The organism is Parashewanella sp. 2210YD4-3 (genome assembly GCF_056591735.1).
Genome location: NZ_JBWQOG010000001.1, coordinates 634,385 through 749,727 on the forward strand (window position 1 = coordinate 634,385; position 115,343 = coordinate 749,727).

General features: G+C 40.3%; 101 protein-coding genes, 3 tRNA genes, 1 other RNA gene and 3 pseudogenes (2 of these 108 running past the window's edge). 45 read left to right on the top strand and 63 right to left on the bottom strand.

Going from position 1 to position 115,343, the window contains the following annotated elements; genetic code table 11:
• Positions 1–477 carry the end of a hypothetical protein gene (locus AC1EU0_RS02700; RefSeq protein WP_480300384.1) on the top strand. It extends 1,074 nt beyond the left edge of the window, so the window shows 477 of its 1,551 coding nt (coding positions 1,075–1,551); its start codon lies off the left edge, out of view; its stop codon occupies positions 475–477.
• Positions 478–480: 3 nt separating this feature from the next.
• Here the strand turns inward: AC1EU0_RS02700 and AC1EU0_RS02705 are convergent, their stop codons facing one another.
• Positions 481–1,584, bottom strand: coding sequence for a phosphoribosylaminoimidazolesuccinocarboxamide synthase (locus AC1EU0_RS02705; RefSeq protein ID WP_480300385.1), 1,104 nt, complete (start codon positions 1,582–1,584; stop codon positions 481–483).
• A gap of 238 nt (positions 1,585–1,822) precedes the next feature.
• On the opposite strand from AC1EU0_RS02705, the gene AC1EU0_RS02710 reads away from it, so the two are divergent.
• The 11 genes from AC1EU0_RS02710 to AC1EU0_RS02760 all read left to right on the top strand — a co-directional run bounded on the left by AC1EU0_RS02710 (position 1,823) and on the right by AC1EU0_RS02760 (position 9,860).
• Positions 1,823–2,170, top strand: coding sequence for a metalloregulator ArsR/SmtB family transcription factor (locus AC1EU0_RS02710; protein WP_480300386.1), 348 nt, complete (start codon positions 1,823–1,825; stop codon positions 2,168–2,170).
• Positions 2,171–2,192: 22 nt separating this feature from the next.
• Positions 2,193–3,200 (top strand): ArsJ-associated glyceraldehyde-3-phosphate dehydrogenase, encoded by a 1,008-nt coding sequence (locus AC1EU0_RS02715; protein ID WP_480300387.1) that lies wholly within the window; start codon positions 2,193–2,195, stop codon positions 3,198–3,200.
• 160 nt (positions 3,201–3,360) lie between these two features.
• Entirely contained in the window at positions 3,361–4,587 is a 1,227-nt protein-coding gene (gene arsJ, locus AC1EU0_RS02720) for an organoarsenical effux MFS transporter ArsJ (protein ID WP_480300388.1), read from the top strand.
• Positions 4,588–4,793: 206 nt separating this feature from the next.
• Complete coding sequence (locus tag AC1EU0_RS02725; RefSeq protein WP_480300389.1) at positions 4,794–5,714, top strand: hypothetical protein; 921 nt, start codon at positions 4,794–4,796, stop codon at positions 5,712–5,714.
• Positions 5,715–6,125: 411 nt separating this feature from the next.
• Entirely contained in the window at positions 6,126–6,575 is a 450-nt protein-coding gene (locus AC1EU0_RS02730; protein ID WP_480300390.1) for a hypothetical protein, read from the top strand.
• A gap of 58 nt (positions 6,576–6,633) precedes the next feature.
• On the top strand, positions 6,634–7,092 hold the full coding sequence (locus tag AC1EU0_RS02735; RefSeq protein WP_480300391.1) for a hypothetical protein: 459 nt from the start codon (positions 6,634–6,636) through the stop codon (positions 7,090–7,092).
• 34 nt (positions 7,093–7,126) lie between these two features.
• Positions 7,127–7,582: a hypothetical protein gene (locus AC1EU0_RS02740; protein WP_480300392.1), complete on the top strand. Its 456-nt coding sequence runs from the start codon at positions 7,127–7,129 to the stop codon at positions 7,580–7,582.
• Between the two features lie 390 nt (positions 7,583–7,972).
• Positions 7,973–8,419 (top strand): hypothetical protein, encoded by a 447-nt coding sequence (locus AC1EU0_RS02745; protein WP_480300393.1) that lies wholly within the window; start codon positions 7,973–7,975, stop codon positions 8,417–8,419.
• A gap of 16 nt (positions 8,420–8,435) precedes the next feature.
• Positions 8,436–8,882, top strand: coding sequence for a hypothetical protein (locus AC1EU0_RS02750; RefSeq protein WP_480300394.1), 447 nt, complete (start codon positions 8,436–8,438; stop codon positions 8,880–8,882).
• A gap of 34 nt (positions 8,883–8,916) precedes the next feature.
• Entirely contained in the window at positions 8,917–9,357 is a 441-nt protein-coding gene (locus AC1EU0_RS02755) for a hypothetical protein (protein WP_480300395.1), read from the top strand.
• A gap of 44 nt (positions 9,358–9,401) precedes the next feature.
• Positions 9,402–9,860 carry a hypothetical protein gene (locus AC1EU0_RS02760; protein ID WP_480300396.1) on the top strand — a complete coding sequence of 153 codons (459 nt, stop codon included), beginning with the start codon at positions 9,402–9,404 and terminating at the stop codon, positions 9,858–9,860.
• 6 nt (positions 9,861–9,866) lie between these two features.
• Here the strand turns inward: AC1EU0_RS02760 and AC1EU0_RS02765 are convergent, their stop codons facing one another.
• The 5 genes from AC1EU0_RS02765 to AC1EU0_RS02785 all read right to left on the bottom strand — a co-directional run bounded on the left by AC1EU0_RS02765 (position 9,867) and on the right by AC1EU0_RS02785 (position 15,545).
• Positions 9,867–10,202 (bottom strand): hypothetical protein, encoded by a 336-nt coding sequence (locus AC1EU0_RS02765; protein WP_480300397.1) that lies wholly within the window; start codon positions 10,200–10,202, stop codon positions 9,867–9,869.
• Positions 10,203–10,293: 91 nt separating this feature from the next.
• Positions 10,294–11,889, bottom strand: a complete 1,596-nt coding sequence (locus AC1EU0_RS02770; RefSeq protein ID WP_480300398.1) for a M28 family metallopeptidase — start codon at positions 11,887–11,889, stop codon at positions 10,294–10,296.
• Positions 11,890–12,225: 336 nt separating this feature from the next.
• On the bottom strand, positions 12,226–13,746 hold the full coding sequence (locus AC1EU0_RS02775) for a hypothetical protein (RefSeq protein ID WP_480300399.1): 1,521 nt from the start codon (positions 13,744–13,746) through the stop codon (positions 12,226–12,228).
• Between the two features lie 193 nt (positions 13,747–13,939).
• Positions 13,940–14,722, bottom strand: coding sequence for a DNA/RNA non-specific endonuclease (locus tag AC1EU0_RS02780; RefSeq protein ID WP_480300400.1), 783 nt, complete (start codon positions 14,720–14,722; stop codon positions 13,940–13,942).
• 256 nt (positions 14,723–14,978) lie between these two features.
• Complete coding sequence (locus AC1EU0_RS02785) at positions 14,979–15,545, bottom strand: hypothetical protein (protein ID WP_480300401.1); 567 nt, start codon at positions 15,543–15,545, stop codon at positions 14,979–14,981.
• Between the two features lie 179 nt (positions 15,546–15,724).
• Here AC1EU0_RS02785 and AC1EU0_RS02790 point away from each other — a divergent pair, with 179 nt between their 5' ends.
• Positions 15,725–17,545: a hypothetical protein gene (locus AC1EU0_RS02790; RefSeq protein WP_480300402.1), complete on the top strand. Its 1,821-nt coding sequence runs from the start codon at positions 15,725–15,727 to the stop codon at positions 17,543–17,545.
• A gap of 50 nt (positions 17,546–17,595) precedes the next feature.
• On the opposite strand, the gene AC1EU0_RS02795 is transcribed toward AC1EU0_RS02790, so the two are convergent.
• The 6 genes from AC1EU0_RS02795 to uvrA all read right to left on the bottom strand — a co-directional run bounded on the left by AC1EU0_RS02795 (position 17,596) and on the right by uvrA (position 28,296).
• Positions 17,596–18,858 carry a uracil-xanthine permease family protein gene (locus tag AC1EU0_RS02795; RefSeq protein WP_480300403.1) on the bottom strand — a complete coding sequence of 421 codons (1,263 nt, stop codon included), beginning with the start codon at positions 18,856–18,858 and terminating at the stop codon, positions 17,596–17,598.
• Between the two features lie 177 nt (positions 18,859–19,035).
• Positions 19,036–20,874 carry a DEAD/DEAH box helicase gene (locus AC1EU0_RS02800; protein WP_480300404.1) on the bottom strand — a complete coding sequence of 613 codons (1,839 nt, stop codon included), beginning with the start codon at positions 20,872–20,874 and terminating at the stop codon, positions 19,036–19,038.
• A 196-nt stretch (positions 20,875–21,070) separates the two neighbouring features.
• Positions 21,071–23,212, bottom strand: coding sequence for an RING finger protein (locus tag AC1EU0_RS02805; RefSeq protein ID WP_480300405.1), 2,142 nt, complete (start codon positions 23,210–23,212; stop codon positions 21,071–21,073).
• A gap of 134 nt (positions 23,213–23,346) precedes the next feature.
• Positions 23,347–24,186, bottom strand: coding sequence for a hypothetical protein (locus tag AC1EU0_RS02810; protein ID WP_480300406.1), 840 nt, complete (start codon positions 24,184–24,186; stop codon positions 23,347–23,349).
• Between the two features lie 221 nt (positions 24,187–24,407).
• The gene (locus AC1EU0_RS02815) at positions 24,408–25,328 is read right to left on the bottom strand and encodes a hypothetical protein (RefSeq protein WP_480300407.1); all 921 of its coding nucleotides are present in this window, start codon (positions 25,326–25,328) and stop codon (positions 24,408–24,410) included.
• A gap of 142 nt (positions 25,329–25,470) precedes the next feature.
• On the bottom strand, positions 25,471–28,296 hold the full coding sequence (gene uvrA, locus AC1EU0_RS02820) for an excinuclease ABC subunit UvrA (RefSeq protein ID WP_480300408.1): 2,826 nt from the start codon (positions 28,294–28,296) through the stop codon (positions 25,471–25,473).
• Positions 28,297–28,624: 328 nt separating this feature from the next.
• Here uvrA and AC1EU0_RS02825 point away from each other — a divergent pair.
• Together AC1EU0_RS02825 and AC1EU0_RS02830 are read left to right on the top strand one after the other, a co-directional pair.
• Positions 28,625–30,043, top strand: a pseudogene (locus AC1EU0_RS02825) (MFS transporter); the annotation flags it as partial.
• Between the two features lie 73 nt (positions 30,044–30,116).
• The gene (locus AC1EU0_RS02830) at positions 30,117–30,737 is read left to right on the top strand and encodes a single-stranded DNA-binding protein (RefSeq protein WP_480300409.1); all 621 of its coding nucleotides are present in this window, start codon (positions 30,117–30,119) and stop codon (positions 30,735–30,737) included.
• Positions 30,738–30,806: 69 nt separating this feature from the next.
• On the opposite strand, the gene AC1EU0_RS02835 is transcribed toward AC1EU0_RS02830, so the two are convergent.
• From AC1EU0_RS02835 to rsmI, 9 genes are all read right to left on the bottom strand, one after another.
• On the bottom strand, positions 30,807–32,420 hold the full coding sequence (locus tag AC1EU0_RS02835; RefSeq protein WP_480300410.1) for a GMC family oxidoreductase: 1,614 nt from the start codon (positions 32,418–32,420) through the stop codon (positions 30,807–30,809).
• Positions 32,417–32,911 carry a sugar dehydrogenase complex small subunit gene (locus AC1EU0_RS02840; protein WP_480300411.1) on the bottom strand — a complete coding sequence of 165 codons (495 nt, stop codon included), beginning with the start codon at positions 32,909–32,911 and terminating at the stop codon, positions 32,417–32,419. The genes AC1EU0_RS02835 and AC1EU0_RS02840 overlap by 4 nt, the downstream gene beginning before the upstream one ends.
• A 452-nt stretch (positions 32,912–33,363) precedes the next feature.
• Entirely contained in the window at positions 33,364–33,909 is a 546-nt protein-coding gene (locus tag AC1EU0_RS02845; protein WP_480300412.1) for an outer membrane beta-barrel protein, read from the bottom strand.
• A gap of 36 nt (positions 33,910–33,945) precedes the next feature.
• Positions 33,946–34,575: a phosphatase PAP2 family protein gene (locus AC1EU0_RS02850; RefSeq protein ID WP_480300413.1), complete on the bottom strand. Its 630-nt coding sequence runs from the start codon at positions 34,573–34,575 to the stop codon at positions 33,946–33,948.
• Positions 34,576–34,661: 86 nt separating this feature from the next.
• An RNA gene (gene rnpB / locus AC1EU0_RS02855) (RNase P RNA component class A) lies at positions 34,662–35,023 on the bottom strand.
• A 54-nt stretch (positions 35,024–35,077) separates the two neighbouring features.
• The gene (locus AC1EU0_RS02860; RefSeq protein ID WP_480300414.1) at positions 35,078–38,200 is read right to left on the bottom strand and encodes an efflux RND transporter permease subunit; all 3,123 of its coding nucleotides are present in this window, start codon (positions 38,198–38,200) and stop codon (positions 35,078–35,080) included.
• Between the two features lie 4 nt (positions 38,201–38,204).
• Positions 38,205–39,299, bottom strand: coding sequence for an efflux RND transporter periplasmic adaptor subunit (locus AC1EU0_RS02865; RefSeq protein WP_480300415.1), 1,095 nt, complete (start codon positions 39,297–39,299; stop codon positions 38,205–38,207).
• Between the two features lie 53 nt (positions 39,300–39,352).
• Positions 39,353–39,985: a TetR/AcrR family transcriptional regulator gene (locus AC1EU0_RS02870; protein WP_480300416.1), complete on the bottom strand. Its 633-nt coding sequence runs from the start codon at positions 39,983–39,985 to the stop codon at positions 39,353–39,355.
• A gap of 223 nt (positions 39,986–40,208) precedes the next feature.
• Positions 40,209–41,051 carry a 16S rRNA (cytidine(1402)-2'-O)-methyltransferase gene (gene rsmI, locus AC1EU0_RS02875; RefSeq protein WP_480300417.1) on the bottom strand — a complete coding sequence of 281 codons (843 nt, stop codon included), beginning with the start codon at positions 41,049–41,051 and terminating at the stop codon, positions 40,209–40,211.
• Positions 41,052–41,161: 110 nt separating this feature from the next.
• On the opposite strand from rsmI, the gene AC1EU0_RS02880 reads away from it, so the two are divergent.
• The 6 genes from AC1EU0_RS02880 (at position 41,162) to AC1EU0_RS02905 (ending at position 47,106) form a co-directional block, all read left to right on the top strand.
• Positions 41,162–42,982, top strand: coding sequence for a penicillin-binding protein activator (locus tag AC1EU0_RS02880; protein ID WP_480300418.1), 1,821 nt, complete (start codon positions 41,162–41,164; stop codon positions 42,980–42,982).
• Positions 42,979–43,305: a YraN family protein gene (locus tag AC1EU0_RS02885; RefSeq protein ID WP_480300419.1), complete on the top strand. Its 327-nt coding sequence runs from the start codon at positions 42,979–42,981 to the stop codon at positions 43,303–43,305. Before AC1EU0_RS02880 ends, AC1EU0_RS02885 begins: the two co-directional genes overlap by 4 nt.
• Before the next feature lie 406 nt (positions 43,306–43,711).
• The gene (locus tag AC1EU0_RS02890; protein ID WP_480300420.1) at positions 43,712–44,305 is read left to right on the top strand and encodes a phosphoheptose isomerase; all 594 of its coding nucleotides are present in this window, start codon (positions 43,712–43,714) and stop codon (positions 44,303–44,305) included.
• On the top strand, positions 44,302–44,868 hold the full coding sequence (dolP, locus tag AC1EU0_RS02895; RefSeq protein ID WP_480300421.1) for a division/outer membrane stress-associated lipid-binding lipoprotein: 567 nt from the start codon (positions 44,302–44,304) through the stop codon (positions 44,866–44,868). Before AC1EU0_RS02890 ends, dolP begins: the two co-directional genes overlap by 4 nt.
• A 970-nt stretch (positions 44,869–45,838) precedes the next feature.
• Positions 45,839–46,606, top strand: a complete 768-nt coding sequence (locus AC1EU0_RS02900; protein ID WP_480300422.1) for a hypothetical protein — start codon at positions 45,839–45,841, stop codon at positions 46,604–46,606.
• A 149-nt stretch (positions 46,607–46,755) separates the two neighbouring features.
• Positions 46,756–47,106 carry a RidA family protein gene (locus AC1EU0_RS02905; RefSeq protein ID WP_480300423.1) on the top strand — a complete coding sequence of 117 codons (351 nt, stop codon included), beginning with the start codon at positions 46,756–46,758 and terminating at the stop codon, positions 47,104–47,106.
• A 171-nt stretch (positions 47,107–47,277) separates the two neighbouring features.
• On the opposite strand, the gene AC1EU0_RS02910 is transcribed toward AC1EU0_RS02905, so the two are convergent.
• Positions 47,278–49,302 carry a methyl-accepting chemotaxis protein gene (locus AC1EU0_RS02910; protein ID WP_480300424.1) on the bottom strand — a complete coding sequence of 675 codons (2,025 nt, stop codon included), beginning with the start codon at positions 49,300–49,302 and terminating at the stop codon, positions 47,278–47,280.
• Between the two features lie 226 nt (positions 49,303–49,528).
• Here AC1EU0_RS02910 and AC1EU0_RS02915 point away from each other — a divergent pair, with 226 nt between their 5' ends.
• The gene (locus tag AC1EU0_RS02915; protein WP_480300425.1) at positions 49,529–49,708 is read left to right on the top strand and encodes a cytoplasmic protein; all 180 of its coding nucleotides are present in this window, start codon (positions 49,529–49,531) and stop codon (positions 49,706–49,708) included.
• Between the two features lie 95 nt (positions 49,709–49,803).
• Here AC1EU0_RS02915 and AC1EU0_RS02920 read toward each other — a convergent pair whose 3' ends face one another.
• The 6 genes from AC1EU0_RS02920 to rpe form a co-directional block, all read right to left on the bottom strand.
• Positions 49,804–51,027, bottom strand: a complete 1,224-nt coding sequence (locus AC1EU0_RS02920) for a hypothetical protein (protein ID WP_480300426.1) — start codon at positions 51,025–51,027, stop codon at positions 49,804–49,806.
• A gap of 19 nt (positions 51,028–51,046) precedes the next feature.
• Positions 51,047–53,422, bottom strand: a complete 2,376-nt coding sequence (locus tag AC1EU0_RS02925) for an EAL domain-containing protein (protein ID WP_480300427.1) — start codon at positions 53,420–53,422, stop codon at positions 51,047–51,049.
• A complete protein-coding gene (locus AC1EU0_RS02930; RefSeq protein WP_480300428.1) occupies positions 53,422–54,033 on the bottom strand; it encodes a carboxypeptidase regulatory-like domain-containing protein in 612 nt (203 codons plus the stop codon). Before AC1EU0_RS02930 ends, AC1EU0_RS02925 begins: the two co-directional genes overlap by 1 nt.
• 352 nt (positions 54,034–54,385) lie before the next feature.
• On the bottom strand, positions 54,386–55,384 hold the full coding sequence (trpS, locus tag AC1EU0_RS02935) for a tryptophan--tRNA ligase (RefSeq protein ID WP_480300429.1): 999 nt from the start codon (positions 55,382–55,384) through the stop codon (positions 54,386–54,388).
• Positions 55,385–55,403: 19 nt separating this feature from the next.
• Complete coding sequence (locus AC1EU0_RS02940; protein WP_480300430.1) at positions 55,404–56,081, bottom strand: phosphoglycolate phosphatase; 678 nt, start codon at positions 56,079–56,081, stop codon at positions 55,404–55,406.
• Positions 56,078–56,755, bottom strand: a complete 678-nt coding sequence (rpe, locus tag AC1EU0_RS02945) for a ribulose-phosphate 3-epimerase (protein WP_480300431.1) — start codon at positions 56,753–56,755, stop codon at positions 56,078–56,080. The genes AC1EU0_RS02940 and rpe overlap by 4 nt, the downstream gene beginning before the upstream one ends.
• A gap of 188 nt (positions 56,756–56,943) precedes the next feature.
• On the opposite strand from rpe, the gene AC1EU0_RS02950 reads away from it, so the two are divergent.
• Together AC1EU0_RS02950 and AC1EU0_RS02955 are read left to right on the top strand one after the other, a co-directional pair.
• On the top strand, positions 56,944–57,279 hold the full coding sequence (locus AC1EU0_RS02950) for a hypothetical protein (RefSeq protein ID WP_480300432.1): 336 nt from the start codon (positions 56,944–56,946) through the stop codon (positions 57,277–57,279).
• A complete protein-coding gene (locus AC1EU0_RS02955) occupies positions 57,279–57,464 on the top strand; it encodes a DUF2970 domain-containing protein (protein WP_480300433.1) in 186 nt (61 codons plus the stop codon). Before AC1EU0_RS02950 ends, AC1EU0_RS02955 begins: the two co-directional genes overlap by 1 nt.
• Here the strand turns inward: AC1EU0_RS02955 and AC1EU0_RS02960 are convergent.
• The 9 genes from AC1EU0_RS02960 to AC1EU0_RS03000 form a co-directional block, all read right to left on the bottom strand.
• On the bottom strand, positions 57,461–58,300 hold the full coding sequence (locus AC1EU0_RS02960) for a Dam family site-specific DNA-(adenine-N6)-methyltransferase (protein ID WP_480300434.1): 840 nt from the start codon (positions 58,298–58,300) through the stop codon (positions 57,461–57,463). The two genes, AC1EU0_RS02955 and AC1EU0_RS02960, sit on opposite strands and share 4 nt — an antisense overlap.
• An 83-nt stretch (positions 58,301–58,383) precedes the next feature.
• On the bottom strand, positions 58,384–59,811 hold the full coding sequence (locus AC1EU0_RS02965; protein ID WP_480300435.1) for an AAA family ATPase: 1,428 nt from the start codon (positions 59,809–59,811) through the stop codon (positions 58,384–58,386).
• 41 nt (positions 59,812–59,852) lie between these two features.
• On the bottom strand, positions 59,853–60,953 hold the full coding sequence (aroB, locus tag AC1EU0_RS02970; protein ID WP_480300436.1) for a 3-dehydroquinate synthase: 1,101 nt from the start codon (positions 60,951–60,953) through the stop codon (positions 59,853–59,855).
• 140 nt (positions 60,954–61,093) lie between these two features.
• On the bottom strand, positions 61,094–61,609 hold the full coding sequence (gene aroK / locus AC1EU0_RS02975; RefSeq protein WP_480300437.1) for a shikimate kinase AroK: 516 nt from the start codon (positions 61,607–61,609) through the stop codon (positions 61,094–61,096).
• A gap of 239 nt (positions 61,610–61,848) precedes the next feature.
• The gene (locus AC1EU0_RS02980) at positions 61,849–63,906 is read right to left on the bottom strand and encodes a type IV pilus secretin PilQ (protein ID WP_480300438.1); all 2,058 of its coding nucleotides are present in this window, start codon (positions 63,904–63,906) and stop codon (positions 61,849–61,851) included.
• Positions 63,907–63,927: 21 nt separating this feature from the next.
• Entirely contained in the window at positions 63,928–64,440 is a 513-nt protein-coding gene (locus AC1EU0_RS02985; protein WP_480300508.1) for a pilus assembly protein PilP, read from the bottom strand.
• Positions 64,440–65,051 (bottom strand): type IV pilus inner membrane component PilO, encoded by a 612-nt coding sequence (locus AC1EU0_RS02990; protein WP_480300439.1) that lies wholly within the window; start codon positions 65,049–65,051, stop codon positions 64,440–64,442. The genes AC1EU0_RS02985 and AC1EU0_RS02990 overlap by 1 nt, the downstream gene beginning before the upstream one ends.
• Positions 65,048–65,629, bottom strand: coding sequence for a PilN domain-containing protein (locus AC1EU0_RS02995; RefSeq protein WP_480300440.1), 582 nt, complete (start codon positions 65,627–65,629; stop codon positions 65,048–65,050). Before AC1EU0_RS02995 ends, AC1EU0_RS02990 begins: the two co-directional genes overlap by 4 nt.
• Positions 65,617–66,696, bottom strand: a complete 1,080-nt coding sequence (locus AC1EU0_RS03000) for a pilus assembly protein PilM (protein WP_480300441.1) — start codon at positions 66,694–66,696, stop codon at positions 65,617–65,619. Before AC1EU0_RS03000 ends, AC1EU0_RS02995 begins: the two co-directional genes overlap by 13 nt.
• A gap of 339 nt (positions 66,697–67,035) precedes the next feature.
• On the opposite strand from AC1EU0_RS03000, the gene AC1EU0_RS03005 reads away from it, so the two are divergent.
• From AC1EU0_RS03005 to AC1EU0_RS03040, 8 genes are all read left to right on the top strand, one after another.
• The gene (locus tag AC1EU0_RS03005; protein ID WP_480300442.1) at positions 67,036–69,597 is read left to right on the top strand and encodes a penicillin-binding protein 1A; all 2,562 of its coding nucleotides are present in this window, start codon (positions 67,036–67,038) and stop codon (positions 69,595–69,597) included.
• A gap of 157 nt (positions 69,598–69,754) precedes the next feature.
• A complete protein-coding gene (locus tag AC1EU0_RS03010; RefSeq protein ID WP_480300443.1) occupies positions 69,755–70,687 on the top strand; it encodes a calcium/sodium antiporter in 933 nt (310 codons plus the stop codon).
• A 147-nt stretch (positions 70,688–70,834) separates the two neighbouring features.
• On the top strand, positions 70,835–71,518 hold the full coding sequence (locus AC1EU0_RS03015; RefSeq protein ID WP_480300444.1) for a tetratricopeptide repeat protein: 684 nt from the start codon (positions 70,835–70,837) through the stop codon (positions 71,516–71,518).
• Between the two features lie 264 nt (positions 71,519–71,782).
• Positions 71,783–72,100 (top strand): DMT family transporter, encoded by a 318-nt coding sequence (locus AC1EU0_RS03020; protein ID WP_480300445.1) that lies wholly within the window; start codon positions 71,783–71,785, stop codon positions 72,098–72,100.
• Between the two features lie 34 nt (positions 72,101–72,134).
• Positions 72,135–73,226, top strand: coding sequence for a sensor histidine kinase (locus AC1EU0_RS03025; protein ID WP_480300446.1), 1,092 nt, complete (start codon positions 72,135–72,137; stop codon positions 73,224–73,226).
• A complete protein-coding gene (locus AC1EU0_RS03030; RefSeq protein ID WP_480300509.1) occupies positions 73,226–73,822 on the top strand; it encodes a response regulator in 597 nt (198 codons plus the stop codon). Before AC1EU0_RS03025 ends, AC1EU0_RS03030 begins: the two co-directional genes overlap by 1 nt.
• Positions 73,823–73,879: 57 nt before the next feature.
• Entirely contained in the window at positions 73,880–75,955 is a 2,076-nt protein-coding gene (gene recG, locus AC1EU0_RS03035; RefSeq protein ID WP_480300447.1) for an ATP-dependent DNA helicase RecG, read from the top strand.
• 155 nt (positions 75,956–76,110) lie between these two features.
• Positions 76,111–76,992 carry a DUF3014 domain-containing protein gene (locus AC1EU0_RS03040; RefSeq protein WP_480300448.1) on the top strand — a complete coding sequence of 294 codons (882 nt, stop codon included), beginning with the start codon at positions 76,111–76,113 and terminating at the stop codon, positions 76,990–76,992.
• Between the two features lie 62 nt (positions 76,993–77,054).
• Here AC1EU0_RS03040 and AC1EU0_RS03045 read toward each other — a convergent pair whose 3' ends face one another.
• From AC1EU0_RS03045 to orn, 6 genes are all read right to left on the bottom strand, one after another.
• Positions 77,055–77,342, bottom strand: coding sequence for a hypothetical protein (locus tag AC1EU0_RS03045; RefSeq protein WP_480300449.1), 288 nt, complete (start codon positions 77,340–77,342; stop codon positions 77,055–77,057).
• Between the two features lie 61 nt (positions 77,343–77,403).
• The gene (locus AC1EU0_RS03050) at positions 77,404–78,630 is read right to left on the bottom strand and encodes a DUF418 domain-containing protein (RefSeq protein WP_480300450.1); all 1,227 of its coding nucleotides are present in this window, start codon (positions 78,628–78,630) and stop codon (positions 77,404–77,406) included.
• 256 nt (positions 78,631–78,886) lie between these two features.
• A tRNA-Gly gene (locus AC1EU0_RS03055) sits at positions 78,887–78,962 on the bottom strand.
• Positions 78,963–78,978: 16 nt separating this feature from the next.
• Positions 78,979–79,054 (bottom strand) — tRNA-Gly (locus AC1EU0_RS03060).
• 25 nt (positions 79,055–79,079) lie between these two features.
• Positions 79,080–79,155: transfer RNA gene (locus AC1EU0_RS03065), tRNA-Gly, on the bottom strand.
• A gap of 109 nt (positions 79,156–79,264) precedes the next feature.
• Positions 79,265–79,810, bottom strand: coding sequence for an oligoribonuclease (gene orn, locus AC1EU0_RS03070; protein ID WP_480300451.1), 546 nt, complete (start codon positions 79,808–79,810; stop codon positions 79,265–79,267).
• 127 nt (positions 79,811–79,937) lie between these two features.
• Here orn and rsgA point away from each other — a divergent pair, with 127 nt between their 5' ends.
• The 5 genes from rsgA (at position 79,938) to AC1EU0_RS03095 (ending at position 86,871) form a co-directional block, all read left to right on the top strand.
• Positions 79,938–80,990 (top strand): small ribosomal subunit biogenesis GTPase RsgA, encoded by a 1,053-nt coding sequence (gene rsgA, locus AC1EU0_RS03075; protein ID WP_480300452.1) that lies wholly within the window; start codon positions 79,938–79,940, stop codon positions 80,988–80,990.
• 55 nt (positions 80,991–81,045) lie between these two features.
• Positions 81,046–81,909 carry an archaetidylserine decarboxylase gene (gene asd / locus AC1EU0_RS03080; protein WP_480300453.1) on the top strand — a complete coding sequence of 288 codons (864 nt, stop codon included), beginning with the start codon at positions 81,046–81,048 and terminating at the stop codon, positions 81,907–81,909.
• A 168-nt stretch (positions 81,910–82,077) separates the two neighbouring features.
• Positions 82,078–85,254 carry a mechanosensitive ion channel domain-containing protein gene (locus AC1EU0_RS03085; RefSeq protein WP_480300454.1) on the top strand — a complete coding sequence of 1,059 codons (3,177 nt, stop codon included), beginning with the start codon at positions 82,078–82,080 and terminating at the stop codon, positions 85,252–85,254.
• Entirely contained in the window at positions 85,251–85,955 is a 705-nt protein-coding gene (locus tag AC1EU0_RS03090) for a glycerophosphodiester phosphodiesterase (protein WP_480300455.1), read from the top strand. The genes AC1EU0_RS03085 and AC1EU0_RS03090 overlap by 4 nt, the downstream gene beginning before the upstream one ends.
• Positions 85,945–86,871 (top strand): D-2-hydroxyacid dehydrogenase, encoded by a 927-nt coding sequence (locus AC1EU0_RS03095; RefSeq protein WP_480300456.1) that lies wholly within the window; start codon positions 85,945–85,947, stop codon positions 86,869–86,871. Before AC1EU0_RS03090 ends, AC1EU0_RS03095 begins: the two co-directional genes overlap by 11 nt.
• Positions 86,872–86,930: 59 nt before the next feature.
• Here AC1EU0_RS03095 and AC1EU0_RS03100 read toward each other — a convergent pair whose 3' ends face one another.
• The 7 genes from AC1EU0_RS03100 to dusA all read right to left on the bottom strand — a co-directional run bounded on the left by AC1EU0_RS03100 (position 86,931) and on the right by dusA (position 91,493).
• On the bottom strand, positions 86,931–87,611 hold the full coding sequence (locus AC1EU0_RS03100) for a TIGR04219 family outer membrane beta-barrel protein (protein WP_480300457.1): 681 nt from the start codon (positions 87,609–87,611) through the stop codon (positions 86,931–86,933).
• 2 nt (positions 87,612–87,613) lie between these two features.
• A complete protein-coding gene (locus tag AC1EU0_RS03105; RefSeq protein WP_480300458.1) occupies positions 87,614–88,600 on the bottom strand; it encodes a DUF2333 family protein in 987 nt (328 codons plus the stop codon).
• A 17-nt stretch (positions 88,601–88,617) separates the two neighbouring features.
• Positions 88,618–89,097 (bottom strand): copper chaperone PCu(A)C, encoded by a 480-nt coding sequence (locus AC1EU0_RS03110; protein ID WP_480300459.1) that lies wholly within the window; start codon positions 89,095–89,097, stop codon positions 88,618–88,620.
• Between the two features lie 184 nt (positions 89,098–89,281).
• A complete protein-coding gene (locus AC1EU0_RS03115; RefSeq protein ID WP_480300460.1) occupies positions 89,282–89,662 on the bottom strand; it encodes a hypothetical protein in 381 nt (126 codons plus the stop codon).
• A gap of 4 nt (positions 89,663–89,666) precedes the next feature.
• On the bottom strand, positions 89,667–89,864 hold the full coding sequence (locus AC1EU0_RS03120) for a PspC domain-containing protein (RefSeq protein WP_480300461.1): 198 nt from the start codon (positions 89,862–89,864) through the stop codon (positions 89,667–89,669).
• A gap of 115 nt (positions 89,865–89,979) precedes the next feature.
• Positions 89,980–90,270, bottom strand: a complete 291-nt coding sequence (locus tag AC1EU0_RS03125; protein WP_480300462.1) for a hypothetical protein — start codon at positions 90,268–90,270, stop codon at positions 89,980–89,982.
• A gap of 206 nt (positions 90,271–90,476) precedes the next feature.
• On the bottom strand, positions 90,477–91,493 hold the full coding sequence (gene dusA / locus AC1EU0_RS03130) for a tRNA dihydrouridine(20/20a) synthase DusA (protein ID WP_480300463.1): 1,017 nt from the start codon (positions 91,491–91,493) through the stop codon (positions 90,477–90,479).
• An 88-nt stretch (positions 91,494–91,581) separates the two neighbouring features.
• On the opposite strand from dusA, the gene AC1EU0_RS03135 reads away from it, so the two are divergent.
• Positions 91,582–92,670 carry a site-specific integrase gene (locus AC1EU0_RS03135; RefSeq protein ID WP_480300464.1) on the top strand — a complete coding sequence of 363 codons (1,089 nt, stop codon included), beginning with the start codon at positions 91,582–91,584 and terminating at the stop codon, positions 92,668–92,670.
• Positions 92,671–93,384: 714 nt separating this feature from the next.
• On the opposite strand, the gene tnpA is transcribed toward AC1EU0_RS03135, so the two are convergent.
• Positions 93,385–93,810 (bottom strand): IS200/IS605 family transposase, encoded by a 426-nt coding sequence (gene tnpA / locus AC1EU0_RS03140; RefSeq protein ID WP_480300465.1) that lies wholly within the window; start codon positions 93,808–93,810, stop codon positions 93,385–93,387.
• A gap of 121 nt (positions 93,811–93,931) precedes the next feature.
• On the opposite strand from tnpA, the gene AC1EU0_RS03145 reads away from it, so the two are divergent.
• Entirely contained in the window at positions 93,932–94,531 is a 600-nt protein-coding gene (locus AC1EU0_RS03145) for an ArdC family protein (protein WP_480300466.1), read from the top strand.
• A 1,130-nt stretch (positions 94,532–95,661) separates the two neighbouring features.
• Positions 95,662–97,032, top strand: coding sequence for an RCC1 domain-containing protein (locus tag AC1EU0_RS03150; RefSeq protein ID WP_480300467.1), 1,371 nt, complete (start codon positions 95,662–95,664; stop codon positions 97,030–97,032).
• Between the two features lie 221 nt (positions 97,033–97,253).
• Here AC1EU0_RS03150 and AC1EU0_RS03155 read toward each other — a convergent pair whose 3' ends face one another.
• Positions 97,254–97,445 carry a hypothetical protein gene (locus tag AC1EU0_RS03155; protein ID WP_480300468.1) on the bottom strand — a complete coding sequence of 64 codons (192 nt, stop codon included), beginning with the start codon at positions 97,443–97,445 and terminating at the stop codon, positions 97,254–97,256.
• Positions 97,446–97,724: 279 nt separating this feature from the next.
• Positions 97,725–98,918 (bottom strand): annotated as a pseudogene (gene ltrA / locus AC1EU0_RS03160) (group II intron reverse transcriptase/maturase).
• A 613-nt stretch (positions 98,919–99,531) separates the two neighbouring features.
• Here ltrA and tnpC point away from each other — a divergent pair.
• Positions 99,532–100,969 (top strand): annotated as a pseudogene (gene tnpC, locus AC1EU0_RS03165) (IS66 family transposase).
• A gap of 215 nt (positions 100,970–101,184) precedes the next feature.
• Here tnpC and AC1EU0_RS03170 read toward each other — a convergent pair.
• The gene (locus tag AC1EU0_RS03170) at positions 101,185–101,733 is read right to left on the bottom strand and encodes a cytochrome b (RefSeq protein WP_480300469.1); all 549 of its coding nucleotides are present in this window, start codon (positions 101,731–101,733) and stop codon (positions 101,185–101,187) included.
• Positions 101,734–101,902: 169 nt separating this feature from the next.
• Here AC1EU0_RS03170 and AC1EU0_RS03175 point away from each other — a divergent pair, with 169 nt between their 5' ends.
• Complete coding sequence (locus AC1EU0_RS03175; protein ID WP_480300470.1) at positions 101,903–102,121, top strand: hypothetical protein; 219 nt, start codon at positions 101,903–101,905, stop codon at positions 102,119–102,121.
• A 570-nt stretch (positions 102,122–102,691) separates the two neighbouring features.
• Here the strand turns inward: AC1EU0_RS03175 and AC1EU0_RS03180 are convergent.
• The 9 genes from AC1EU0_RS03180 to AC1EU0_RS03220 all read right to left on the bottom strand — a co-directional run bounded on the left by AC1EU0_RS03180 (position 102,692) and on the right by AC1EU0_RS03220 (position 113,481).
• Positions 102,692–103,495: a F4 family fimbrial subunit gene (locus AC1EU0_RS03180; RefSeq protein ID WP_480300471.1), complete on the bottom strand. Its 804-nt coding sequence runs from the start codon at positions 103,493–103,495 to the stop codon at positions 102,692–102,694.
• Positions 103,496–103,837: 342 nt separating this feature from the next.
• The gene (locus tag AC1EU0_RS03185) at positions 103,838–104,326 is read right to left on the bottom strand and encodes a hypothetical protein (protein ID WP_480300472.1); all 489 of its coding nucleotides are present in this window, start codon (positions 104,324–104,326) and stop codon (positions 103,838–103,840) included.
• A complete protein-coding gene (locus tag AC1EU0_RS03190; protein ID WP_480300473.1) occupies positions 104,323–105,000 on the bottom strand; it encodes a fimbria/pilus periplasmic chaperone in 678 nt (225 codons plus the stop codon). Before AC1EU0_RS03190 ends, AC1EU0_RS03185 begins: the two co-directional genes overlap by 4 nt.
• The gene (locus AC1EU0_RS03195; RefSeq protein ID WP_480300474.1) at positions 104,990–107,347 is read right to left on the bottom strand and encodes a fimbria/pilus outer membrane usher protein; all 2,358 of its coding nucleotides are present in this window, start codon (positions 107,345–107,347) and stop codon (positions 104,990–104,992) included. Before AC1EU0_RS03195 ends, AC1EU0_RS03190 begins: the two co-directional genes overlap by 11 nt.
• A gap of 4 nt (positions 107,348–107,351) precedes the next feature.
• Positions 107,352–107,894, bottom strand: a complete 543-nt coding sequence (locus AC1EU0_RS03200; protein WP_480300475.1) for a hypothetical protein — start codon at positions 107,892–107,894, stop codon at positions 107,352–107,354.
• A 237-nt stretch (positions 107,895–108,131) separates the two neighbouring features.
• The gene (locus AC1EU0_RS03205) at positions 108,132–109,199 is read right to left on the bottom strand and encodes an outer membrane beta-barrel protein (protein WP_480300476.1); all 1,068 of its coding nucleotides are present in this window, start codon (positions 109,197–109,199) and stop codon (positions 108,132–108,134) included.
• 153 nt (positions 109,200–109,352) lie between these two features.
• Complete coding sequence (locus AC1EU0_RS03210; protein WP_480300477.1) at positions 109,353–110,153, bottom strand: hypothetical protein; 801 nt, start codon at positions 110,151–110,153, stop codon at positions 109,353–109,355.
• Between the two features lie 733 nt (positions 110,154–110,886).
• Positions 110,887–111,702: a F4 family fimbrial subunit gene (locus tag AC1EU0_RS03215; RefSeq protein ID WP_480300478.1), complete on the bottom strand. Its 816-nt coding sequence runs from the start codon at positions 111,700–111,702 to the stop codon at positions 110,887–110,889.
• 699 nt (positions 111,703–112,401) lie between these two features.
• Entirely contained in the window at positions 112,402–113,481 is a 1,080-nt protein-coding gene (locus tag AC1EU0_RS03220; RefSeq protein ID WP_480300479.1) for a helix-turn-helix transcriptional regulator, read from the bottom strand.
• A 664-nt stretch (positions 113,482–114,145) separates the two neighbouring features.
• On the opposite strand from AC1EU0_RS03220, the gene AC1EU0_RS03225 reads away from it, so the two are divergent.
• The 3 genes in view from AC1EU0_RS03225 to AC1EU0_RS03235 are tightly spaced (at most 7 nt apart) and all read left to right on the top strand, a layout consistent with a single transcriptional unit that may run on beyond the window.
• The gene (locus tag AC1EU0_RS03225) at positions 114,146–114,469 is read left to right on the top strand and encodes a TrbC/VirB2 family protein (protein ID WP_480300480.1); all 324 of its coding nucleotides are present in this window, start codon (positions 114,146–114,148) and stop codon (positions 114,467–114,469) included.
• A gap of 7 nt (positions 114,470–114,476) precedes the next feature.
• Entirely contained in the window at positions 114,477–114,797 is a 321-nt protein-coding gene (locus tag AC1EU0_RS03230) for a VirB3 family type IV secretion system protein (RefSeq protein WP_480300481.1), read from the top strand.
• A protein-coding gene (locus AC1EU0_RS03235) for a VirB4 family type IV secretion/conjugal transfer ATPase (protein WP_480300482.1) crosses the window boundary here: on the top strand, positions 114,794–115,343 show its start. It continues 1,946 nt past the right edge of the window; the window shows 550 of its 2,496 coding nt (coding positions 1–550); its start codon is at positions 114,794–114,796; its stop codon lies off the right edge, out of view. The genes AC1EU0_RS03230 and AC1EU0_RS03235 overlap by 4 nt, the downstream gene beginning before the upstream one ends.

The following is a 115,343-nucleotide window of genomic DNA, read 5'->3' on the forward strand; positions in this document are numbered from 1 at the left end:
AATGCCAAATTTTATAATTTAGCCGTCTCTGTTTATATGAATGCAGATAAACATCATGAAGCATTGTGGGCTATCGATCGGGCTATTTTTCTCGGAGCGTATCAACAGTCTCCAGCCTTGGTATCGGCCGAAGACGATCTATTAGTTTTATCCTTAAACCCCAGAGGGATTTTTAAAAATAAAGCTGAACAAGAATTACTGCTCCCTAAAAAAACGGCTTTAGGGTTAGTTGAATGGTGGATAGCCAATCAGCGGGTTGATATTAAAGTTATTATAATTAGGTGTGGTAAAAGTGAACACGGAGCTATTATTCCAAATTACCTTTCAGATACACTTAAAATGCACCAAGGAATTGCAAGGGTTAGTTATACCGATGCAACCAACAGACAACTCAAAATTGAACTAAAGCAGACTAATAATGAAATAAGGTCTGCTGAAGCACATCCGCGTCCTTCTAAAAGGCGTAAGCAAGCATAACAATCAATCTACCAACTGGTAATCTCGTTTAAGTACATCGATGATTTCTGTTTTGGGATTTGACGATACCATCAACGGCTGACCAATGATTTTTTCAGCAAGCTCAGTGTAGGTTTTTGACACTGTCATCATGGCTTCAAGCGGCAATGCATTATCACGAGCTAACGCTTCACGCTCATCCATGCGATCTTTATTCAAAAGAATATCGGGATCGGGAAAGTGGTTAAGTAACATCTGACGGAAGCTTTCTTTTGAGTTTTCGACCACACGCCCTTGCTCATAATCTTTGGTATCCCAAATACGAGATGAGTCCGGTGTTCCCACTTCATCCATGTAGATCAGTTTTGATTGACCTTTGTCATCTGTTACATAACCAAATTCAAATTTGGTATCAACAAAGGTTTGATCGATCTTAGCAAGTTGCTCGCTGATCACAGCAAACCCATCTTTCAATAGCTTTTCATAAAGGTCGATATCACTTGCCGATTCAAATCCAAAGGCTTCAACATTGTCTTCAATGTTTTGTCGAGAAACATTCACATCATCTTGCTCTGGCACATCGGGAATATTTTTTAAAATGCCCTTGGTAGATGGCGTGATCAAAATCTCTGGCAGTTTTTGATCTTTTTGTAAGCCCTCAGGCAAAGTGATCCCACAAAACTCTCGCTCGCCTTTATCGTATGCTCGCCACATAGAACCAGTGATGTATTGACGGCAAATAGCTTCGACTTTTACTGGGCGCGCTTTTTGCACAATCCAAACCAAAGGGTGCGGCACATCTAAAATATGACTGTCTGCCAATCCATGCTCTGCAAAGCATTTGAACCAGTGGTTCGAAATGGCATTAAGTGCTGCACCTTTACCCGGAATGCCTTTCAAACCGCCCTCACCGTGAAAAATGCAATCAAACGCTGAAATGCGATCGCTAATCACCATGATGGCTAAAGGCGTATCTTCTGCAACAGGATAGTTTTTTTGCTCGATCAAACGACGGCTGTCTTCATCCGTCAACCAATACACGCTGCGGACTTTGCCACTATGAACAGGTTTATCAGTGCGAATAGGTAAATCATCGTTCACCGCAAGAACAGAATCAGCAAGACTCATTGCAGGGTTTCCTTAAATGTAGGGACTGGAATTTTTTTGAGCTATTTTACTGATTCAACAAGGTTAGTGCTATCTGTGCAGAGCAAGTATTTATTTTGTCATAAAGAATCACTATTTTTGTGGGGCATATAATCTTTCTGTAACAGATCACCTTTTAAAATAATTCTCAAAATATCACTTGAATATACGAAATTTCATATATATTATTTTTCGTATATGTAGTTTTAGAGGATCGAATATGGATCCATTATTCCTGTTTAAAGCACTAGCTGATACAACTCGACTTAACACAATACTGCTCATCGCTCACCAACAAGAGTTGTGTGTGTGTGAATTAATGGAAGCATTAGATGAAAGTCAGCCTAAAATTTCTCGTCATCTAGCATTGCTCAAAAAACAACAAGTATTGATCGATCGCCGTGACGGACAGTGGGTGTTTTACCGACTCAATCCTGCATTGCCATCATGGTTTATCACCATGCTCAATGAGCTTATCGTTCAAGAAACACCAATATTCACTCAAACTTTGGCTCGACTCGATGAAATGGGCGATCGTCCGTCTCGACAAGGCCAATGTTGTAATTAAGACGGAATACGAGAATTTAATCATGACAATTAAAGTAGGAATTAACGGCTTTGGTCGTATGGGACGCCTAGCCTTACGCGCTGCGTGGGATTGGGATAATGTCGAGTTTATTCAAATTAATGATCCACAAGGTGATGCAGCTACTTTTGCTCATTTATTAGAATTTGATTCTGTTCATGGTCGTTGGAACCACCCAGTGAGTGAGGATAAAGGTAAGATCGTTATTGCCGATCAAACGATCAATTTCAGCCGGAACCAAACCATTGGCGAAACCGATTGGTCTGAGTGTGATGTGGTAATCGAGGCTTCAGGCGTAATGCGTGATAAAGCCAAACTGCAAACGTATTTAGATCAAGGCGTGAAGCGCGTTGTCGTAACGGCTCCAGTAAAACAGGAAGGCGTGTTAAACATAGTGATGGGTGTGAATCATCACCTATACAACGCCGATGAACATCGCATCGTAACTGCCGCATCTTGCACCACCAATTGTTTAGCACCCGTAGTCAAAGTACTGCATGAAAAAATTGGTATTGCTCATGGCTCAATGACCACAATCCATGACATCACCAATACCCAAACCATTTTAGATGCGCCGCACAAAGATTTACGCCGCGCTCGTGCTTGTGGGATGAGTTTGATCCCAACGACCACAGGCAGCGCCACCGCCATTACTCATATTTTCCCTGAGCTAAAAGGCAAATTAAACGGTCACGCGGTTCGTGTTCCACTCGCCAATGCCTCTATCACTGACTGCGTGTTTGAAATGAAGCGTGAAGTCACGGCTGAAGAAGTTAATCAATTACTGACAGATGCTGCTGACAATGAATTGGCTGGCGTATTAGGTGTTGAAACCAAGCCATTAGTCTCAATTGATTATAAGACTGATCCTCGCTCTGCCATTGTTGATGCGTTATCGACTATGGTGATCAACGGCACTCAACTTAAGTTATACGTGTGGTATGACAATGAGTGGGGTTATGCTAATCGCACCGCTGAATTAGTACGCCTTGTTGGTGAGATGGATTTATAAGCGTTAGTTTAATGCCAAAAGTGGGAGTCATGGTGCGATAAGTCAACAGTCCGTGACAGGAAGTCACGGTCGTCAGCACATGGATGTGCGCTTCTGTTGACGTTCGCATTATGACTCCCTACTAAGTTCACACTAGAGTATATGAATAGACACTTACGCCATGATTTCTCAACTTAAAGCCCTACCCGATTCCATCAAACAATACTTGATCATCACAGGCAACTATTGGGCATTTACCTTAACCGATGGTGCTTTGCGAATGTTGGTGGTATTGCATTTCCACCAGCTGGGTTATTCGCCACTGGAAATCGCCATGCTATTTTTGTTCTACGAATTTTTTGGCGTGGTGACCAACTTAGTGGGTGGATATTTAGGCGCACGCATTGGTTTAAACAAGACCATGAACATCGGCTTGGGGCTGCAAATTGCGGCATTACTGATGTTATTAGTACCAAGTGATGCTCTTCCTGCCATTATTGCTGGTGTGCCATGGCTTATGGCGGCGCAAGCGCTTTCTGGCATAGCCAAAGATCTCAACAAAATGAGTGCTAAAAGCGCCATTAAGACATTGATCCCTAAAGATGCTCAAGGCCAGCTTTATCATTGGGTAGCAATACTAACTGGCTCTAAAAATGCTCTTAAAGGTGTAGGCTTTTTCTTAGGTGGTTTACTACTCACTGTAATGGGGTATCAATGCTCGTTGGCCTTTATGGCTGCCGCTTTAGCTATTGTGTGGTTACTCAGCTTGTATTTGCTTAAAGCCGATCTCGGTAAATCGAAAGCTAAGCCGAAGTTCAGCCAAATGTTCTCGAAAAGCAGAGAGATCAATGTTCTATCTGCGGCACGTTTATGTTTGTTTGCCGCTCGTGATGTCTGGTTTGTGGTAGCACTGCCTGTGTACTTTGCTACTCAGCTTAATTGGAGCAGCTGGGAGGTGGGTAGCTTTATGGCGGCATGGGTAATTGGCTATGGTTTTGTACAAGCCTACGCGCCAAATCTTACAGGTAAAAAATCTGGCAAAGTACCGACAGGTCAACAAGCGATTTTATGGTTATTGCCTTTAATTTTACTCCCAGCCTTAATTGCTCTTGCCTTGATTTATAATTTCGATCCAACTTTTGTTTTAGTCTCTGGCTTGCTGATATTCGGAGCTATTTTTGCCATCAATTCATCTCTACATAGTTATTTAATCGTCAGTTATGCATCCAGCGAAGGCGTTTCCATGGATGTCGGCTTTTACTATATGGCGAATGCGGCAGGACGCTTACTGGGTACGGTATTCTCAGGTTTGGTGTATCAAATGTATGGACTCACAGCCTGTCTTGTAGCTTCATCAGTGTTACTGATATTGGCCTTACTATTCTCTTTGGGGCTACCAAAGCGCTAACAAACTCACTCAACAAGTTAATCGTTTTTTGACTTATTCCGGCTTCACACTATCAAAGAACCTTCTGGTGTGAAGTCAGTTTTTCTTCCCTCTCTCAACGATACTACACATTGATTTTCAACTATCATTAATAGTATAAAATTTCGGCTAACCACTGATTTTTATCGTTAAAATATGGGTTGTCGTCACTTTTGATGGAGAAAACAATGCTGCCAAGTCAACCAAAAGTTAGTACCTATGACGTAGATGATTTTGTCATGGTACATGGGGTGCCTGAAGATAGTAAACGAGTTGACCAAGCAATAAATGGATGGGTTGGTGCACTTATCAATACTGATGTTGCTAGCGAACATCAACAAAGAGCAAAAGAGCTTTTGCACCTTATTACAAACGAAAAAATACCACTTGATGTTCGTTTGCAGCAATTACATGAATTTCAATTATTGTTCAATGCTGACAATCAAACTGCCGCTATCAAGTTTGCAGGGCAACAGGGATCTGTTGATTTTACAGTAAAGTTAGTATCAACAAAGTCTAATAAAGAATTTCCCCTTATTACAACTGACAATTGTAAACAATCTATTGCTACGGTAAACCAATTTGCTAGAGATGCCTGCAAAGAAACACCTGAAAAGATTAAGACTAATTTTACACGAGATTGCTTGGAGCGTTCAGACAGTATGGTGTTGTTAAACAATAATGAAACCTTGCTCTCTATTGAGCAAAATAATCAGCTATCTGATAGAGAAAAATTTTTTGAAACCATGCAAGAGTACCTTCCTGCCAATATCGATCAAAACAAAGTAAAGGCGTTGCTGGCTCAAGATTTATTACTTTATATTCCACACTTAGACTATAGAATGAGTTCACCTGGCGACAGGCAACTTCAGCATCAGATATCGATTCACCCTAACTCTGTGGTGATTACTATTGATTGCAAATATAAGGCGCTTGGTTTACCTGAAGAAGAGAGTCGATTGCGAATGTGCCGTGACAACGGCTGCTATACAGAGTTTAATCTGAGGTTCGACATTTTAGTACTCGATAAAGAGATTTTTTGCACCCAATGTTTTTGGGTTGGAGGTCAACAAGCACTACAAGAAAATACACATAAATCTCGAAACTAATAAACACAAAAAGTATTTCTATTCTCAGTTCTAGAGTAAAAGCATATTGATATTTTTATCAATATTACTGGATTACTGGTCTTTAAAATCATGTATATGAAGATATCTAATCCTTCAACCAGAAAACCAATCTGTGATAGCGCAGTGGATGATATGCCCAAACCACTTTATGACAGTGAGCAGTTCCGACCTTGAAAGCAATCACCATTCATTACTTTTACGCTGAAAATGTAAACCATACTTCTAATATTCCACCGATATAACAATAACAAAGACTTTATTATCAATAATTATTTAATTTCTTTATTCTAAAGTGAGACGATCCCAACTAGTAGTTTGCGATCAGATTTGAAGATGGCCTGTTTAGCAGCCAAGGCTGAATCGTATTATCTTCCGTTAAAGGGATCAGCTATGAAACATCTAGCACAGCTCAAATATGCAACTTTATTTCTTTTACCCTTCACCTCTTTTGCCTCTTCGGCGGCGTCTCTCCTTTCTTTTAGTCACAACAGTGGTGGTGATATTATTAGACTCCATTCTAAACAGTCAGAAAACAATTTCTCTGAATCTTATATACCTAAGACTGGCAAAGAATATTGTGAACAAGTGATTGGTAGCGACAAAAACTGTTTTCCTTTTCAAAACACCTCAACTACTTCGCAAATGAATATTCAATTTGACAATGCCGGCATTCTGAATATTGACAAAAATTTTTCTGATGCCATTCAACTAAAAGATTACTCCCAATCAAGCCATGTGGTCGTTTCTAACCCTAGTACCTATTCAAAAATCTATGATGGTTTGGTGAGTGACATGGTGGGATTAACTTGTGATGGTAAGCAGTGTAAGCCTTGGAGTTAATACACTACAGCATAGTGCTGATTCAGATAAACCCGACATTATCTTAAGAGGTATAATTATGATTAAACAAAAATTGCTTAATCAACTTCCGTTAATTATTGGATTAGCCGCTTGCTCTGTGTTCTCGTCTACAGCACAGTCAAGTCAGCAAAATGAAACCAGCCATATAAAAAGCTCCGCGATCGTTTCATTCAATAAGCATATCAGTAATTTTTCCATGAAATTTACGCATCTGTCAGGAAAGACCTTCTGCCAAGAACGACGGGGACTTAATCAAAATTGTTATCCATTTCGTAATACCTCAGACGATTCGTATATGAATATTAACTTTGTTGACGATGGGCAAATTCACCCCATTCCCATGCACAACAAAAATTCATTTTCGATGAACAACTACACAAAGACAGCTCATATCATTGTCTTTAACCCCTATGTAAATAAACAAATTTTTGATGGAAAAGTCGATGATATGGTTGGGTTAACATGCAATGGAACTAAGTGTAAGCCTTGGAACTAAGGCATTTCGTCCCTTAATTGGAGGAGTAGTTGTTATGAAATACGTTAACCTATCTAAATGTGTGGGAATATGTCTTCTAGGTTTATCTCCTTTAATTAGCTTTACATCGCAAGCAGTCATAGCGAAAGACTCACCAAGTACGTTTATTATGAAACCGTTCCCCTTAAAGTCAGGAAGTAACTTTTCATTAAGTCCCACTTTTATGACAGGGAGGGAATTTTGCCAAAATGAAGTTGGGGCTAACATCAATTGCTTTCCCTTTCTAAATACTTCCACCAATTCCAACATGAACATCAACTTTGAAGACGACGGAACAATTCAATCGGTTCCAATGTTTCAAAAAAAAGGGGTTCACTTACTCAATAAATATATCAATCCAACTCATGTTACCGTTTTTAATCCCGTTGATAGCAAAACCATTTATGATGGAAACATCTACGATATGGTTGGATTATTTTGTGATGCTGACCGCTGCACCCCATGGAATTAGTTCTATCTTAATTTCTACACCTTAAAAAACAACACTTGGAGATGTGCCGCCAACTTGGGCTGCTATACCGAATTTAACCTAATAGCTGAAATATTAGTGCTTGAAAAGGGAAGTTTTTGTACCCGCTGCTCGTGGAATGGCAACCAAGATGCATTAGAAAGTCGGCGAAGATGGTTCTGGAAAAATTAGTTATCAATCTACTCAAGTCACATTGTTATAGTCAAAATACAATTATTATTGCTAAAAGTTATTTTCATTCACCATCTCATAATGAGACTCTCGACTTTGGCATCTTAGAGTAAATCATTAACCTTATTTATCAACTGAAAGGACTACCTATCATTCAGGGCTGAATTGTAATGCTTCTTTTCAAATCTAAGGAGATAGTACATGAAACGATTAGCTCTATATCCATGTACACTTGCATTACTGTTTTTACTTCCATGTGCAGTGACTTTTTCCGCTGCTGCACACCCCAATAAGCAATCCAGCAGAATAGATATTGTTAATCTCAAGCCTAAAGATTCTGGAAATAATTTTTCTGCATCCTATAAATCTTCTGGTGGAAATTATTGTGAGATTATTTACAACAGAGATAGCAACTGCTTTCCATTTTATAATACCTCGGACAATTCATTTGTGAACGTCGCTTTTGAAGATGGCTCAATGAGAGGTGTTGAGATGCACAAAGTAAGAACTTTGTCTTCAAGGAGTCGTAGAAATCCGCTTCATGTAACCGCTTATAACGCTGCAACAGGCAAGCAAATATATACCGGCGACGTATGGGATATGGTGGGATTAACTTGTGATGGTAATCAATGTAAACCTTGGAATTAATTAAGGGTGATCAATAATGAAATTATCAAAATCAATTAAGTGCTTCGGGGTACTTCTAATCGTCTCACCTCTGACTTGCTTAGCATCACCTGTTGTTGCTCACAAGCAGACAGGAAACAATCTACTGGTCCAGCCCTTACCGCTCACATCAGTTAGCAATTTTTCAGTACCTTCACAAGATCAATCAGGCAAGGATTTTTGCCTAAATACCGTCGGACGAGATCACAACTGCTTTCCATTTCATAATACCTCGACCAATTCGTTTATGAACATTACGTTCACTCCCTGTCGAGTCGAAGCGGTTGAAATGTATCAAGAAAGGGGATTTAAGGTAAAACCATACGTCAAGGAAGTTCATATTAGTGTTTACAATCCCTATGAAAGCAAACAAATTTATGAGGGAACAGTTAAAGATATGGTTGGGTTAAGTTGCGATAGCGATCATTGCAAACCATGGAATTAACACCTTAACCCACTGAGTTTAAGGGCTATAAACGATGAAATTATCAAACTTATCTACATATACGGCTATGGCCATTTTCTCGGTTTTAACAAGCTTTGCATCTCAAGCTATCACTTCCAAAAGCTCGGATAACGTTCAAACCATTAAGTCACTGCCGCTAAAATTAGGCAATAATTTTTCAATGCGCTCTGCGCCTCAATCAGGTAGAGAGGTATGTCTAAATGCAAGGAGAATGAGTAATTGCTTTCCGTTCAGTAATACTTCTGTAAATTCAATTATGGATGTCGGTGTCGGTAGCGACCCAATAATCGAGGTACCAAGTGAGCAATTTAAAATTTTTATTTTTGATGACAACACTAAATTAATTCATGTCAAAGTCTATAACCAATCTTCAACAAAGCAGATTTTTGAAGGTGATGTGAATGACCTGGTCGGATTAACTTGTGATGGCAATCAATGCAAGCCTTGGAGTTAGGCCATTATCACTTATACATTAATCATTAATTGCTTGGAGAGCGAATGATGAAACACTCAACTCACCATAAATATACTCAAGGAGCTTTATTCGCTATTCTCACTTTGTTTCGCTTTACATCGTACGCCAGTGAGCCTGCTCATTACCTTGTTTCATCAGTTAATAGTGCTTCTGAAGTAACGCCACATAACAATTTTACACCACAGCCTTATCCAAAGACAGGCAAAGAATACTGCTTAACCTATGTGAATGTGACTAAAAATTGCTTTCCCATACTCAATGATTCATCACTATCGTATCTGAATGTTAAACTTGATAATGGTTTAGTGGTTTCTTTCGCACAAAAGCAAGCAAGGCACTATTGGCTAAACGATGCTGACTACAGAAGCCAAGTTCATCTACAAGCCTACAATCCTTATGCAGGCAAGCAAATTTATGATGGTGAAATGACAGATATGATTGGATTGAAGTGCGATTTTAATCACTGTGTTCCTTGGGAATAGAATGATTTATTGCTTCATCCCTTCACGAATACAATCTAACAAGGCAACTATCCAGCAAGCAATCAGCAATATGATCCCTAGATTGGCCGTGACTAAAATCTCGCTATAAACCGATTGGTGAATCGTCGTCATAATTGCAGCCGGATCTAACGGTAACTCACCACTGACAATTTGATCAGCGATACGTTGGGCAACGTCCAATATTGGTTTGATCAACATAACAAGACTTACCAAAGTAAGTGCAATAAAACCATACCCTCTGTATTTATGGCCTTGAATAAGGTGACCAGCCCCAGGGCAGACAAAAGCTGAATACAAAGCGGCTTTAACTGAAAGCTTCATAACTACTTAATAATTTAGATAAAAGTAATAATTAAGAATGTAACACCTCGCCGTTGATCTTGCCAACTCAGTGCTAAATCCGTGCAATTGACTACCGCCCATCTTCTGCACGGCGCTTCTTGAACGCAGAATCAGTTAACCACTTTGGCCAATCGTGATTATTGGCTAGTTTTGTAATAATACTGCCCATTAGGGCTAAATCTTGTTTCACTCCACCTAAGTTCCATGACGGATCATACTTGTCGGCTTCTTTATGATACTTGTATTTGATGTAGTTAGGATCGGTATCACCAAGGCTCATAAACAATAACCCCGGCACTCCTGCCTGAGCTAATGCAAAATGATCTGAGCGAAAAAACAAGCCTGTTTGTGGACGGGGATCCGATTTCACATAGCGCCCTTGAGCATTAGCAGCTGCTTCCAAATAATTATCTAATTCAGACATACCTTTGCCATATTGCAACTCATAATTCACCGCCCTATTTGGATTCATTCCATCAATATTTAAAAAGGCCACAATGTCTTTGGTAGGTACTGGTGGTTTTTTAGCAAATTGCTTAGCACCGAGTAATCCCGCCTCCTCACCAGTAAAATCAGTAAATAGAATATTACGTGCAAAAGGCACTTTATCCGATTGAGCCTTTAGGTTTCGTGCAAGGTCCATCACCCCTGCATCGCCAGATGCATTATCAACAGCACCATGAAAAGTGTGTACAACCCCTTTGCTATCAATATGTTGACCTAAATGATCCCAGTGAGCATGAACCACAATCGTCTCATTGGTTTTGGTTTTAGCTGGCAATTTAGCAATCACATTGTATGAGGTAGATTGCGTCACATGATTGTTTAAGGTCAGATTTGCTTTAAGCTTTAATTCAATTGGCCTGAAATAGCGGGAAACCGCCTGTTGTTTTAACTTATCAAAGTCATAGCCTGCTTCAGAAAATATTTTTTGTGCCGCTTGATGTTGAAGCCAGCCCATTACAGCAACAGTATCTTGGTTATGAGCATCATCCACCAGCGATAACTGATTACCGCCCACTGAATTTTTTACAACATCCCAACCATAACCCGCTGGTGCCGTTTCATGCACAACAAATATCGCTTTTGCGCCCTGCCTTGCCGCCTCTTCAAACTTATACGTCCAACGGCCATAATACGTCATAGCATTGCCGTTAAACAATTGAGGGTTTTGGGTAGTAAAGCCCGGATCATTCACTAACACAATCACTGTCTTGCCCTTTACATCCACACCTTGATAATCGTTCCAATGATATTCAGGTGCATCTATCCCATAGCCACAAAATACCACTTCACTGTCTTTTAAAGTTATCTGCTTATTGAGGCGCTCAGTTCTCGCCGTAAATTCAATAACATTAGTAAAGGATTCATGCCCAATGTTTAATTTCATATTTTGATCGGTTTTGATTTTTGCCATGGGAACTGGCTGTATATATTTACCTTTATAGCCCGGCAATAAACCAATATTTTTGTAGGCGTTAACGAGATAATTTGTGGTGAGTTTCTCATGTGGACTTAATGGTGCTCGCCCTCCAAATTTTGTAGATGATAAGGTTTTAACATCTTGCCGGTATTTTTTTTCGTGGAATTGATAAGTTGCTGCTGAAGCTTGAAAAATGGTACAGCTCATTATAGCTATTACAGCTAATAAAATGGCTTTATTCATGCAACGTTAACCTTAGATTGATTTGAAATGAAACAGAGTGTAAATCTAAGTTTAAATTCTACCCTTACAAAACTGATTTTGCGCTGAATGTAACCTTATAGATCAGTCATTAAGTACTCGTGCAAATGTAATCGAATAATTTTGGTGTTCATTTTAGGTACTGAGCAAGGCGCTCTTGCGCAGGAAATGTAATAACGACAGTTTTGTATGTCGGTAATACCGTCAGTCTTTCAAGCAAGAGGAACACAGCACAGTACTTAAAAGGGATATCAAAAAATATGTTTTCATTTGCATGGGTACTTATTAGATTGCATGGTTGAATAGCACAACACTTCTCTATTTTGTTGCAACTCTAGCCAAAATCGCTTGAAGGCTATCATTTTCATCCTCGCTATGTCCTTTATCAGTAATAAACCCCCAAGAATAAAAAGCAGCTAACTCACCATAAAATTCATCAAACTCTTCAAGGGTTGATAAAATGGTATGTTCAGGGTTTTCTCCTTCTGCTCGAACAAACACAACAGCGACAATATAACCTTTCTTGAGTTGCGTCCGAATCTTATCAACATCACACTGTCGATCTAAGGTATCTGAAAGCGGTGTGAAAGCCTCTCGTGTATTCAGAGGTAAATTATCATAACCCGCTCGATAGAAGGCCTTATATTGCGAGTGAATAATGTAAGCCTCTAAATTTTTAATTACCTTTTCGACTAAGCGCAGATCATCCTCTAAATTACCAGTGGCTTGCTCACGCTTTATTTTAAATAAGCTCAATAATTCCTGCTTTTGCTCAACGGTACCATTAGCAGATACTTCGCAAATCGCAGCTGAAACCTGTTTTTGAATAAGAGCAGAGTGAATAGGCTCAGGACTAAAAATAGTTAATCGCTCAAAAAGCCCGTGATAATATCGCCGATGCCAAGAAGCATCATAGTCATGGTGAGTTTTTTGCTTTTCAACACGCCGATCAAAAAAATTGTTGAACTTATGATGTCTAAAAATTAAAAACACGTCATTTGGCGATATTTCATCATCACTTAAAAAATTTATTAATTGGAGGGCATGGGGAACAGGGCCGTGTAGGATTAGCGGTGAATCACAAACATCTGTAAACATCGCACTTTGCACAATTTCATCGGCATATTTTGAATGAACATGTCCACGGAGAGTAAGTAAGTTTGCATGATGAAGCCCATACTGTTTGAGCTTTTTCGTTAATATTTTATCAAGCAGTCGACCTTTCTGAATGGCCTCACCACTCAGCCACTCTTTAAATTTTGGAACGGTAATTACGTGTTGATCTCGAATAGATTGAGGCACATCAACAGTATATGATGACCCCTTAGCACAGCTCCTAGGATCATGAAAGCTCACCATCGGACAGTTACTGTGCTTTTGCAACAACTTTCGCTTAGGCTCATCATCCATTTGACTAAACAGGTCTAGACCTATATCGAAAAAGCTTCCCAACATGGATTCTATTTTCGAGCCCTTTAAAAAATAGTGCTTACTGACTTCAAGCCAACGTTTCGAGCATTGCTCAGAATGAACTTCTAATTCTTTATATTCCGATTGATGAAATCCATCTCGTGCTTTATGAAAATCAGGAATAACGTTGGGACAAGCGCTTTTCAAAATTAACTGATGTAAGGGTATTTGAGTTAAATCGTAAATCACTTCATTATCGTCAAAATCTCCCCAGCCTTTACATTCTGGAGGCTTATGAACAACAGCAAGATCTGCATGTATTATCACTTCCCCTAAGTGGTGACCACTTTCACATTGCTCGCCCTCTCTATTTGGAGGAACAAAATCCGCAAGAGCTTGTGATAATAAAGGCTCAACGCTTAAAGACATTAGTTAGACTTCACAAGATTTAAAGTATTGAATCCTCTATTTTTTCAAAACTCATAATCCCAGTACAGTTAACATTCATTCATACAAACGCATATTGTCACTATGTCATTGTGAAAATATTTGCAAATAACACATTATCCTAAAAAAAGGAGCCTAAGCTCCTTTGGACGTTTCCAATATGATCAAAATAAGATTACTGGCAGTTCATCAAACGGGTTAACCCACCAGTTCTCGCTTCAACGGAATTTTCCACATTCGGAGCCAAAGTTGGGAAAAAGTTTAATCCTGAGCGATATTCAATTTCATCAATCGTCACTTCCGTGCGGCAGTAATCATCACGGCGTCCAGCCGTTTGTTCCATGATAAAACCTGACGCATTAATCCACCCTGTATTTGAAATGGTTGCAACCACTTTAAAGTAGCCTGATGGCACAAAGTGTTCTTCATCCGCTTCAGGCAAAGAAGCAAAATCATATTCGTACAATGGCCCCGTAATAACGTATACCGAATTGCCAGTTCTTACCGCACCACGAACCGCGTTTTCGAGTTTTACCCAAGGACCTTGGTTTAACTCACTGGATTGAGGAGTGATATTGCTTAAATAGTTAGTCGCACTCCAATATGGTGTGTTACTAAATGAAGCCAAAGGCACTTGATGTCCTCTGTCCACACCAATAGTGGCATGAGCGCTTCTGTAATCGCTTGGCTCTAAGGTCGCATTTTCAGGCAACTGTGGATCAGCTCGCCATGTGCGAGTGCGAGAGCCACCATCAATCGTTTGTGGTGTGACTTGGTAAGCTACCCAGTCCGCAAACTTAGTTTGAGCATTGTTAGACAGTGTATAGATAGGTCTTTCAATGACTTGGTTAGTGGCAACACCACCTGTTGGACAACCATATTGACCACAATTATCTGCAGACGCAGAAAAAGAGGCCACAGCAGAAATAGCAGTAGCTACCATCATTACGTTTTTCATTTTTACCCCTTGTTATTCTAGATATCACTTCTAATGGTGTTTTCTAGATTCGTTATGTTTCGCCAGAGTTGGCGACAATGTATTTTAAGGAGAAAGATTACAGTTTTGTTACAGCGGTGATGTGAGGTAAGTTTAATTTCTAATGATGAGTTGAGATTATGTATACAGATATTGACGAAGATTAAGATTTTTGATCTTGAGAGGGGGAAGTATGCGATTAAAGGGCGAAGCATGCTAGCTTCGCCTCAAAGATCAATTAAAAACGATAGCTTGCTTTAAATTGCATCAGTGAATTACCTGATTTTGTTTCTAAATCAAAACCTAAGCCAAAACCATTAGTAAACATGTACTCGGTACCAGCCACTAACAGTGTGTCACCGTCATTATGTTTGCCGCCGATATTTAGCATCCAACCATCAACCACTTCAACTTTATATTTCGCTGTAATCACAAATGCAGAATCATCAATTTTTATTGAGCCGCTTTTCGCCTCCGCCTTTTGCCAACCAGCATCAAGGTCGATAACTGAACTATCATTGATTTCGAACTGCTTACCTACAACAGCCTCCAAGAATGTCGAGTCAATATCACGACGAAAAGCAGTAGTTTTTAAATCTAAGTATTCACCAGCAACATAAAATCCATTCCCCCACTGATAGCCGCCGCCAAGGGTGAGACCTTTTGGATCCAGTCCAGAAGTGTCAATCATGGCATACCCCGCATGAATGTTAGTGTTAGAAAGAACAGATTTATGGTTATCTGCAATTGCATTGAATGATAAACCAAGAGCAAGAGGAAGTAGCGCGAGTTTAAAAAGTTTCATAATAATCCCTTATAAAAAAATCAGGGCTATCATATTCGATAGCTAAAAAATGAGCAACATGGTTTTTTGTAACTTTTATTCTTAACTATCAATAAGTAATATAAATTATCTGGTTTGCGCTTTTAGCCTTTTTCGGCCATGGTTAAAGCAGATACAGATACAAATTTAAGGAATGAGTTGTGTCTTTGGTTATACGCAGTGATGCAAGTTTCACAAAAAATTTAACCATTAATCAAGAACAGCTTGATACCATCAAAAGTGCTCAATCTCTTGAAGAGGCAACAAAGCTAAGCTTTATTGACAAAGTGTTGGATAAGCTTTTTTCTAGGAATAAAGCTGAAGTCCACAAACTGTTGTATTTGTTGTTTCAAGAACATTCTCCAGTTACTTCCGAAGATATTATTAACAAAACTCAAGCCTATGATCGGCTCACACAGCTCGTCGACCCTAAGCACCGTTCGAGTTTAAAAATTTCGGTTCAACAAGCCCCTTTAGGGGAAAAGTCTCATAAAGTTGCGTACCACTTTCAATTACAAGATCTGCCATTTTCTCTTGAATTTTCCTTTAACGATTTACCCGAAGAAATAATACCTGCATCAATAGCTCAGCAATGGTTCATGGCAGAACAAGGCAAACGTTTATTACTTCATCACCCTAATGAAGGTTGGCAACAATTAATGGAGCAACTGCAACAAGATTCTGAAGAAGTATTGCTTCAAATGTACCAAGAAAATCCAAATGACCTCTCCACTTTAGAAAATGACGACATTTTTCCTGAATCAACACTTGAAGAAGACAAAGCTGCGTTTAAGGATATGCTTAGATTAAATAAAGTAGACCAAGATAGTAGCACTGTTACAGAAGCACCCAGCACACAAAAAATAGAAGCAAAACCCCATGACCAGAACCGAACCCAAGCGGCCAAAAAAATCCTCAGAAATTATAGAGCCTTTAGAATGAATAAAGCGGCAGCACTAAAACAAGCCCATGCAACGGGTGCTAAACAAGCCGTTATGACCAGCAAAGATGGAACACGTTACTATGTCGACCCTAGCGGCTTGTTTCCGTTGATGAGAAGACCGACATCTAGACCACAAAGCGATATATCGGGTGCACATAGCAGACTTGATAGAGCTGATGCTCAATATTTAAGATTTACCCACGTGTTTGAAAGTGACTTAGACAAAACGCTTCTTGAGCCTATTAGTGAGATTGACTTACATGAACATGGTAGACTAGCAGAACATTTTGAACAACAGGATTACTTTATTGAAGCTCTTAATGAGCTTAAACTTGCTTTACCAAATGCTTCGTTTAAAGGACGTTCAATCCAACCAAGCATGCAAGGCTCATTAGATGACCAAGGCCGAAGACTTGCGGTCAATGGTGGAGAAAATACCAAACAATTTGTAGATCGAACCAATACTTCTATTCCGCTACAAGCTTTTAAAATTGCATGTGAAGATCTCGCTTCAGCTCATAAGCATGGTATCTACTTTCGAGACATAAAAAACGAAAACCTTGTGTATCGAGATCATCAAGTAGGAGCAAATGGAAAAAAAATTCCAATTGAAAACCCTAAAGTTCACTTTATAGATTTGGATGAAATGTATACACCTAATTATGGTAGTGCTTACAGAAGATGCGGCGCTCAACCTTATATGACGACAGAATTACTTGCAGGTAAAGAAGATGGCGATCAAAATATCATTGAGTCTGCAGATAACTACGCCATGTTAATTTCTTTACTACAAAGTGTATCCGTTACGATAATGAAAAATGTACCAACATACTCGCATTCAAGAGCAGATATGTTTGAACATGGAATACTCCATGAACACAGCAATTCCGAAGAGCATAGAGCAATGTTGGATCAAGTTCTTATACAAGTAATCAAACCAGAGTGTCTTGAACAGGTTCGAAGCTTTCTGCGAGAACCAACAGAATATCCATTAGAAAACTCACTCGATGATGTGATTAATTGGCAAGCTACTTTATAAAAGAAGCCGTTTGTAACACACCCACGACCTCTTGAATAACTTCCACTTAATTATTCAGCTTTATTTTCTGACAATTCAGATCCTTTGCTCTCTTGCGGCAAAATCAAATTCATCAAAATCCCCACAACACCACACAAACTAATGCCCGTTAGTGAAAACGTCGCCGAACCGACCGACATACCACCAATCCCCAACACCAGAATCGTTGCCACGATACACAGGTTACGCTGCTTGCTTAAATCCACCTGATCTTTTACTAAGCTGTGCATCCCTACCGCAGCAATAGAGCCAAACAACAGGATTAAAATGCCACCCATCACTGGCGTTGGGATCGATTGCAGTAATGCCCCTAACTTGCCACAAAATGCCAATACAATGGCAATACAAGCTGCCCAAGTCATGGTCACAGGGTTGAAGTTTTTAGTCAGCATTACCGCGCCTGTCACTTCTGAGTAAGTAGTATTAGGCGGCGCACCAAAACAAGCAGCAACACTGGTTGCAATCCCGTCTCCCGATAAGGTGCAATGCAACCCCGGCTTTTTCACATAGTCTTTACCCGTTACGTTCCCAATAGCAAGTACGTCACCAATATGCTCAATGGCTGGTGCAATCGCGACAGGCAACATAAATAGAATCACTTGCCAGTTAAACTCTGGTGCAACAAAGTTTGGCATCGCAATCCAAGCCGCTTCACTGATCTTACTGCCATCCAGCATACCTAATAATCCTGCGGCGATAGAGCCAACTATTACGCCACATAAAATCGGTACCAAACGGAACAAGCCTTTTGCTAATGTTGCTACAGTCAATGTTGTGATCAAGGCAGCCATAGAAACGATTAATGCATCTTGATAAGCAAATAACTCAATCGCACCGTCACCGGTTTTACCCATGGCCATTTGCACGGCAACAGGAGCTAAACTTAAACCGATCACCATGATCACAGGCCCAACGACAACAGCAGGCAGCACTTTCTTCAGTAAAGCGGTACCTCGCCAGCGAACGAATTGTCCTAGCAATAAATAAACGATACCAACGGCAATCAAACCACCCATGGTCGCTGAAATTCCCCAGTTTTGGATACTGAGTGAAATTGGGGCAATAAAAGCAAAAGAAGACGCCAGAAATACAGGGACTTTACGCTTAGTAACCAATTGAAATAACAAGGTCCCCAAACCCGCACCAAACATGGCAACGCTGGGATCAAGACCCGTTAAAATTGGCATTAATACCATTGCACCAAAGGCAACGAAAAGCATTTGTGAACCAGCAAGGGCATTTTGTAAATTCGAAGGGGGAGAGGTTTGTTCCATAATTCCAACTGTTTCAGATTGAGGTAGAAAAGCTGGACGGAGATTGTAATCTAAGGGATCAAGATCACAAAACACTATCTGTTAAAAAAGCCGTTTTGTTTTAAGAACATACCAGTTGAGATTTATTTAGCAAAAAAGGAGCCGAAGCTCCTTTTTACTCATCGTATTTTTAAACGATTAAGCTTGTTCTTTTGAGCGACGCGGACGACGTTCACCTTGTGGGCGGTTTGAACGACTGCGGTCATTACCATTGCCATTACCACGACGTTCCCCACCGCGACGCTCGTTATTACGACGGCGTGGTGGACGGTTGTTACCGCCATTGTCTTCGATCACTTGATCGCCTGCTTCACGCAGATTCAACTGACGACCACATACGCGCACTTTTTTCAGGTGCTGCAGTACATCTTTTGGCATACCTTCAGGAAGATCTACCGTAGTCACAGCATCGTATAAGTGAATTTGACCGATGTAACGGCTATCAATGTTCGCTTCATTAGCAATTGCACCAACAATGTTACCTACGCCAACATTGTTATCACGACCCACTTCAATCAGGTAGCGACACATTTTCACATCAGGGTTATCTTTTAAGCCTTCGGCTTTACCTGGTGCGATAGGGCCACGTTCACGAGGACGGCGAGCACCATCTCGATCACTACGCTCAGTACGTTCACGCTTATCACGTACTCGCTCTTGCATTGCTGGCAATTGTAATGGGCGCTCTGCTTGCACCTTTTGTAGCAGTGCAGCAGCTAACAAATCAGTATCCACTTCAAGCTGGTTACACAACTCGGCCACGGCTTCTTTCATGAAACCTAAATCGCCAGATAACGTCTTGGCAATCTGCTCACCTAGGCGTGATAAGCGCTTTTCAGCAACGATTTCAGGGCTTGGAACGCTCATTGGTGCAATACGGCTGTTAGTGGCACGTTCAATGGTACGCAACATACGCATTTCACGGTGAGTCACAAACAAAATCGCCATGCCGGTACGACCTGCACGACCCGTACGACCGATTCGGTGTACATACGCTTCTGTATCGTAAGGAATGTCAAAGTTGATCACGTGACCAATACGTTCAACGTCAAGACCACGCGCCGCAACGTCAGTCGCGATGATGATGTCTAGTTTGCCCGTTTTTAATTGGTCTACCGCACGTTCACGCGCTTGCTGGTTCATATCACCATGTAATGGCGATGAAGCATAGCCACGAGCTTCTAGCTTTTCAGCTAACTCGACACATGAATTACGGGTACGAACGAAAATGATGATACCTTCGGTATTTTCAACTTCAAGTACACGTACTAGCGCTTCAAGTTTGTTGTGCTGTGAAACCTGTACAAAGCGTTGTTCAATTGACTCAACGGTAGTGTGGCTTGCGGCAATACTAACTAAAACAGGATCATTCAAGTGTTTCTTGGCAACACGCTTAATTTGCTCAGGCATGGTTGCCGAAAACAATGCTAACTGACTGTTCTTTGGTTTATGATCCAAGATCCATTCGATATCATCAATAAAGCCCATTTTTAGCATTTCATCGGCTTCATCCAACACTAATGCTTTTAGGTGCTCTAACTTAAGCGTACCACGACGCATATGATCCATTACACGACCAGGCGTACCCACGATCACTTGTGGACCACGTTTCAATTGGTGCAATTGTTGTCCCATGCTTTGACCGCCGTAGATAGGCAATACATGGAAACCTTTCATGTGCTTAGCGTAACTGTTAAACGCCTCAGCAACTTGTACGGCTAGCTCACGCGTTGGCGCAAGAACTAAAATTTGTGGTTGAGACAGCTTGGCATCGCAGCTGTTCAATAATGGTAAAGCAAACGCACCGGTTTTACCTGTACCTGTTTGTGCTTGACCAAGAATGTCTTTACCAGCCATTAATGGCTCAATACTGGCAGACTGAATTGGGGTAGGTTTTTCGTAACCTAGCTCGTCAAGCGAGCGCAGAAGGGCATCGGATAAACCGAGTTCACGGAAGGTTTTTTCACTGGATGACATTAGGTTGTAGCCTTGTGGATGCGCAGGAAGCGCAATTTACTTCTAAAGACAGAAAATCAACCTATTATCAATCGTGTCGATTTCCCGCACCGAAGCGACGGAGTATACCAGACTCGCTAAATCTTGGCTATGGGTTGTTGAAAAATCCTTTAATCATAATACCAATTTGTATTCAGCATGTTGTCTTTTTATGGCTCTATGACTTACGAACATCCATAAGAGCAGGCTTTTCGATTGTTACTCGGCTTTCGTCTTGCTCTGACTTCTGTTGACTTGCTTTTGATAGCATATCTCTAAGGGGATCTGCCTGCGAAAATTCTTCAATACCTTTAAGCATGAGTGCATCCCGTACTTCAAGAATGAAACTCATTATGGGTCCTTGGGTTATAATGTCTGCCTCGGTCATCGATTCATTAGTTACAGGGTTTACAGGCCTAATTTGCAACGCTTCGACTAACAATCCCTTTTCAAAAACATTACCCACTCGGTCTAAACATGGCTCCTTAATTTCAGCTAAACCAGCAAGCGATATTGGACAGACCATTCTACTCAAAAAGCTCTGTAAGAATACTGGCCCCATCTGTTGTAAAAACTTCTCTCTAAGAACAATTTCAGCCTTTTTTGACCAAGTATATGGTGATATCACGCACTCAGTTTGCACTGCAGAAGCTTTGGCACCATCCCCATGTTTAAAGTGAAACTGTTGCCCATGTTCGAAAAAAGTGAAGCTAACATTTCCTTTTATGTCAGTTAGATCACCGACAAACTGACTGTACTGTTGAAGAGTCCATTTCTGATTTTTAGGTTTACATTCTAACTCTCTGGTTAGCTGCCTTAATGGGGCAATAATATCTAATTGAGCATCGTCTCCAAAACGTAAACTCAAATTATTCAATAACGATAAAGAATGTTGTTGAATAGGAAAAAATACAACATTCACTGTCTTACTGGTTTCCTTCGTTAACAAAGCATCAAGTTTTAATGTAAATGCCGCATCGTCCTCACCCAATAATTTAGGCAACAAATATAAATGCCCGTTTTCGAGAAATAACACTGTAAGCACTGCTTGATAATCATCACGTGGCGGTAAAACTAATTGCAGGTTCTCCATAAACCTCGGAGATACTTTATTTTCTTTGGTGAATCTTAATGCTTCTGTTTGTGGCGTTAGATGATTAGCTTTTTCTGTATTGCCTTTAGGCTGTTTTCGTAGTGTTATTTGACAGCCTGATAACGGGATATTCAAACCCGTAGCAGGCCCTCTACCTATAAAATATAAATACAATTCCATACCATCAAGATGGTTTTGAAAGACCCGGCTACGCTCTTGCAACCAACGACATCCCACACTTTTTGGATTATCGGCTGTATAGCTTCCACTAGCTTCACGAACCCTAAAACGTATAAAACGTCTAGGTTCATTATATTTCATAGGCTGTATACTATGAGTGTTCTTTTCGGGAATTAAGTCTCTGAATAAATCAAATAGCTCAATTCTAAAAAGTTTCGGTGATTTATTTGGTAAAAAAGGGGAAATTACACGTCTTAATATAAAATTCCAACTCGCCACTTGAGCTATATAAGGTAAGCGACCAGAATAGTCATAAAAAGGATAATTTTCTTCGACGCAATCTCCTATCCAAGTTTTCTTTTTGTGAGAAGCTTGATCACAAAAATAACTATCAGCAGTATCCAGTCGTACAAACTCACTGTATTTATTTTCTACTATTCTTGCAATAAGTGCTTTGACTGCTCTATCAACTTCAAGATCAAGGCAGAGCGTTTTCAAGCTGCCATCCTCATGCCGTTGCACAATCATTCCCCACTCATCAGATAATAGAGTTTCAGATACCTTGCTGTAACACTCTAAATGTTCTTGTTCGCTGTAGGGGCTATCGAGTAATTCATTCACACTTTGAATAAGCGCTTGTGATGTCGAAAAATGGCTAGACATCTTGCGAGGATAAGCGATATCTTCAGGATCACTTTTTAATGTTTTGGACTTCAAGGGAGCAGGTGAGAATTGTTCCGTTTTAAAGCTAACCGTAAGCTGCTCTCCATTGGTAGAGTCAACAGTGCCATCATTTAAGAACCTTTCCAACGCTACTCGAGCCTTATTTACTTCCTGATCCTGAGTTACAGCCTCTGAAGCTTTGACTGTCCATCGACTATTCTCTGCATGATAAGTTAGAGCAAATGTCCCCAAATACAATAAACTGTTATGTTTTGCTGCATTAACCCTAACGCTCGAGCCCGCTTTCGAGACTGCTATAGAAGCCAACCCGCGTTGAGAAATAAATTGATGGGTATTCGCTGACCATAATAATTCTGACGCCATAAAAGATTCACCAATATCGAGCTTTCACTTACTCTCATTAAAAATGTCATTAGTTATATTTTATTAGATAAAACGATTAGAAATGATGAATTATCATTTACCTATAATGACGCTAAAACACATCCCAACAATCATCAAAACCTTGGAATATAGGGAAAACGCAATGGCGCTGCAATCTTAGGTTTATCTGGTGATAAAGCAGAAAAGTCCTCGCACCTTAACACGCGACATTCATTGTTTTTATCAATCAAATAATATGCCTCTCTCTCACCTAGATTTTCGTATCTGAATTGAATACGGCAATCAAAGCACATCGACTGAAGACGATTAAATGCCAAAGAACACTTCGATGGATTGTTTGAAGTTAAAATGGTTTCAAAATGTTCAATTGCTCTACTGGGTTCTTCGAAATGTCCATCACAGCATGTAAAAAAGTCCATCGCAGTCCAAAATACAATATGATCTCTATCGCTGACTCTAGATGGCGCATCTTCTCGCAAATGTTTTACTGCCCCAAGCGGGAAAGTGTAATCTGCCGAAAGTAATTCAAACGATGCACTAGTAGTAATTTTCTTTTTACTATTCGGCTTTTCCTCTTCTTCTGGTATTGATGATTGTGGGGTGCATTTTAATTGAGGGGCACTAATTCGATAACGTGCTCCTGCAATAGTAACCAACCTTTGTTGTTCAAAAGTAGAAATAGAATCAGGCTCAGCCACAGCGTTTTCTGCTGTGCTACCAAACGATTTCTCTTGGATGGTATAACCATTTGGAATCTCTTCTGGCTCTTTGGTTCTGAGTAAATCTTGCAATCGATAATAAGCTTGATTGGCAATAGCTAAATCAGTGGTATGTATTATTGTATATAGCTGCAAATAGGCTTCGTAAGTTCGCAGACCAAAAAAGCGGTCTATTTTGCGGTCTAGCCATTTTGATTGAACAGCGGTAACATCAAAACTCTGCCAACTCTGCATTTGTTGTATGTCATTAAAGGGGATTGTTCGTTCCCTTAAAAAACCACAAAACTCTCCAGCAAGAGTTAGGTGTGAATGATAACAAGTAGTCAAAACTATAAACCAATCAGTAAAATAATGATTACATTATAGCCAGCCACTTTTGTTGATTAAGTGAATTTTTGTTCATTCCGCTTATTGGCAGCAGCCTGCTTTATGCTACAAGGCGTCCACTATACTCATCAAAACCTTGGTAAAATAGGGAAAGAAAGTGCTGGCATAGTTTGTGACTGTTCAGGCGAATGAACAAAATCACTGCATCTAATTATGAGAGCGTTCCCTTTTTTATCTAAAAGGTAAAAGGCATTACGCGCTTCGACAGGTTGAGATTTGAATTGTAAACGGAAGTCATAACAATTGGCTTGAAGTCGCCTTAAAGCAGCGAAACAATCAGACTCATTTTGAGAGCCTAAAATAGTATTCAAATCAGACAGTGCTTGACTCATATCATCAAAGTGACCATCACAGAGTTTAGAGATACTTAACGCACTCTTTTTTGATACATATTCTCTATCTGGAATCTTGACAGCAACCACTTCAGTCTTTGATGTTTTTACTCCACCAAGAGTGACAGTGTCATCATTGGAATACAATTGATACTGTGCAGAAGTAACCACGCGCCGAGATTCATTTTCTTCCCACGTTATCGGGGTTTCATTTAATTGTATGGCACTAAGTCGGTAATGTTTTCCACCAACGATGAGCAACTCCTGTTTAAAAAGATCGGGGTTTGTTGTTGTTTTTGTCATTGCGGGCACAGGGCATACATCAATAGGTTTATCTTGAGTTACTGAAAATTGAGGAATATCAGACTCTAGGGTTCTTAATTTACTCTGCAGCCGATTATAAGCTTTAGAAGCGATATCCATGTTAGTCGTATGAATGATGGTATGAAGCTGCAAATACACTTCTTCAGTGGGTAGAGAAAAAAAAGTGTCTACTATTCGTTTGTGTAAACGTGCTCCAAAGGTATCAGTGCTATAGCTCTCCCAAGTCTGAGAGTCACGCATCGCCTTAATTTCTTCAAAGGGAATATTTCGCTCAACATAGCGGCCAAAACGTCCACCAACAAGCGTGAGATGTGAAGGGATATATGAACTCAAAAAACTAACCCAATCAATGAAATACTGATTAGATTATATTCGGTTACTTAACTTGTATCAGTGAAGCTTTGTTAATTTCACTGCCCTTGCTATTAAAACATCATCAGCAAGGGCATGCCGTAGGTATAAGTTATGACAAAAGTCACAGCATAGGTTTTAAAAAACGAGCCGTATGTGAAATCGGATGCTCCGCCACTTGTTCAGGGGTTCCAGAAGTCAATATGGTTCCACCACCTGAACCGCCTTCTGGGCCAAGATCGACAATCCAATCGGCGGTTTTGATCACATCTAAATTATGCTCAATCACGACTACAGTATTGCCGTGGGCTTTTAAACGATGCAGAACATCAAGCAGCATTTGGATATCGGCAAAATGAAGGCCAGTAGTTGGTTCATCCAAAATATATAAGGTTTTGCCTGTATCGCGTTTTGACAATTCTTTTGCCAATTTCACTCGCTGCGCTTCACCACCTGATAAGGTTGTCGCACTTTGCCCTAGGCGAATATAAGACAGACCCACGTCCATCAGGGTTTGTAACTTACGAGCAATGGCCGGAATGGCATCAAAGAACGTTCTGGCTTCTTCCACTGTCATTTGCAGCACTTCGTGAATATTTTTGCCTTTATAGCGCACTTCTAGTGTTTCGCGGTTATAACGCTGCCCTTTACACGAATCACACGGTACATACACATCAGGTAAAAAGTGCATTTCAACTTTGATCAAACCATCGCCTTGGCAAGCCTCACAACGGCCACCTTTTACATTGAACGAGAAGCGCCCAACTTGATAACCACGGCTTCTTGATTCTTGTGTGCCTGCAAATAACTCACGAATAGGCGTGAATATTCCCGTATAGGTAGCAGGGTTAGAACGTGGCGTTCGCCCGATCGGACTTTGATCGATATCCACCACTTTATCGCACTTGTCCATACCGATGATTTCATCGTAAGGTGCAGGCTCTGTCACGGTCGCTTTATTCAGCATCCGATGAGCAATCTTGTAAAACGTATCGTTGATCAAAGTGGATTTACCGGAACCCGATACGCCTGTAACACAGGTCATTAATCCAAGTGGGATCGTTAAATCGACATTTTTGAGATTATTACCACGAGCTCCTTTCAACTCAATGACTTGCTCAGCGTCATAAGCAACGCGATCACCTTTCACATGAATTTGTTTTTCGCCTGAAAGATACTGCCCTGTTACCGACTCCTTACAAGCCAAGACATCTTCAAGTTTACCGCTGGCAATAATGCTGCCGCCATGAACACCTGCACCAGGGCCAATATCAATCACATGATCCGCCATGCGAATGGCATCTTCATCATGCTCGACCACAATAACTGTATTGCCTAAATCTCGCAGGTGCTTCAAGGTATTCAATAAGCGTTCATTGTCACGTTGATGTAAACCAATAGACGGTTCATCAAGCACATACATCACACCAACCAGCCCTGCACCAATTTGACTGGCCAAGCGAATTCGCTGGGCTTCACCGCCCGATAAGGTTTCAGCTGAACGGGAAAGGTTAAGGTAATTTAAGCCAACATTGACCAGAAAGCCCAAACGCTCTTGGATTTCTTTTAGAATTTTTTCTGCAATTTTGGCTTTTTGCCCTGCAAATTGCAGTTCATCAAAATACCCTTTAGCTTCACCAATCGACCACGTGGTGAGTTCGGGTAAATTAACACTCTCGATAAAGACGTTTCTTGATTCCTCTTTTAATCGTGAACCATCACAACTTTGACAAGGCTGAGTGTTGATAAATTTAGTCAACTCTTCACGCACCGAGTTACTTTCTGTTTCTCGATAGCGGCGATCCATATTGTTCAATATGCCTTCAAATGGGTGATTACGATTCACCACATCACCTTTATCATTCACATATTTAAAGGCAATTTTTTGTTTTCCTGAGCCATAAAACACGATCTTTTTGATCTTATCATCGAGCTGCTCAAACGGAGTTTCAACATCAAACTCGTAATGCTCTCCCAAAGACTTCAGCATTTGGAAATAATAAAAATTTCGACGATCCCAACCGCGGATCGCACCACCAGCTAGGGATAACTCACCATTTACAACCACTCGTTCAGGGTCAAAAAATTGCTGAACGCCTAAGCCATCACAAGTACCGCAAGCTCCAGCCGGATTGTTGAATGAGAAGATCCTTGGCTCTAACTCAGTCATTGAGTAACCGCAATGAGGGCACGCAAAGTTAGCCGAAAACACTAAAGGCTCTTGCTCAGTGTCGTCTTGCATTGGGACGATTAACGCCAAGCCACCAGATAATTCTAATGCGGTTTCAAACGATTCTGCCAAGCGTTGCTTTATGTCGTCACGTGCTTTAAAGCGGTCCACCACAACTTCAATAGTGTGCTTAACGTGTAAGTCCAGAGTCGGCGGATCGGACAAATCGCATACTTCACCGTCAATACGAGCACGAATGTAGCCCTGCGCTTCAAGGCTTTCTAATAGCTTAACGTGCTCACCTTTACGACCATTCACCACTGGCGCTAACAGCATTTGACGACTGCCTTCTGGAAGCTCTAATACCTTGTCTACCATCTGACTGACGGTTTGTGCGGTTAACGGTTGGTGATGTGTCGGGCAGCGTGGCTCACCGACTCTGGCGTATAGAAGACGCAAATAATCGTAAATTTCAGTAATGGTACCCACGGTTGAGCGTGGATTATGAGATGTGGATTTCTGCTCGATAGAAATGGCAGGGCTTAAGCCCTCAATATGATCCACATCAGGCTTTTCCATCAAACTCAAAAACTGACGAGCATAAGCCGATAATGATTCCACATATCGACGCTGACCTTCAGCATATAAGGTATCAAATGCTAGTGATGACTTACCTGAACCTGACAATCCAGTGATCACGATTAACTCATCTCTTGGAATGGTTAGGTTGATGTTTTTGAGGTTATGAGTTCGGGCGCCGCGTATTTCGATCTTATCCATCAAGCTCTCGTTTTTATCTCAAAAGTACTGAAAGGATATACAGTATGCCAGAAGTAATTTGTCAGTGTAACCTCTCTACCAAAATCGTTACTTTATGTTACCCCCAAAGGGTTCAGAATCAACAGCAACCAATTTCTATTTCCCATTAATTCTTGTTTATAAACTTTTGCGTTCGAGAATCCTCGTTTACAATAAAAACACTATTAAAATAGAGTGTTAGTAGAGGGTATCTATTAGGGCGCGCCCTAAATTTTTATACTCTCTGTTTCCGTATGCTATTATGCGCTGCTTTTAACTGAATTGAGCAGATTCAACTTTCAATTATCATTCAATTCAAATAGGTATCACTCTTCCATTTTTATCTTCAAGGTTTTTTAACATGCAAAGTAATGGCTTATCTGCAGTTGAAAAGAAAGTAGCCGCTTCCCTCGCCAGTGTTTTCGGCTTGAGAATGATGGGGCTTTTCATGATCATGCCAGTGTTTGCCCTTTATGGTCAGCACTTAACCGGATTTTCTCCGTTCTTAGTGGGTGTTGCCATTGGTGCTTACGGATTAACTCAAGCCTTATTACAAATCCCAATGGGGATCTTATCCGATAAAGTCGGCCGTAAACCTGTGATTATCGGCGGCTTGATTGTATTTGCCATCGGCAGCCTTGTCGCTGCCAGTGCCACTAGTATTTACATGGTGATTGCGGGTCGTGCTTTACAAGGTATGGGGGCGATTGCCGCTGCTGTGCTTGCTTTAGCCGCTGACCTAACCCGAGATGAACAGCGCACCAAAGTCATGGCCGTTATTGGTATGTGTATTGGCTTTTCATTTGCACTCGCCTTATTGCTTGGGCCGATTGTAGCTCATCACTTAGGGTTATCAGGCCTATTCATTATGACGGCGATTTTTGCGGTTATTGGTGTTTTGATCGTGCAATTTTTTGTGCCTAACCCTGTTCGTCATGCTCCTAAAGGTGACACTGTGGCCGCACCTGCTCGTTTGCTCACCATGTTAAAAAACCCGCAACTCATTCGTCTTGATGCGGGGATTTTTATCCTTCACCTCACCCTAACAGCAGTATTTGTAGCCTTACCCTTTGTATTGGTTCACGCTGGTTTTGCCAAAGAAAATCATTGGAAGCTTTACTTCCCAACTTTCATTGGTGCTTTTTTCTTAATGGTGCCTTTGATCATCATTGGCGTTAAAAAGAAAAACACCAAAGCCACGTTTCAAATCTCATTACTGATCATGTTAGCCTCCCTTGCCATATTGGCCTTATTTGAAAATCAATTTTGGCTGATTGCATTAGGGGTCTTACTTTTCTTTACCGCCTTTAATTATCTTGAAGCGTCATTACCCAGCTTGATTGCTAAATTTTGCCCAGCTGGCGATAAAGGTTCAGCCATGGGAGTCTATTCCACCAGCCAATTTTTAGGCGCCTTTTGTGGTGGTCTATTAGGTGGAAGCATGTATCAATGGGTTGGTGCTAACGGTGTATTTATCGTGGCCTTGGTATTAGTGGGAATTTGGCTATTATTATCTTTAGGCATGGAAAATCCCGTACTGTTAAAAAGCTATACGCTCTCCACCAAAATCCGAGATAAAGCCCACGCCCAAGAGATAGCCGCTCAGTTATCAGCTCTAACTGGCGTTGCTGAAGCGATATTGATCACGGAAGAACAAGCCGCCTATCTCAAAGTTACCGATCAATTTGAATTAGAAAGTGCACAAGCAATTTTAAAGAGCTCAGATTGAATTAACTGACAAAAAAGCATACTCTAGCCGTTATGCATGTAAGCAAAAAATATTAAACTCGCAGGAGAAAATCATGGCCAGCCGTGGTGTGAACAAAGTAATATTAGTGGGTAATTTAGGGCGCGATCCTGAAGTTCGTTATATGCCAAATGGCAATGCGGTAGCCAATTTTACCATTGCAACCAGTGAAACTTGGAAAGATCAACAAGGTCAGCAACAAGAGCGTACTGAGTGGCATAACATCGTTATGTATCGTCGCTTAGCTGAAATTGCAGGTGAATATCTCAAAAAAGGCGCTAAGGTATACGTTGAAGGTCGTCTACAAACCAGTAAATGGCAAGATCAACAAACAGGTCAAGATCGTTACAAAACTGAGATCGTTGGTAACGAAATGCAAATGCTTGATGGCCGTCAAGGTGGTGGCATGAATGCCAACCAAGGTGGTTACAGTGCACCTAAACAAGCACCAACCCAGCAGCCACAAACTTCTGGTTACGGTGCGCCGCAACAACAGCAGCAACAAAGCTATCAACCGCAACAGCCACAGCAGAGCTATCAGCCTCAGCAACAAACTCCTGCACAACAGGCGCCAGCGCAACAAGCTAAACCTGCTCAAGCACCTCAGCAACAACCTGCTCAGCAAAATTACACGCCAAACTTGGATGATGGCTGGGACGACGATATTCCATTCTAGGGGAAACGTACTTAATGCAGTTCTAATTGCATTGATAAGGCCTTGCTATTGCAAGGCCTTTTTGTTTGATTAAGTTCCCTTGATAGTTTTGATCAAAGATTCAGTTGTTCTTAATGTTAATGCTGCTATTGTCAACGTAGGGTTGGCTGTACCAGAGGTAGGAAACACACTCGAACCAAGAATATATAAATTTTTATGCTCATAGGTTCGACCACTAGGTAAAACCACCGAATCCCAAGAGCTTAACCCCATTTTACAAGTCCCCATGATGTGTCCAGACGAGAGCACTTCAGGAATATGCAGAATTTCGGTGGCTTTAAGCTTAGTAAACATGGCTTCAAAGCACAGTTTGATATCTTTTAATCCCTTTTGTTCATATTCGGTAAAATGGTAATAAATCTCTGGGTGAGGTAAACCAAATTTATCGGATCGATGTTGACTTAAACTCACTCGATTTCTGCGATTGGGTAATTGCTCAATAGCGCCATCTATCGAGATTTGTCTCTGTATTCTATCTTTCAACGCCTGCTGTAGTTCATCTCCATATTTAAACTCTTTAACTGGAGATTCAAAGTCAGCATACGGACTGGCGTGAGGAGATGCCCAGCCATTATTGTGAATGTTAATCCGATAACCGGAAAAGTGTTTTCGAAAGTCTCCAGTCCTAAAAGACTCAATACTCGACGTTGCTATAGGGCCTCTAAAACCATATACAGGCACAGGAGACAGGCATTGTGATACCACTAAAGGATGATCCATCAAGTTTCGCCCTACCATATCACTTCTATTAGCAAGTCCTTTGGGGTACCTTGCTGACTTTGACATCAGTAGAATCTTGGGAGTCTCGATAGCATTAGCGGCGAGCATAAAATATTTTGCAGTTAGTTTATGTTCACGACCATCCCAATCTAAGTACCTCACACTGTGAATTCGACCATGATGTTCATCCAACCGATGAACCACAGCTTTTGCAATTACCGCCGCCCCATGCTTTTTCGCTAAGTTAATATGGGTATTCGCTTCATATTTAGCCCCTGTTGGGCATAAAGGAATACAACTGCCGCTGCCTTTACACCAAGGTTGTTTAGCTTGTGGAGCAACGGATACTTTTAGCGGTATATCGTGATACAACAAGCCATCACAATTTTGTGACAGTACCTGATCCAAATAACTTTGCTTAAGGGGAGGGTTGGGATAATCCGTGCTTCTATCTGAGCCAGTATCTAAAGTTGAATCTCCTGACACTCCTAGTGCGTTTTCTGCCTGTCCATAATAAGGCTCAATTTGCTGATAATTCAGCGGCCAATTTACACCCACACCAAAATGTTTTTTGAGGGAGAAATCTTCTGGTAAAAAGCGCGGGCAAATGCCCATCCAATGCCATGTCGTCCCCCCGACAATGCGCTGATAAAACCCTTTAAAGGGTTCTGGCCCTGTTTGAACATAATAATTTGATGTATCGTCCGCATTGGGCCTTGGAGCTTCAGGGTGGAATGGATACGGTGTATCAATCCCTTGATAAGCACCAGCAATACGAAACTTTTGTGCATGTTTCTCTCTGTCTTTAAAGTAAGGGCCAGCTTCGAGCACAATTACTTTGATATTCGCTTGGCTCAGCTTCCACGCGGCTAGGGCACCGGCTACCCCTGAACCAATAATGATCACTTCGGCATCATGAGTCATAATGCAATCTTCAAACTAGGCGCTGGTGGCACCGACCAATCTCTGTCATCAGGGACACAAGGTGGCGTTGCTGAAATGATCTGCCAAATCAAGCCTTGTTGATATGCGAAGTCTTGGACATCCAACGCAGGTCTAGAATGAATAAATTTCCCTAGAAACCATAGCTTCAATATGGCTTTAGAAAAAGAGCGGTATTGCTGCAAAATTTGGGTTAATTCGATGGATGTGCTGGCTTTCCTAAAACTGGCATCAAGGTCAGCAATGGCTTTTTTACAATAAGCATGTCCAAACTGAGCAGTTAACTCTGTGTGGAAAGGCTTAACCAATGATTCGTTTATCTTGGCAAATCCGGTAAGAAACGAGGACACATATAGGAGACCCGTCGGTTGATTTGACTCACCCGCAACAGCCAGATTTATCCACTGAGGAAAAAAAACCGTAAAGCCGAGACTTGATGCGATTAAGTTTAACGTTTCTCGTCTCGTCAACATTTCAAGCCCTTAAGTTCTAAATAGCTTGATGTTACGCCTTAAAGGCTGACAAATACCTGACAATAAAAAAAACGATAAGAGGTGTTAGAGGCCGTTCCCAATTAGATTTTTGATTTGCTGCTGTTAATTTTTTAGGTTAAACAAGGCGGAAAATGTGAAGTGTAGTTATTACCGACATACACAACTGTCGTTACTTCGTTTCTACACGAACATTTGACAACGCAGTTTAAACAAAAAAGAAACGCAGCCTTACGGGTTACGCCTAAAATTGTCAAACTCTGCGTCACTCATTATTCATTTAGCTTACTAAACTTCAATCTTCGTGCCTTGATTTTGCCAATTTTAGTCTGTAACAAATCAAAAAGTCTTTAATTGGGAACGGCCTCTAGCAACATAAAAATAAAGGCATCCTATTGAATGCCTTTATTTATTAAAATGTGGACTCGATAATATTAGAAGTCGAATCTTAACCCAAGGCTGGCAATATCAACGTCATTTGAACGGTTATAAGAAAAATCAACTACCAGTTGATCCGTCAAACGGTAACCTAAACCAGCACCGATACCAAGCTTCCAATCATCAGAATTAACACTCAGGTTATTTCCAAGAATACTGGTCGTGCCTTTTGAGTCTATTCGCATATAAGTAGGTTCGCCATAAATGATGAATCCATTATCCCATTCATATTGAGCGCGAATAGCCAAACCAAATGCAGCTTCAAGTTCGATATCAATGACTTGAACTTGACCAGGGATCGGGCTTGGTACAGAAACGTCATCTTTACCGACACCTGTGGCATATCTAAGCTCGGGGATGATATCGACACCTTCACCGACATCAAAACGGTAGGATAACGACCCTTGAATCCCATTTAACGATACATCAGGCCCACTATCATTACTCATAATACCAATATAATGTACACCAGCTCCCCACTGAGCCATTGCTGTCGTAGAGAAACCCGCCAGTATTATTGCCAATAGTGTTTTTTTCATCATTCACGTCCTTATGTTGATAAATTTCATTAGGCAAAGTCAGTATAGTTGAGATTTAATTTTTTGAAGTGCGAAAGCAAAGCAGCTTAAACCAATAGCCATGCCCACCAACACATCAGAGAAGAAGTGAATGCTGATAATGATCCGACTTAATCCTAAAAATGTGCCAAAGCCAACAGTCAACAAGGCAAACAGTTTGTGTTTTTGATACAGGACTATTCCTATTGGGATAATCAAGCTTGCTGCCATAGTGGCATGCCCAGACGGCATTGAGCTGTAATCGTGAACGAGTGTGAAGCCATGAAAGCCATACCAGTCATGTTCAATAAATAGTTTCGGACGATAACGACCAAGCAAAAATTTAAGCAAAAAAGTAACGCCAATCGCTAAGGTGTAACCGCTAAACACGACTTTCATATCATGAATACTATCAATTTTGCCTTTCGAATAAAGAAGCAAAATCAATACCCCAACTATAATAACGAGGGGGAAGATCACCCCTGTTCCTGTACTTGTGCCTAATAAATGCATAGCATCAAATAAAGCCGTGTTTTCAAACAACTGGTAACAGTAGAGAGCAATCGCTTTATCCCAATAAACAAAGCTGACGATTGCAAGTACGATAAGCACTAATGAAATACGATAAAGAGTATCACTGATAGATTGCATGCCCATTCTACCCTGATCTAGAGGTTATAGATTGAGCCTAGCGTAGAAAGCAAAAATGTCGACCGAAGTCGACATTTTCATAGAATTAACGAGTTGACCACATAAGCCGGGTTTTGTTCTGTCTTGCGACAGCGACAATCATTCGTCTAGGCCTACAATCGCTCGTAGGCTCAAGCAATCTACCCGTTCCCAACGCGAGCCACGCCATGCGGGAACCTATTTGATCTTGCTCCGAGTGGAGTTTACCTTGCAACCAACTGTTACCAGTGGCCCGGTGCGCTCTTACCGCACCCTTTCACCCTTACCAAGCAAGCTTGGCGGTCTTCTCTCTGCTGCACTTGTCGTCGGCTCACGCCGCCCAGACGTTATCTGGCACTCTGCTCTTTGGAGCCCGGACTTTCCTCCCCACCATCCATAAAGATGATGCAGCGATTGTCTCGGTCAACTCAAGGCGAATTATACCTAAACCATAGACTCTAGGCTATGGTTTAGGTCTGTAAAATCACGCTGTTTGTACAGAGCGGCGATTATTCCACCAACTCGACACGTTATTGCCTAACACCAACAAACACGGCGTTAAGAACAAAGTCAGTACGGTAGCAAATGCCAAGCCTCCTGCAATCGCACTGGCTAATTGCGTCCACCATTGTGTTGACGGCGCACCAAAGGCCGCTTCCCGATTAATAAAATCAAGGTTCATCGACAAGACCATTGGTATCAAACCTAGCACTGTTGTACCAGCAGTCAGTAATACTGGTCGTAAACGTAATTCCCCTGTTATCAAAGCTGCATGATAAGCAGAATGACCTTGTTTACGCATTGCATTGTAAGTATCAATCAATACGATATTGTTGTTAACCACAATCCCTGCTAGCGCAATAATCCCTAAACCAACCATCACAACACCGAAAGCTTGTTGAGCAACTAACAATCCGAGTAATACCCCAGCGGTTGAAAAGATAATGGCACTCAGTACCAGTAAGCTTTGATAAAAGCTATTAAACTGCATAAGCAGAATCATCAACATTGCAAACACCGAAATAAAGAAAGCTTGAGATAAAAATACCCCTGTTTCTTTTTGATCTTCCGAATCACCTTTTTCGGTAATACGAATATCAGCAGGAAAGGTTTTCTCTTTCAGCTTGGTCTGTAATGCTTGCAAACGTTCGCTGGCTAAAAAACCATCTTTTATGTCTGCTTGTATGGTAATAACCCGTTTGGCATCGACACGTTTAATGGTTCCTGTTTTCGCAACTGGCTTTAACTCCACAAAATTAGATAAAGGCACAGAGCCAGATGGCGTTTGAATACTGAAATTAGACAATTGATCTAAATTGCGTTCGCTTTGTGGAAAACGGATCATAATATCCACTTCTTCTTCAGCATCATCGGGTCTAAAGTCTGTAACCTTGTAACCACGAGTCATCATTTGGATGGCACTGCCAATAAGGTTAATGTCAGCGCCATAACGCGCAGCAGCGCGGCGATCTACTGTCACCTGCCAATCGATGCCAGGCAGAGGTCGGTTGTCTTCAATATCTTTAAGACCATCGGTTTTATCCATTTCAGCTTGGATCATATCTACCGCATGGTAAATGTTCTCTTGGCTGATACCGCTGACTTGTAGTTGAATTGGTTTACCGGCACTAGGGCCATCTTCTTGCTTTCGAAACTCCAATTTAACGCCTGCTATATCGGCTGTTTTTTGGCGCATTTCTTCAAGAATTTTCGATGCTGGACGACGCCACTTCCAATCAATAAATTGGAACTGAACTGTACCCACAACATCTTCAGCAAGCTGGTTAGGCGCTTGGCTATAAGATTGAGCTGAAACAGACTTAAGCTCAGGCATACCAATCAAACGTTCCTCAACGTGGCGAAGTAGCTTATCTTTTTCGTAAATAGACAAATCACCACGAGCATGAACCAATACTTTAGCACTATCAGGCTCTGTATCTGGGAAGAACTCTGTCCCTAATCCTAAGGTAAAGTAACTCATGTAACTGATAATGATCGCCATGATCGTCAGTCCAAACACTTTGGTTGGGTGACGTAAGCCTAACGCTAAGGTCTTTGAATACCAGCCTTTACCATGGGCTTCAGCTTGTTCTGTGTCATCAACAAGGTCAGTTTCAACAGTGTCATTTCTACTGGTGTTTTTTTTGCTTATGGCTGCACCTAGCACAGGTAAGAACACCAAAGCTACAAACAATGAAGCGATCAAGCAGATCATTACCGTGATCGGCAGGTACTTCATAAACTCACCAACAATACCCGGCCAACCAACTAATGGCACGAACACTGCCAAGGTCGTAGCTGTGGATGCGATGATAGGCCAGCTCATTCTTTTTGATGCCATGGCAAACGCTTGCTTGGGCGTTAGGCCGTTATCGGCATAACGATTAGCCAGTTCGGTAACCACGATAGCACCATCAACCAACATGCCTACCACTAAAATCAAGCTGAACAAAACCACGATATTTAAGGTATAGCCAATCATGTAGATGACTAAGATCCCAGCAAGAAATGACGCTGGTATCGCCATGCCCACTAACAGAGAAGAACGAAAACCTAAGGCACCAATGATCACAATCATCACCATGATAACCGCACTGATGACATTATTTTGTAAGTCACCAATCATGGTGTTGATTTGATCAGACTGATCTAAGGTGTAATCTAAGCTCAATGTGCTCGGCCAGAAACCCTCTTTTTCAGCGACTATCTGTTTCACCTTAGAAATAGTAGCAATGATGTTTTCACCGACACGCTTTTTCACTTCAAGATTAATTGAGCTTTGACCATTTACTCGTGCAAAACCTTGGGCATCTTTGTAAGTACGGCGAATAGAAGCGACATCTCCAAAGGTTACCACGGTATCGTTAACGGTTTTGATCGGCAGCGCGAGCATGTCATCAATGTCTTCGACAACTCCCGGTACTTTAACCACCATTCGTCCATCACCATTATCAATGGCTCCGGCAGCAACAAGCTTATTGTTGTTACTGATACTGCGGATCACTTGCAGAAAATCGATGTTGTAGGTCTCAAGTATTAGAGGATCAACAATTACATCCAATACTTCTTCACGGTCGCCACCAATCTCTACTTCCAATACTTCGGGTAACGCTTCGATATCATCCTTAAGATCGCGCGCTAACCTAAGTAATTGTCGTTCAGGGATCGGTCCTGACAAACTCATGGATAAGACGGGGAACAAAGCCACATTCACTTCGTGAACTTCAGGCTCTTCACCGCCAGACGGCAACTTAACTTTGGCTAAATCGACTTTTTCTCTCACATCTAGCAAAGCTTGAGCAGAATCAAAACCGGCATCAAATTCAAGCGATACCGACGCATGGCCTTCCGAGGCCACCGATTTCATCTCTTTTACGCCTTCGATACTGCGAAGCTCTTTTTCCATCGGACGCACTAACAAACGCTCGGCATCTGATGATGAGATCCCCTCATGCACCATAGAAACATAAATATTTGGAATAGCAACATCTGGCTGTGATTCACGGGGAATAGCCACATAAGCCACTGAACCCGCTAAAATCACACAAAACAGTAATAATAAAACGGCGCGGCTTCGATCCATTGCCCAATCTATTAATCGACCCATACCGTTATTCCTTTTCCGTGGTCACATACTGAGGCTCAACGGTTTGTCCATTGGCAACGAATCCTTGACCAACGGTGATTAAGGTGACTTGCTCAGGGAGACCTGTTACGTAAACTCCAGAAAGATCTGAACGAATAAGATCAACCAAATATGTGTTCACTTGATTATGCTCATTCACCCCTTTGACTTGTAAACGACCATCAGTGGCTAAATCCAACATTGATGCTGGTATTTTGTGGGTATGAATTGAATTCAAATCCAATGTCACTTTTGCACTTTGCCCAAAAGCAGGTAAAGACTGTAAACCTGTGACTTTAGCTTCCACTCGATAAGTACGAGTTTGAGGATCGGCAGATTGAGAAAGGTAACTCACCTTACCTTGCACCTTTCTCCCATTGATCAATTCTGCAGTAACTGGCAAGCCTTGTTTGATATTTGCAATGTCCCGCTGAGGCACTTGAACCACGATCAACAAATAACTATTGTCTACAAGAGTACCTACCGGATCGCCAACCCCTACATAACTGCCGGGTTCTGCAGTGAGTTCATTCAATATGCCACTGAACGGTGCTTTGATTTGTGTATGTTGTAGGTTAAGTTGCAGCTGTTTTACGTTAGCTTCGGCATTCGCTAGCTGTGCTTGTGCTTGCTTGTGTTGATTTGATGAAACCAGCTTCTTTTTGAGCAGACGTTCACTGGCTTGTAAATCGGCTTGCTTTACTAATAAATCAGCTTTAGCAGATGCTAAAGACAGCTTTCTGTTGTTCACTTCAAGTTGAACAATCACTTGCCCTTTTTGAGCTTGTTCACCTTTAAGGATGTTCTTTTTGATCACTTTACCCGACACTTCGGCTTTTAATGACACCTGTTTTGGCGCTTCGATTTGACCGCGAAGATTAAGGATATTGCTCATTTCCTTTGCCGAAAAATCAGCAACTTGCACTTTAAATAGTGACTGCTCTTTTTGCTGTTTTTGATGAGACCGAGCTTGCTCACTGCTGTCTTGACTAGTTGAAATAGTGCCTGTTGCAATCCAAGCAACCGCACCTAGTGTCAGTAAAACAGCTATCGTTACGGAATTTAACTTTGGTTTGATCATATCTTCCAACTTATATTAATTTCTACCATGAAATAATTTACTTCGACCTTTAATTACTGCCTTTTTCCTAAAATCCCTGCCACCATAAATTGACTATTGATCTCAATAAAACGCTCTGGTGTTAACCCTTCAAATGCGGCTATTTCACCATCCCAAATCATTCTTAATGTGCCATGAAAGCTGGCGTGTAACGCAATGACCAACTCTTCAACTGATTGTCTCGGGATCTCGCCGCTTTTCATGCCAGCTTCGAGTAACTCTTCAAAAAAATATTGATCTTGTTTTTCCATTTCTTCGAAAGCGTTAGCCACCGTATCGGGTAAACGCTTTCTCACATCCGCACGATGACAATAATGAGCCACCTTGGCTCCTACTGGATCATCCAAACTAATTTGAAACGCCAACCTTAAAATCTTCTCGACGGCCACTAAGCAATTGTCTTCAGGAATTTTTGTCGGCCATTGCTCTCTAAATTTTTCAAAGTGAGACAATGCAATACGTGCATAAATTTCTTCTTTACAGCTAAAGTGCTTGTACACAGTACCCTTACCGATTTCGGCTTTGTTAGCGATCTGTGCCACTGTGACACTTTGCCAATCATTACCATCAAACAAACTCAAGGCTGCTGATAAAATATCTTCCTCTCTGCGTGCAAACTCTCGTTGTTTTCGTGTTAATTCCACCATTAAACACTCCAATAAGGTATTTATATAAAACCAACAGTCACTTTGTGACTACTGGTCACAAATTTAAGCATAAAGATAGCAGAAGGTAAATTGAGCACCTGTATTTTTGTACTATTTGAGAGGAAATGTGGATAGAAAAATTGTAAATAGATATGAATGATTTGAACGTAAGCTTATCCAAGATAACGTTTTTCTTAGATAAGCTTAAAACGAAATTATTGAGTTATAAATCCAGTTCTAACCCTACTTTATAGAGGGCATTTTTCTTTAATCCGTAGATTTGTGCGGCAATCGCTGCCGCTTTTTTTAATGGTAGTTCTTTGCTTAACAGGGTAAGTGTATTAATCACTTCTGGCGATAACTCCCCGTCTTCTTTCGTCTCAGCGCCTTTGATCATCAACACCATCTCACCTTTTTGCTGATTAGCATCCGACGCTACTTTTTCAATAACTTCAGCAATCGTGCCCGATAAAAAGGTTTCAAAAGTTTTGGTGATCTCTCTGGCCATCACCATAGATCTATCTTCACCAAAATGTAGTGCCATAGAATGAAGACTTGGCAATATTCGATGTGGAGATTCATAAAAAATCAGGGTTCGAGTTGCATCTGCAAGCGCAGATAAACGATCGCTGCGTCCCTTTTCTTTGGCTGGTAAAAACCCCTCAAAGGAAAAGCGATCTGAAGGCAAGCCTGATGCGCTTAGTGCAGTGATTGCAGCACAAGCACCCGGTAGAGGAATAACAGCAAATCCGGCTTCGCGGACTTGAGAGACTAAGTGATAACCAGGATCTGATATAAGTGGCGTACCTGCATCAGAGATCAAAGCGATCGATTCGCCCTGCTTCAGTTTGGCAATAATACTGGCAGCACGATTACGCTCATTATGATCATGAACCGCCATAGTACGAGTTTCTATACCAAAGTGATTTAATAATTTGCCACTGTGTCGAGTATCTTCACACGCAATGAGATCCACCTGTTTAAGTACCTCTATGGCTCTAGGGGTAATATCGGCTAGATTTCCAATGGGTGTTGGCACCACATATAACGCCGCGACGTGATCCATAATTTCCTCATTCGTCATTTAGACTTTCGTCATATATAAGAGCAGGTTAAACTATATCCAAAGCGCTGCCCTTTAGGGTGGGAATATTATCATAATCAGAGAGTAAATCTGTGTTGAAAAACCAAAATATTCGGGGATACTTAGTTGGATTATTAACAAGCTTAATTCTGCTTGGCTGTAGTTCGTCACCTAATAAAACCTTAACGGCTACCGATTTGGCCTTAAATGAAGTCAAATTTTCAGCCACTGAATATTTAACCAAAGCCAAACAACTAAAAGCAAACAACTTAAAGTTACGTGCTCAATTACTTGCAGCTCACGCTTTTTTAAATAAAAACCAAAGTGAGCAAGCGACGAATCTCTTAACCCAGATTTCAACCCAATTAACGACAAACTCTGAAATTCAAGCTGAATATCGTTATTTAAAATCATTGACTGCCTATCAAAAACAGCAATATCAACAAGCACTTGATATCTTATCTTACCCTGATGCTTGGCAGCTTCCTCGTTGGCAATGGCGAAACTATTACCAACAACGAGCCCTGCTTTTCGGGCTAGTGCAACAACCGATAAAAAAATTGCAGTCATACACATCATTGGCTATGTATGTAGATGTAAATGAAGCGACCAAGCTTAACCAACATATTTGGCAAACACTCAGTCAATTAAAACAAGAGCAGTTGGCTAGCCTTAAACAACAACCTTTACCAAAAATATTTTCAGGTTGGATTCAACTGGCTTACATTGCTAAATTTTATGGTGCTGATCCCATGCAATTGATCAGCAATCTAAGCCGTTGGCAACACGCTCATTCTCAGCACCCAGCTGCTGTTAAGCTACCCGACGATCTTAAAAAAGCCATTAATACTAAACCTTATCAGCCTAAAAAAATCGCAGTGTTATTGCCATTAACAGGTAATGGTTCATCTTTTGCTGAGCCAATCAAAGCTGGCATTGTGAACCGCTATTACAAAGATAGTATTCAAACGTCTATACAATTCTATGATACCAGCTCGAACGTAGAGCAAGCCTACCAACAAGCGTTAACAGATGGTGCCGAATTCATTATTGGTCCTTTACTGCCAAAGAATGTGGTTAAGCTTCACCAATTACAAGAATCTGAGGGTGTTACTGTTCCTCAACTATTTTTAAACCAATTAATGAAACCAAGTGAAGTTGAAAATACTTACTTTTTCTCATTGTCTCCACAACAAGAAGCCGTCGATGCCGCTTTACGCATGGAACGTAGCGGTGTTAAAACACCGTTAGTATTCGCTACTGATAATTCAACTGGCCGCAATATGGCATTAGCCTTTAAAAATGAGTGGTTCAAATTGACAGGTGTAGAAGCCGAAACCCACTTCTACGCAGATACCAATAAAATGAAGCAAACAGTTCAACAAGCCATGGGCGTCACTGATAGCTTAAGTCGTATAGGCAAAATCAAATCCTTGATTGGGAAAAAAGTCAAAGCAGACTTCCGCTCTCGCCGTGATATTGATGCAATCTACATGCTCTCAGGATCACGGGATCTTCCTTTGTTAAAACCCTTTATCGACGTCAGCTTTAGTGTTTTCGCTCGCCCGGTGCCTTTATATACAAGTAGCCGTAGCCGCCCAAATATTGGTAATACCAAAAAAGGGAAAGAATATAACGGCATCATCATGAGTGAGGCACCATGGTTAATGCGAAATACCACTGAACATCGAAGTATTAATCAGCTGTGGCCAACTTGGAACTATAACCAACAACGGCTTTATACCATGGGCAATGATGCTCTAGGATTAATTGGTCAGTTAGCCCAAATGCGTGCTTTCCCTGGGTTTCAATTTAAGGGAGAAAGTGGCACTTTATCAGTTGGACAATTTGGTGTGGTTCGCCGTCAATTACAATGGGGGCAATACAAAAAAGGGATCTTATACCCTCTATGAATCTTGGCCAGCAGGGAGAGCAACAAGCACAAGAGTATTTAACTAATCAAGGGCTAAACTTTGTTAAAGCCAATGTTCGCTACCCTTTTGGCGAATTGGATTTAATCATGCGTGATGGTCAGCATTGGGTTTTTGTTGAAGTCAAACTCCGCACTAATCCTAATTTTGGTGGCGCCATCAGTGCTATCTCACCCAAAAAAATTCAACGAATACGTAAAGCAGCTAATGCGTATATCCAGCATAATCGTATTCATGCTCCTTGCAGATTTGATGTCATCGCCATCGATAATCAGAAAATTCAGTGGATAAAAGGGGCGTTTTAAGATAAAGATTAGATTAAGCTCACTTCATATATCTATAAAAAGTCGTTATCACCCGTTACTATTGATTAAATTTTTTGCCAGTAAAACTTAATGAGCTCGATCCTAAGCTGCACTATAAATAGCCGAAAAAGGGTTATTTTAGATATAAACTCATTTTTTACTCCCATTGAATCGGAGTGCTCATTAGAACTCCTCATATGTTGTCATGACAAGAATTCGAGTTGTCAGTACAGCATTTATCATTGGTGCAGCTATGCATTCTAAAGTTGAAGTGGAACATAGTTTCGCATTAACTGAGCAGTTTTTTGCGAATCAGTAATAGATCACTTCCTCTACATAATCTTTGCTTTTGACATCTGTAAGAATATGGCAAACTACCCTCAATTTAGTATGTTAGGGTATATCCATGTTAGATCGCATTAAAGACAGCTTTACTGAGTCCATTCAAACTAAAATTGACGCGGCAGAAGCACTCCCAGAGTCTATTGAGCTTGCAGCACAAATGATGGTGAACTGTCTGCTTAATGGTAATAAAATTTTAGCTTGTGGTAACGGTGGTAGCGCAGGCGATGCCCAACACTTTTCAGCTGAATTGCTCAATCGTTATGAAATCGAGCGTCCACCACTTCCAGCCATTGCACTAACGACGGATTCTTCCACTTTAACCGCTATTGCTAATGATTACAGCTATGATGAAGTGTTCTCAAAACAAATTCTGGCATTAGGTCAACCGGGCGACATTTTGTTAGCGATTTCAACCAGTGGCAACTCTGGTAACGTCATCAAGGCCATGGAAGCGGCACTAAGCCGAGACATGACAATTGTCGCGCTTACAGGTAAAGATGGTGGCCCAATGGCGGGTTTAATGGGACCAAATGACGTAGAAGTTCGTGTTCCATCCAACATTACAGCACGCATTCAAGAAGTCCACTTACTTGTGATCCACTGCTTATGCGACAACATTGATAAGACCCTATTTCCACAGGACGAACAAGCATGAAAAAACTGATTGCCTTATTGTTAACCTGTTTTATGCTCCAAGGTTGTGCCGGTTTAATTATTGCGGGTGCAGCAGGCGGGGCTGTAGCACTCAATGATAAGCGCAGTCTAGGTACTCAACTTGATGATACTGATACCGATTTTAAAGTTATTGCAGCATTAGCTGAGCATCAAGATATTAAAAGCCAGACCCACATTCGCGCCATTACAGTAAACCGTAAAATCTTACTTATCGGGCAAGCTCCGAATGCTATGCTTCGTAATAAGGCTATCAGTATCGTTAAAGGAATGAAGATAGCCGATCTAGTTTATGATCAAATAAGGATCAGCTCACCTACAGGTTTTACGACTCGCACTAATGACACTTGGATCACCACCAAAGTGAAAGGCAGAATGCTTAATCAAAAAGGCTTAGATGCCACTCGCATTAAAGTTATCACTGAAAATAGTGAAGTCTTTTTAATGGGAGTTATTCACCCTCAGCAAGCTGATTTAGCGGTGAATGTTGCCCGCCACACAACAGGGGTCCAAAAAGTCATTAAAGTCTTTGATTATTCGAATTAATCAAAATTAATTGGGTTTAACTTGATTGTTATTTGATCAAACTGATAGTTTTGTGCCTAACTCGATATTTGAGCAAAGTATTGCTTTGGTTCAATAACTTTTAGGCATAATACTCTTAATGGCGAAAACGCAAGTAGATGTAAGTATTCCGCAGAGTGTAAACCTTATACATTCTGAGTAACAAACCCACTCAAAGACCAAGACAACGCGTGAAACCTACAGTTACCGATCACAGTTAGGTGATAAAACCCCAAAACAGTCAAGTTTCATCAAGAAAGAGAACTGGTAACAACCACAAAAGTGAGAACAAAGACTTGGATATCGATATCATGTTGTACAGAGCTTAATAATTTACAAGCGCTTTTTTTAGAACAGAGAGAGAGTGAAGAACTAAAGTCGCTCCCCCTTGCGGCTATTTTCTGTCACACACCAAGAAGTTGCTTAACATTTTGTCAACTTCAAAGCGAAGAACCGAATTTAATTAAAGCAGTTTGTAACCTTTTAATTACTGAGTATCCAAGCTCAACATCGTCTACCCGCTTGTTACACATACAAGAAAGGCTCCAAAGTACACGGGCAACGATACGACTAAATGATGATCTTTGGGGGAGAATAGTTAGGTGCATTCCAACTCAAACTCACCCCCAAGCACTTACATTACCCCAAATAGGGACTTCATCATCACAAGACAAACCGATAGCTCCCCTCAATCCTCTTTTAATTGATACCGAATTCAGCCGTAGTAACGGACTTTATAAGCTGCCTTTTGATTTTTGTATTAAAGCAATGGAGCCATTAATACAGTCGTTAAAGGTACTTTTAGATGGCAAAATTACGCCAACAGACCAACTCTATGCATTGAAGCATACGTCTTGCTCTAATCCTACACATGTTATTTTAACCTCAATGAATCAAGCAATTAGTTGCTATTTTGGGGAAGAATTCAAATTGCCTACTAGAAAGTATAAGTTTGACAAAAAGAGTCCCTAATCAAAATTTTTCTATTGCAGTTTTATATCAATCTTGTGGAGCGATTGGGATTACAAGGGCTCAACTCGCTATTGGCTTATGTCTGCTCGAAAGTAAAACTGACAACGAAAGGTTAAAAAAGAATGAGTCACAGTTTCTAGGAGCCCACGATACCTTATTACAACTTGCCCTAGAATCAATGTTGGAAAAAACAGGTGAATTCACTGATGGTCAAGCCTGCGCCCTTTGTGTTCCTATGATGATAAGTAACAAGAATTTACTAGCGTTAGAACCTGAAATAGAGCTACCTGCAATCGAAGCTAGTGCTGGACCTGAAACGCCTCTTAGCAATGAACCTCAGCAAACCTCTCAGCTGAAAATGGCACATAAAAGCTCTCAAACAGAGACGATTAAGCCACAAAAGCCAAAAACAACAGGAGCCAATTCTAGTCATACCGGAAAATATCATCGAGCCATCGAATCTTGCCTTAGTAATTCAACGTTTATAAGCCAATTATCATCAAGTTTAATAACGATTTTTGGCTATTTTAGCAAGCGAAACTTACTAGATTACCAACAGTTACAGCAAATAGAGGTATGCTCTGGCGCACATATACAATCCGATAAGCTCAGAACTTGGCTAATGAAATTTTTAGCGACATCTAATGAACAAAGGTGTCAGGAATTTTATGAAGCAATAGCTGAAAGTGCCTCCTCAAACATGTATGGAGAGCTGATGAAGCAAACATTAGATGAAATGCTTCACTGATCTAATGCACCTTAACTTCTTGTATCAAGTTGAAAATATGCCAGCTCTTACCAATCTTAACTTATATGATTTATATGCCTAAAAATGTTTTTAACTCTGTCTTTTCTTGCTAACATACGCGACCTTCTAATGACCAAGGAACTCCTGTAATGTCCATCGAAAGACTTGAAACCAAACAACGTATGAGTCGTATTGTTAAGCACAATGGCACTATCTACTTATGTGGTCAGGTATGCGCCGATGCCACTAAAGGGATCACTGAGCAAACTCAGACCATGTTAGATAAGGTCGATACATTACTAGAGCAAGCAGGCAGTGATCGCGAGCACATTTTATCCGCCACGATTTACATCAAAGATATGCAATACTTTGCAGAAATGAATGCCGTTTGGGATGCATGGGTGCCAGAAGGTCACGCACCCGCAAGAGCGTGTGTCACGGCTAATATGGCACGTGAAGAATTACTTGTTGAAATTTCAGTGGTCGCAGCAGAAAAATAAAAGTGATTCGGCGTTAGTCATGCTAGCGCCAACTATTGTCCTATGCTACGAACAGTATTGATTTTGTGATAGCAAACACGGGTTACTCTATAAAATTTGAATCTAAAATCAATATACTTTAACCATTTCAGATGCTTTTTAAATATCACCTCCCTGTGAATATTATTTTCCTTATCTAAAGTAACTCACTTTTTCTGATAATTGATTGGATAATTGGTTCAGCTCTTGTGAACTTTGAGCCGTATCTTGTGCCGCTTTATAATTATTTTGGTTTAAAACAGTGACTTCATTTGCACTGGAGGCAATTTCAGTACTCACGTTCGCTTGTTGTTCAGAAGTCGCGGCAATTTCTTGTGCCATTTGTTCGATATGGGATATTCGAGTGGCAATACCAGAAAGCGCACCACCAGTCTCTTCAGCCTGCTTGTCAACTTCTAGTCCATGGTCACTGCTAAGTTTCATCAGCTTAACGGCTGTTTGTGTACTGCTTTGCAACTGGCTGATGATACCCACTACTTCTTTAACTGATTGCTGGGTTCTAGCCGCTAGGCTTCGAACTTCATCTGCCACAACCGCAAAGCCTCGGCCTTGCTCTCCAGCCCTCGCTGCTTCAATAGCCGCATTCAAGGCTAACAAGTTGGTTTGTTCAGCAATTTCATCAATCATTTTGGTGACGCTTTGAATATTGTTGCTTTCCACTTCTACGGTTTGGATCGCTTCAGACGATGATTGAATTTGCTCAGATAGCGAAGATACTTTAGCCTGCATATTTTCAACGATTTTAGTTCCAGCTATTGCATCATCATTAGCCTCTCGCACACTCATTGCGATTTGCTCAACCTGCCCAGCAACACTTTGCGCCGACGCGGCCATTTCTTCCGTTGCTGTAGCAATATGCTCAATTTGCGACTGTAGAGACTCAGCTGAAATTAAACTTCCTTCCGCATTACCTTTGGCCTGTTCTGCTTGGGCAGCTAAGGATGTACTGATATCTTTTATATCTGTGGTCAATTCAAACAGTCTACCTGCCATACTGCCAACAACAGCGGTTAATTGTGCCATCTCATTATTTGATGAAGCATCCCCACCCTCAACCGTTAAACTCACTTCACCATTACCTAGGCGCTTCATGTAATCGTGATTTTTTGCCATTGGTGCTAATAACCTTTGCATGACCAAATACAAGATCACAATCACCACAAGACACACAACAACGGCAATGGTTAGGATGATTTTAAGCAAATAGGTACTGCCTTCAGTAATTTCAGCAACTGAAGTGCCACCACCTATTACCCAATCCCAACCAGATACATAGGAAGTCACCATGTATTTTTGTTGTATGTCTTTTCCTGATTGAGATTGATAAAAATGCACTTCATTAATCGTATCCATTAAATTAGCCAGTGGACGACGACCATCATCGTTTACTGTGCTTTGGATATTTTGCCCTATGAAGTTGATATTGGAGTGCAATAAATAATTTCCACGCTCAGCGCTTGCACCATTAACCACAAAACTTTCACCGCCTTTACCCCACTTCACTTCTTCAATTGCTTTAAATATGGACTCAGTCGCTTTTTGTAGGGGAATAGCAGCAAATGCGAGCGCAAAAATACGACCGTTATTGAGTAAGGGCCGATAATAAGCAAGGTAGTTTTTACCAAATAACTTGACCATGGATGAATAAGGCTGCCCTGACATTAACTTGCTATAACCAGGGTGTGACTTTCCAAGGTAAGTTCCTACCACTCTTTGACCATTGGCATTTTTTAACGTAGTAATACCGCGAATAAAATCATCACCATCTCGTAAAAAGATAGTGGCATCAGCTTCAGTATTTTGTTTAAAACGGTCAATAACAGGCGTTAATTCCGATAAAGGCTTTCCCGAAGCTTCAATTCGATCTACAGACTTACCTTTTATTGAATCGTTTCCGGCGGCTGGGGCTAATCCATGCAAATACCCGTGGACGAGTGCTCCTTCGAGGTGCTCTGCTGAAAGTAAAAAAGCTTGATATTCTTCGCTGAGGGCTTTTGCTAAGGTATCAATTTTACTCTGATGATCACTCAAGGTTTGTTCTAAATAGAGGGTCTTGGCTTGCTTGTATATCAGAGTGGCGGTACTAGCAAAGGCAAATACAATTAACACCGTTATCAGGGATAGCACCTGAAATGAGATACTTTTATTTTTAAACATAATTAATACGACCACCGAATAGTTTCTTTACTCTATTTTCGGCGGATTTTATATGATTTAATTTTTATGAGCTATGTGCAATATCTCATTTTTTGTTAATCGACCTTGAATTTAACGTTGGAATTTTTTCGCTTTTTTGAAAATAAAAATCTTCTATTAAATATGAGTAAAGTGCATCAAGATTTGGCCGATAAAATAAGAACTCAGGGTTACATGAGAAAGACAAATGGATATCAGTGGTTCAAATGTTCAATCAGCAGCAAATCAACAAACAACTAATGTGAAAGTGATGCAAATGGCCAAGCAACAGCAAAAAGCAGAAGGTGAAACGGCCATGCAACTCATCAGCAGTGCGGCACCAAAACCTGTCGGCAACGCAGGTCATATCATCAATACTAAGGCTTAATATACTCGTGAATTAATAATTGCCCCATGAGCAAAAGTGCCTTTGGTGAATTATGATGTCACCAAAGGCATTTTTATCAATGAAAATGCTAATGGCTAGAAAAAGTGCCTCATAGCCAGTTGCCATTGCCTTTCAATAAGGTGTTTAGGTAAGCCAATACTGGTTCGGGCTTTGCGCTCACTGTCTATCCAGTTAAATTCTGTATGGATAAACCAACCACGCTTGATTTGGTAACGATAAGATAACGTTAAAGAACGACCAGATTCATTATTATTATCAGTCACCATTTTATCATTATCTGTCACCGAAAAGTGTTCTAGGCGACCACTTACAGTATGTTGCTGCCAGCGTCGGCTGAGCAAAATATTTGCACTTTGATAATCGTTATTGACGGCATCAAACCCTTCAGGCGCCATCATTAGTGTGTCACCTTTCATGTATTGAGCAATCATTTCAACTCGAGCTGGTAAGCGCCATTTGACTCCAACATGATGAAAACGGGTACGCCAAGCATATTGACCATGCTTAACGACCTTGGTATTGGCATTATTGTCATAATACCCTATCAATAACCGACCGTTGCCGCGCCATGACCACTGCGCTGAAATATGAGTGCCGAGTCTGTTATCTAGCTCAATGAATGGATCTGATTGTTTTGCCTGCCCTTTTAACACACCGTCAAATTGAGGGAGGTGAGGAACAGGAATCGTCTCATGCCATAAAGTTTGTCGAGAGCTTTGGGTCCAGCCATGCCAAGCTAATAGCGCTCCTGTCGTATCATTATTGGTAAATGCTTCCACATTAAATGAAAAGCTATGGGGCGATTGAAAGAACTTCCCTAAACGCGTGATTCCGATTTTTACACCTGTATGACGGACCTCTTCGGCTAACCATGCATTGATGGCTGAATAATTTAACGTGTATGGCGATGCCCAAGCTGTTGCAAGGTTTTCAAGGGTAATATTGGGGTACATGATCCCAGCTTGCGCTTCAACCCGATAACCACTTTCAGTCGGTAAACCGCGATATTTAACAACGGCTTCAGTGATCCCAATGCCATCGTCGACGTTATCCCAATAGCCATTCGCTACAATTTTGGTTGACCATTTATCACTAAGCTCAAGATGATGGCTAAGGCCAAGCTGAGATAGTGCTAACTGAGCACCATTGTTAGCTCTGAACTTTCCTAGCCCACCTTTAAGGTAACTCTGTGTTCCATCAACATTAGCCACTGATAAGTCAATAATTCCTGACCACTTTTGTTCAACGGCTACTGCAGAAGTTGATAAACACAATAAGCCAATAACAACTAACTTCATGTTATTCCTTTCTTATTATTTATTCAGTGACTAAATCTGTATTTGAAGATGTGCTGTGGTAAAAATATTCACTTTGTAATAACCAAGTTTCAAGATCCGAGCCTGAAATAGGCTTGCTTAGATGATAGCCTTGGGCCATTTCACATCCACGCTCTCTTAACCAATCCAGCGTATCTTGATTTTCAACACCTTCGGCAACCACAAATAGATTCAAATTATGGGCAAGTTCAATGGTGGACTTAACGATGATCTGATCATCAGTATTTGACATCAACTGCTGTACAAACGATCGATCAATTTTAACTTCATCGACAGGAAGCTGCTTTAATTGTCCTAATGATGAATAGCCAGTACCAAAGTCATCGATAGACAGTTTAAGCCCTTTAGCACGCCAATAACTTAGCTGCATAATGGCACTGTCTAAATCCGACACCACGGCATCTTCAGTGATTTCCAAAGTAAATACCGACATGGGTACGTGATGCTGATTAATGGTATTCAACACCCATTGACAAAAACTGCTGTCTTTGAGATTTTCAGCAGAAATGTTTATGGCGATACCCAGCTCAATACCTTGCGCACGCCATTGTTTATATTGCTTGATCGCAGTCTCTAACACCCAACGTGTTAGTGCATTCATTTGTCCTGTTTTTTCCGCAATAGGAATAAATACGTCAGGTGGGATCATGCCTTTCTCTGGATGTGCCCAACGTACAAGCGCTTCAACTTTGATCACTGCATTTTTTTGTAAACACAACTTAGGTTGGTAGTATAAAACTAACTGATCACTTTCAATCGCCGATTTTAAGCCATTGATAAGTTGTAATCGTTCAACCGTATGCTCATCAATCTGTTTATCATATACCTGATATTCAAGCTTATTACTTTTAGCGTATTGCAAAGCAGTATTGGCTTGCTGTAAGACCGAGAACATCGAAGAAGAGTGATTACGTATCGCAGCCCCCATGGTTAAGTCTAACTCAAGCGATAACCCTTGATAACGATAGCGGCGAGCCATTTTTTCACGTAATGATGCGATTAACTGACCAATATCATCGACATGAAAATCATTCAATACCAGTGCAAATTCATCACCAGAAATGCGGCATGCAAAGTTCACATTTTTCATGCTTTCTAAGCGACGACCGACTTCTTTAATAATTTCATCACCGACACCATGACCAAGCGTGGCATTAACTTCTGTCATGCGTTTCACGTTCACCAAGCAAATCATGAACTGCTCATCATGCTCCAGCCAAGTAGAGAGCATTCTGTCCAATTCATTTCGGTTTGGTAAATTGGTCAAAGGGTCATGGAATGCTTGATACACAATTCGCTGCTCACGACTCAAGATGGCCTGTTGCATCTCAGAAAATTCGTGAGCCAATTGCGCAAGTTCTATGGTGGAGCTTTCTTTTACTTTATGATCGTAATTACCACCTGCAATAAACTTGGCCTGCTCAATCATGTGCTTGATGGGCTTAGTAATACTGCGAGAAATGTAATAAGCCGCCAGCATTGATAACGGCAACATCGAAATCACAATCCATAGCTGTTGCCACCATTGCTCTTTTAACGGAGCCAGTACTTGCTCCCTTGGCAGATACATGTAGGTGTAGAGTGCTTTATTATCAATAGCACCGAGTTTTTGGCTCCAAAATAGATAGCGACGGTCACTAAATTTGCCCACCAACTGATAAGCCAAGTCTTTTAACATATCACCGTCTGTAGCGGTCGATTGACGAACGTCAGAAACCTTTAATTGTGGGTCAACCAAAGCAAAACCTGTTGTCAGTCCCGTTTGCTGCATTAATTCTGTAGCCAACTCAGCGTCTATTTTAAAACCAAAGCCTACCCAACCTAGTAGGGTATTTCCTCCTGCAGTGATACGAGAAAACTGCATTTGATAAAGACTACCACCCACTTGATACAATAAATTCACTGTAGATTGTGCTTTATTCAATGAAACAGAAAAGGCTTTTCCTTGTTCAGGTCCTAAACGATAGCGGGTTTGCCCTTTATCATTTTTACCACTGATCAACTGAGCAATAATTTTTCCGTCTTTATCCACCGACATGGATAAATTCGCTTTAATTCGTCGCTGATGATTGCCTAAGGCCGTGAGAAAGCTGCCCATGTCACCTTCGATGAAAATTTCTTTCAAACTATAGTCTTGAGACACTACCTCAGAAAATACACCTAGGTAAAAGCTACGCGCATCAAATTGGTTTCTAAATACTTCCACCGCATTTGCTATTCGGCTGCTGATTTGCTGCTGCTCAAGTTGCTTATGGGTTTGAAAAGACATCCAAAATGAAAAACCTTGGATGATAACCAATAAAATAACAAAAAACAGGAAGATTCGAGTTTGCAGTTTATTCCAAAATCGAGGCATCAATATGATTCCCAAAACTCAAATTCATCTAGGGCTTTTTGCTCTGGAATTGGCAAAATATCAGAGGTTATTTTAATGGATAAGGGGTCATTTTTAGGCAAGGTAATCTTGCTTATTTGCTGTTGAGCTTCGGCTTGCATTTGAGGATGCCATACTACCAATTGATACTCGCCAGTTGGTGTATCATCAAAGCTTACTTTCCCATTTTCGTCCGTTAATCCATAAAAAGGCGTATCAACAACTTTCACATAACTGCTCATCCAGTCATGCACATTACAGCCTAATGCTATTTCACCGGCTTTAGCTATGGTTAGCACGTCACTCTTTGATTGCTTTGGCATTTTTATAGAGAAACGTTTAACACCTGCTGCGGAATAGACATGGTGAGAAATACTATCTTCATTAGTAATAGCAACCTTACTTCCTGCACGCATTACTACAATGTAAGGATCAAATTGCTTATCTTTTTGTCGAACAATATGAGGAGCATTAGGGAGCGGATAAGCCGATACATCAAAAGAGGAAGACGGTTTTAGGTAGACCACCATATTTGCTAAAGGCTTAGAGTTGTTATCAACCACTATGACTTGGTTTGCCAATGATATCGGCATCCAACAACACAGCATCAGGCATACTGATAACCACTTACAATAATTCATTCTTTGCCCTTAACTGAGTTACAACTCATGATCGTTTTTATTTTGACAACTTATTAATTAGCGCGTGTGTTTTATAAAATTTCATCATGAAAATCAACACTTAACTTTTTAGACAGGAGAACCTGCTTAAAACTTTCCCAAATTTTACAAAAATTTGCCCCTGTATGCCTAGTTAAGCTCACTTATATTCGGCATTTGGCCTTAAAAGTTAACAAAATTTCTCAATAGATGCACTCAAATTCACTTCTATTTTAAAATAAAAAATCCGGCTCATTGGCCGGATTTTCTCTCGTCCAGACCTGATTTAGACGATTAATCCAATCTTTTCATAGACTTTCTTCAAAGTCACTTCAGCACGAGCTTGCGCTTTTTCTGCGCCCTCTTTTATGACCGAATCAAGGTAAGCTTGATCGGCACGGATTTGATGGTAACGCTCTTGCAGTGGTTCTAACATCGCAACAACCGCTTCGCCTGTCGCTACTTTCAAGTGACCGTACATTTTCCCTTCAAATTCAGCTTCAAGCTCTGCAATTGAACGGCCAGTTGTGCCCGACATAAGGCTCAATAAGTTAGACACGCCAGGTTTGTTGTCTACATCAAAAGCAACTCTTGGTGGCTCTTCTGAGTCAGTCACCGCTTTTTTGATCTTTTTAAGGACTTTCTTAGGATCTTCTAACAAGCCAATCACGTTGTTGTTATTTTCATCTGACTTAGACATCTTCTTAGTCGGATCTTGCAGCGACATCACTTTCGCACCTAATGGTGGAATGAATGGATCTGGAATGGTAAAGGTATCACCGTAAGCATTGTTGAAACGTGTAGCGATATCACGTGTTAATTCAAGGTGCTGTTTTTGATCTTGCCCTACAGGAATTTCATTGGCTTGATACAACAAGATATCAGCAGCCATTAAAACAGGATAACCAAAAAGCCCAACATTGATGTTATTAGCGTGCTTTTGCGACTTGTCTTTAAACTGAGTCATACGATTCAGCTCACCCATTTGGGCATAACAGTTTAATGCCCAACTTAATTGTGTGTGTTGAGGCACATGAGATTGAATGAATACCGTGCTCTTTTTTGGATCAACACCACAAGCAAGATATAAGGCTAACGTATCTAAGCAAGCTTCACGTAAAGCTTTAGGATCTTGCCTTACGGTGATGGCATGTAAATCAACAACACAATACAAACAGTCATGGCTATCCTGCATTTGTACCCACTGGCGAAGTGCGCCCATATAGTTTCCTATGGTTAATTCACCAGAAGGCTGTGCGCCACTCAATACAATGGGTTTGGTCATTGGTTTACCTACTCCTAAATTAAAATTGGGTATTTACCCAATTTTCAATATGATGAAAATCGTCAAATACGGCATCTGGACCGCAAAGGCCAATATCTTCTCCGTAGTTATAGCCATAGGTCAAGCCTATTGATGCAATTGCCGCTGATTTTGCCGCCAAAATGTCATTTTTCGAGTCACCGACCATCAACAACTGATGATTTTCAAGCTGCCATTGCTGCAAAATATGATTGATTGGCAGTGGATCGGGTTTTTTCTTCTCTAAGGTATCGCCACCAATAATAAGACTGAAATACCCATCAAGATCAAATGCCTTTAATAAGGGAGCAATAAATCGCTGCGGTTTATTCGTGACAATAGCAAGTTGATAGCCTTGCTTATGCAATCTAGCTACTGTCGCTTTCACACTCGGGTATAAACGGCTATGTTGGTTTAGATGTATGTCATAGTGACGCATAAACACACCTACAGCATCAGCCAATACTGCCTGCTCTGGTGCCTTCTGGGTTGACCAAGTAATGGCACGTTCTACTAACACTTCAGCGCCATTCCCCACCCATGAGCGTACTTGGGCTTCCGATGATAACTCATAATTGAGCTCCATCATCATACCATTCACACCCGCTGTTAAATCAGGTACGCTATCAACTAAAGTGCCATCTAAATCAAAGGCAATGGCTTTAAATCGGCGGTTCATTTCGCATCAACTTTGGCTAATTCCGCACGCATTTCATCAATTACCGCCTTGTAATCAGGCTTGTTGAAAATGGCAGAGCCTGCTACAAACATATCGGCACCAGCCGCCGCAATTTCGCCGATGTTATCTACCTTAACGCCACCATCGATTTCCAAGCGAATGTCTCGACCACTTTCATCAATACGACGACGTACTTCACGCAATTTATCAAGAGTACCGGGGATAAAGGATTGACCACCGAAGCCAGGGTTCACCGACATCAATAAAATGACATCTAATTTATCCATAACATGATCAAGGTAATGCAGTGATGTTGCAGGGTTAAATACTAAGCCTGCTTTACAGCCTGCGTTTTTGATTAATTGTAAGCTTCTATCAACGTGCTCTGAGGCTTCTGGATGAAAGGTAATAATAGAGGCACCCGCATCTATAAAGTCAGGAATGATGCGATCAACTGGCTTTACCATCAAATGGACATCAATATCAGCTTTAATACCGTAATCACGCAACGCTTTACAAACCATAGGACCAATGGTCAAGTTTGGTACGTAGTGGTTATCCATCACATCAAAGTGTACGACATCCGCTCCGGCATTGATGACATTTTCAACTTCTTCACCAAGGCGAGCAAAATCAGCAGATAAAATGGATGGAGCAATCAGAAATGGGCGCATATAAGACTCTCATAATGAGGTAAATTTAAGCTTATTTTACTCTTGGAATGCCATTCTAGATAGTCTTGATATCATAATTATTGAGCCGGATCAGACCTCTGCCGCCGAGTTAAAAAATAGCTGTTTAAATTACAAACGATATTAGTATATAATCATCGGTTGGTGTGTTCATATACAGGATTTTCATCATGGCTATATTAGGGAAAATAACCTTGAAGAAATACAAATTCAAGCTTGCCATGGCTCTCACAGGAACAGTTTCTGGGGTTATTGTTTTTGCCGCCCAATCTCCTATTTCTCACTCTTATTGTGCTAACCAAAGCTCAATTGAATACAATCAGATGCTGCCGAGTAATCACCCTGTAAATCGATGCTCAACTCAAGCTAAACAACTAAATTGGGGCAGTTGGCTTACAGGCAATAGTGACTCAAATCAATTCCACTTTTTTGATTTGTTTGAATTATTACATGGCGGTCACGATCGCCGCATTCCTAATAATAGCGACGATATTCCAACTCAATAATGTTGAAGATATTTTGGCAGGTCCTAACCAGTACGCTCGCTGCATTTTTTGGTGTGCAAAGTGATAAAAATAGACAGCGAGACTTTCAAATGAGCTCTCCAGTGCCTTTTATCATTATGGGGATAATTCTGGCCGCTCTATTAGTGATGAGTTTAATGCTTTTTGTTCGGTGGATTGTCGATTAATTTTCAGGCAAGTGATAATGCTCGTCATATAATGCAATCAATTCATCTACTTTATTTCTGCCACTGCCTTTTTGACTGATATTTCTCTGCACCTTTATCTGCTCAAACATAGCACCGTGATACAACTCTCGAGTTAGAGGAATATCATGATTACTGATTACCACCGGAATGTTTTTTTCTCGCGCAACCAAACGTGCACGTCGAGCTAACAAGGCTTGGTCATCCAAACTAAAACCCGCTCCAACATAGGTTGTAAAACTGGCGGTAGTCGATAATGGGGCGTACGGAGGATCACAATAAATCACATCTCCGGACTCAGCTAAATCAAACGCTTGCTCGTAACCCACACATCGAAATTCTGCCTGCTGTGCTTTCTCGGCAAACGCCCATAATTCCTTTTCAGGGAAATAAGGCTTCTTGTATGAACCAAATGGAACATTAAAGCCCCCTTTGCGGTTGTAGCGACACAAACCATTAAATCCATGTCGGTTCATGTATAAAAACCACAATGAGCGGTCTAATTTATTCTGGGTGTGATTAAAGGCTGAACGAATGTCGTAATAAGCTTCTTTTCGGTTCATTTCTGGCACAAATAACTTACGAGATTCTTTGATGTATCGTTCAGGTGTGCGCTGCAAAATTTGATATAGATTGATCAAATCTTGGTTGATATCGCAAAGCAAATATGACGGATAGTCCGTATTCAAAAAGACACTGCCAGCCCCAACAAAAGGCTCAACTAAACGTTGTCCTTCAGGTAAAGACTTTTTGAGTGTATCAACAAGTTTAAATTTACCGCCAGCCCACTTTAAAAAGGCTCTATTTTTATTACTCATGGGCTGGGTCAATTCCAGATGATTACTAATGCGAAAACAAAATTGTACGATGATTTGTAACGGATTTCATTAAGGATCACTCGCTATTTAAAATCATAGTCTTTTAGCGCCGTCCATTTCCTTAGCCAAGGTGCAGGTATCTGGGTTTGCTTTTTTAGTTTTTGTATCGTGTCCTTCGCCACCTGTCGACTTGGAAAATCTCCAAGTACCACCACCCACTTCTTTCGATGCCTTGCCACTTTAACATCACTCCAGCCATTGAGTTGTGACAAAAGCTTATTTAATGACTTTCTCTGAGTCATAGTGGCTAACTGCAAGGTATAACCTTTTGGGTGTATCGGAACAAACTTGTTTAAAGCAGGTTTGTTTTCTTTCGGTGGTACCAAACTCGATATTTCTGCCTTAGTAACAGTGTTAACACTAGCTGACGAGTTCTTCGGAGCTATTATTCGTACTGTTTGAGTAATAGCCTCAGAATCTTTTGCTGCTTCTTTCTTTGGCTCTAACCTAAGAGGCTGTTTGATTTCCTGTAAAGGTTCATTGTTTTCTTCGAACACAACGCTGCTATGCGCTTTTTCGAGTTTAAGCCTAGGCTCAACTTTAGATGTCTTAGTCTCAAGCTTATGCTCTGACTCTACCTCTGCCTTAGGCTTTGGTAACACCACTCTTGTATCAGGAGTCTCAGTTTGAGATGAACGTGATGAGTCAGATAATTGAGTGACATTAATCACTGTGTTCGCTTGAGTTTCTTTGGTTACTGCTTGTTGTGGTGTGATTTCTTCATTGGCTTCCAACAACCAAAAGCTAAATACCAGCAACACGGCTGTAATAGCGACTAAACCAAACTTTATGCGGTTCGTTAGCCAAAGAGTGGTGTCATTAGTGGCTTCGCCGTTGAATAAAGCTTTATATTCGCCTGGATAAACAGGACTATCACCAAAATCTGGTTTTTCAATGGGCTTATCGCTGCCGTTATTTTGCTGTCCCACTAAGATCAAATGTAAATTGTATTGCTCATCTAACGAGAGTGGCTCTATTTGTAAGCAGGTATACACATCTTCACTAAGCTCAGCTTCTAAATTCTCAACAAATTCTGTTGGTACACTAGCGATAACACTAACGGGCTGACCTGCCGCTTGCATCTGCGATAACGTCATAAATTCAGCAAGCAGAGAGATGGATAAATGATGCGCATCATCCAGTAAAATCAACAAAGGCTGGCGAATAGTAGTCTGAACTTTAAGTAAAGTGTCCGCCAGTGGCATATCATCGTCGAACAGAGGCTCATCCAACAATTGGATCCAAAGCTTACGGCGAATTTCGGTATCGTCCGCATGCAGTGGGCAGGCAACAAATGCACATCTCGATTCATTATTTTGCTGATGTAAAGCGGTAAGAATGGTGGTTTTCCCACTACCGACCTCACCACTGAGAAACTGTAGTTGCTCGACATAACTTGCGTTATGCAATAATCGCTCAACGATAGATTGTTGTGAAACTAATAACGACATGATGAATTCGCTGTTAAATTTAACCCAAAGTTAAATTGAAGTCAGTCAGTTAACACTTTGGTTAATACTGCAGGTGGCGTTTGCGATGTCACTAAGGTGTTTCCAATCGCTTGAGGTAAGATCAATCGTATTAGACCGTCTTTTACTTTTTTATCACGTTGCATTAAAGCTAACATTTGTTCGCAGGTTAGTGATTGCGGCTTCACCGTTGGCAATCCAAACGCTTTAATTAAAGCCGTCACCCGCTCCACCACGTCATTTGAAATCCAACCTAAGTGTTGAGATGTTTGAAAAGCTAGCACCATACCCACAGCCACCGCTTCACCATGCAGCCATTGGCCATAACCTACACCAGTTTCAATCGCATGACCAAAAGTATGGCCTAAATTGAGTAATGCTCGACAGCCACGTTCGGTTTCATCTTGTGACACAATTTCAGCCTTAATTTCGCAGCAGCGTTTAATGGCCTCAATTAAATATTCAGGCTGTTTTGCTTGCAGTTGATTCTGGTGTAACTCTAACCATTCGAAAAACTCAATATCCCACAGTAGTCCATATTTAATGACCTCAGCCATCCCTGCCGCAAATTCTCTGTCTGGTAATGTTGCTAAACAGTCGATATCAATCAACACACATTTCGGCTGATGGAAACTGCCTATCATGTTTTTACCAAGAGGATGGTTTACTGCTGTTTTTCCACCTACGGATGAATCAACCTGTGCCAATAATGTGGTTGGGATTTGAACAAAATCTACGCCGCGTTGATAGCAGGCTGCCGCAAGCCCTGTCATATCGCCAATAACACCACCACCCAGCGCAACTAGCATACAATCACGTGCGTATTGTTTTTCAAGCAAGGCATCGAAGATATGATTAAGGTGTGCCATATCTTTGTATTGCTCGCCATCAGGTAGAATGACCGTTTCAACAGCATTAACATCAAACTGTAAACACCATTTTTTCGCCTGGTCTATATACAAAGGAGCAATCGTGTCATTACTGACGATCAATAACTTTTTATTTTTGAAAGTAGCATTAAGCTCAACAGGTAATGGTAATGGAGTTGATGATCTCGCAAATAATTGCTGACCAATTATGATTGGGTAGCTACGAGTATCGAGTTGAACGTTAATACATTCCATGGCGCATCCTAAATTACAGTTGAGTCCTGTCTTACAAGGGTATGAGTATAACCTGAATGATTAACGATAAAAGAGTGGGAGTATTGCGCAGCTTAGATCACATCTCAAACGTTATCTGGCTGCGCAGAACAAAAAGTGAATTAGAAACCTAATTTTTCAATAATTTGGTTCGCTACTACTTTTGCACTTTGGTCGTCCGTTTTCACAACTATATCCGCAATCTCTTCATAGAGAAGATTACGAGTTTTAGCTAGCGTTTCCAATACTTCACGAGGATCATCCACTTGCAATAAAGGACGACGCTTATCGCGTTGAGTACGAGCAACCTGCTTATCGATGGTGGTTTCAAGATAGACCACAAAACCACGAGCAGAAAGGTAGTTGCGGATATCTTTACTTTCGATTGAACCACCCCCAGTGGCCAATACGATACCTTGCTTTTCAGAAAGATCTGAAATTACTTTTGTTTCGCGAAGGCGGAAACCTTCTTCGCCTTCAACATCAAATACCCATGCAATGTCCGCACCTGTACGATGTTCAATCTCTTGGTCGGAATCATGGAATTCTAAATGTAGCATCTGCGCCAAATGACGACCGATGGTACTTTTACCTGCGCCCATTGGGCCAATAAGAAAAATATTACGTTTTTCAGCCATTGTTTATACGTCTGAATCTTATGAAGTGTTTGCCAATACCGATGGACGTGCCAATCGACCTATATTTTACCTTGCTCTAAAGAGACTTGACTGAGGATTATCTCAGTTAATCTCTACCCTTGGCAAGTATTGCGCACGATTAATAAATGATTATATGAACTTGATTATTACTTAATTGCAATAAAAAAGCCTAAGTAGAGCATAGCACACTCAGCTTAGGCTTATGTATTAAAACAAATTTATAGCTGATCCGTTACAATTTTTGGGGTCACAAAAATGAGCAGTTCACGACGTTCATTTCTTTCCTGAGTATTTCTAAATAAGTACCCCAAGTAAGGAATATCACCCAAAATAGGCACTTTACTTACATTATTGATGAGATTTCGTTGATAAATTCCCCCTAGAACTATCGTCTCACCATTTTTGACTAATGCCTGAGTGCCTATACGTTGAGTATCAATGGACACAGCATCACCTACTGCCGTTGGCACGGTTTCACCACGGGAGTCTTGAGTAATTTTTAGATCTAATATGACACGGTTATCAGGTGTGATTTGTGGGATCACTTCAAGTAACAATACCGCAGGCTTAAAAGTCACCGAAGTCGCTCCACTTGAAGTGGATTGCACAAATGGAATTTCAATACCTTGAGAGATATACCCTTTTTGCTGGTTCGATACCGTTAAACGAGGACTAGCCACGATTTCAGCTTTATCTTCCTGCTCTAATGCACTCAGCTCAAGATCCAGTAATGTGCCATCGGATAACTTAGCAACATGGAACGCAATCCCTGCCGCGTTATCATTCCGAGCTGGCAAGTTCACATTCAAACGATCAGATAACGATGGAATACGACCTTGAGCAATATCGTTGGCTCCTTCTAAAGAACCTGAAGTGCCATCTCTTCCTTGCTGATCGCTAAACCCCCAACGAACCCCAAGATCTTCGGCGACATTGTCACGCACTGTGACTACACGTGCTTCAATTTCCACTTGGCGAATCGGAATATCAATGATCTTCACTAAGCGATGTACACTTTCGATGGTATCAGCGGTATCTTTAACCAATAAGGTATTCGTTCGTTCGTCTACCGCAACGGAGCCACGCTTGGTAAGTAAGCTGGAGTCTTCATTCTTAAGCAAGGCGGCAATATTTGTGGCTTTAGCATAGTTAATCTGAATGTATTCAGAAAACAAAGGTGCCAGCTCTTCTACTTCTTGCTTATTTTTCAACTCTTGTGATTCACGTATAGCAAGCTCTTCGGCAGGTGCCACCATCAAGATGTTACCTTCAATACGTTTTCCAAGGCCTTTGGTTTGTAAAATAAGATCCAAAGCTTGATCCCATGGAACTTGATCCAATCTCAGCGTAATATCGCCTTCAACCGTATCTGAAACAATCAAATTAAATTGATTCATATCGGCAATGATTTGCAACGCCGTTCGTACTGAAATATTTTGGAAATTTAAAGCAAACTTTTTGCCTGTATATGTTTTCTCTTTTTTAATGGCCGCTTCTCGAACTACTTTATCTACATTCAGTTTTAACGTATTGCCTTCTTGGTTATAGCGATATTCATATTCGCCACCCACATCAACCATGATTCGAGAAATCAAATCATCACGAAACGTTTCAAAGCTTGTTACTGGCGTATCAAAATCATTCACATCAACGATATACAGTAAATCATCGTTAATTTCGGTATTGAAAAACTTCACTTCAAGTTTGGCACCGACCTGTTCAATATCCACGGCAATAGAACGGTTGCTAAGTTCAACAATCAGCTCACTGCCACCAGATTGAGAGCGCTTAAAATCAATATTCTTAATACTGTTAACAAAAGATTGAACGATTTTCTGGTTCTGACCACTTTGCTGAACAGCATCATTGATAGTCAAACGATAGCGATTACCGATTACCCGTCCCTGATAAGGTAATACTTGCTCCAAGGATAGAGTTAAATGCAAACTGGAGCCTTGTTGAGCCACCTTCAAGTCATCCACACCCACTTTATCAATCAAAATAGCGTTTTTACCTAAATCAGAAACACTGTCGGCAAAATGTAATTCTAATTTAGCCGGATTCGCCTTCATATCTGAAGTGGGTACCGCAATATCATTTTCAAATAAGAATTCGATTTCTAATTGATGGTCAACAACGGCGTGATACTGCACATCCAATAAACGGTTAGCACCCATGGCTTGAGGAGCTATCGCCAACAAGGCAAACAAGCCTAACCAGACATTCAGCCTGAGCTTTTGTAGGCTTTGGATACTACTTTTGATTACAAAATCCATGATAAATTTGTCCTTTCTTGGCTACTCACTGGTTAATTCCATGCTACTTATACGTTCAGTCCAGCACCCTGATCCATCTGGAATTAACTCAATAATATCAATTCTACTATCTAATATTCTTACAATTTGCCCATGGTACAAACCTAAATGTTGCCCAGTTCCTGATCGATAAATACTGCCATCACTGGTTTCTATTAACGCCCATATACGGCCATCTTGTGTAATCGAACCTCGCATTTTTAAATTATCCAATGCGTAGGTTTCTAATCGGCTTTTCCGCCTTGCTAAATCTGGTTGAAGGCAATTCTTACTGGAATCGATGACTTCTTCAGTTAATTCTCGAGACGGTGGAGAAAACGGGCTTCGAAGTAACTCCGCATGATAGGCAAAGTGCTCAAATTTCGGTGATTCATTAATTGTTGGAATATGAGCCACATGCTGAGCTTTTGTCGTGGTGACAAATAATTCTAAATCAGCTCTATCTTTTGAACATCCCGCCAACAACAGAAACAGTAGCAGGGTAAACTTTTTCATCATTTTGCCCCCTGTTTTTTGCTATCGGCTTCTTCTGCATTATTTTTGAAACGATAAGTTTTCGCTAAAATATCCATTTCAAGCTGCCCATCAGGGCTTTGTTTTATCACAAAATCATGCAAACTCACGATACGAGGCAACTTAGCGACACTACTCACCATATTGCCAAGTTCATGATAATCACCTTTCACTGACAATCGAATAGGGAACTCTAAATAGAAGTCTTTAGGGATTTCTTGTTCCCAGTCGATGCGATTGATTTTTAAGCCAGCGTCTGTGGCCACAAAAGTTAAATCATCTAATAAACCAGGCATTTCGTTCTGTGAAGGCAGCATTTTCAAAAGCTCAGAAAATTGATTTTCTAGCTGTATTAACTGCTCACGATACAGCTTCAAATTGGAAGCCATTTGGTACTTTTGTTTAAACGACTGTCGTAATTCCTGCTCTTTATCCTGCATTCGATTTAACGATTGTATTTCATCAGAAACGACAAAATAGTAGCTAAATATCAAGACGATAACCGCCAGAACACCACAAAAGAGAATCTTGACCTCTTTTGGCCAAATCCCCATATTTTCTAATTCGAGGTCATTGAATTGATCTAGGTTCATCCTTTTCCTCCTAAATCAATCTGGCTGTCTTGAGCTGAATCTGGAGCAATTACTACTCTCATGTTGAAATATTGAAACTGTCTTGTTTCAATATCTTGAGTAGAAATTTCTTTGGTATTGGCGTCATGTAACCATTTTGAAATCCCAACTTTACGCATCATATTGGATACGTGGTTATTGGATTCACTCTTGCCTTCAATCCACAACAAGTCGCCTTTTTTTTCTATTGTAGATAAATAAATACCAGCTGGAGTTACACGAACCACTTCATCTAATACATGAGTTGGCAGGTTTCTGGCTTGTTGTAAGTTCAAAATGATGTCAGTACGTCGCTCAATATCACTTTTACGAAGATTGATGCCTTGAATTTCTTTAATTTGACTTTCAAGTAACTGAATTTCAGATTGCAGATAGGTATTTCGATCTTGTTGTTCAGCCTTTAAGTAATCGATGTACATTAAGCCGATATACACTACGCCACAGGTTGCGAGAAAAACTAATCCTAGCACGCCCATATAGTCGCGCTTTTTCTTTTCTCTTGCTTCTTCACGCCATGGAAGTAGATTTATGTTCGCCATGAGCTGAACCCCCTCAAGGCTAAACCGCACGCAACCATATACTTGCTAATATGCTTTTTCAGTACGAGTTCATCTTTTTCATCAGCCGAAACATTACCTTCAAGGGGATTTGCTATAACCGTATGAATACCCAATTCATTAGCGATCAAATTCACCATCCCTTCCAACTTAGCCGTACCGCCTGATAACACAATATAGTCTATGGTATCGATGTTAGTATTAGCACAGAACACTTGAATGGATTTTTTGATCTGTTGTAACAGTTGAGCTTGAAAAGGCGAAAGTACTTCATACATATAATCCCTAGGTAGCTCCCCAGTGACTTTTGCTTTTTCAGCTTCATCATAATCCATACCATAAAAAGACTGGATTGAATGAGTAAATTGTTCTCCACCAAAGGCCTGTTCACGAGTAAAAATCGTTTCCCCTTCTTTGGCAACGGCAAACGTCATAATATTTGCCCCCATATCAACCATCATCACCGCTTTTTCATAGGCGTCATCCGGAAGCTGACCTAAGACCAATTCGTGAGCACGACCCAATGCATAACCTTCAACGTCAATCACTTTTACATCTAAATCTACGCTGCTAAGGGCGTCAACTTTGGCGTCAATATTTTCTGTACGACACGCACTTAGTAGTACATTTACTTTACTGGTATCGGTTTGATTAGGCTGTAAGGTTTCGAAATCAATACTGACTTCATCAAGGGGATAAGGGATCAGACTATCGGCTTCAACTTCAATTTGAGCTTCCATTTCTTCTTCGCTCAAATTAGCATCCATAAAGATAACTTTTGTAAGTACCGCAGAGCCAGAAACCGAAGCTGCTGCCAATTTTACAGTTTTAGGTAAACGACGTTTGATCAGCTCTAAAGCTTCAATAACGGCGGCGGCATCTAGAATATGGTGATCACTTACCGCCCCCTTCTTTACCGGAACCGCAATATGGTTACTAATTTTGTAACCTTCCGTGGTCTTACTCAACAAAATGGCTTTGATCTCATGAGCACCAATATCAATGCCGACCATTTGTGGAGTTAAACGCTTCCATAAATTTGAGAGCATATATTGTTATCACTTCACCGTAAAAGTTAATACATTTGAGCGTATCATATCGGGAACCTATAAATTTAGTACACATATTATGCATTGCCCAATAATTTTCTCAATACTTTTATTTATAATACAAATAAAATCAACAAAAAATTAACTCAGTTTTGCGATACTTAAAAATAATATTTTTTGCTGCTACACTCCCTGAAAACAGGGCAATCTTTCGCCACTCGAGCTACAATAATTTGACACACTCCTGATCACTTGACGTATTTCAGCCATCCACATTGGATCTTTTTCCGTTTATACTGTTCTCATTAAAAGACATAATGATAAGTTGAGACACGCTACGTGAAATGGATAAAACGATTAGGGATACTGTTTATCAGCTCCATCATTCTTGCGATTGCAGGTATTGGTGGGGCGTATTGGTATGTTTCACCTGAGCTTCCAGATGTAGCAACGTTAAAAACAGTTCAACTCCAAACACCGCTGCGAATTTATAGTGAAGATGGCAAATTGATTTCTCAATTTGGCGAAAAGCGTCGTATTCCATTAAAGCTTAAAGATATCCCCAAACCTATGATTGATGCGTTTCTAGCGACAGAAGATGCACGCTTTTATGATCATGGTGGTATCGATCCTATTGGTGTGGTTCGCGCAGCTTTTGTTATGCTCTCGACAGGCCAAAAGAAGCAAGGTGCTTCCACCATCACTATGCAGGTGGCAAGAAACTTTTTTTTAACCCGCGATAAGACCATTATTCGTAAGGTTAAAGAAATTTTTATTTCTTATCACATTGAGCAATTACTGACTAAAAATGAAATTTTAGAACTTTATCTCAATCGTATTTATCTTGGGCAACGCGCTTATGGTGTCGGAGCCGCTGCGCAAGTGTATTACGGAAAAGGCGTTGGAGAGCTTACATTACCAGAAATCGCGGTCATTGCGGGTCTACCTAAAGCACCATCAACGTTGAATCCGATCACTTCAGAGCGTCGCGCTATGGCTCGTCGCAATATTGTTTTGTTGAGAATGAGAGATGTAAATGCCATTACTCAAGCTCAATATGATGAAGCCACTCATGCTCCAAACACTGCATCTTACCATGGTGCTGAAATCGACTTATATGCTCCCTACATATCAGAGATGGCTAGAAACTATATGGTGGATAAATACGGTCGAGAGCAAGCCTATACTGGAGGGTATAAGGTTTACACCACGGTTTCCTCGAAACTCCAATTAGAAGCCCAATCAGCATTACGAAACAACGTCTTTGCCTATGATGAGCGCCATGGCTACCGCGGTCCAATCGCTACCCTATGGCAGCCAACAGCATTGCCTTCAGAGATCCCATCCCATGATACGCTTATTTCAACCTTAAAAAAGACAGCTCCAGTTGTATCTTTGCACCCAGCGGTTGTGCTCCAAGTAGAGGAAAAACAAGCCACAGTGCTTCCTCTTGATGGCAACCCTATCACTCTGGACTGGGATGGACTCAAATGGGCAAGAAGCTATATATCAGACAGTAAACAAGGTCCCGCTCCGAAAACAGCCTATGAAGTCTTGCAAGCTGGACAACAGATTTGGATAAGGCAACGCAATGAGCAATGGCAGTTATCGCAAGTGCCTAAAGTATCGAGTGCCATGGTGAGTTTAAATCCGCATGACGGTGCCATCGAAGCGTTAGTGGGTGGCTTTTCCTTTGGTAAAAGCCAATATAACCGAGTCACTCAGGCACAACGACAATTAGGTTCTAATATCAAGCCTTTCATTTATACAGCAGCGCTTGAAAAAGGGTATACCCTTGCCACGTTAATTAATAACGCGCCAATTAATGAACCGGATATTCGTCAAGGTATAGCATGGCGTCCAAAAAACTCGCCAGATGTGTATGGCGGTCCAACTCGAATACGCGTTGGCTTAGCAAAATCAATAAATGTAATGGCGGTTAGAGCGTTGCGCATGGCTGGATTAACTGCCACTCGAAATCGTCTTATGGATTTTGGCTTTACACCTGATGAGCTACCTAAAAACGAATCTATTGCACTAGGTTCGCCAGCCGTTACACCTATGCAAGTAGTCAGAGCTTTTAGTGTCTTTGCTAACGGTGGTTATTTAGTAGAACCATACTTTATCAATGAAATAAAAGATTCAGACAATAATGTCATCCAGCAAGCTCATCCAACATTAGCTTGTCCCCCCGTTGAACAAAATGAAAATGATGATAAATGGGAAGCAACATTAGCTGCACTTTCAGCCGAACAAGGCATTGAATACCAGCCTGAACAAAATGACAGTGATCAATGTAATCCCACTACTCCACACCGCTATGCTAAACAAGTGATCTCAGAGCAAACTGCTTTTTTGATCCGACAAGCTCTAAACAGTACTATTTTCGGTGGTGGCAATTGGAGCAAAGGCAATGGTTGGAATGGTACCGCATGGCGCGCCGCCAGAACGGTAAAGCGTCGTGATATTGCAGGTAAAACGGGAACAACCAATGAATCAAAAGACACTTGGTTTAGTGGCTTTAACCCCAAACTGGTCACCACGGTCTGGGTAGGGTTTGATGATCATTCTCGTGAACTTGGGCGTACAGCTTGGAACGCCAACGCTGGTCAAGGTCAAATTGCTGGTGCTGAATCAGGCGCTAAAACGGCAGGACCTGCATGGAATGCCTTTATGCGAGATGCGTTAAAAGGTACGCCTGAAATGGCAGATACGCCACCAGAAGGCATCATTTCTGTACGCATCGATCTTAAATCCGGTAAATTAACTCACAAAACTGATTACACCACTCGCTTTGAGTATTTCATAAAAGGCACAGAGCCCACTGAGTATGTTAGTGGCAACAATGATGATGAAAATATTTTCATCGACTCCAACAGTGGAGAATCGTTATTTCAGTAAATCTAGGTCGGGTAAGGGCTCTAGCCTTACCCATAATGAGAAAATAACAATATACCAATTACAATAATTGGTATTATTACTGACATATTCTGTCAATTTATATGAAAAATGCGTATCCTAAGCGCACTAAACTTTACCGTTCACAACGACACAACTCATGCTGATTTTTCTTTCTATCGTAGGTGGGTTCCTGATCCTCACCCTTGGGGCAGAAGCTCTCGTTCGAGGAGCAAGTGCACTTGCGCTTCGCCTTGGCGTTACCCCTCTTATTATTGGTCTAACTATTGTCGCCTTTGGTACTAGTGCCCCTGAATTAGCCGTGAGTTTAAAATCGGCTCTCGCTGGCAGCTCGGGCATCGCACTGGGTAACGTTATTGGTTCGAACATTGCCAATATAGGTCTAATTTTAGCCATTACGGCCATCATTAAACCAATAGAAGTGCAATCTCAAATCGTAAAACGCGACATTCCTTTGATGATTGCAGTCACTTTATTATTTGGTGGATTATTACTGGATGGTGAACTCGATATCGCTGATGGAATCACTCTTACTTTAGTCCTGATTTGCTATTTGGTATATGGTTATTATGATGCCCAAAAGTCGGGAGATGTCGAAGAGCTCCCTGAAGGTAATTACACCCCAGCCATCTCAGCAATACTGATCATCCTTGGATTAGTGATGTTAATTGGTGGTGGTATTTTATTCGTTGATGGTGCCGTTGATTTAGCTCGCCAGTTTGGGATATCTGAAATCATCATAGGACTCACCGTGGTTGCGATTGGTACCAGTATGCCGGAGTTAGCCACCTCTGTAGTCGCAGCTCGAAAAGGTGAAAGTGATATAGCCCTTGGTGGCGTCGTAGGCTCTAACCTTTTTAACATTTTGGCGGTATTAGGTATCACTGCCATAATCCATCCAATTTCAGCTGATGGTCTAGAATTGGTTGATTTTAGCACTATGTTAGGCCTATCGCTGCTAATGCTACCTTTTGCCTACACAGGGAAAATCATCAGTCGTATGGAAGGCGTAGTGTTACTTATTATCTATCTTGCCTATATGTCTTATATTGTCAGCGAGGCCTTGATTTAAAAGAACCTCTTATGATGGCTTGTATTATACGAGCCATCAGCCAATGACATTTGTCATGCTGTTTTGATGATCTTTGTGCCTGCCCTTTTTTACTCCCTTCTTTAATAATTGTTTCCGTACTCAACATTAAGCGTAAGGAAACAACTCATGAAAACATTATTACTTGCTACCAGCGTGCTGTTATCTTCATCAGCATTGGCTTTAGATTCTGACAATACCGTCTCACAGATCGATAATGCGTCAAACAGTAAAAGCAGAACGGAATTATCTGAGCTTGCCAAAAACTCAACGGGTTACGCCAAAGCGTATGCGAATTATCGTATAGCGATATTAGCGAATATTTCAGGGCAACGCAGTATTGCCAAATCAACGCTCAAGACAGCAGCACAAACACTAGAGCAGTTAAATGAAAGCGAAAGCGATTCCGAAAACTACGCTCTGCTTTCAGCGGTGTATGGAATGCAAATTGCTGTAGATCCTATGAAGGGAATGACCTTAGGCCGTAAATCGGCACAAGCGATTACAACCGCAGAATCACTGGATGCCACAAATCCAAGAGTCTATTTAGTAAAAGCCATTAGCGCTTATAACACACCAGCCATGTTTGGTGGCAGCATGGAAAACACCATCAAATACGCCGATAAAGCCCTGAGCTTATACAGCAATGATTGCTCTGAGATTTGTTGGGGTAAAGCCGAAACATACACATGGCGTGGTCTGGCAAAGCAGCAAGAAAATCATCAAGCTCAAGCCATTGCTGACTGGAAACAAGCTGTCACTGTAAATCCTAATTACAGCTGGGCAAAATTTCTTTTAAGTCAAAATCAGTAATGAGTGGCATGATTTCCAATCAAATTCATTACAACACGCTTCATCTTGAATATGAACAAGGAGCAATCATGTGAACACCAACAGAAACGCACATCTGATAGGCAGGAAGCCTGAATGCCATGAAGCACATGGATGTGCGAGAGTGGCCATGTGCTGACGGCCGTGACTTCCTGTCACGGACGGTTGGTTTATCAAACAATTGCTCCTATCTGAATTTACTGCTCATATTTGTAAATCTGGTGTTAGAAATAATAAGGAAAAATAATGGCTTGGATAGTATTGGTATTCGCTGCAATAATGGAAATGGTTTGGGCTATCTCATTAAAATACTCAGAGGGATTTACCAAATTGTTGCCAAGCATCAGCTTTTTTGTTTCAGCATGGATAAGCTTTGCTTGCCTCTCTTACGCCTTAAAAACCATTCCCATGGGTAATGCTTATGCGGTATGGGCGGAGTTCGGAACATTCGGCATAACGATGGCTTGGTTCATCATGATTAACGAAATTATTTCACTTACTCAATTTATCTTTATTGTACTTATCACCACGGGCATTATTAGCTTTAAGCTCAGCTCGAACTAACGGATATAGCAAAAGCTAAAAAATGGAACTCGGCATGATAAAAATGAATTTCTTCGATAACGAAAAGACCAACGATAAATTTGCGTGGTTATACCTGTGTAACCTTGTTTTTTATTTCATTCCTATGTTTGTTGATGCCAGAGTGCTATCAGACGACCTTATTAGCCTTGCGATCATACCTGTTTATGTATTTGTGTATTTCCAAGCTTACCGTTGTCCAACTAAGCAAGTACATTACCCAATCCTAGGTCTGCTCACTCTAGCCATTGTTGCAACGCCTTTTAACTATGGCTCAATGTCCTTATTTTCCTTTGTCGGCTTTTTCTGTGGTTTTCACTATTCGGTTAAACGCTTGGCCATCATCATTCCTACCATGCTAGTACTACTATTCGTGTTAAATGATTGGTTTTTTCCCAATTACTACTTTTTTGGCTATGCATCAGCCATCTATTTAGCATTGAGCTTAATTGGCTATGCATCTAGTCAAAAGGAGCTAGCTAATAGACAAAAACAGCAATCAGCTGAAGAAATCAAAACCTTAGCGACCATTGTTGAGCGAGAGCGTATTGCCAGAGATCTTCACGACTTGATAGGTCATAGCTTGTCGTCAATTTCACTTAAAGCCGAATTAGCGCAAACGCTTATACAACAAAACCGACTTGAAGAAGCGCAGCAACATCTGAGTGAATTAACCGATATATCCAGAAATGGACTGAGCGAGATACGTGAAACCGTATCGGATTACAAAAGCAAAGGGCTAGCTAATACCGTCACAGATTTATGTAAGCGACTACGAGAAAGATCATTAGTAGTGTCTCTTAATGGTGATATCCCGAGTCAACTTTCTGCTCGTGTTGAAAGCCAGTTAAGTCTGATTTTAACGGAACTTGGTAATAACATTTTGCGCCATAGTCAGGCCGATAAATGTGAAATAAACTTTGAGCAAACACAAACTTCGCTCACCCTCGCAGTTATGGATAATGGGCATTGTGAATCCGTATCAGAAGGCAATGGCCTTATAGGGATACGCGAACGCGTAGAAGCATTAAATGGGAAATTCACTTACCAAACGACCCCAAACTGCATTTTTACAATCAAGCTGAATATAAACAAGGAAGAACAATGATCCGAATTTTGCTTGCTGAAGATCAATCCATGGTGCGGGGCGCACTCGCCGCTCTACTCTCCATCAAAGGCAATTATGAAATCATCGAAGCCAAAGATGGCGATGAAGCATTAGCATTACTCAAAACCCAAGAGTTTGATTTACTGCTCACCGATATCGAAATGCCCGGTCGAACTGGACTCGAATTAGCCACATGGCTGCAAGAACAACAGAGTAAAATCAAAGTCATCATCCTCACTACTTTTGGTCGTAGCGGTTACATCAAGCGTGCTTTAGAAGCGGGGGTGGGGGGCTTTTTATTAAAAGACGCACCAACGGATGAGCTGCAACATGCCATTGAACAAATTATGAATGGCAGACGCATTATCGATCCAGAGTTAGCAATGATGGCCATAGGTGAACAAGATCCCCTTAACGATAAAGAGCGTCGAGCACTTCGCTTAGCCGCTGATGGAAAATCTACAGCTGAGATTGCCAGTAGCCTATTTATCGCCGAAGGCACAGCAAGAAACTATCTGTCTGAAGCAATTAATAAACTCAACGCCAGTAATCGTATCGATGCGGCTCGAATAGCTAAGCAGAAAGGTTGGTTGTAATAAATAACGACTTTGTTAGTATATGTATAAATTAACAGTACTTTAGGTCGCTACCACTTGCTGCAATTGGAACAAGTGCCTATCACCGAATTAAAAGGTGTGGCAAAAAAAGTCGCTGAAAAACTCGAGAAACTGAGCATCCGCACGGTTCAAGATTTGCTGTTCCATCTTCCACTGCGTTACGAAGATCGCACTCGCGTCTATCAAATTGCTGACTTGTTTCCTGGGCAATACGGCACCATCATTGGCGAAATCCAATCGACACAAATTATTCATGGTCGTAAACGCATGCTAACCTGCACGCTGCGGGATTCAAGCGGTATTATCACCCTCCGCTTTTTTAACTTTTCCGCCGCACAGCGCAACGGCATGCAAAATGGTCACTTGATGAAAGCCTATGGTGAAATCAAAGCCGGAAAACACCATGCAGAGATCATTCACCCTGACTATAAAGTGATTGAGCCTGACCAACCAATCGAAATGGATGCCAGCTTAACCCCTATCTACCCAAGCACCGAAGGACTAAAGCAAGCCAGTTGGATCAAATTGACAGAGCAAGCTTTAGCCATGTTGAGCCAAGGCGGATTAACAGAGCTGCTCCCAGAAAGCTTGCGCCCTAATAACCTGCCTCTCGCTGAAGCCGTTCGCGTTCTTCACCGCCCTGATAATACTGTGTCACTAGAAGAATTAGAATTAGGACAACACCCTGCACAACAGCGACTAGTTCAAGAAGAGTTACTGGCTCATAACCTGAGCATGCTCAAACTTCGCCAGCGCAGTAACCAAGATCCTGCTATTGCGTTACCTGCCACAGGACAATTACTGAATCCGTTTTTAAAAGATTTACCTTTTAAACCCACAGGTGCACAACAACGAGTTGTCGCTGAGATCGCCAGCGATCTAGAACAAAAGCATCCAATGATGCGCTTAGTTCAGGGGGATGTGGGTTCAGGGAAAACCTTAGTTGCTGCTCTTGCTGCATTACAAGCCATTGAAAATGGGTATCAAGTGGCGCTAATGGCGCCTACAGAACTATTAGCTGAACAACATGCTGACAATTTTGCAGAATGGTTTGAGCCGCTTGATCTTAAAGTCGGTTGGCTCGCGGGTAAATTAAAAGGCAAAGCCAGAGAGCAATCTTTAACAGACATTGCTAGTGGTGATGCTCACATCATCATCGGCACTCATGCGATCTTTCAAGAACAAGTGGAGTATAAAAACCTAGCCTTAACCATTATTGATGAGCAGCACCGATTCGGGGTTCATCAACGGCTAGGCTTACGTGAAAAAGGGATAAAACAGGGTTTTTATCCACATCAATTGATCATGACCGCCACTCCTATCCCTCGTACTTTAGCCATGACAGCTTATGCCGATTTAGATACGTCGATCATTGATGAACTTCCACCTGGGCGAACACCTGTGGCAACCGTGGCCATTTCCGATCAACGTCGACAAGAAGTGATCGAACGTGTTCGCCATGCCGCAACCGCCGATAAACGCCAAACCTACTGGGTTTGTACTTTAATTGATGAATCCGAAGTACTGGAATGCCAAGCGGCTGAAGACACTGCAGAAGAGTTAAAACAATTATTACCCGAGCTAAAAATTGGTTTAGTTCACGGTCGATTAAAAAGCAAAGACAAACAAGCCATCATGGATCAATTTTCCAGTGCCGAGCTGGATTTATTGGTAGCAACTACGGTCATTGAGGTCGGCGTAAACGTACCCAATGCCAGTTTAATGATCATTGAAAACCCTGAACGCTTGGGCTTAGCTCAATTGCATCAGCTTAGAGGGCGAGTCGGTCGTGGTGCGATAGAAAGCCACTGCGTCATGTTATACAAAACACCATTAACCCTAACAGCAAAAAAACGGCTTGGTGTATTACGCCAGAGCAACGATGGCTTTGTTATCGCCCAAAAAGATCTTGAGATCCGAGGGCCTGGTGAAGTGCTTGGAACCAAACAAACTGGTCTCGTTGAAATGAAAGTGGCAGATCTAATGCGCGATCAGCACCTTGTGCCACAAGTGCAAAAATTAGCGGGGCATATCATTAAACAAGCACCACAAAATGTAGATGCTATTATCGAACGCTGGCTCGGTAATAAAGACCAATATATTCAAGCGTAATAGAAGTTTGGCGGTATTTTGTAACATTCTATGATTTTTAAGAAAAGCCATTGACATGTTAAGCAATCTTGCCAAGATATAATCTCATTCGTAACAGACAAGACATCTTTGATATTGATACGAATAGCATAACAGAAGTACCAGAAGGAACCCTTATGCAAGCAAATCAAGACGATCGAGTTTCTCAAACTCCTCAACCTAGAAGCAACCGTAGCTTACTGTTCAGTGCCATTGGTTTAGTAGTCTTAATTGGCGCTTCTGTCTATTACTATCTTGGGGATGAACCTCAGCAACCCAAGCCTGAGCCAGAAGTGACTCAACCAGAAGTTAAAGCGCCTGAGCCACTTCCAGAAACTCCGCTGCCAACAGAGCCAATCCCTGAGCCACCTGCCCCCAAAGTGGAGCCACAGCCAGAACCTCAACCCGTGGTGAAAAAGCCAGAAGAGCCAAAGCCTGAGCCATTGCCGAGCTTGCAACAAAGCGATGAGTTTTTGTATCAGCAAACCATGAATGCCTTCAAAGGCTTATCACTAGACAAGCAGCTGCTACGCACTAACTTAGCCAGACAATTTGTGGTGTTTGTTGATAATTTGGCTTATGGTCAGCTAGCGCGCAAAGCAAGTCCATTAGTTGCACCTCAGCAAGCTTTTTCTGTGCTTGAAGTGAACAATAAGATTTATTTAGATCCTGACAGTTATCACAGATACGATTTTTATGCTGAACTGTTATCTAATATGAACACAGAACAGTTGCTCAAAACTTACCGCTATGTGTTGCCACTGCTTAATGATGCCTTTGCAGAGCTTGGTTATGAAAATGACACATTCGCTCATCGTATAAAACAAGCTATTAATGAGATGTTGAAAGCCCCCGTTATCGAACAACCCATTGAACTGACATCAATCAGCGTCAATTACAAATTCAAAAATAAGAGTCTTGAAAAGCTGCCTAATGCGCAAAAACTGATGATCCGAATGGGCCCTGATAATAGCCGTAAGGTAAAAGCTGCATTGCAAAAAATAGCCGCTAAGCTTTAAATTTATAATCTTTGCCTATAAAAACGCCCCGACAATGTCGAGGCGTTTTTACTTTAATGAGGTTACATACCTTCTTCTAAACTTTGCTTCAGAGTGATTTCCATATTTTCTTGTTCTTCATCACTATTGAAGTGAGGTCTTAAATCACCTGCTGGTTCAAAAGTGATCTCACCACCCTCATAGAGCACAGAGTAATTCAGGGTTGCATTGTTATTGGATTTGGCATCCGATAACCGAACCTCTAAATCATGCTCTCCCTCCTGCTTTAGGGCTTTAACATCCTTTTTCATTGCTCCCGAAATCACATAAAAATCTTCATCATCTCGGTACATGATTACACTCATACCCATAACGTTCTCCTTTACCGTTAGGTACTTCGTCATGAATAAGTGTAGACCAAATATAATGATACTATTTCAACAGTGGTGCAAACTGTCTGTAGGTGATACTCCTCCACAACCATTCCATTGGTCCTTGTTTGAAATAGGTTAGCCACAGCTTAGCGATGCTAAGTTGAAGCCCTGCTAAACCAAGTGCAAACAACAATAACTCCCAACGAGCTAAGCTGCCAAACCACCCCAATCCAACACCATAGAACACCGACACACAAATGACTGATTGCAGTAGATAAAAACTCAATGCCATTTTTCCAACTCTAGCAAAAGAGACTGACCATACCGTTTGCCCTTTATGCAAAAGCAAATGAAACAGAGCGATATACCCAACTACCATTAAAGGCGATCCCAATGTCACAAACACATTGCCGTAGCTGTAAAAAATACCAACATCATTAAAGTCATGCCCGTAGTTAACAGCTAAGCCAAGCGCGGTAATGACGCCACCAACCAGTAAACCAAGAACGCTCCAAAATCGATATTGTGCCAATTTAGCCTGCCCTGTTACAAACCCTGTTTTATATAAAAATATTCCCAACAGCATCATGGCATAAGCTCTAAATATTCCTGCAAAAGAAAACATAAAAATCGTCACGGCCGCTTGTAATTCGAGCTCTTGACCATCCACTGTGAGTTGTTCATAAAAATGATCAATCTCAGCCATAGAGCCACGGAATATTTCATGAAATAACGTTACCTGCTCAGTAGTTGGGTTAAAGTTTGATCCAATTTGCGTTTTAGCTAATGGGGTCAGATCACTCATATCAAACCCTGCACCTAGAGTCGACATCAGAATGGCTATAGCATAAACAATACTGAATACCACCAATAATGACTTTTTCCCTGCACCAATAAACGGGTAAATCAACATACCACCCACGGCATAAATAAACAGAATATCCCCCGCCCACAGATAACTTGCATGCAAAAAGCCAATCACAAGTAACACGAATAATCTGAGGTAAACGGTTCCTGCTCCGTACTTGACAGGCTGTTGATGCTTGTGCTTTTCGTGTAACAAGATCAGCCCAACACCAAACAGTATCGAAAAAATTCCCAAAAACTTTTGATCGGCAAAAATCTGTAGAAAGCTGAATATAAAATGATTTAATGGAGAATCAGATAAATGAACATTGGGATTCATATAGGCTGCCATTGGTGCAGCAAAAACCAACAAGTTCATTAAGGGAAGTCCTAACAGCGCGAAACCTCTTAGGGTATCGATAGAGTCAATCCTTGGCATTATTATTGTGTTCCTAGTATAAAAAATTAGCCATTATTCTGGAAACAATGCAGAGATGCAATCGAACTTAAAAACTGACTTGTAATTAAATGTTTAGATGATTTTTTTGGAATTTAATAATAGATTGGAGCGACATATCAGGTTCGAACTGATGACCTATACCTTGAAAAAGATAAGGTATCGCCAATTCAAAAAGCGCAACTGAGCTAATGTCTATTTTTCACTGTTTGTGAATTTTGAAAAATAAGAGAGATATTGGAGCGACATATCAGGTTCGAACTGATGACCTATACCTTGGCAAGGTATCGCTCTACCAACTGAGCTAATGTCGCATCTTGATTTTGATATTGGAGCGACATATCAGGTTCGAACTGATGACCTATACCTTGGCAAGGTATCGCTCTACCAACTGAGCTAATGTCGCAATATCAAACTACTATCAGAAATGTTGGAGCGACATATCGGGTTCGAACCGATGACCTATACCTTGGCAAGGTATCGCTCTACCAACTGAGCTAATGTCGCATTCCTGAAGCATCGTCTAAGAAACAGATTGTTCCCCAAAAGACGAGGTCGCATTATAGGGTTATTTTTTCATGACGCAAGCCTTTATTTTAAAGAAAGTGCTGTTTGGCTAAATTTTAAATACATTGGCGCGATAATAGACTAATTCGGCAATCGACTCTTGAATATCCATCAATGCTTGGTGGGTATTTTGCTTCTTAAAACCCTGTTGGATCTCAGGCTGCCAGCGATTCACTAATTCTTTAATGGTACTGACATCAATATTGCGATAATGGAAGTAATCCTCTAACTCTCGCATGTATTTATTAAGGAAACGACGATCTTGACCCACACTGTTACCACAAATCGGAGATTTACCTGCTGGAACATATTGCTCCAAAAACTCAATGGTTTCCTTCATGGCTTGTTCTTCATTATAAGTACTCGCTTTTACACGATCGATCAATCCAGATTGTCCGTGATGAGTTTGATTCCACTCATCCATGCCAACAAGTACTTCATCACTTTGATGAATGGCAATCACAGGCCCTTCGCCAATAATCTTTAATTCTTTATCTGTGACTAAAGTGGCGATTTCAATAATACGATCTGTTGCTGGCTCTAGGCCTGTCATTTCAAGATCTATCCAAATTAAATTGCTGTCATTCACCGACATTTATCAGCTCCAAGTGTTATTCGCCCTGCCATTACCATAAACAAATACACAGCGGCAGCGGAAATCATAATCGTTAAGGTGTATCATACTCACTTTTAACGTAACAAAAAATCACCTTAGGTACGCAGTGAGTAAAAAGAAGCTCAGTAAGGGGCAATTACGTCGCATGCGCGCGAATCATGAAAAGCGCCTGCAACGTAAAAATGAAACGCCTGAAGTTGAACTCGAAAATGACAGTTTAGGACCTGAGCAAACAGGCCGTGTCGTTTCACGCTTTGGTCAGCACGTCGATATTGAAATCGAAAGCAGAGAGGTCGTTCGGTGCAACATTCGTCGAACCATCCAAAGCATTGTGACCGGCGATAATGTCATTGTTCGCATCGCTCAAGAACAAACCAGCACCATAGCAGGTGTGGTAGAAGCCGTAGAGCCAAGAACCTCTAGCCTAACGCGTCCCGATCTCTATGATGGCGTAAAGATCATTGCTGCAAACATTGATCAGATTTTGATTGTGACCTCGGTACTTCCCGCATTCAGTACTCAAATCATTGACCGCTACTTAGTCGCCGCTGAAGACACAGGCATCACGCCCGTCATCGTGTTAAATAAAGTCGATTTACTTGACGAAGAAACCCGTGAGTTGTTATCCGAAGCCTTAGCCGTTTATCAACAATTAGGTTACCAAGTGTTTGAGGTCAGTAGTCAAACCGAAGAAGGCGTCGACACGCTTAATAAATTACTTGATGATAAAACAAGTATATTTGTCGGGCAGTCTGGGGTTGGTAAGTCCTCACTAATAAATACATTAATGCCTAATGCTGACTTGTTGACTGGTGAAGTCTCTGAAAACTCAGGTCTAGGTCAACACACCACCACAGCGGCGAAACTGTTGCACCTTGAAGGCAGCGGCGATTTAATCGATTCTCCCGGGGTTCGTGAATTTGCCCTTTGGCATTTACCGCCCGAAAAGGTAGCATGGGGGTTTGTCGAATTTAGGGATTACCTCGGTACCTGTAAGTTCCGAGATTGTAAACACTTAGATGATCCTGGCTGTGCCTTACAAGTCGCCGTTGAAGAAGGTAAAATCGACGAAGAACGGTTTGAAAACTTTCATCGCATTATTGCCAGCCTAGATGAGCAGCGACACGCTCGTCAATTTAGAAGTGGCTCAGACGAATAAATTTAAAAACAAATAAGCCAAGATACACGCCAAGCAGCAACAAGGAATTATAAACGTGGATAAAGTAAAGATTGCGATTCAGTATATGCTTCCAAAGCACTTTTTATCGCGTCTGGTGGGCAAATTAGCCGCCGCTCAATTAGGAAAACTGACCACTTTCTTCATCAAGTGGTTTATCAAGCAATACAAAATCGACATGAGTGAAGCCAAAGAGTCTAACCCTGAGGCTTACAAGACCTTTAACTTGTTCTTCACCCGTCAACTTAAAGATGGCATTCGTCCAATTTGTGATGATAAACAAATGCTGGCACACCCTGTTGATGGTGCCGTAAGCCAACTTGGTCCGATTAAAGATGGTGAAATTTTCCAAGCTAAAGGTCATTCATACTCAACCCTAGCTTTGCTGGGTGATCAACCACAAGATGCTGAGCGTTTTAAAGATGGTGACTTTGCAACTATCTATCTGGCACCAAAAGACTACCACCGATTGCACATGCCTATCACAGGTACACTATCGAAAATGACCTATGTACCGGGTGAACTGTTTTCCGTTAATCCATTAACCGCAGAAAATGTTCCGGGACTGTTTGCCCGTAACGAGCGTGTTGTCGCCATTTTTGAAACCGAAGTCGGCCCTATCGCTATGGTCTTAGTCGGCGCAACCATTGTGGCGAGTATCGAAACCGTTTGGGCTGGCACTGTTACACCACCAGCAGGTAAGCAAGTGTTCACATGGGAATACCCAACCGAAGGTAAAGACGCCATTACGTTACAAAAAGGCGAAGAAATGGGTCGTTTCAAGCTCGGCAGCACAATTGTGATGTGTTTTGAGAAAGACGCGATTGAAAAGTTTGCTGATGGCGTAGAGCCAAAAGCGACCACTCGTATGGGTCAGCCTTTTGCTCATATCAAAGGATAATTTTACTGCTTTGATACGAAAAACGAGTCTTTATGGCTCGTTTTTTATGCTTGACGCAACCCAATCGAACCCACTGCTCATTTATTAAACTTGCAACAAAAAAGTCATACCAAATCTTGCACTTATTCACTAAGATAAGATGTACTTTCTTTCACTAGAGTCGTTCTCATGCTACGTAGCTCTATTTTGTTAATACTTGTTGGTCTTTTCTTGCTCTCCTTTCCAAGTATTGCTAACAATTTTTCGCCTGTAACCTCCAAGCTCGGTATCCAGCAGTCTCAATTAGAGCCTGAATTATCTAAGCCCGTTTCCTTAAAACAACAAACCCAAGATTTCGTTGAGCAAACGAAAGTCTATCAGCGAGCAGCATTGGACTTTGAAAAACAAAAGTCATCCATAAATCAGCAAATATCGTCAGAAAAAGATAAGATTTTAGCTGTCCCAACAAAAAACATTGCTGAGCATGCTGTTTCTGCAAGCTTAATGATGAACCAACTCAAAGAACAAGAGAATATTCTGTCTCAGGATATTAGCGAATTAATTAGCCGTCGAGAACAATTACCTAAAGAGATTAAGCACGCTAGAGAGCGATTAACACAACACAAAAAACTATCCAGCTCTGCCTTAGAAAGCACTAATTATCAAGAACCTTCACTCAGACAATTTTATCAACACCGTGTTGAAATGCTTGAGGCAGAATTAGCGAGTGCTCCCTATCGTCTTAATCTAGCTCAACTTAATTTACAACTATTGCAACTTAAGCAGCAAAACCAAGAGGGGTTAATTGAATCCATAAATCAACAGATGATTTTGGCTCGCCAAAAGCAAGCCGCATTAACCATTGCCAAGAACCTTCAACTTCCGGACAGCCATGCCAATCCGTTATCTTTAGAGCTGAGCAAACAAAATCAATCTTTCGCTAAAAAGCTCGTTGAATTAATCAATGAAATAAACCAGACCGTCAAATTACAAGAGCAAACAGAAAGCTTATATCAAAAACAAGCCAAGCAGCTAGCTGAAACCCAAGAGCAACTCTCTTGGGGCAGCTTGAACTCGACCTTCGGTGAACATTTTATCCAAACTCTGGCCGCTCTGCCTAAACCACCAAGTCTTGATAAATTACGGAAGAAGATCGGTGATGCCCGTCTTGAGCAATATCAATTCAAGCAGCAGATGAACGATATTCAACGTCGGCGCAGTCAAAATGTTCCAAGCTCAACAGAAATTGAAAATGAAATCGCAGCCCAGCAGTCGTTACTCTCTCAATTAACGACTGACTATGAGCAATATTTAAATGAGTTAGACAAGTTGAGTGTGAGTTATAGACAGCTATCAGAGCAACATAAACAACTTACCAGTATGCTCAATGAACAATTATTTTGGCTACCTAATGCGAGCGTGATCAATAAACAGTGGTTTATTGACGTTGGCCATAGTATTCAATGGTTGGCTAAGCAAAAGTACATTGAACAGCTAACTCAGCATATTGAAAACCAAACAAAACACTGGTTATGGTGGCTGATTGTGCTAACGATATGCTTAGCGGCACAAGATTTAAATCGTAATCGCTTTCGAAATAAGCTCAGTAAGAACTTAGAAAGTGTTGGGAATGTAACTCAAGATAGCTTCACCTATACCTTGCACACATTACAAATCACGGTGTTTTATAGTTTACTTAAACCAACTTCAATTGTTTTAGCTGGGTACTTGCTATTCGCATCCTCCGTACCTTTGATTCATGCCACTGGAGCCGCCTTGTTAGGTATTGGGCTATTTTATTTGCTCAACCGATTTATTTACGTATTGTGTCTTCCTGAAGGATTATTAGTCGCTCATTTTAAACGTCCTACGGAAATGGTTGCCCGTGGCTATGGTTACTTTAAGCGCTTTTATTATCTTAATTTGAGTTTGATTGCATGCATCGGGTTTAGCCAATACATTCAGCAGCCTTTCATCAAAAATAGTCTTGGTCGAGGCGCCTTTATTTTGATTTGCCTGCAACTGTTTTATTTGATGAGACATTTACACAAATTGGTCGAATACTACAAGCAACAATCGGAAGCCACTAACACAAAATTAGTTCAAAGAATGTTATGGCAAGGGCTTAAATTCGCTCCGTTAATGGCTGCAGTACTCGCTTTTACAGGCTATTACTTTACCGCCTATGAAATGTTATTCCAGTTGATGCTTTCAGTGTTTATGGCGCTAGGTGTATTGCTTGTTTACCAATTGATAAAACGTTGGATGCTGATTGAAAGACGCCGGATTGCATTTGATCGCGCGAAAGCAAAGCGCGCCGAAATTCTCGCTCAGCGTGAAAGAGGCGACACAGCTCATTCTCCTGAAAGTTCAGACTTTTACGAAGAACCCGTGGTGGACTTAGAAACCATATCCAGCCAGTCATTAGGATTAGTTCGATCACTGCTCATTTTAGGCTTATTTGCTGGTCTGATCGGATTGTGGACACAAACCCACTCAGCACTGTTTTCTTTCTTTGATGGCATTACTCTATGGCATTCAAATATCGATGGTTTATCTGTGCCTATCAGCCTAAAAACCTTGCTTTATGGTCTAATCGTGTTTGGCTTCTCAATGATGATTGCCGCAAACTTACCCGGCCTTTTAGAACTGACTATTTTGCAACGGTTAGAGTTATCTTCAGGTACAGGTTTTGCCATTACCACGGTCAGCCGATATTTAGTGTTATTAGTGGGTATGCTGGTTGGGTTTAATACCTTAGGGGTTGAATGGTCAAAGTTACAGTGGTTGATCGCCGCCCTCTCAGTTGGCTTAGGCTTTGGTTTGCAAGAAATTTTTGCCAACTTCATTTCAGGTTTGATCATTTTGTTCGAAAAACCGGTACGTATTGGTGACACTGTTACCATTCGCGATCTCACCGGCACCGTTAGTAAAATTCAAATTCGCGCTACGACAATTATTGATTGGGATCGCAAAGAGATCATTGTGCCTAATAAAGCGTTTATTACTGAACAATTGATCAACTGGTCATTGTCTGATCCTATTACCCGAGTCACGATTCAGGTATCGGTCGCTCGAGATTCCGATCCTGCTAAAGTTGAGGCCGCCTTATATCAAGCGGTACGAGAGTGTAAACACACCCTTGAAACACCTGAGCCCGAAGTTTGGTTTTCTGGTTTTGGTGCTCACACTCAAGACTATGAAATCCGTGCTTTTGCTACCGATATGGCCAGCCGTTGGCCGCTTCGCCATGAACTCCATAAACACATTACCCAGTCACTAAAAGATAATGATCTGGTGCTATCCTATCCGCAATTAGAAATCCACATGAAATCAATGAAAGAACCAATGGGGGTCGTTAAATGAGTTTAACCGTTTTTGCCCACAGAGGTGCCAGTGGTGATGAACCTGAAAATACGTTACGGGCATTTGCAACTGCTATTTCCCATGGAGCCACTAGCTTTGAGCTAGATGTGTATAACGTAGAAGGTCAGCTTATTGTGTTTCATGATAGTCATTTACAACGGCTCACAGGTCTTGATAAGTTGATTGCGGATTGCAGCTTGTTAGAATTAGCGCAATTAAAGGTTCTGGGTGAACCAATTCCAACACTGTTAGAAGTGCTTACGCTTTTAAAAGAATGTGAAGTTAACATTGAACTTAAAGGCCCCAATACCGCAGAGCTGTTGATCAAGCTCTTTCCAATATTACTCGAACAATACGGCTTTCAATCATCACAATTGTTGATTTCCAGTTTCAATCATCAAGCGTTACATACTGTTAGGCAGGCATTACCAGCAGCAAGAATCGCTCCGCTCTATGATACATTTCCAAATAGTTTTACCTCTATTTTGGAATCTTTAAAACCAGATGCCATTCATGTTTCTTTGACTATGTTTAAGCAGCAGCCTGATAAGCTCAAACAATTACAGGCAATGACTAAAGTACATGTTTTTACGGTGAATGAAATTGGTGATATAACCGCTGTTTTAGATCTTGGTTTAGCGGGAATTTTTACCGACTATCCAAAAAAAGTGCTGCAATGGATAAAGGACTATGACAAATAAACTCCTCTTATTAACTGTTGATAACAATGCTTATTTAAATGAGTTAAATCACTATGATCTCCCAGAGCTTGAAATCTTAGACAACTCACCGCATCACATAAGTCAGTCAAACATTTGGGTAGCCGATCCACCACTTGCCGCACCACTGATTTCATCGGCTAACCAATTGCAGTGGTTGCAATCTACCTATGCAGGCGTTGATGCGCTGTTACCGACATTTCATCGTTCTCAGCATCAACTAACGAATGTACAAGGTAGCTTTGGGCCTTTAATGAGTGAATATGTTTTTGGATATTTGTTGGCGATCTATCGTAATCATCAGCATTATTCGAGCAGTCAATCTAAACAATTATGGTCACCGTTAGTCGATGATGGAATTAAGAATAAGCGATTATTGATCCTTGGTGCAGGTAGTATTGGCCAGCACCTGGCATCAACGGCAAAGCATTTCGGCATGACCGTCATTGGCGTTAATCAATCAGGACAAGCACGACCTCATTTCGACAGCACTGTCCCACTGGTACAACTGGACAATGAAATTCCTCTTGCAGATGTGGTAGTGAGTGTTTTACCCAAAACCCCGCAAACCAAAAATCTACTCAATCAACGCCGATTAAACATACTCAAGTCTGACGCGATTTTATTTAATATTGGCAGAGGTGATGCGGTAGATATTGATGCATTGGCTGAACAGCTAAACCAACGGCCCTCTCAAAAAGCGATATTAGATGTTTTCCCACACGAGCCACTATCGGACTCACATCCTCTGTGGCAACTGGACAACGCGATATTAACACCACATGTTGCTGCCCCAAGCTCGCCTAAAGATGTCATAAAAGTTTTTGCTGAAAATTACTTACGCTGGCTTAATGGACAACCGCTTAATTGCTTGATTGATTTTGAGAAAGGATATTGAAATTTTGAAATGAAAAGGGGCAATTAGCCCCTTTAGCATAACGAGATAATGTCGCGGATTTAGAAGTCGATTTCTAAACCTAAAAATGCACCATTGGTTTTTAGGTTAGCATTTACGCCAGAAAAGCGGCTCACTTCGAAGTTATATTCACGGTAACCAAGACGGAATCGATAATCTAATGCCAGACCATCGATTTCATAACCAAGACCAACTTGCCCATCGTAAACCTTACTTTCATCTAGACCTACTTGTAAGTCAGCAAATGCAAAAAAGTTGATACCCGGTAGGCTTGCGCTAGCACTTCCATATCCCATCCACAAATGCTTATCTAAATCGATCTTATTTGTTGGTGAAAAACCAAACTCACCGCCAAATTTACGGAAAGTAATGCCCGCATCTAATGATACAAGATCATTATCAAGTAATTCATAATACGCTGTTACATCAATACTACTTAAGTCAGCATTTATAGTACTTGCGCCTTGTTTACCGTCCATTTTAATGCGATTGGCACTAAGCATAACGTTTGGGATTAACGGTACAGGGTGCTCAACCGCTGCCCAAATGCGACCTTGAGTCTTATCATCAAATTTGTAATCAACTTCATTATTGTTGGCCGTAGCAACGCCACCTGATGTCTTACCATTCCAACCATCAATACCAACTTTTGCGCCTAACACTGTAGCTGCTTGAGCTGAGCTGCACGCCAATAATGTTGTAATTAACAATAGCTTTTTCATGTCTATCCTTGTGATAACAAATGAGTTAAATCAATAATTCCGGCATTGGCACGAGAAATATAATTAGCCATCACTAATGAGTGATTGGCTAAAATTCCAAACCCACTGCCATTTAAAATCATAGGGCTGTAAACCGTTTGCTGTGTGGCTTCCAACTCTCTAATAATCTGTCTAACACTCGCTTGAGCATTCTTCTTTGCTAATACGTCCGCAAAATCCACTTCAATTGCACGCATAAAGTTTAGCAACGCCCAGCTACTACCGCGAGCTTCATAAAAGACATCATCAATCTTCCACCAGCTGGTTTTCACCACTCGAGTTTCATGAGTGGGTGTGGTTTGCGTGGCCGCGGTGTCACCGGCAAGATCGGTATTTTCGCGTTCGGTTTTAACACTGGCTGACAGTCGCTGCGATAAACTCCCTAAGCGTTTTTGCACCTGCTTTAACCATTCATTTAAATTATCAGCACGAGCATAAAACTGAGCATCCGGATTATTAGGATCACTGATCTTTGCACGATACCATTCAACATGCTTCACACCATCGCGATATTCAGTTTCAGGCCTTGGAATCAACCAGCTAGTATGATCAATATTGAACTTAGCTTGTGCTTCATTGAGATCTTTGTCTTCAATCGATTGCGATTGCGAACGACTAAAATCAGTCCGCAAGCTTCGAGCTAAATCTCGGATCTGTTCTAGTGCGCCAAATTCAAATGCTGGCATGTTGTCCATAAATACTGATGGCGGCAACGGGTCGTTGGAAATCCAGCCTCCAGGCTTATCCAATAAGGTATTCACGGTGTCTATTAATGATGTTGTGGTGGCATAGCCTACAATTAAATGGCCCGATGCCGCCTTTTTCATTTTAGGTTGAATCGGATCAGGCTCGACACTCCACCAAATACTCAGAATGACATTCAACAGTACTACAGCAGCTAACACCCAACCTATTCGTTTGGCCAGTTTGCGATCCCAATTTATTGTCATTCAACTATCTCCAAAAATTAGTGATGATGGTGACTATGATCTGAGTGCTCTTGCTTCTCAGATGTGCGTGATACTTTTTGTACTGGCAAGGTAATTGTATTAGAGCTGCCATCACTAAAATTCAGCGTTAACGGCACTTGGCTCCCCAACGGTAACGGCTTTTTCAATCCAAGGATCATAATGTGATCGCCAGATGGATTGAGGGTAAGCGTAGAATGAGCCCCTAAAACAAAATCCTTAACTTGGCGCATTTTTATTACACCATTATCATCAAGTAAGGTATGCAATTGTGCTTCCTTAGCCACAGGCGTATTAACAGAAACCAATTTGACAGCCTGGCCATGATTCACAACTTTAAAATAAGCAGCGGTATTCGGAACACTAGATGGCATGGCTCGAACGTGACCCGATATTAAATCAATATTTGCCGCCCAACTGGTAGAAACAAATCCGAAAAGAATAAGTACGTTAAATGCTCGCTTTACACCGTTAATCAATGTCTTAACCTCGCTCTTCAATATCTAAATTCAAGAAACCCGTCCCTAGGTACGGCTTTTCTCATTGACTCTTCAATTTTGTAGCAGACAGAATACCTTATCAGAGGTAGCACCGACAATAATATTAGTGGTAATGATGGTACACAGAGAGTAAAGAAAAATGATGATGTAAGCTTAATTTAACTCAGCGCTGTAAACAGCATAAAGCGATGCCAACAAGCAGTAGCAATACAACACCTAATCCAATTGGGCTATAGGCATAACCAAGCGCTACTATTGCAAACGTAATGCTCACTACCGACAGTGATTGCAAAAGCGTTAACCCTGACAATATAAAAACCACCACGCTGAACGCTAACACCATTGCAGCAAATAATATCCAAGGCGATAACCCTAGCAAGTTATTGGATTCTAAAGCAAACGACCATTGCTCTATATTCATTTGCCATTGAGTCAACTGTTGAGCACTGGGCAAAAGTAACCAGCCAAAGGCCACAAAAAAAGCAACGATGCCACCAGTCTCTGTGATCCCATTAATTAAAAACGGCCATACACGTCGACTCATGGTGCTACCTGCGTTCATCTGAAGGCAACACCACAGCGACAACAATATAGGATAACAACGCGAAGAAAGGCGCGAATACAGCACAGAGTAACCATAACACTCTGGTCCATAATACTGGCCAACAATAACGTTCAGACACTCTTGTGGCAGTGCCGAATATCAGTCGATTACTTTTTAATAGCTTAATTATATTATCTAGCATCACTGCTGCCCTTTTAAATTAAACAAGTTAACCAACATCATTACACTGGCGGCAAGCACAAAGCTCATCACTGGCGCCATCATTAATGCGGCTAGAGAAGGAGTAAAGAATTCCATTATTTTGACTCCTCAGCGTTGGCAACCTCAGTTTTTACTTGTTTTGATTCCTCTAAATAAGTCGAAACAGTTTGCTGTTGAAGTTCTGTCATCATCGCAGCCAATTGCGCTTCAAATGACAACTGTATTTCTTGCTTGATGTTTTCAATAAGTTCAACAGTGTACTCAGTAAAATCTACTTTCACTGATTTACTTAACTCAGTAGTAAAATCATTAGCTTGTGCAGTTCCTAACAAACCTAATGTCAAAACAGTTGCAGTAATTCCTTTTATCGTAACTGACGTTTTCATTGTGTATTTCCTTTTGCTTGAATAAATGTCCAAATTCACAATGGATATATCAAGTGCCGTGCCAACATTGAAGAAACAAACGCAACGCTATGATTTTAAACAAAATAATTAATTGTAAAAACGAGAGAGTGAATGCGTAAAATGAAAATTAATAAGAGGGGTTAGTGAAAATAACCAGCTAATTTAGCCATTTTCACTAATTAAAATTAGACAGATACTTTGGCGAATGCTTGCTTAACAACTTCAATACCAGAACCGGCTTTATGTGCGTTTTCGCTCAAGTGGCGGCGCCACTGGCGAGAACCAGGAAGTCCTTGAAACAACCCGATCATATGACGAGTAATGTGGTTCAAACGTCCACCTTGTTGTACATGAGTTTCAATGTAAGGCAGCATTTGCTCAATCACTTGTTCACGACTAACAATCTGATTTTGCTGATCACAAAGCTCATTATCCACTTGGCTTAAAATGTAGGGATTGTTATAAGCCTCACGCCCTACCATCACACCGTCAATACGCTCAAGATGTTGCTTCATCTCATCTATATTTAAAATGCCACCATTTATACTGATATGAAGCTCAGGGTAATCCTGCTTTAATTGATACACTCTTGGATAATCTAATGGAGGTATTTCGCGATTTTCCTTTGGGCTCAAGCCTTGAAGCCACGCCTTTCGTGCATGAACAATAAATTCCTCACAGCCTTTTTCTTTTACGGTTTCAACAAAGGTCGTTAAAAATTCATAACTGTCTTGCTCATCGATACCAATACGAGTCTTTACCGTAACCGGAATATCCACCACTTGCTTCATAGCATCAACGCATTCGGCCACCAACTCAGGCTCAGCCATCAAGCACGCACCAAAGCGCCCATTTTGAACTCGATCTGACGGGCAACCTACATTAAGGTTAATTTCATCATACCCTCGCTCAGCCGCAATTTGAGCACACTTTGCTAAATCGATAGGGTTTGAGCCTCCAAGCTGCAAAGCCAAAGGGTGTTCTTCGTCGTTATAGGCTAAGTAATCACCTTTGCCATGTAAAATCGCCCCCGTTGTGACCATTTCGGTATAAAGTAAAGCTTGTTTAGACATAAGACGCGCCATGTATCGGTAATGACGATCTGTCCAATCGAGCATGGGCGCAATGGAAAATGTGCGATTGATGATTTTACCCGAATTCATTGGTATCTCTAGATTTTTACTGTTTTCTTTAATATTCATATTTTCTGATATTTTTATACATTTTTGCCTATTTTAAATAGTTCAGGTACCCTCACAGCTACCCTGATTACTTTGGACGATTTGTAAAATGGCATACTTTCAGGTAGAAAAACGTACCAGTAACAAAACTGGAGTTGTTACCTACAAATGCTCTATTCGTGTTAAATCAAAAGGGAAGGTATTGTATAGCGAATATCGCAACTTTAGCAAAGCTCAAGCCGCAAATGCGTGGGGTAAAACTAGGGTTGCTGAAATTCAGATAAATGGAATACCAAACGAAAAAGCCGAGCTTCCGACATTGCAAGCTTTAATCAAACGATGCTTCGAAGATGATAGCATTAATTCAACCATAGGCCGATCAAAACGCTACGGATTAAATCTGATCTCCGATTGCGATATTGCTAAACACCCAATAGATCAACTCCAAACCAAAGACATAATTGAACACTGCAAGCTTCGGCGTGCAAGCGGAACAGGTGCATCAACGATTGCAACTGACGTCAGCTTTATTCGCTGGGTTTTCAAAATTGCTAGAGTGAACTTTAGTTACGAAGTTAACAACCTTTGTATCACTGATGCATACGATATTCTTTATTCTCAAAACCTGATAGCAAAATCCACTAAGCGTAGTCGAAGACCAACCGAAATAGAACTTGAAAAGTTAAAGAATGGTCTTAAAGAAAGACAAGCACAACGAGCCAGCGCAAATATTCCTTATATCGACATTTTAGACTTCTCAATATTAAGCTGTATGAGAATTGGCGAGGTCTGCAAAATCACTTGGGAAGATCTGGATGAAGAAAACAAAGCAGTAATAGTCAGAGACAGAAAAGATCCTCGCAAGAAAGCTGGCAATCATATGCTTGCCCCTCTGATCGGTGGTGCATTTGAATTAATAATGAAGCAGCCTAGAAAAGATGATCGCATTTTCCCGTACAATTCAAAGTCTGTCACTGCTGGCTTCCAAAGAGTGAGAGCAAAACTTGGTATTGAAGATCTCCGGTATCATGATCTTAGACGTGAAGGTGCAAGCCGATTATTTGAGAAAGGCTATGTTATTGATGAAGTGGCTCAAGTTACAGGCCATAGAGACCTCAATATACTGTGGCAAATTTATACTGAGTTATTTCCAAAACGGTTGCATGATAAAGAGCAGAAAAAGTTAAACAAGCAATGACTCGAGGATGATGTCCAGTAGCTCCAAAGCAAGTAGGCAGGGTAATTTGGGTAACCCTGCTGTGACTTGTAGCTATCTACATAATTTAATTTAGCTTAACTTGGATACATAGCGTTATTAATAGTTATTATATAGGTAACATAAGGGTAATCTGATTATCTTTTTCAAATCCATCACAGCTACACGACCCCATTCTATTGCCATTTTTAACTGACACTTCTAACACGTTTGGACAGAAACAAGTTAACAATCTGTTTTTAAATTTTATTTTTTCAATTAGAAAGTCTGAATCAAGGTTAGACGTCGTTATTGAAGAGTCAATAAATTTCCTTAGGAAAAGTGAGCTTATTTAATTGCACAGAAAAGTATGTTTCGGTTCTGCAAGTACGACGAGCTACCACCAAATGGTATCTAAAGGTAAATGATACTAACCAAATGATTTTGCTGACAAGATTAAGTAAATGTTAATTATTGGTATCATTATCACAAAATATAACATTACTATTAGATACAATGTACTTAGAGGCCTTTTCCAAAAGGTTACCAATTATTCGTTGGGTCTCTTTTTACGTTGGTTTAATGTCACGATTTTATAGGACGTTAACCTATCTGTAGTGGCATTGTTTAATAAGGAAACTTAACAACCACCGTCTAAAAGACGGTGGGTTACTTTTTGCGGACTTAAAGTCTGCTACTTGGCTTCAGTGACTCGATTTACTCAATATCAAAATTATCATTACCTTTCCTTTCGAAATGATGTTCAAGATATTCTGCGATCATCTCTTTTGTTAACTCTCCTGCTGTGACACCAAAGTAGCCACGGGCCCAGAAGTGCTGGCCCCAATATTTCTTTTTTAACATTGGGTATTCACTGAATATTTTTGTAGACGTTCTGCCCTTGATTCGCTTCATTATCAATGAGGCTGGTATGGTCGGTGGAGCTGAAACAAGTAAGTGAACGTGATCTTTACTTATGACACCAGGTAATATCTCAATTTCAAGATATTCGCATATTTGTCTGACTAAATCCCTCACTCTTAAGCCCACGTCCCCTACAAGAACTTTATATCTATATTTTGTGACCCATACGAAATGATATTCAATCTTGTATTTTGTGTGAGAGCCTTGTCGGTATTTCATCCATACATAATAAAGGCAACCGCTAGCTGAAAGCTACCCGTCTGAAAGACGGGGGTTTTAACCATATGCGAGACTAATAAAAGTTAACGTCAAATTAGACAAGCCCAGAGTATTCAGTTCAGTGGTGTTTAACGCTGAGCAAATCGATGGTTTATCAGAAATTGAAGTCAATAAACTTCCAGACTGGCAACGGCATGAACGAGCCGAGAAAACCTTACAAAACTCAGGTGTACCGATTCATCATGATCAATCTGACAATGCTTACTATTGCCCAGCCACTGACAGCATCCATCTACCAGACCGAAACCAGTTCCAAACCGCAGATTCCTTCTACGCCACAGCCCTCCATGAGCTTTGCCACAGCTCTGGAATTGAAAGCCGTCTTAATCGAGACATGACAGGGCGCTTCAGGGATGAGTCCTACTCCAAAGAAGAGCTCAGAGCCGAAATTGGCTCACTGATGCTTGGTGACGAGCTGCAAATAGGTCATGAGTTTGGTCAACACGCTGCTTATGTGGATCATTGGATTAAGATGCTACAGGATGATCCCAAAGAAATTTTGCGGGCATCTAGGGATGCGGAGAAAATTCATGGATTTGTGATGAGGCTGGAAAATGAAAAGGTGCTTAAAGTTAAGATTAAATCCAATCAGCAAGTGACGCCATTAATCAGAAATTTGAGTAATTCTTTAGGACGAGCAGAGAGCGAGGATCTTCAATGAGTGAAAAACGGTCAAATAAGGACATACAGAACAATGGTGAGTAAAGTTTGACAATCTGAGCATCGTCATCTCAAAAAAGTTCACCATATATGGTGATATCAATGGTGATTAAAATCACTAAAATAAAGAAGGTCTTAGATCTAATTAACACTTTGAAGTTTGAGTGAAAGAGAAGTTAATTAAGAAAATAAGCAAGGTGACTAAGGTATTGTTTTGATAAGTCATACTTAGGGTCAGAAGAAGAACATATCACATTTAGTTTATGGATACGCGAGAGAGGATGCATGAGAGTCTATTCTTGATACATGAATCGATGAGATAAATGCCAAAAGAGTACTTATTACTAGAAAACCCAAACTAGACAGTTGTTATGACAAAAGTTGGGAAGTTATTCGGGAGAAGTATGACCAAAAGTATTAAGTCTTTGACATCAATATCCCAATTCGAAACACACTCTCTTGGTTGTTTAATCCGGGTATTCAAGTGATCTCGAATGTTCGAAACAGCCAATTAACTGAGTACAACGCAAACCCATTACAAGTTGGTCTGAATTACCGATTTGACAGCTTTGGAAAGTCTCAATCACAAGTAAGTAAACCGAATGTTCATAAATCGAATAAAACGAAACCGCCAAAAAACAGCAGTTAAGTCGTCAAAAGTTTTGACTTCCAGTTCTCAAATTCGAGTTGCAAAGCATCTGAATCGTCAGTTGTTGAGATGGCCAAACCCATTATTGCATCAAAGCCTAGGATACTAAATGAAGACATTTACTTTGGATTTGCAATGTCACTGCTCACTAAACACGACCGAAATACGTCATCTGATTTTGTGTTAAGCCTAATGACTAAAATGTAAACAAAGTCACGATTGTTGCGGATGCCAGTGCAGTAGGGCCGTCGGCCTTTAGCCAATGGCTGTCAGAGCGACCATCTCATGCTGTTAGTCATTGTTTTAAAAAGCATAACATCCAATTTTCTACGGTGATCATTCGAGGAGAAGGCGAGTTGAAGCCAGTATGCCAAGATAATACCGAGTCGTGCAATTCACGCAATCGACGAGTTGAGATCATTGTTAGGTAAGTCAAAGGCAAGGACACCGCCTTATTTTCATATATAAAGGAGCATTTTTCTGTGCGCGCCGAGTTTACTAATCCAGTTAAAAGTAATATTAAATCGAGTTCGTGTGATTTCAATACCGCTATCAGCGACAATATAAGGAAGATAGAGGATAAGTATTCTGTTATTGTATGGGGTGACGTTCTCAATGGCGGTGTTTTCAATAATGAAAAAGTCCCCGATAACATAAAGTTTGCTGATTCGGTCTCTTTGTTTTCGTCTCAAGGATCATCTGTTGTGCACATTGACAATGAAAACATCATTACTTGGGGAGATCTCGCTCGTAAACTCAAGATCCTACCTCAATACCATGTAAAAGATGTCCGTCAAATCATCGCTAACAAATTTGCATTTGCTGCGCTTACAAGTGACCGTAGTGTTGTCGCATGGGGAAAGTACACTGCTGGCGGTTGCATGGGCAAGATCAGAACGATGTTGCATAACGTCGAGTTAATCTACAGTTCAGATTATGCATTTGCAGCGTTAAAGCAAGACGGTAGCGTTGTAACATGGGGCAGTACTTATAGTGGCGGAGACAGCAGCCGAGTTAGTAAACTACTAACTGATGTACATACCATCTACAGTAATAGCTTTGCTTTTGCTGCTTTGAAGCGTGACAAAACCGTGGTTTGCTGGGGAAATTGTGCTTCAGGTGGATTATGCGGAAGTATTGATAACCCAATAAGTAATGTCGAATCGATTCAGTCAACTAAAACTGCATTCGCTGCGCTAAAGGCTGATAAAACCGTATCAACTTGGGGAATAGCTGCTAATGGCGGTAATAGCACAGCAGTACAAGCATTATTAGAAAATGTTGAAAAAATCTACAGTAATGATTACGCTTTTGCTGCTTTAACCGACACCGGTGAGGTTGTTTCTTGGGGACGCTTATTTAACTTCATGCATTATCATTCGCTCCATAATCGACTTACTAACATTGTTCATGTTGCCAGTACGGAATCGGCTTTTGCAGCATTATCGTCGACAGGTTCTGTTATTACTTGGGGAGACATGCAGCAGGGGGGAGATTCGTCTGCTGTATCGGGTTTACTCACTGATGTAGTTGAGCTGTTTAGCACTCAGGGAGCTTTTGCTGCGCTAACAACTAATGGCAAAGTTATCGCGTGGGGAAACCAAACTTATGGAGGTAATACGATGCATGTAAAAGACGAACTCCTTAATATTGAGACTGTTTATAGCACTGATTTTGCCTTTGCTGCACTTAAAAAAGATGGCACCGTTGTGACTTGGGGAGCGAAATCAGCAGGGGGAAATAGTCAGGCCGTTAAACATCAATTAAAGAATATTATCGCGATAGAAAGTACGGAATCCGCGTTTGCTGCAATAAGGAAAGACAATAGTCAGCGTGTTACAAAAACATGCTAGGAATAGAGGAAACCCCCTAAAAGAGGGATTTTTTTAATAATCACCCTAATGTAACATTAATAGTGTGAACAATGAATTAGACTTCGGCTTTTAACTGGATTCTGGTACTTTACTTTGTTCGAATTTTCATTTTTTTCATCCCTCATACTTTTGAGTTTGATATTTGAACCCAAGCGGTTAAGGTTTATTCTGCCCTTAACTGCTTTTTTTATTTTTGCGTGTTAACCATTATCTGTGTCGACAATATTAACATTTAAATACTCCTGTTCGATGAAGCGTGAGCCAACAAACTGACCGTCATTAAATATTTCAATGCTGTTACTTTGTACCTGACCACCGAATACACCGATTGCTGTGATACTTAACTTTTGGCAGGATAACTGGTCGCGGTAGGAATGAATATTACTACTCACCCCCCGCACAGATCCGGACGTGCGCTACTAACGCATCCGGCTCCTACCTCGAGTTCTGGCGTCAAACCTTGCTTCAGGATAAGGGTGCATAACTCTCGGAGAAGGGATAAAAATATTGCAATATTTTGAAAACCTTTCCCACGTCATTGTATTTCTTTGGCTTCGGCGCCTTAACACTTTAAGCCAAGCCCTCTTGAGTTCAAGTATGAAGAAACCTATTGAGTTCATATTTAGTGGAACAGAGTAATAATTTAGATGATCTATTACCACCTTGTTCAACTACCGTCCTGTTTGATGTATCTTGTGATGAAGACGTTTCCCTTTGAGTTCACTTCTGATCCGCTTTAACTGCTTAATCAGTCTTGTTCTCTGTGTTTTTCGTTTCACCATATATACACCTTTTCTTGATTTACAAATATAGTAAGTAAAGCCAAGAAAGTTGAACGTTTCACTCCTCTTATTCTCTTTCATCTTTTTCGCTTTCCAAGCAGTCTTTACACCGAAGGCTAATAGTTTAGTCTTTACTGGATGTAATTTGAGTCCAAAACTTCCTAACCGCTCATGCATTAGCTCTAAACAGTGTGTGGCTTCTTCTTTTATCTCGAAACCAAGCACTGCATCGTCTGCATATCTAACGACACTTACCTTTCCTTGGTAGTTTCGGCGAAGTGTGTTTATCCAAAGATCAAAGGCGTAATGCAGGTATACGTTCGCAAGTAACGATGATATCACTGCTCCTTGGGGTGACCCTATGGACGATTTTTCTCTTTGCCCATTTGGGGTTAATATTCCCACTTTTAACCATTGTTTGATTATCTTTAGCACTTTCTTGTCACTGATCCGATGCTCAATAAATTACATCAACCAGTCATGCTCTATTGTGTCAAAGAATTTTTGCAGATCTAGATCTAATACCCAATTTATTCGATTTCGTTTCAAGGCTACGGTAAGTGCGTCTAAAGCATCGTGTTGACTACGTTTAGGACGAAAACCATAGGAAAATCCAAGAAAGTCAGTTTCGTAAATTTGGTTTAGTATGGTTACTAAAGCTTGTTGAACTATTTTATCCTCTAAGCAAATAACACTTAACGGTCGTTGAGTGCCATCTCCTTTTGGAATGAAAACTCTACGTGCTGGTTTCGGTTTGTATTTACCACTATGAAGCCTGTGGTTTAAGCACTCAATCCTTTCAGACAGACTGCATTCATACATTTTCCACGTCATACCGTCGCACCCTACTGCTGAGTCTCGTTTTAGTAGATAAAAACTGTCTCGCAGTAAGTTTTCATTGATGATTGAGAATAGATTATTAAAGGTTTGGTTCTTGTTCTTGATTGCCAGCATCCTTGTGTAGCTGACAAGATGCGGAAATTCAGTATTGAGGAATTTACAAACGTATTGTGTGTAAAAGTTTTTAAAATCTCGATACCGAGTGACATGGAATAAAATAAGAATCGTCATTACTTCACTCATGGATAATGAGCATTGGCATTTTCTCTACTTTGTTCCTGATTCAATTAAGAATCTTTCCCACTCTGGCACAAACTGTTGGCAAAAGTCATCGACATCTACGAATAATGCTTCTAAATTAAACATGCTTTAGGACTCCATGATTAATCTTCGGTCAAAAGATCTGATCATGCCTCAAGCATTTAGTTCAATTTCTTACGCAGAGCTGAGGTTAAAATAGGATCTCCCAAGTTCCGTACATTGAATGTATCTGCATGCATAGGGTCTTCGACCCCGAGAGGCACTTTGCAAGGCTCGCCTATATCGCCCTGAAAGTTATAGACTTCTGCATAGATTAACAACATCGTCGCCTCCAAATTGGTGATTACGTGGCTCAATACCTAGCCTACAGACACCCCTACCAACACTTCACATTACCTGTTACCAGTGCAATGCGCATAGCTCGAGGACTAGGCGAGTGGCTAACTCTTTCCTAAAAGGGACTTTCACCCTATATTCAAATGCCAGCTTTCTTGGCGTTCTAATCATTCACCAGCATCTCTTGAGTTTGGTGACGCAAGGAGATTGATCTAACATTGTTACTTGCTCGATCTTTTTATGGTGCTTTTCTGTTCTCATGAAAAAGAAAAAAACTTTTGAGGGTGAGCCACCAACGGTTAAATCTCTTGGCGGCGAAGCCAACACAAATCTTTATATTCAAGAACTTTGGCAAAAGCTTCGAGAATACGAAGATAGATTGAAGCAGTCCTCTCGAAATTCATAAAAATCACCGTCTTCAGATGCACCTGAAGCTAAGGCTGAGCGAAAAAGCTCAAATGCCTCGTAGCCGAAATAAGGTGGGCGCTCAACCAGGGCACACGGGGCACAAAAGACCGTTAGCTGAATTGTCTGATACTGATAAGGTTATTGAGTGCAAGCCTCAGGCTTGCTGCTCAGCTTGTCACCATCACATCAAAGTAAATGAGCAATGCAGTCGCCGTCATCAAGTCTTCGATTTACCCAAAGTGCCTTTGGAGATCACTGAAGATCAAGTCTTTCATGGCCACTGTGAATATTGTAATGCCACCTACAAAGGAGAATTACCTGAAAGTGCCCCTAAAGGCCAAATAGTTGCTCGTTTAATGATTCATATCGCAGTGTTAGCAGGAAAGTACCACTCAAGTGTTTCTCAAACTCGACAGTTACTACTTGATCAATACGGAACGACTTTTTCAACGGGAGCGATTTCAGAAGCACAAGGAAAAGTCAGTTCTATGCTCACTCCAACGCACCAAAGCTTGAAAGAGCATATCCACAAAGCTTGGTATGTCCATTGTGATGAAACGTCCCACTTTCGAAATGGCGAGCAAGGCACCCGATGGTGTTGGTCGATTTCATCACAAGATGCTGTATTTCAAACAGTTCGATACTTCAGAAATAAAGACAACGCCAAATTTATGTTGGGTAAGTGCGAGAATAATATCGTCATCACAGATCAATATGTGGCTTACAACTTTATTAATCCCGAAAAACATCAGCTTTGTCTTGCTCACGTATTACGTAACCTCTAACACATGGCGGACTACTCAGGCGGAGGATTGACTTCGCGGATAGGGAAGAAATTGGTACTAATCCTTCAAGCAGTATTTCGAATTCAGCATCGATACGAGCAAAATCTACTGACGGAGATTCAGTGGTTAAGAAGAATGCAACGCCTGAAGCAGAGCTTTAAAAGCTTACTGGAAAAAGGTGCTGAAACTCCATCAGAGAGATACTCTGGCCGATGTCAACACTTATTGAAGTATGAAACAGGTTTGTGGGTTTTTGTTACTTATCAAGGGACACCACTTACCAATAATGAAGGTGAACGTTGAATTAGAGGTACGGTTATTATGCGTAAAAACTGGTTCGATACCAGCTCAGATAGAGGTGATAAGTTTCGCTCAAGGGTTTTGTCAGTGATTGAAACTTGCAAAAAACGTGGGTTGTCTGCACTCGAAGTCATATCGGAGATTGTTACAGCCGTAACAGAAAGAAAACCTTATCCAGATGTGTTTAATCTCACCAGCGATTAGTCAAGACTACGCTGGTGAATGCTTACCCAAGCCCTAACAGTAGACTTCGATATGCGTTAGAAAGCTTGTTATTGTTATTTTTCTTTGCATTAAACACTTCTAGCTTTATCGCATACGAGTGTGAATGAATAACTATGTGTTTTAGAACACCTTCTCTAAATTTATACAAAAAAAGCTGACTTTATTTGGCAGCTTTCTACACTAAAACTAAGTCATCACTTACCTAACATACGAGTTAACGTCTGATCTTTTAGAACAAAGTGGTGTTTCAGCACCCCTGCAACGTGAAGACCTAACGTCGCAATGATCACCCACATAAGCACTTCATGCATTTCATGACCGAGTCCAGCCAGCATTTCATTTAGCGGAACAGCTTTTTGGGTCACCGGGTCAAAGTTCGCTGCAACAAGTTCAATACCAAACATATTAACGCCATATCCTCCCGCACCTGACATCAACATGCCAGAAACAGGAAATAATATTGTCGTCAATAGCAACACCCAATGCACCAATTTCCCAATTTTTACTTCAATTGGTTTCATCTGCGCAACGGGAGTCAACCAGCCCTCTTTGAGCCGCCAAATGACTCGAAGTGCGACAAAGAATAAGATCAATACCCCAAATGACTTATGCCATTGATACAATGGGTAGGCTTTAAACTCTGCCATATACCAACCAACAGCTACTAAAGCTATCATTCCCCAACCGACTAGCCAGTGCATTGCTATCGTTGGTTTTGATAATTTCTTATTATTTGTTTGCATCTGCTCTCCTATGCATTTTACACTCACATCTGTGTAGACAATTAAATCATCATATAATTATTTTAGAAACTAAATACTTACTGTATTGCATAGTAACCGTCTGCCAAACCACACCTAGTAAATTCACTGAACATCGACATAGTGGTAATTTTGTCAGAGGCGAACACTCATGCGTAATGATCACAAAAGTTCTGAGGAGTGGCTCAAAATTCTAGAAGAACAACTCGGCTCAGGGTTAACCATTGGACAATGTTGTCACGCTAAATCTATTCCCATACCATCATTTCATAATGCGAAAACTAGGATCAAACAGCTACGCAAGGAAGTTGAGCACGTCAAAGGTAAAGCGCCTGCTGACTTTATTTCCCTTATCACAGAGCCTCACTGAAATAATTCTGACGAAGCGCTGACTTTAGCGCATGGCGCAACACAGCTCAGTGTTCCCAAATCAAACAGCGCTAAGTGGTTGTCAACATTAATCAAGGAGCTTAATTCATGAAGATGTTCGTTGATGCTCCGCAAATTGTAAACATTCATCAGCGTAGTCTTTACTAATCACTGGTGAGATTACCTATCTTTTACAAGACTAATAATAAGAACAGCTAAAACGACTAAATGAGTCTTGAGCCACTTGATATAAGGTTAAAACTGTGAAGCCAGTGAGTTGATGAGTTCCATCTGTGATTCCGCACCACAAATAATAATATTCAACTAAAAAAACTCTTTGAATTGGTGACGACTAAATGCATTTGCAATCAATATGATACAAGTAAGTATTGAATTTCTCGAATATCATATGATAGAGCATTTTCATCAACTCACTTTTTGTCGTGTACAGTGATCAAGTTTTTTGATTCAATACTAATATTTGTGGTGCGAAATGACGGACATAGAATCACGGTTACAACTAAAAATATCGAATCATCATAAGATGATTCGATATTAATACCAGTAATTATTACATCATTGTAACTGTTACAGGCACTGAAGCAGACCATGAATCAGGTAATTCAGCAGTCTTAAATGCTACTTTCAAACTAGAAATATTGCCTAAAACCGATGAGGCAACATTTGTATGGTCGGCATCATTTAGGAAAGATTTAATAAATGCATCATTCTGATTAGGAAGTTGTGTGTAACCAGCTCCATTAAACATTTTATTAGCGAAAACTGTAGCGAAAGAATCAGTATTGTCTTGAATCAAAGTCTGAAGTCTACCGATCAGTGTTTGCTCTTGAGCAGAAGTTGCAGTAATAGCAGGGCTACCTGTAGTATTAGGGCGTAGTGCCGTAGACAAAATATTGTTATTCACAACAAATTGAAGAGTTCCATCTTCACTTGCTGCTCCGCCCGTTTGAGTTTTAACTGGCATTTCAATATTTAAAGATTCACCATATTTCACAACTTGGTTCATAACTTGAACTTGAGGATACAAGCCAACACCAGAAACAGATGAAATATTTTTCATAACACCTTGCAAATATTCAAGCGGATCTTTCGAACTCAAATCATATGTAGTCAACTCTTCCGCGCCGGTACCACTTTTCGTTCCAGTGTCTTTATCAACGTTATAGTAATCTTTGGTATCCTTGGCTTGATCTGTAATTTGCCAAAGCCAAACTTTTGCGGTGTTCGTAATTCTACCTTTAATTTCGAGTTCTCCAGTGAAATTGCCATTAGCAGATTCCTCAAGTGCTGCGAAAGCAGTAGTTGATGTTAAGATTGACAACGCAATAGCAGTTTTAAAAAAATTTTTTTTCATATTACTTTCCAATTTACTGATTAATGAATTTATTAATTCATTCATTCATTTATTTATTTATTTATTTATTTATTACAAAATATGATTATTTTTACTTAAACACCTCCTGCGAATTTTAAATTTACATTTGAAGTGTCAATCTTTGGAACAATATTCCTAAAGTTCACTTGACTCACAACTCGTAACTCAATTCTCTTTCCACTTTCAATAAGTGATTCAAGAAGCAAGGTAAATTAAAACTTTAATACTTAAATACTACAGTAATAGTATCATCAGTTAGTACTAACCTGATTATCTTTATTAAATTATCTTTTAACAGAGAGTGGGATTACCGCTACTTAATCATCTTCCACGAATTTTAAGTTTCATATTTACATTTGAAGCATCAACATTCCGGTCAATATTCCTAACTTTCACGGGACCGACAACTCGTATTTCAATTGTCCTCCCACTTTCAATAGGTGAGTCAAGAATCACAGCGCTCTCAATGCCGCGTGCTTCAGTCCTAATTAATTTTTTTCTTTTTTCTCCATCAAATATTGCTAATGGAACTGTAATATTAAAAATATCACTCTGAAATACATAAGTAACAGTATCATCAGTTAGTTCTAATGATACCCCATCAAATATCACTTCATTTATCGACTCACTTAACCCTTCAGGAGAAATAAAAAATGATTCTGAAGCCGGCCACTTCGAAGTAACATTACGATCTTCAAGAACACCAAGATTGAAATCGTAATTCCAATTAGTGTTGGCTTTTGTACCAAACACTGTGAATAAAACTACAATAAAAATAGTGTAAGAAATAACTTTATTAATACTTATCATTTAAAAAACGAAGTCCTTAAATTCCCGTAATCATCTATAGCAGAAATACTACTAGGTGTTAGATTCAGGTCTGAATTAGAGATTTTGACTTTGTCACCAGGCTTAAATATTGATAACTGACTTTGCTCTTTATGTGAGAACTCAAACGACTCTCCAGTCTCTGAAAGTATATTCCCTACGGCAAATACATACGGAGTCTCATTTAAAAAATATTTATTTCCTGCAACAGACTCTACTCTAATACCTTTTTCGGCGCCTTCACGACCATTAATTAATAATTCTGGACGATAAATCAGTTTAACTCGAGTTCGTAAAGCTAATGAAATTCCACTTCCTTTTTTTGCTGGAGGAAGTTCTTGCAAATTAATCCAATACAAAGATTCTACTTTTTCGCTAACAGAACTTGCTACCTTAACGATTCTAAAAACTTGAGTCTTGCCAGGTTCTATTTTAAAAACTGAAGGCGTTATAACGAAATTAGGTTTATTATCGTTAGATTCAAAATTATCTACCCATAATTGCCCACCAAAGGTTTGGGTTGAATCATTCTTAATTTCACCTGAGACAACTAATTTCCCTCCTTCATATATATATCTCGTTTTATTCATAGATAAAGCAGCTAACGCATTATTAGATATAAATAAAATCAATATAGCAAATACACTATTTCTCACAGCTAACCTCTTGAAGTTCATGAGTTTCAATAAATGACGATTGTTTAATAATACAATCATTAATAACAATGTTTCTCGGCTTCGTTACTGAACCAAAATAAAGAACTCCATACTGTGAGATAGAGCCAATAACGTTTCCGTCTTCAGTTCTGGCAATCAAACCACTATTTAAATAATCTCCACTAGAGTTTTTAATTCTTAGTAAATATCGACTACGCTTAACAACATCAAATGGCAGATAAACTACAGACTGACTGGACGGCAAAACCGATTGACTAGTTTTGAGCATATCGTAATCTATCGGAAGTGTATCACCATCCAGTACAATGACATTTTCAGCGTAACTAGACAACGGCACGATCGAATTACCATTACTATCGGTTTTAAAAGGAGAGTTCTTAAACTTGACACCTTCGACATCTCCAACATTTACTATTGCTACAGTATCACTAATATTTCGTGCAAAAATAACCTCTGGATTACTTAGGTTAACAATAGCACTACCGCCAATCGATCCTGTAGCAATAGTGACATTCGATTTAGACAATGACAGATTTGCACGTATTTTATTTCCTCTATAACCTGCAGAAAGTGAGTGTCGAGAGCTTTTACTTCGAAGACTCCTGTTTGTTGAAACAGCCAAATTCAATTCGTCAGATATTGTTGAAGAAGCCGTATTCGATATACTCGAGATATTGTCATCATCAGCAGAAACACTCGAAGAAATTCCTATTTTTTTTCCATAAATATCAAAAGGAAATGAAACTGATGCCGAAACATTAAATTCTGATTGCTTATTTTTTTGATAGGAACTGTTCAAGCTTATACTAAAATCATTGATCCTTTTCGATATATTAATATTTGCACCTGCACTAGAAGTATTATCAAATAACTTTCTTTTCCAAGCTGAAAAACTAAAATTAGCATCTTCTATTCCACTATATGTCAGACCTAATGATACTTGCTGCTTTATTCCACTTCGAATTGGTTCCTCACCAATTCCGACATTAGCTCTAGATTGTAGATTAAACTCATCAAAATCTCGGTATCCTTCGCTATCTACATTGGAGAAAGATGTATTCACATATAAATTTTGGTTAATTGATTTTGACAAACTCAAATACTGTTTGCTGCCAGTTAAAGCATTGTTATTACTAAACTTAGAATAAGAAAATGAATTTTCAAAACTGAATGTACCTAAATAACCCAGATCTCTAATGAAACCTAAGCCTAAACTTCCGTACTTAGCGTGTAATAACGAATTAGCATTGAGGGTCAGGCTTTCAAGTCCATAACTTACATCTGCACCATATACAACTCCATTTAAGTTATCTTTATGGTTTAAATCTGGCAATCCAAAACCAAATTTGTATTTTAAATCACCTGGATTAACTGCCTCAGACGTAATATTTAAAGGATAAATCTTCGTTTTTATTTGACCACTATCCTCTTTCACTTCCAAAGTAACATCACCACTATTAAAAAATACGACATTCTTAATTAGGAAAGGACCTGGAGGGACAATTTCTGAATGTATCACTTTGCCATTCTGCAACAGTGATACGCGAGAATAAGAAGAAGCTACACCAGAAAATTCAGGTCGATAGCCATTACTGTCTGATGTCATTTCATCATTCTTACTGAGAGTTAATCCGAGTAGACGAGCACTATTTCCGCTCCCGCTATTGAATGATACTTTACCAACTCTCAAATCGGAGGCGATGGATTTAAGTGCTCTACTAGCATTTATGACTCTTAAGTCAATCGTATTATTGTAATAGCTAATATTTGAATTCAAAATCCACTTTCCAAGATTAGCTTTAATGCCAGAATATGCATTAAGATCAACATTACCGTCGATAGCAAGTGCATTTATCGAGTAATCAGCTCTAATTGCATTGATTCCATAATTCCACTCTGAACTTGTTAGCCTTTCCAACATGGCTAACTGTGGCATCTCAAGATATAAGCTTTGGCTTGAATAATCAAAGTGTACTTTTGTATTTGTATTCTCAGCCAAGGAGTAGCATTTCCTGTCATTACTATAAACATCAGAATAAAAATCAGGGTTTATATTTATACCAACATTGGTTAACCACTCATCACTAAAACATAACGATTTAATATCGCTATTGTTAATAGAAATGAAAGCTTTACCAATATTCTTTTTATTTAAAAATATATCTAAAAAATATTTACCCTTGATCACTTTCTTACTTAGCTCAAGTGACTCTCTTGCATCTTTCTTGTCGACTCCATTCAAAAAATCAAAATTAAATTCATCAAATGCATACGCATTTGAATCAACAGAAAACATTAGAATAATAAAATAAAAAACACGACTCATAAGATCACTTATAGGTTACAATTAATGGAACTGATGCTCTATAAAGCCCTGGGCTTTCTTTTGATATATTTATAGTTTCTACACTAAAATTAAATTCTCCGGCTTCGGCAAAGCTCCTAGGATAAGTTATTATGTTATTACGCCTAGTCACCTTATCATTTGTACTTGCTTGAGGATCAGTTGCTTTCAATGACATTGAAAGACTAAATCCTCCGCTCGTTCGAGCATCAACACCGTCAGCATTAATAGATTCTGGCCCAAAGGTAAACGTAATAAACTTATTACCTGTCAAAAGTGCATTGCACTTTCCAGATTCACTCCCTGTGAAAATAATTTTGAAATTAACTTTTTTTTCTCCACTATCAACTCCTTTTTTAAAAACGCCAAGATCAATATATCCATCATCAGACCTTCCAGTAAAACGAACATCGCATGTCCAGTCTCTTTGCTGAAAACTCATATTAACTATTGCATCAAACGACGCAAATGAATATTTGCAAATAAAATTGGACAACATAAAAAACAGCAAAAAAACTTTAACTTTCATTTTAAACCCAAATAAATAAAATATGAACTCAATAGACATTTATGAAAATTAATAACAATGAATGATAGACACCTCTTAAATCAATAGTAATTACCTGTCACTTCAAATAGTGTTTAAATATAATTTTACATACACTTAATAAATTAGATATAAATCAAGCGGTGAAAAACAGAATCTATCAGATTTAATCTAGTAATTTAAAGTATTCAGTCAAACACTATCAATTCATTATTAATTTTAATTCTTCGGCTTAATCGAAACATTAACTACCCTATCCATGACAATACAATCTTCAAGTAATTCATCACAAGAAGAGTGCTCCCCAAGTCCATGATAAACAAGCTTAGCTTTTGAATTAAATGACTTAATATAGTCATAAACTGTCTTTGCCCTTCTCTTAGAAAGCCAAAGATTATATTCAGTACTTCCTGGCATACTTGCGAACCCTGTTATATTTACTTCAACAGCATTCTCTGAATGTAATACCTCTCGCATGGTATCAAGTGTCTCGATGCTTTTTGAAGACAAGCTTGAAGAGTTATTCGCAAAATAAACACTAACTGTATTTAACACTTTTTTGTCTTTTTTATTTTTTGCTTGATTACTTACATCTTTACCATGAATTAAGCTCAATGACCCTTTCACTTTATCTCGGATAGGTTTTTTACTGCTTTCACGATTTGGTTTAATTTCGTAGCCTTCCCTAGTTGATAAGAATGGCATACCAAATTGATATTTAAATCCAATCATTAAAGAATGAGAGTCGTACTCAGCATCGCGTTTATTACCAATACCATGCACATAGTCATAGCCGCCACTAACAGAGACTTGAGGTGTTAACTGATATTTCAAACCCACACCAACCTTTGGGGATATACCATGACTATCAGTGGAGACTTCAGTTTCAGTTACTAACTGGTTAACCCTCCAAAACGCAACCCCCAACTGACCATACAAACCAACAGAGTCTGTCACCATCCAGTCATATTGCATATCCGCGCTTAGATATGAGGTATCAACTTTTTTATTTGATACCTTCGCAACAGTTCCCAAATTATTATTCAAGACTAAGCTGTAACTGTCACTCAACTGAACCCCACCAAACACACTCACTCTCTGACTCAACAACTCACTTCTATTTAAGTTTTCACCACCAAAGTTTTGATATTGCTGACCGATTGATAGCCCAACTATTGGGCGCAAAGCTGACTCGGAGACTTCAGCTCGTGTATGAAATGATGCAACCGCTGAAAATACACCAAAAATCACTGTGGCAGCACAATTTAAACGACAAAAATTAGACATAGAGCTCACACTTAAAATAAAAGACTTTAACTTAGCTTATACGCCAGCTATCCAATATAAATTCAGTCAAGATCACACCTGTATTATTCAGTCATTCACAACATTTCTTAATAATCACAAGCAAACAACTGCCGACACAACCAAATCTAGCTTCTAATTAACTGAAACAGTTATTGGAATAGCTGCACTCCACTCGGTTACCGATTCATCTTTTTGAATCTTTAAAGTTACATTAGATAAGTTAATCAATAATGCAGACGCAAAATTTTTCGCATATAAATGACTCTGGCCCAGAAATCTTCTTATGACATCATCATTAATACTTTCATGCTCAGTTATATTACTAGATGTGAAAAAACTAACTCCACCATATTCACTATAAAATCTTCTAATTGAAGTTAGCATATCCATAAGCTTAAATCGCTCACGCCTATTTTGAGACGGTAATGAAGTAATCCCCACAACCCTGTCCTCTGTATTCGAAGTGTTCGTTTGAGTCAAGACAACATACACATGACCTTTCACCTCTGCGCTCAAGACTCCCTCTGCGCTAGATTCACTATTAAATTTGACGGGAACTTCAAGATTAAACGGCTCACCATATTTCAATTCTTTGCCTGCTACTGTGATTTGAGGATATAATCTATAGTCATCAGGCTTATCAATAATACTTTTTGTGTGGCCACTAAAAACCTCAATGCTTTCCCCGTCCTCAATTTTGTATTCAGCAATATTATCCCGCAAGACGGCTGAAGATTTTTTAAATTTATACTCAAGATAACCCACCTCATAAAGCCACGCATCACTTAATACTCGTTCAACCTCCACCCCAAATTGAATTTCACCTTTAAATTGAGAGTTGTCCTTTGAAAAAGATACACTCGCAGATTCTGCATAAAAGGGGAATACACAAAAAATCAGTGTGAATACAATGAAAATTTTAGAGTTGTACATATAAATAATCCATATTACTTAATAATAATAAAACCACTTAGTCTCTTAATCATGCTTGATTACTCTTACTTTTTAATCTTCACGATTTCTTCAATCTAAATCTGAGGTATCAATTACATACTTATACCCTATCAATCAGTCGCTTTTATTATTTATTACTTCAGACAAAATAAACAACTTCCATATAAAAATTGGATTCAAATATAAATGACCACTAAATAACAACCTGGCACTTAACAACTATCGCGTGATACCAATAGATAAAGCAACTCTATTTTTTATAAATAGATATAAATACATCGCAACGGACAGAGACTTTGTTCTAGCAAAAAACCAGTATAACCTTAACTTAAAAAAACTTCTGAAAACTATGTAACATAATAAACCAATCAACTCTTAAAGTTTGAGTTCATAGCTCTCATAATAATGGTTCTAAGAAATAACACTCAACAAAATAACTATCGAACAAATAAAACAGCAAAGGTTAAATACACTAATAAATTCACTATACTCTTATCAGCTATATTGTAGTTTGCCAATCCTAGTATTAATACTCAAGAACTAACTAACCTCAGCTCTGCATAATGGAATCAATTATGCTTTGGCAATAGAGAAGAAACTAGGATACCATCTACAGTGTTGATTGAATTTACCGATAGTCATATATAAACTAATTATGCTCAGTTAATAAAGCAATGTGCCATCAGTACTTCCCTTAACCAGTGTTTAAAGCTTAAATCATAGTAACTGTAATAGGTATTGATACCTTCCAATTATCAGGGATGTTATCCTTTTTAAATCTAACTTTAACATCCCTTATTAATCCAGCATATGCAAACGCATATTCATCAGTCTTGTTAGGATTTGTTTCACCGCGACGTCTAATGGTACTCTTTAAAAGATTTCTTACGTTTGGAGTAAAGCCATACCCATCACCATCCAAATTCGAATCCAGTGCTGACCACCCCTGAGTATGAGCACTCATAAGCTCTTTCAGCTCAGTACGAACTTGCTCATGAATAGGATCTTGAGACTGAGTTGTGGCGAAATACTGGTAACTAGAAAAAACCGCTCCATCCAGTAAAATCCCCGTCAATATTGTATCGAAGCTCAGCATGCCAGTCTCAACCTCAACACCATTGACCATGCTTACCACTGGTAATTCAAATTTTTTGTTAGCGTCAGCTCTAAAATTAAGAGCTTCACCAGCAAACGTTACCTCGGGAGCTATTCCATAACCTCGTTCTTTTGAAGTTTGAGACATAACAGCCTCCAAATACTTCATTGGCGCCAAGTTCGAGAAATCAAAAACCGCAAACTCACCATCTTCAGTTTTACTACTCAGATCTTTATTCATTTTCCCCATAGTTAATGAAGTAGAATCAGGGATTTGATACAGCCATTTTGCAGGCTTGGCAAGTAGCTCACCTTTGAGTAACACGTAGCTTTCTCGAATCTGAATTATTCCAGAACTTGTACTAAAAGCAGCTCTAGCAGAAGATACTGCGCATAACGCTATTGCTGATGCAATGTACAATTTTTTTTTCATTTTTTCACCTTATATTTAATCTACAAACATAAATCCCACTGTTTCACAATATGTAAAGTCACCACAGTTAATTTACATATTGTAGCCAACAGATTCGAGGAGCTGAACTTCCATTATTAGACATAACGCAACCACTACATAAAGACCGTTGAAACCTAATTAAACTTATAGTTTAGCACTGTTCATACCATACTAAATTGAGTGAACACACTTTGCAGCTTTAAACGTGAGTATCAGATGGAAAGTATTTTTTTCAAAACGTGCACTTATTCTGCAAGCGTGCGAACCAATTATTAGCAAACTTATTAACATCTGAAAACTAATTAGGCATACATCACGTTTTAGTAAAATGTTTACCAACTAACAAAACTAATTTCTTACTTTACGCCCAAGCATAGAGAGCTCTACCGATTCTAACTTTTTAATTGATAATAAGACCAGTCTGGTCAATGCTTAATTGATATATCCATTACCGACAGACTCATTTAAAGTTTATCTACTGATTCAATTTATTCATCAACGGAACTTTAAAGTACTCCTCTAATCTTAATATCTCACACCAAGTTACAGGCATAACCTATATTATCAAGCAAGGAGTTTTACTTACAGAAACACCCACGATCAAATCTATTTTCCTCACTATAGTAACTTGTTAGCTTTAACAAACCATCCCCCTTTAAGGGGATATTTTGTTTGATATTAGACTAATAACAATATACTCATTAATTCCAGTTGCGAACTTGCGCCTGACTTAGCCAAAATATGCTTTATATGAGTTTTAATTGTTTCAGGCGAGCGATTTAATTCACTTGCAATTATCTTTGTTTTTTTACCCGCAAGGAGCTTCGTAACAATAAGTAGTTCTGCTTTAGAAAACCCAAATTCTTTTTGATAAAGCGCTAAATTGCCCTCATAAAAACCACTAACAGTTATCACGAACACTTTTCCACACTTTAAGCCTAAATCATACTCTACTTCTACTGGAATTATTTTAACCCGACAGCCTGATGAACAGCCACACTCAGAAACATAAAAACTGAATGATTGCTCTTTATACTTACCTGCACAACCTATCAATTTATTTAACCGCTTATTTATGTCTTGACTTTTGAAACTCAGATTTTGATTGATCAACGCCACCATCTCACCTTGCCTCACCAGCCCCTCTGCTTTTGCATTCATCTGCAAACAATTGAGATTCTCATCAACACAGAACATTGGGTAATCTGCATGCTCATATACTGCTTTCAACAAATCCAACTTATAGTTTCGTATTTTTAACTTTTGCGAAATCTCCGCACCAGTCAACAATGACGGCATCACTGCATTCATGTATTTAAAGTCCCTAGCACTAAAATCTCCACAGCTATACGATTTATGTGCAAATACTTTTACAATTGAATCTTCGTCTTCATACTCTCCGCCCATAACATACTGAATATCTGCAGGAATATAGAGCTCCCGATAATAGCTGTTTAGGTGTAACTCCTTAAGATTAAAAAATTGACTGGAACTGTATATGTAATTATTTGGAAGCAAATCAATACGCTGAATAAAAGGGTCTTCTTTTTGCCTTTCTTTGTACTCTCCCCACAATGTAAGAATTCTATCTGAAACATCCCCTTCAATTTCAGACCATTGCTCTCCTGTCGATTTGCACTCACGTGAAATATGAACACGCTGCGCTCCAAGGCTAGAATTTATGGAATCCAGAATCAATTTCCACGAATCATTTTTTACGCAATCATGAATCAAGCCTGAGAGACTATTGCTTCGCATATCTATTTCCTAAAACAACTCACACCCACCTTTCCATAGCAGCACATCAAGTTTCATCAAAAAGAATTTAATATCTGTTATTAAAATTTTAACAGCCACTAGCGTGATGAATATCCCCCTTTGTGGGTATTCTTTAGCTCTATGCTCTTTAAAAACACTTACAACTTCAGAGTAAAACTCTATCGACAACAGACAGCCCTTTTTTTCAGGCGGTATCTCACCAGCTTTTGTTTATCCGATTTTGTTGAAACTTTTATCTTTAAACCAGCTAGATCACGCTCTTAAAGTTTTTGCTTTGCATAAGACCTCATGTGTACAATTAATCTTTCGTACACCTAACCCCCAAATGCAATCGGTAGTGGGCTGCTGTTATGAATTGTGGTTACACACGGGTTTAGTTTTTTCAGTGCATGTATCATGCACTTCTGACAAGGAAAGAGACAAAAATGAGAAACATACGACTATAGTTTCATGCAAAATATCAATCTATTTCCCTCAATTTGGCATCCCAATTCTCAATTCGTTTAATCAATTCGCAGTTTGAAATTCTTTTTGTCTTGACCTATTTACAGCTCATTTTCTCAGTGCAATTGTGCTCATATCAAACATGTTTTATGGATTTAAACATTTTCATATTCGACCGGATTGCTGATTGGAGTACGAGATGTACATCAAGAATCAACTTATTCATGTAACTAAATCTCCAAACGTTCGGGTACTTTGTGCCCACTTTTTTTTACTTATTATTTTATTGCTAACGCCCGAACTCGCTTTTGCCGATCCAATCAGTGAAGGCGTGGATTGGGTGATGGATTTGCTCACTAATGGTATTGCTCGTAGTGCAGCGATTATTGGAATTGCCATTCTGGGCTATCTTGCGTGGTTTGGGCGCATTACAGGTGAGACTTGCGGTAAATACATTGCCGGAATTGTGCTGGTATTTGGTGGCTCAACCATTGTTGACCTCATTATCTCGGCTGTGAAGTAGCGAGGTGATGATGAGCAATCATAATCTTGATCCACTGTTCGTGGCGGTCACTCGTCCTGCGATGAAATGGGGCGTGACGCTAGATGGCATTATTATTTGTGCTGCGATGGTTACGGTACTGATGATTGCCACTAAAAACCCTTTCGTGTTGCTGCTGTATTTTCCTCTTCATGCAGTGATGTACACCTTGTGTTTACGTGATCCAATGATGTTTCGTTTGCTTCGTTTGCGGCTCAACACCAAAGCCAAGTCTATTGGTTGGCGTTACTTTGGAGTATCAACTGCAAGCCCTGTGGTGAATACTCGCAATAAGGAGTGGATGTTATGAGTCTTAATGTTCTCTCCAAATCATCGCAATCAAAGCAGTGGCAAAATGAAAATGCGGTTAGTGAGTTCATTCCTTATCAAGCTCATGTCGATGAGCACACCATTAAAACCCATGATGGTGATTATTTGCAAATCATCCGCTTGCAAGGTGTCGCTCATGAAACGGCTGAACCTGAGCAAGTCAATCTGTGGAAAGAGCAGTTCAATTTGATGCTGCGTAACATTGCCAGCCCTGATTTGTGCTTATGGACACACTTAGTTCGACGCGAATCTAAAGTGTTCCCAAAGGGTGAGTTCTCAGCTGAGTTCGATAGAAAGCTTAATCAAAAATACGCTGAAAAAGTGTGTCAAAGTCAGTTGATGGTCAATGAATTGTATTTGACTGTGATTTACCGACCACAGCTCAATCGCGTTCAAGGGTGGTTTCATAAATCGCTCACGGTTGAACAGCACATTGCCGCTCAACAGCATGCCATCAGTAAGCTCAATGAAGTGGTGAGCACGGTTATCAGTTCAATGGAGGCTTATCAGCCTAAGCGATTAAGCA

What these genes read in the sequence shown, in the direction of transcription:
- AC1EU0_RS03085 (WP_480300454.1), top strand. Translation starts at nt 82,078, where the DNA reads ATGCTACGTAGCTCTATTTTGTTAATACTTGTTGGTCTTTTCTTGCTC.
- AC1EU0_RS02980 (WP_480300438.1), bottom strand. Translation starts at nt 63,906, where the DNA reads ATGGATTTTGTAATCAAAAGTAGTATCCAAAGCCTACAAAAGCTCAGG.
- AC1EU0_RS03095 (WP_480300456.1), top strand. Translation starts at nt 85,945, where the DNA reads ATGACAAATAAACTCCTCTTATTAACTGTTGATAACAATGCTTATTTA.
- arsJ (WP_480300388.1), top strand. Translation starts at nt 3,361, where the DNA reads ATGATTTCTCAACTTAAAGCCCTACCCGATTCCATCAAACAATACTTG.
- AC1EU0_RS02760 (WP_480300396.1), top strand. Translation starts at nt 9,402, where the DNA reads ATGATGAAACACTCAACTCACCATAAATATACTCAAGGAGCTTTATTC.
- AC1EU0_RS02905 (WP_480300423.1), top strand. Translation starts at nt 46,756, where the DNA reads ATGTCCATCGAAAGACTTGAAACCAAACAACGTATGAGTCGTATTGTT.
- AC1EU0_RS02715 (WP_480300387.1), top strand. Translation starts at nt 2,193, where the DNA reads ATGACAATTAAAGTAGGAATTAACGGCTTTGGTCGTATGGGACGCCTA.
- trpS (WP_480300429.1), bottom strand. Translation starts at nt 55,384, where the DNA reads ATGACCAAACCCATTGTATTGAGTGGCGCACAGCCTTCTGGTGAATTA.
- AC1EU0_RS03175 (WP_480300470.1), top strand. Translation starts at nt 101,903, where the DNA reads ATGCGTAATGATCACAAAAGTTCTGAGGAGTGGCTCAAAATTCTAGAA.
- AC1EU0_RS02990 (WP_480300439.1), bottom strand. Translation starts at nt 65,051, where the DNA reads ATGAACCTAGATCAATTCAATGACCTCGAATTAGAAAATATGGGGATT.
- AC1EU0_RS03040 (WP_480300448.1), top strand. Translation starts at nt 76,111, where the DNA reads ATGCAAGCAAATCAAGACGATCGAGTTTCTCAAACTCCTCAACCTAGA.
- AC1EU0_RS02740 (WP_480300392.1), top strand. Translation starts at nt 7,127, where the DNA reads ATGAAATACGTTAACCTATCTAAATGTGTGGGAATATGTCTTCTAGGT.
- AC1EU0_RS02890 (WP_480300420.1), top strand. Translation starts at nt 43,712, where the DNA reads ATGTTAGATCGCATTAAAGACAGCTTTACTGAGTCCATTCAAACTAAA.
- AC1EU0_RS03025 (WP_480300446.1), top strand. Translation starts at nt 72,135, where the DNA reads ATGATAAAAATGAATTTCTTCGATAACGAAAAGACCAACGATAAATTT.
- AC1EU0_RS02750 (WP_480300394.1), top strand. Translation starts at nt 8,436, where the DNA reads ATGAAATTATCAAAATCAATTAAGTGCTTCGGGGTACTTCTAATCGTC.
- AC1EU0_RS02770 (WP_480300398.1), bottom strand. Translation starts at nt 11,889, where the DNA reads ATGAATAAAGCCATTTTATTAGCTGTAATAGCTATAATGAGCTGTACC.
- AC1EU0_RS02800 (WP_480300404.1), bottom strand. Translation starts at nt 20,874, where the DNA reads ATGTCATCCAGTGAAAAAACCTTCCGTGAACTCGGTTTATCCGATGCC.
- AC1EU0_RS02730 (WP_480300390.1), top strand. Translation starts at nt 6,126, where the DNA reads ATGAAACATCTAGCACAGCTCAAATATGCAACTTTATTTCTTTTACCC.
- AC1EU0_RS02885 (WP_480300419.1), top strand. Translation starts at nt 42,979, where the DNA reads ATGAATCTTGGCCAGCAGGGAGAGCAACAAGCACAAGAGTATTTAACT.
- AC1EU0_RS02805 (WP_480300405.1), bottom strand. Translation starts at nt 23,212, where the DNA reads ATGGCGTCAGAATTATTATGGTCAGCGAATACCCATCAATTTATTTCT.
- AC1EU0_RS03185 (WP_480300472.1), bottom strand. Translation starts at nt 104,326, where the DNA reads ATGATAAGTATTAATAAAGTTATTTCTTACACTATTTTTATTGTAGTT.
- AC1EU0_RS03135 (WP_480300464.1), top strand. Translation starts at nt 91,582, where the DNA reads ATGGCATACTTTCAGGTAGAAAAACGTACCAGTAACAAAACTGGAGTT.
- AC1EU0_RS03000 (WP_480300441.1), bottom strand. Translation starts at nt 66,696, where the DNA reads ATGCTCTCAAATTTATGGAAGCGTTTAACTCCACAAATGGTCGGCATT.
- uvrA (WP_480300408.1), bottom strand. Translation starts at nt 28,296, where the DNA reads ATGGATAAGATCGAAATACGCGGCGCCCGAACTCATAACCTCAAAAAC.
- AC1EU0_RS03015 (WP_480300444.1), top strand. Translation starts at nt 70,835, where the DNA reads ATGAAAACATTATTACTTGCTACCAGCGTGCTGTTATCTTCATCAGCA.
- AC1EU0_RS02845 (WP_480300412.1), bottom strand. Translation starts at nt 33,909, where the DNA reads ATGATGAAAAAAACACTATTGGCAATAATACTGGCGGGTTTCTCTACG.
- AC1EU0_RS02950 (WP_480300432.1), top strand. Translation starts at nt 56,944, where the DNA reads ATGGCTATATTAGGGAAAATAACCTTGAAGAAATACAAATTCAAGCTT.
- AC1EU0_RS03210 (WP_480300477.1), bottom strand. Translation starts at nt 110,153, where the DNA reads ATGTACAACTCTAAAATTTTCATTGTATTCACACTGATTTTTTGTGTA.
- AC1EU0_RS02915 (WP_480300425.1), top strand. Translation starts at nt 49,529, where the DNA reads ATGGATATCAGTGGTTCAAATGTTCAATCAGCAGCAAATCAACAAACA.
- AC1EU0_RS02705 (WP_480300385.1), bottom strand. Translation starts at nt 1,584, where the DNA reads ATGAGTCTTGCTGATTCTGTTCTTGCGGTGAACGATGATTTACCTATT.
- AC1EU0_RS02870 (WP_480300416.1), bottom strand. Translation starts at nt 39,985, where the DNA reads ATGGTGGAATTAACACGAAAACAACGAGAGTTTGCACGCAGAGAGGAA.
- AC1EU0_RS03230 (WP_480300481.1), top strand. Translation starts at nt 114,477, where the DNA reads ATGATGAGCAATCATAATCTTGATCCACTGTTCGTGGCGGTCACTCGT.
- AC1EU0_RS02755 (WP_480300395.1), top strand. Translation starts at nt 8,917, where the DNA reads ATGAAATTATCAAACTTATCTACATATACGGCTATGGCCATTTTCTCG.
- AC1EU0_RS02835 (WP_480300410.1), bottom strand. Translation starts at nt 32,420, where the DNA reads ATGACTCATGATGCCGAAGTGATCATTATTGGTTCAGGGGTAGCCGGT.
- AC1EU0_RS02840 (WP_480300411.1), bottom strand. Translation starts at nt 32,911, where the DNA reads ATGTTGACGAGACGAGAAACGTTAAACTTAATCGCATCAAGTCTCGGC.
- AC1EU0_RS02795 (WP_480300403.1), bottom strand. Translation starts at nt 18,858, where the DNA reads ATGGAACAAACCTCTCCCCCTTCGAATTTACAAAATGCCCTTGCTGGT.
- AC1EU0_RS02955 (WP_480300433.1), top strand. Translation starts at nt 57,279, where the DNA reads ATGTTGAAGATATTTTGGCAGGTCCTAACCAGTACGCTCGCTGCATTT.
- AC1EU0_RS03115 (WP_480300460.1), bottom strand. Translation starts at nt 89,662, where the DNA reads ATGAGTCGACGTGTATGGCCGTTTTTAATTAATGGGATCACAGAGACT.
- AC1EU0_RS02850 (WP_480300413.1), bottom strand. Translation starts at nt 34,575, where the DNA reads ATGCAATCTATCAGTGATACTCTTTATCGTATTTCATTAGTGCTTATC.
- aroB (WP_480300436.1), bottom strand. Translation starts at nt 60,953, where the DNA reads ATGGAATGTATTAACGTTCAACTCGATACTCGTAGCTACCCAATCATA.
- dusA (WP_480300463.1), bottom strand. Translation starts at nt 91,493, where the DNA reads ATGAATATTAAAGAAAACAGTAAAAATCTAGAGATACCAATGAATTCG.
- AC1EU0_RS02985 (WP_480300508.1), bottom strand. Translation starts at nt 64,440, where the DNA reads ATGAAAAAGTTTACCCTGCTACTGTTTCTGTTGTTGGCGGGATGTTCA.
- orn (WP_480300451.1), bottom strand. Translation starts at nt 79,810, where the DNA reads ATGTCGGTGAATGACAGCAATTTAATTTGGATAGATCTTGAAATGACA.
- AC1EU0_RS02865 (WP_480300415.1), bottom strand. Translation starts at nt 39,299, where the DNA reads ATGATCAAACCAAAGTTAAATTCCGTAACGATAGCTGTTTTACTGACA.
- AC1EU0_RS03170 (WP_480300469.1), bottom strand. Translation starts at nt 101,733, where the DNA reads ATGCAAACAAATAATAAGAAATTATCAAAACCAACGATAGCAATGCAC.
- AC1EU0_RS02830 (WP_480300409.1), top strand. Translation starts at nt 30,117, where the DNA reads ATGGCCAGCCGTGGTGTGAACAAAGTAATATTAGTGGGTAATTTAGGG.
- AC1EU0_RS02925 (WP_480300427.1), bottom strand. Translation starts at nt 53,422, where the DNA reads ATGCCTCGATTTTGGAATAAACTGCAAACTCGAATCTTCCTGTTTTTT.
- AC1EU0_RS03220 (WP_480300479.1), bottom strand. Translation starts at nt 113,481, where the DNA reads ATGCGAAGCAATAGTCTCTCAGGCTTGATTCATGATTGCGTAAAAAAT.
- AC1EU0_RS02960 (WP_480300434.1), bottom strand. Translation starts at nt 58,300, where the DNA reads ATGAGTAATAAAAATAGAGCCTTTTTAAAGTGGGCTGGCGGTAAATTT.
- AC1EU0_RS03225 (WP_480300480.1), top strand. Translation starts at nt 114,146, where the DNA reads ATGTACATCAAGAATCAACTTATTCATGTAACTAAATCTCCAAACGTT.
- AC1EU0_RS03020 (WP_480300445.1), top strand. Translation starts at nt 71,783, where the DNA reads ATGGCTTGGATAGTATTGGTATTCGCTGCAATAATGGAAATGGTTTGG.
- AC1EU0_RS02810 (WP_480300406.1), bottom strand. Translation starts at nt 24,186, where the DNA reads ATGCAGAGTTGGCAGAGTTTTGATGTTACCGCTGTTCAATCAAAATGG.
- tnpA (WP_480300465.1), bottom strand. Translation starts at nt 93,810, where the DNA reads ATGAAATACCGACAAGGCTCTCACACAAAATACAAGATTGAATATCAT.
- AC1EU0_RS03090 (WP_480300455.1), top strand. Translation starts at nt 85,251, where the DNA reads ATGAGTTTAACCGTTTTTGCCCACAGAGGTGCCAGTGGTGATGAACCT.
- aroK (WP_480300437.1), bottom strand. Translation starts at nt 61,609, where the DNA reads ATGGCTGAAAAACGTAATATTTTTCTTATTGGCCCAATGGGCGCAGGT.
- AC1EU0_RS02735 (WP_480300391.1), top strand. Translation starts at nt 6,634, where the DNA reads ATGATTAAACAAAAATTGCTTAATCAACTTCCGTTAATTATTGGATTA.
- AC1EU0_RS03200 (WP_480300475.1), bottom strand. Translation starts at nt 107,894, where the DNA reads ATGAAAGTTAAAGTTTTTTTGCTGTTTTTTATGTTGTCCAATTTTATT.
- AC1EU0_RS03050 (WP_480300450.1), bottom strand. Translation starts at nt 78,630, where the DNA reads ATGCCAAGGATTGACTCTATCGATACCCTAAGAGGTTTCGCGCTGTTA.
- AC1EU0_RS02995 (WP_480300440.1), bottom strand. Translation starts at nt 65,629, where the DNA reads ATGGCGAACATAAATCTACTTCCATGGCGTGAAGAAGCAAGAGAAAAG.
- AC1EU0_RS02745 (WP_480300393.1), top strand. Translation starts at nt 7,973, where the DNA reads ATGAAACGATTAGCTCTATATCCATGTACACTTGCATTACTGTTTTTA.
- AC1EU0_RS03195 (WP_480300474.1), bottom strand. Translation starts at nt 107,347, where the DNA reads ATGAGTCGTGTTTTTTATTTTATTATTCTAATGTTTTCTGTTGATTCA.
- AC1EU0_RS03010 (WP_480300443.1), top strand. Translation starts at nt 69,755, where the DNA reads ATGCTGATTTTTCTTTCTATCGTAGGTGGGTTCCTGATCCTCACCCTT.
- AC1EU0_RS03105 (WP_480300458.1), bottom strand. Translation starts at nt 88,600, where the DNA reads ATGACAATAAATTGGGATCGCAAACTGGCCAAACGAATAGGTTGGGTG.
- AC1EU0_RS03180 (WP_480300471.1), bottom strand. Translation starts at nt 103,495, where the DNA reads ATGAAAAAAAATTTTTTTAAAACTGCTATTGCGTTGTCAATCTTAACA.
- AC1EU0_RS02785 (WP_480300401.1), bottom strand. Translation starts at nt 15,545, where the DNA reads ATGAAACTTTTTAAACTCGCGCTACTTCCTCTTGCTCTTGGTTTATCA.
- AC1EU0_RS03215 (WP_480300478.1), bottom strand. Translation starts at nt 111,702, where the DNA reads ATGAAAAAAAAATTGTACATTGCATCAGCAATAGCGTTATGCGCAGTA.
- AC1EU0_RS02965 (WP_480300435.1), bottom strand. Translation starts at nt 59,811, where the DNA reads ATGTCGTTATTAGTTTCACAACAATCTATCGTTGAGCGATTATTGCAT.
- AC1EU0_RS02710 (WP_480300386.1), top strand. Translation starts at nt 1,823, where the DNA reads ATGGATCCATTATTCCTGTTTAAAGCACTAGCTGATACAACTCGACTT.
- AC1EU0_RS02780 (WP_480300400.1), bottom strand. Translation starts at nt 14,722, where the DNA reads ATGAAAAACGTAATGATGGTAGCTACTGCTATTTCTGCTGTGGCCTCT.
- AC1EU0_RS02765 (WP_480300397.1), bottom strand. Translation starts at nt 10,202, where the DNA reads ATGAAGCTTTCAGTTAAAGCCGCTTTGTATTCAGCTTTTGTCTGCCCT.
- AC1EU0_RS03045 (WP_480300449.1), bottom strand. Translation starts at nt 77,342, where the DNA reads ATGGGTATGAGTGTAATCATGTACCGAGATGATGAAGATTTTTATGTG.
- dolP (WP_480300421.1), top strand. Translation starts at nt 44,302, where the DNA reads ATGAAAAAACTGATTGCCTTATTGTTAACCTGTTTTATGCTCCAAGGT.
- AC1EU0_RS02775 (WP_480300399.1), bottom strand. Translation starts at nt 13,746, where the DNA reads ATGTCTTTAAGCGTTGAGCCTTTATTATCACAAGCTCTTGCGGATTTT.
- AC1EU0_RS03100 (WP_480300457.1), bottom strand. Translation starts at nt 87,611, where the DNA reads ATGAAAAAGCTATTGTTAATTACAACATTATTGGCGTGCAGCTCAGCT.
- AC1EU0_RS02910 (WP_480300424.1), bottom strand. Translation starts at nt 49,302, where the DNA reads ATGTTTAAAAATAAAAGTATCTCATTTCAGGTGCTATCCCTGATAACG.
- AC1EU0_RS02725 (WP_480300389.1), top strand. Translation starts at nt 4,794, where the DNA reads ATGCTGCCAAGTCAACCAAAAGTTAGTACCTATGACGTAGATGATTTT.
- AC1EU0_RS02940 (WP_480300430.1), bottom strand. Translation starts at nt 56,081, where the DNA reads ATGAACCGCCGATTTAAAGCCATTGCCTTTGATTTAGATGGCACTTTA.
- AC1EU0_RS02860 (WP_480300414.1), bottom strand. Translation starts at nt 38,200, where the DNA reads ATGGGTCGATTAATAGATTGGGCAATGGATCGAAGCCGCGCCGTTTTA.
- rpe (WP_480300431.1), bottom strand. Translation starts at nt 56,755, where the DNA reads ATGCGCCCATTTCTGATTGCTCCATCCATTTTATCTGCTGATTTTGCT.
- AC1EU0_RS03120 (WP_480300461.1), bottom strand. Translation starts at nt 89,864, where the DNA reads ATGCTAGATAATATAATTAAGCTATTAAAAAGTAATCGACTGATATTC.
- AC1EU0_RS02930 (WP_480300428.1), bottom strand. Translation starts at nt 54,033, where the DNA reads ATGCCGATATCATTGGCAAACCAAGTCATAGTGGTTGATAACAACTCT.
- rsmI (WP_480300417.1), bottom strand. Translation starts at nt 41,051, where the DNA reads ATGGATCACGTCGCGGCGTTATATGTGGTGCCAACACCCATTGGAAAT.
- AC1EU0_RS02920 (WP_480300426.1), bottom strand. Translation starts at nt 51,027, where the DNA reads ATGAAGTTAGTTGTTATTGGCTTATTGTGTTTATCAACTTCTGCAGTA.
- AC1EU0_RS03205 (WP_480300476.1), bottom strand. Translation starts at nt 109,199, where the DNA reads ATGTCTAATTTTTGTCGTTTAAATTGTGCTGCCACAGTGATTTTTGGT.
- AC1EU0_RS03125 (WP_480300462.1), bottom strand. Translation starts at nt 90,270, where the DNA reads ATGAAAACGTCAGTTACGATAAAAGGAATTACTGCAACTGTTTTGACA.